The sequence below is a fragment of the Pseudomonas sp. CP4 genome (genome assembly GCF_047758505.1).
GTDB lineage: Bacteria > Pseudomonadota > Gammaproteobacteria > Pseudomonadales > Pseudomonadaceae > Aquipseudomonas > Aquipseudomonas fluorescens_AO.
In genome coordinates, this window is record NZ_CP180489.1 from 5,897,309 (window position 1) to 5,979,461 (window position 82,153).

70 protein-coding genes, 1 tRNA gene and 1 pseudogene (1 of these 72 only partly in view) are annotated in these 82,153 nt (G+C 59.5%); 29 read left to right on the top strand and 43 right to left on the bottom strand.

Features of this window, described 5'->3' with window-relative positions; genetic code table 11:
- Nucleotides 1-902, bottom strand: partial view of an AAA family ATPase gene (locus ACMYUN_RS26660; protein WP_256808696.1) — the 5' portion only. Its footprint begins 502 nt before the window's first position; the window shows 902 of its 1,404 coding nt (coding positions 1-902); it begins with the start codon at nucleotides 900-902; the stop codon falls past the left edge of the window.
- Between the two features lie 711 nt (nucleotides 903-1,613).
- On the opposite strand from ACMYUN_RS26660, the gene ACMYUN_RS26665 reads away from it, so the two are divergent.
- Together ACMYUN_RS26665 and ACMYUN_RS26670 are read left to right on the top strand one after the other, a co-directional pair.
- The gene (locus ACMYUN_RS26665) at nucleotides 1,614-1,973 is read left to right on the top strand and encodes a DUF6124 family protein (RefSeq protein WP_016774969.1); all 360 of its coding nucleotides are present in this window, start codon (nucleotides 1,614-1,616) and stop codon (nucleotides 1,971-1,973) included.
- Nucleotides 1,974-2,614: 641 nt separating this feature from the next.
- Nucleotides 2,615-2,968, top strand: a pseudogene (locus ACMYUN_RS26670) (DUF6124 family protein); the annotation flags it as partial.
- A gap of 157 nt (nucleotides 2,969-3,125) precedes the next feature.
- On the opposite strand, the gene ACMYUN_RS26675 reads toward ACMYUN_RS26670, so the two are convergent.
- Nucleotides 3,126-3,515 carry a hypothetical protein gene (locus ACMYUN_RS26675; protein ID WP_348971117.1) on the bottom strand — a complete coding sequence of 130 codons (390 nt, stop codon included), beginning with the start codon at nucleotides 3,513-3,515 and terminating at the stop codon, nucleotides 3,126-3,128.
- A gap of 205 nt (nucleotides 3,516-3,720) precedes the next feature.
- Nucleotides 3,721-4,194 (bottom strand): hypothetical protein, encoded by a 474-nt coding sequence (locus tag ACMYUN_RS26680; RefSeq protein WP_415762270.1) that lies wholly within the window; start codon nucleotides 4,192-4,194, stop codon nucleotides 3,721-3,723.
- 1,299 nt (nucleotides 4,195-5,493) lie between these two features.
- Here ACMYUN_RS26680 and ACMYUN_RS26685 point away from each other — a divergent pair.
- Nucleotides 5,494-5,853, top strand: a complete 360-nt coding sequence (locus tag ACMYUN_RS26685; RefSeq protein WP_130901123.1) for a DUF6124 family protein — start codon at nucleotides 5,494-5,496, stop codon at nucleotides 5,851-5,853.
- Between the two features lie 71 nt (nucleotides 5,854-5,924).
- Here ACMYUN_RS26685 and ACMYUN_RS26690 read toward each other — a convergent pair whose 3' ends face one another.
- From ACMYUN_RS26690 to gspI, 3 genes are all read right to left on the bottom strand, one after another.
- Nucleotides 5,925-6,170 (bottom strand): hypothetical protein, encoded by a 246-nt coding sequence (locus ACMYUN_RS26690; RefSeq protein ID WP_415762271.1) that lies wholly within the window; start codon nucleotides 6,168-6,170, stop codon nucleotides 5,925-5,927.
- A 32-nt stretch (nucleotides 6,171-6,202) separates the two neighbouring features.
- Complete coding sequence (locus tag ACMYUN_RS26695; RefSeq protein ID WP_415762272.1) at nucleotides 6,203-6,934, bottom strand: hypothetical protein; 732 nt, start codon at nucleotides 6,932-6,934, stop codon at nucleotides 6,203-6,205.
- Nucleotides 6,935-7,214: 280 nt separating this feature from the next.
- Nucleotides 7,215-7,589 (bottom strand): type II secretion system minor pseudopilin GspI, encoded by a 375-nt coding sequence (gspI, locus tag ACMYUN_RS26700; protein ID WP_415762274.1) that lies wholly within the window; start codon nucleotides 7,587-7,589, stop codon nucleotides 7,215-7,217.
- Nucleotides 7,590-7,737: 148 nt separating this feature from the next.
- Between gspI and gspG the strand changes: the two genes are divergently transcribed.
- The 9 genes from gspG (at nucleotide 7,738) to ACMYUN_RS26745 (ending at nucleotide 30,731) form a co-directional block, all read left to right on the top strand.
- Nucleotides 7,738-8,196 (top strand): type II secretion system major pseudopilin GspG, encoded by a 459-nt coding sequence (gene gspG, locus ACMYUN_RS26705; RefSeq protein WP_415762275.1) that lies wholly within the window; start codon nucleotides 7,738-7,740, stop codon nucleotides 8,194-8,196.
- 47 nt (nucleotides 8,197-8,243) lie between these two features.
- Nucleotides 8,244-9,164: a type II secretion system minor pseudopilin GspK gene (gspK, locus tag ACMYUN_RS26710; protein ID WP_415762276.1), complete on the top strand. Its 921-nt coding sequence runs from the start codon at nucleotides 8,244-8,246 to the stop codon at nucleotides 9,162-9,164.
- On the top strand, nucleotides 9,161-10,282 hold the full coding sequence (gspL, locus tag ACMYUN_RS26715; RefSeq protein ID WP_415762277.1) for a type II secretion system protein GspL: 1,122 nt from the start codon (nucleotides 9,161-9,163) through the stop codon (nucleotides 10,280-10,282). Before gspK ends, gspL begins: the two co-directional genes overlap by 4 nt.
- Nucleotides 10,275-10,823: a type II secretion system protein GspM gene (gene gspM / locus ACMYUN_RS26720; RefSeq protein ID WP_415762278.1), complete on the top strand. Its 549-nt coding sequence runs from the start codon at nucleotides 10,275-10,277 to the stop codon at nucleotides 10,821-10,823. Before gspL ends, gspM begins: the two co-directional genes overlap by 8 nt.
- Entirely contained in the window at nucleotides 10,820-13,201 is a 2,382-nt protein-coding gene (gspD, locus tag ACMYUN_RS26725) for a type II secretion system secretin GspD (protein WP_415762280.1), read from the top strand. Before gspM ends, gspD begins: the two co-directional genes overlap by 4 nt.
- A gap of 683 nt (nucleotides 13,202-13,884) precedes the next feature.
- Nucleotides 13,885-15,291: a type II secretion system ATPase GspE gene (gene gspE, locus ACMYUN_RS26730; RefSeq protein ID WP_415762281.1), complete on the top strand. Its 1,407-nt coding sequence runs from the start codon at nucleotides 13,885-13,887 to the stop codon at nucleotides 15,289-15,291.
- Complete coding sequence (gene gspF, locus ACMYUN_RS26735; RefSeq protein ID WP_415762283.1) at nucleotides 15,291-16,502, top strand: type II secretion system inner membrane protein GspF; 1,212 nt, start codon at nucleotides 15,291-15,293, stop codon at nucleotides 16,500-16,502. The genes gspE and gspF overlap by 1 nt, the downstream gene beginning before the upstream one ends.
- A 465-nt stretch (nucleotides 16,503-16,967) precedes the next feature.
- A complete protein-coding gene (locus ACMYUN_RS26740; protein WP_415762284.1) occupies nucleotides 16,968-18,071 on the top strand; it encodes a substrate-binding domain-containing protein in 1,104 nt (367 codons plus the stop codon).
- 174 nt (nucleotides 18,072-18,245) lie between these two features.
- Nucleotides 18,246-30,731, top strand: coding sequence for a filamentous haemagglutinin family protein (locus tag ACMYUN_RS26745; protein WP_415762285.1), 12,486 nt, complete (start codon nucleotides 18,246-18,248; stop codon nucleotides 30,729-30,731).
- Nucleotides 30,732-30,776: 45 nt separating this feature from the next.
- Here ACMYUN_RS26745 and ACMYUN_RS26750 read toward each other — a convergent pair whose 3' ends face one another.
- The 9 genes from ACMYUN_RS26750 to ACMYUN_RS26790 all read right to left on the bottom strand — a co-directional run bounded on the left by ACMYUN_RS26750 (nucleotide 30,777) and on the right by ACMYUN_RS26790 (nucleotide 37,458).
- The gene (locus ACMYUN_RS26750; protein WP_415762286.1) at nucleotides 30,777-30,902 is read right to left on the bottom strand and encodes a type II toxin-antitoxin system RelE/ParE family toxin; all 126 of its coding nucleotides are present in this window, start codon (nucleotides 30,900-30,902) and stop codon (nucleotides 30,777-30,779) included.
- A gap of 148 nt (nucleotides 30,903-31,050) precedes the next feature.
- A complete protein-coding gene (locus ACMYUN_RS26755) occupies nucleotides 31,051-31,245 on the bottom strand; it encodes a stability determinant (protein ID WP_415762287.1) in 195 nt (64 codons plus the stop codon).
- 230 nt (nucleotides 31,246-31,475) lie between these two features.
- Entirely contained in the window at nucleotides 31,476-31,694 is a 219-nt protein-coding gene (locus tag ACMYUN_RS26760) for a hypothetical protein (protein ID WP_129999464.1), read from the bottom strand.
- 107 nt (nucleotides 31,695-31,801) lie between these two features.
- Nucleotides 31,802-33,481, bottom strand: a complete 1,680-nt coding sequence (locus ACMYUN_RS26765) for an MFS transporter (protein ID WP_039763542.1) — start codon at nucleotides 33,479-33,481, stop codon at nucleotides 31,802-31,804.
- Nucleotides 33,482-33,659: 178 nt separating this feature from the next.
- Nucleotides 33,660-34,427 (bottom strand): phosphonate ABC transporter, permease protein PhnE, encoded by a 768-nt coding sequence (gene phnE, locus ACMYUN_RS26770; RefSeq protein WP_129999458.1) that lies wholly within the window; start codon nucleotides 34,425-34,427, stop codon nucleotides 33,660-33,662.
- Complete coding sequence (locus ACMYUN_RS26775) at nucleotides 34,424-35,251, bottom strand: PhnE/PtxC family ABC transporter permease (RefSeq protein ID WP_415762288.1); 828 nt, start codon at nucleotides 35,249-35,251, stop codon at nucleotides 34,424-34,426. The genes phnE and ACMYUN_RS26775 overlap by 4 nt, the downstream gene beginning before the upstream one ends.
- Complete coding sequence (locus ACMYUN_RS26780; RefSeq protein WP_133336349.1) at nucleotides 35,245-36,042, bottom strand: phosphonate ABC transporter ATP-binding protein; 798 nt, start codon at nucleotides 36,040-36,042, stop codon at nucleotides 35,245-35,247. Before ACMYUN_RS26780 ends, ACMYUN_RS26775 begins: the two co-directional genes overlap by 7 nt.
- Entirely contained in the window at nucleotides 36,039-36,902 is an 864-nt protein-coding gene (locus ACMYUN_RS26785; RefSeq protein WP_415762290.1) for a putative selenate ABC transporter substrate-binding protein, read from the bottom strand. The genes ACMYUN_RS26780 and ACMYUN_RS26785 overlap by 4 nt, the downstream gene beginning before the upstream one ends.
- A gap of 157 nt (nucleotides 36,903-37,059) precedes the next feature.
- Complete coding sequence (locus ACMYUN_RS26790; protein ID WP_310409524.1) at nucleotides 37,060-37,458, bottom strand: RidA family protein; 399 nt, start codon at nucleotides 37,456-37,458, stop codon at nucleotides 37,060-37,062.
- A 113-nt stretch (nucleotides 37,459-37,571) separates the two neighbouring features.
- Between ACMYUN_RS26790 and ACMYUN_RS26795 the strand changes: the two genes are divergently transcribed.
- The 4 genes from ACMYUN_RS26795 (at nucleotide 37,572) to ACMYUN_RS26810 (ending at nucleotide 44,699) form a co-directional block, all read left to right on the top strand.
- A complete protein-coding gene (locus ACMYUN_RS26795) occupies nucleotides 37,572-38,501 on the top strand; it encodes a LysR substrate-binding domain-containing protein (RefSeq protein WP_415762291.1) in 930 nt (309 codons plus the stop codon).
- 48 nt (nucleotides 38,502-38,549) lie between these two features.
- A complete protein-coding gene (locus ACMYUN_RS26800) occupies nucleotides 38,550-39,575 on the top strand; it encodes a GlxA family transcriptional regulator (RefSeq protein WP_415762292.1) in 1,026 nt (341 codons plus the stop codon).
- Between the two features lie 367 nt (nucleotides 39,576-39,942).
- Complete coding sequence (locus tag ACMYUN_RS26805; protein ID WP_415762293.1) at nucleotides 39,943-41,523, top strand: hypothetical protein; 1,581 nt, start codon at nucleotides 39,943-39,945, stop codon at nucleotides 41,521-41,523.
- A gap of 53 nt (nucleotides 41,524-41,576) precedes the next feature.
- A complete protein-coding gene (locus ACMYUN_RS26810; protein ID WP_415762294.1) occupies nucleotides 41,577-44,699 on the top strand; it encodes an Ig-like domain-containing protein in 3,123 nt (1,040 codons plus the stop codon).
- Nucleotides 44,700-45,044: 345 nt separating this feature from the next.
- Here ACMYUN_RS26810 and ACMYUN_RS26815 read toward each other — a convergent pair whose 3' ends face one another.
- Nucleotides 45,045-46,079 (bottom strand): alpha/beta fold hydrolase, encoded by a 1,035-nt coding sequence (locus tag ACMYUN_RS26815; RefSeq protein WP_415762295.1) that lies wholly within the window; start codon nucleotides 46,077-46,079, stop codon nucleotides 45,045-45,047.
- A gap of 307 nt (nucleotides 46,080-46,386) precedes the next feature.
- Here ACMYUN_RS26815 and ACMYUN_RS26820 point away from each other — a divergent pair.
- Nucleotides 46,387-46,461: transfer RNA gene (locus tag ACMYUN_RS26820), tRNA-Gln, on the top strand.
- Between the two features lie 112 nt (nucleotides 46,462-46,573).
- Here the strand turns inward: ACMYUN_RS26820 and ACMYUN_RS26825 are convergent.
- Together ACMYUN_RS26825 and ACMYUN_RS26830 are read right to left on the bottom strand one after the other, a co-directional pair.
- The gene (locus ACMYUN_RS26825; protein ID WP_039764037.1) at nucleotides 46,574-48,562 is read right to left on the bottom strand and encodes a peptidase U32 family protein; all 1,989 of its coding nucleotides are present in this window, start codon (nucleotides 48,560-48,562) and stop codon (nucleotides 46,574-46,576) included.
- Nucleotides 48,563-48,820: 258 nt separating this feature from the next.
- Nucleotides 48,821-49,201: a RidA family protein gene (locus ACMYUN_RS26830; protein ID WP_039764040.1), complete on the bottom strand. Its 381-nt coding sequence runs from the start codon at nucleotides 49,199-49,201 to the stop codon at nucleotides 48,821-48,823.
- A gap of 272 nt (nucleotides 49,202-49,473) precedes the next feature.
- Between ACMYUN_RS26830 and ACMYUN_RS26835 the strand changes: the two genes are divergently transcribed.
- Nucleotides 49,474-49,887, top strand: a complete 414-nt coding sequence (locus ACMYUN_RS26835) for a cupin domain-containing protein (RefSeq protein ID WP_415762298.1) — start codon at nucleotides 49,474-49,476, stop codon at nucleotides 49,885-49,887.
- Between the two features lie 12 nt (nucleotides 49,888-49,899).
- Here the strand turns inward: ACMYUN_RS26835 and ACMYUN_RS26840 are convergent, their stop codons facing one another.
- From ACMYUN_RS26840 to ACMYUN_RS26860, 5 genes are all read right to left on the bottom strand, one after another.
- The gene (locus ACMYUN_RS26840) at nucleotides 49,900-50,151 is read right to left on the bottom strand and encodes a hypothetical protein (protein ID WP_052269162.1); all 252 of its coding nucleotides are present in this window, start codon (nucleotides 50,149-50,151) and stop codon (nucleotides 49,900-49,902) included.
- On the bottom strand, nucleotides 50,148-50,405 hold the full coding sequence (locus ACMYUN_RS26845; RefSeq protein WP_415762300.1) for a DUF6555 family protein: 258 nt from the start codon (nucleotides 50,403-50,405) through the stop codon (nucleotides 50,148-50,150). The genes ACMYUN_RS26840 and ACMYUN_RS26845 overlap by 4 nt, the downstream gene beginning before the upstream one ends.
- A gap of 198 nt (nucleotides 50,406-50,603) precedes the next feature.
- Entirely contained in the window at nucleotides 50,604-51,155 is a 552-nt protein-coding gene (locus ACMYUN_RS26850) for an ATP-dependent Clp protease proteolytic subunit (RefSeq protein ID WP_039764045.1), read from the bottom strand.
- A gap of 98 nt (nucleotides 51,156-51,253) precedes the next feature.
- A complete protein-coding gene (locus ACMYUN_RS26855; protein WP_039764046.1) occupies nucleotides 51,254-51,601 on the bottom strand; it encodes a general stress protein in 348 nt (115 codons plus the stop codon).
- Nucleotides 51,602-52,066: 465 nt separating this feature from the next.
- A complete protein-coding gene (locus tag ACMYUN_RS26860; RefSeq protein ID WP_039764047.1) occupies nucleotides 52,067-52,243 on the bottom strand; it encodes a general stress protein in 177 nt (58 codons plus the stop codon).
- Between the two features lie 326 nt (nucleotides 52,244-52,569).
- Here ACMYUN_RS26860 and ACMYUN_RS26865 point away from each other — a divergent pair, with 326 nt between their 5' ends.
- Nucleotides 52,570-52,737, top strand: a complete 168-nt coding sequence (locus tag ACMYUN_RS26865; protein WP_133336327.1) for a general stress protein — start codon at nucleotides 52,570-52,572, stop codon at nucleotides 52,735-52,737.
- A gap of 66 nt (nucleotides 52,738-52,803) precedes the next feature.
- On the opposite strand, the gene ACMYUN_RS26870 is transcribed toward ACMYUN_RS26865, so the two are convergent.
- The 8 genes from ACMYUN_RS26870 to ACMYUN_RS26905 all read right to left on the bottom strand — a co-directional run bounded on the left by ACMYUN_RS26870 (nucleotide 52,804) and on the right by ACMYUN_RS26905 (nucleotide 61,883).
- Complete coding sequence (locus ACMYUN_RS26870; RefSeq protein ID WP_016774936.1) at nucleotides 52,804-53,034, bottom strand: hypothetical protein; 231 nt, start codon at nucleotides 53,032-53,034, stop codon at nucleotides 52,804-52,806.
- A 121-nt stretch (nucleotides 53,035-53,155) separates the two neighbouring features.
- Nucleotides 53,156-53,386: a hypothetical protein gene (locus tag ACMYUN_RS26875; protein WP_039764049.1), complete on the bottom strand. Its 231-nt coding sequence runs from the start codon at nucleotides 53,384-53,386 to the stop codon at nucleotides 53,156-53,158.
- Nucleotides 53,387-54,493: 1,107 nt separating this feature from the next.
- The gene (locus ACMYUN_RS26880; protein ID WP_415762303.1) at nucleotides 54,494-55,531 is read right to left on the bottom strand and encodes a DNA topoisomerase IB; all 1,038 of its coding nucleotides are present in this window, start codon (nucleotides 55,529-55,531) and stop codon (nucleotides 54,494-54,496) included.
- Nucleotides 55,532-55,603: 72 nt separating this feature from the next.
- Nucleotides 55,604-56,683 carry a molybdenum ABC transporter ATP-binding protein gene (modC, locus tag ACMYUN_RS26885; RefSeq protein WP_415762305.1) on the bottom strand — a complete coding sequence of 360 codons (1,080 nt, stop codon included), beginning with the start codon at nucleotides 56,681-56,683 and terminating at the stop codon, nucleotides 55,604-55,606.
- A gap of 3 nt (nucleotides 56,684-56,686) precedes the next feature.
- Nucleotides 56,687-57,367 (bottom strand): molybdate ABC transporter permease subunit, encoded by a 681-nt coding sequence (gene modB / locus ACMYUN_RS26890; RefSeq protein WP_415762307.1) that lies wholly within the window; start codon nucleotides 57,365-57,367, stop codon nucleotides 56,687-56,689.
- Nucleotides 57,368-58,135, bottom strand: coding sequence for a molybdate ABC transporter substrate-binding protein (modA, locus tag ACMYUN_RS26895; RefSeq protein WP_415762308.1), 768 nt, complete (start codon nucleotides 58,133-58,135; stop codon nucleotides 57,368-57,370).
- Nucleotides 58,136-58,268: 133 nt separating this feature from the next.
- Nucleotides 58,269-59,333 carry an NAD(P)H-dependent flavin oxidoreductase gene (locus tag ACMYUN_RS26900; protein WP_415762309.1) on the bottom strand — a complete coding sequence of 355 codons (1,065 nt, stop codon included), beginning with the start codon at nucleotides 59,331-59,333 and terminating at the stop codon, nucleotides 58,269-58,271.
- Between the two features lie 105 nt (nucleotides 59,334-59,438).
- Nucleotides 59,439-61,883, bottom strand: coding sequence for an autotransporter (locus ACMYUN_RS26905; RefSeq protein ID WP_415762311.1), 2,445 nt, complete (start codon nucleotides 61,881-61,883; stop codon nucleotides 59,439-59,441).
- Nucleotides 61,884-62,068: 185 nt separating this feature from the next.
- On the opposite strand from ACMYUN_RS26905, the gene ACMYUN_RS26910 reads away from it, so the two are divergent.
- Nucleotides 62,069-63,052 (top strand): MDR family oxidoreductase, encoded by a 984-nt coding sequence (locus tag ACMYUN_RS26910; protein ID WP_129999441.1) that lies wholly within the window; start codon nucleotides 62,069-62,071, stop codon nucleotides 63,050-63,052.
- Here ACMYUN_RS26910 and ada read toward each other — a convergent pair.
- The 4 genes from ada to ACMYUN_RS26930 all read right to left on the bottom strand — a co-directional run bounded on the left by ada (nucleotide 63,042) and on the right by ACMYUN_RS26930 (nucleotide 65,364).
- The gene (gene ada, locus ACMYUN_RS26915) at nucleotides 63,042-64,103 is read right to left on the bottom strand and encodes a bifunctional DNA-binding transcriptional regulator/O6-methylguanine-DNA methyltransferase Ada (protein WP_415762312.1); all 1,062 of its coding nucleotides are present in this window, start codon (nucleotides 64,101-64,103) and stop codon (nucleotides 63,042-63,044) included. The two genes, ACMYUN_RS26910 and ada, sit on opposite strands and share 11 nt — an antisense overlap.
- Nucleotides 64,104-64,183: 80 nt before the next feature.
- Nucleotides 64,184-64,855, bottom strand: coding sequence for a DNA oxidative demethylase AlkB (gene alkB / locus ACMYUN_RS26920; protein ID WP_415762313.1), 672 nt, complete (start codon nucleotides 64,853-64,855; stop codon nucleotides 64,184-64,186).
- Between the two features lie 7 nt (nucleotides 64,856-64,862).
- On the bottom strand, nucleotides 64,863-65,027 hold the full coding sequence (locus ACMYUN_RS26925) for a hypothetical protein (protein ID WP_165368422.1): 165 nt from the start codon (nucleotides 65,025-65,027) through the stop codon (nucleotides 64,863-64,865).
- Nucleotides 65,028-65,061: 34 nt separating this feature from the next.
- The gene (locus ACMYUN_RS26930; protein ID WP_007912251.1) at nucleotides 65,062-65,364 is read right to left on the bottom strand and encodes a DUF1883 domain-containing protein; all 303 of its coding nucleotides are present in this window, start codon (nucleotides 65,362-65,364) and stop codon (nucleotides 65,062-65,064) included.
- Between the two features lie 211 nt (nucleotides 65,365-65,575).
- Here ACMYUN_RS26930 and ACMYUN_RS26935 point away from each other — a divergent pair, with 211 nt between their 5' ends.
- Together ACMYUN_RS26935 and ACMYUN_RS26940 are read left to right on the top strand one after the other, a co-directional pair.
- Complete coding sequence (locus ACMYUN_RS26935) at nucleotides 65,576-65,932, top strand: hypothetical protein (protein WP_039762738.1); 357 nt, start codon at nucleotides 65,576-65,578, stop codon at nucleotides 65,930-65,932.
- 72 nt (nucleotides 65,933-66,004) lie between these two features.
- Nucleotides 66,005-66,235, top strand: a complete 231-nt coding sequence (locus tag ACMYUN_RS26940; RefSeq protein WP_039762740.1) for a hypothetical protein — start codon at nucleotides 66,005-66,007, stop codon at nucleotides 66,233-66,235.
- 3 nt (nucleotides 66,236-66,238) lie between these two features.
- Here the strand turns inward: ACMYUN_RS26940 and ACMYUN_RS26945 are convergent, their stop codons facing one another.
- Nucleotides 66,239-66,526: a hypothetical protein gene (locus ACMYUN_RS26945; RefSeq protein ID WP_016774923.1), complete on the bottom strand. Its 288-nt coding sequence runs from the start codon at nucleotides 66,524-66,526 to the stop codon at nucleotides 66,239-66,241.
- Nucleotides 66,527-66,666: 140 nt separating this feature from the next.
- Nucleotides 66,667-66,852: a hypothetical protein gene (locus ACMYUN_RS26950; protein WP_415762314.1), complete on the bottom strand. Its 186-nt coding sequence runs from the start codon at nucleotides 66,850-66,852 to the stop codon at nucleotides 66,667-66,669.
- Between the two features lie 258 nt (nucleotides 66,853-67,110).
- Between ACMYUN_RS26950 and galU the strand changes: the two genes are divergently transcribed.
- Nucleotides 67,111-67,950 carry a UTP--glucose-1-phosphate uridylyltransferase GalU gene (gene galU / locus ACMYUN_RS26955; RefSeq protein WP_024013124.1) on the top strand — a complete coding sequence of 280 codons (840 nt, stop codon included), beginning with the start codon at nucleotides 67,111-67,113 and terminating at the stop codon, nucleotides 67,948-67,950.
- Nucleotides 67,951-68,079: 129 nt separating this feature from the next.
- A complete protein-coding gene (gorA, locus tag ACMYUN_RS26960; RefSeq protein ID WP_415762316.1) occupies nucleotides 68,080-69,438 on the top strand; it encodes a glutathione-disulfide reductase in 1,359 nt (452 codons plus the stop codon).
- Here the strand turns inward: gorA and ACMYUN_RS26965 are convergent.
- Entirely contained in the window at nucleotides 69,435-70,451 is a 1,017-nt protein-coding gene (locus ACMYUN_RS26965) for a DNA-binding protein (RefSeq protein WP_415762317.1), read from the bottom strand. The genes gorA and ACMYUN_RS26965 overlap by 4 nt on opposite strands.
- 177 nt (nucleotides 70,452-70,628) lie before the next feature.
- Here ACMYUN_RS26965 and ACMYUN_RS26970 point away from each other — a divergent pair, with 177 nt between their 5' ends.
- The 3 genes from ACMYUN_RS26970 to ahpF all read left to right on the top strand — a co-directional run bounded on the left by ACMYUN_RS26970 (nucleotide 70,629) and on the right by ahpF (nucleotide 73,955).
- Nucleotides 70,629-71,567 carry a site-specific integrase gene (locus tag ACMYUN_RS26970; protein ID WP_415762318.1) on the top strand — a complete coding sequence of 313 codons (939 nt, stop codon included), beginning with the start codon at nucleotides 70,629-70,631 and terminating at the stop codon, nucleotides 71,565-71,567.
- 137 nt (nucleotides 71,568-71,704) lie between these two features.
- Nucleotides 71,705-72,268 (top strand): alkyl hydroperoxide reductase subunit C, encoded by a 564-nt coding sequence (ahpC, locus tag ACMYUN_RS26975; RefSeq protein ID WP_016774916.1) that lies wholly within the window; start codon nucleotides 71,705-71,707, stop codon nucleotides 72,266-72,268.
- A gap of 124 nt (nucleotides 72,269-72,392) precedes the next feature.
- Complete coding sequence (gene ahpF / locus ACMYUN_RS26980) at nucleotides 72,393-73,955, top strand: alkyl hydroperoxide reductase subunit F (protein WP_415762319.1); 1,563 nt, start codon at nucleotides 72,393-72,395, stop codon at nucleotides 73,953-73,955.
- A 175-nt stretch (nucleotides 73,956-74,130) separates the two neighbouring features.
- On the opposite strand, the gene gloA is transcribed toward ahpF, so the two are convergent.
- Nucleotides 74,131-74,652, bottom strand: coding sequence for a lactoylglutathione lyase (gene gloA / locus ACMYUN_RS26985; protein WP_039762746.1), 522 nt, complete (start codon nucleotides 74,650-74,652; stop codon nucleotides 74,131-74,133).
- 137 nt (nucleotides 74,653-74,789) lie between these two features.
- Between gloA and ACMYUN_RS26990 the strand changes: the two genes are divergently transcribed.
- Entirely contained in the window at nucleotides 74,790-75,308 is a 519-nt protein-coding gene (locus tag ACMYUN_RS26990; protein WP_415762321.1) for a DUF4946 domain-containing protein, read from the top strand.
- A 217-nt stretch (nucleotides 75,309-75,525) separates the two neighbouring features.
- Here the strand turns inward: ACMYUN_RS26990 and ACMYUN_RS26995 are convergent, their stop codons facing one another.
- Both ACMYUN_RS26995 and ACMYUN_RS27000 read right to left on the bottom strand, forming a co-directional pair.
- Nucleotides 75,526-75,891, bottom strand: coding sequence for a histone-like nucleoid-structuring protein, MvaT/MvaU family (locus ACMYUN_RS26995; RefSeq protein ID WP_415762322.1), 366 nt, complete (start codon nucleotides 75,889-75,891; stop codon nucleotides 75,526-75,528).
- Between the two features lie 227 nt (nucleotides 75,892-76,118).
- Nucleotides 76,119-77,654, bottom strand: coding sequence for an EAL domain-containing protein (locus ACMYUN_RS27000; RefSeq protein WP_415762323.1), 1,536 nt, complete (start codon nucleotides 77,652-77,654; stop codon nucleotides 76,119-76,121).
- A 352-nt stretch (nucleotides 77,655-78,006) separates the two neighbouring features.
- On the opposite strand from ACMYUN_RS27000, the gene hppD reads away from it, so the two are divergent.
- Complete coding sequence (gene hppD, locus ACMYUN_RS27005) at nucleotides 78,007-79,083, top strand: 4-hydroxyphenylpyruvate dioxygenase (RefSeq protein ID WP_415762324.1); 1,077 nt, start codon at nucleotides 78,007-78,009, stop codon at nucleotides 79,081-79,083.
- Nucleotides 79,084-79,261: 178 nt separating this feature from the next.
- Here hppD and rarD read toward each other — a convergent pair whose 3' ends face one another.
- Together rarD and ACMYUN_RS27015 are read right to left on the bottom strand one after the other, a co-directional pair.
- Nucleotides 79,262-80,143: an EamA family transporter RarD gene (gene rarD / locus ACMYUN_RS27010; RefSeq protein ID WP_415762325.1), complete on the bottom strand. Its 882-nt coding sequence runs from the start codon at nucleotides 80,141-80,143 to the stop codon at nucleotides 79,262-79,264.
- A 164-nt stretch (nucleotides 80,144-80,307) separates the two neighbouring features.
- Nucleotides 80,308-82,153 (bottom strand): acyltransferase family protein (locus tag ACMYUN_RS27015; protein ID WP_415762326.1); only part of this gene is annotated, 1,846 nt, incomplete at its 5' end.

The following is an 82,153-nucleotide window of genomic DNA, read 5'->3' on the forward strand; positions in this document are numbered from 1 at the left end:
AAAACTCGCTTGGTGGCGTTATTATCTTGATCTCCCGCGAATTTTGCTTGCCGTACGGCATGGGCCAGTTGCTGAGAGGCAGTAACAGAGTGAAGGCTTGCACTGTTTTGTGTGTCGTCAAGTGCTGTTTTTACGCGTTCAAGAAGAGGTTCGACCTCTCCATCGCTGGGAGTCTCATCTTTTGATGTAATAGAATTAAACACTCCAATAAAGATAGAGTTCAACATTTGACTCTGAGCTTGGCTTGAGCTCATTTGTGCTTCATTGAATTCTTCACTAATACTGTCAACTACGTCAGCGAGGCCTGGATACCGTATAATCGGAACGAATGGCCCGAACCAGTCGCGGCACTGTAAGGTTTTAAATGCAACCATGTTGGCGCGCTGCTCATCTCGGTGGCGTACAAAGGATGGGTTTTCCTTTGTGATTTCGAACAATTCTTTTCTCTTGATTGCATCGTGATCAGACGATCGGCCGGACTCATACGAACTACTAGTAGATTTGACTTTCTCAAGTATAGATCTGTACGCCGGTAAATAGACAGGCCTACCACCAAATGCACTTTTGATTATCTCCTCTTCCGTTGCACTCAGAATCGGATACTTTATCTCATTTGAAAATCCAATTAATCTCTCATTGAAACAAGCACTAATCAACCCTTCGTCGCTTTGGGCCAAGTCCAACGTATCGCCATTGAAACTTGCAACAGAGATTGAGTGAAATTTAATGTGCGAAAAACGAGAAAAATCCAACTCTAAGATATTGGCGATAATGTGGAGGACTGTCGTCTTTCCCTTACCGTTTTTTCCGTAAATAACGTTTAAACCTTCCGAAAACTGAAGGTCTATATCTAGGTAATGATGAAGCATACGAATCGATAATGACTTAATTGCTGGCTGCATTTTCTTCTCTGGCCTGTATGCTCTTGATCGACTTTCTTGACTTTAGCCTGTGGTAGGGCAATTTGCCATGTCTTCAGCACGTACCTGAGCTGATGCGTGAAAGGACAATACGCACGCCCCCACCCGATCTTACTTTGATGAGATTACCGATTGATCGGGAGGTCACCTTTGGAAAAGTGACGCATAGGAATAAACTTACAGAAGGGTCTTCAGTGCGCGTCTCCTTCTGACCGGTTGCGGCCACTCGCAAACGTCCGCTTTCGGCCGAAAGCTGCCGTTTTTAAGGGTATAGTCAGGTCAATAGGCCGATACGGGACGCATCTGTCCCGCCCAACGTGGCGCAATTGCGCCTCATAAACACAAATGTTTAAAAAGACATCTCCAGTCACGCTCTCAGGCTACATATCCTTGCGCCTTTGCCTACAGCTACGCCAGAATCCGCTGGCTTGTGCGCCTTAGAGGCGGGTCTTATTGTGGTCGGGTCGCTGACGAATCAGCGATCGGGTTTGGTAGCCCGGCTTAGACTTGGCGCATAGCGTCACCCGATTCAGTCCTTTTTGGGGCTGTGTCTTTATGGTGGCCATGCGCAGGGCGTCTTCGGGCGCGCCGGTTTTCCAAGTCACCGGTCTACCAACCTTCGTATGGCCACCACCCCCTTCGTTTGGTAGCGAAAAGATGATGGCTCCTTTTCTATGATTTGGAGATTCACTCATGATCAAACCAACACCCAACCCGCCCGAAACCGATCCCACGTCTCCCTACGAATCCCTCGATTCCAACAAACTTCACGAAGCCGCTGACCGCGCTCTCGATCATTACCTGTCGCCAAACAATCTCCTGCCGCCGCCACGTAAGGCGCGGGGGATGTATGCGGTGACGGCGGATACCAAGAATGAAGAACTGCTGGCCGATGCGAGTGAAACGCTTGCTTCGGCGAAGACGATTGCACAGGACATTTCCAGTTTGCTGCCAGCACCGCAGCGGCGGGCGTTGTTGGGGGTTGCTCAACTGATCATGCTGGGGGAGTTGGCAGTGAATCGGGTGATGGATAATTTGGAGGTGGCGGGGTGATTTAGAAGACGGGGCCAAGGCTTGATTGGAGTAAGCTTTGGCGCCTTCGCGAGCAGGCTCGCTCCCGCGGGGGTTGGTGTGGATCGCTGGTTCTGTGGCCGGCGCTGAAGTTCATGATAGTGGGTCGGTTGCTGTCTTTAGAACGTTAAAGGAATTCACTCGATGGACTCATATTTGAATGGTCAACCGACCTCGCGGAGTTGGTGATGGAGTTTTCAACTACGATTTGGAACTGGTACGGGCAGAGCGAGTACCGACGAGTTCTTGCTGTTTGCTTGGCAATTCGGGGGCTTACCTTCTTGGCTATGAATGCTGATGAGCAGCGACAAACGATTCCTGATTGCCCAGCCTGTGAGGTTTGGTCGAAAACAATGCTGCCTTTGCATGAAGCACTAACAGTGTGTGGGGCCGCGATGCAAAAGGATGTTCGGAGTGGACTGCAGCATGTCTGGGACTTGTGCAGTTCCTTGCCTGAGTCGGCTATCCATTGCGATGATCGGTCGATATTTGATCAATGTGAATGGCAGCCTCTACGGGAAGCCGCTAATCAGGCTCTAGCTTTCGTAGACGCGGAGAAAATATCCCCTTATCTGGATGAACTAATTTCGGATTGTCGAAGTGCCATGGTTCACTCGTGATCAAAACCCACGCCCAACCCACCCGAAACCGATCCCACGTCTCCCTACGAATCCCTCGATTCCAGCAAGCTCCACGAAGCCGCTGATCGCGCGCTTGATCATTACCTGTCTCCAAACAATCTCCTCCCTCCGCCGCGTAAGGCGCGTGGAATGTATGCGGTGACGGCGGATACCAAGAATGAAGAACTGCTGGCTGATGCGAGTGAAACGCTTGCTTCGGCGAAGACGATTGCTCAGGACATTTCCAGTCTGTTGCCGGCACCGCAGCGGCGGGCGTTGTTGGGGGTTGCTCAACTGATCATGTTGGGGGAGCTGGCGGTGAATCGGGCGCTAGATAATTTGGAATTGCCGGGTTGATGTGGAGTAGGGCAGGCAGCGATGGCTGATGCACTGTTTGTGCTGCCTGATAATCCGCTTTCGCCAGCAGGCTGGCTCCCACAGGGTTCTGCGTTGGTCCCGGATATTGTGTTCGTCGCTGAAACCTGTGGGAGCGGGTCGGTTTATTTTTGCGTGATTATTGAGCCGCTTCAGGACATTCACGGGTCCATCGCGTCACCGTCATGTCGTTGAACTGCTCACCGATGGTATCGACCCGCAGGCAAGCGCCTTTCTTCGAGTAGTACAAGATGCAGCGCGAGCTATCAAACGAGCAGGTGTCCAGTTCGAAGTAATTGCGTGTAGCCAGCTCCTTCTCCACGCCACTGTATTCATACCCGTCGGTGATGTGCATCGGCGTTGGCTTCCATCCTTGTTTGACGAGCTTGGACTTGGCCGCAGCCAAACGCTCACCGACGACGATGCCTGCTAGCCCGCGCTTGTCGTCTGACGCCTGTGAGTCATCGGCAAACGCTGCGCTGATACCCATGCAATAAAGTGCGAAAAATACGAGGATCGAAGTCTTCATTTGACGGTTCATACGGCGGATTTTAGCTCGACAAAAATTTCGGATACTGGATATGAGGTTCCGGGGGACGATGACTCCCAGTGCCATCCCTTCGGGAAAGTCTTGCCTACCTTGTTGGTTGCTTTCGGCCATAGCGCTTAGCCATTGAAAATTGAAACTGCCATGAATCCAGCTTAGTAAAACTGCCTTGGATTATTGCCTGCTTTTATTTAGTGGTTCCTGTGATTCTTCTTCCGGTGCAATGAAATGCTGCCACCAAAAAATCCTTGAGCGACCACGCCCACAGACCCAGAAGCATGCAGATCACCAAAAAAGTGAAATATTGATGAAAGTCCGTACGGGGAACGTGTTGGCTGGTTATTCCAACCAATCCGAGGCTTATCAGGCTGATGGAAAAAAGACTCAGACACTGAAAAGCTAGATAGCACACGTCTCTGACGCTAACCTTGGATGCCCATCTTTTAGCAGATTCAGAAAATAAAGCCGACCACACCAAATGAAACAGGCTTGCGTAGATAAAGCCCAGGCTCAGTCGTTGTGCTACATCAGCGTCGGACCCCAGGTAAATTTGTGAATAGAAATGGTCGAGGAGAACACCTACGGGACGCATTAGGTCGAGAAAGGGAAACAGGGCAACCCCACCTGCAAAATATATGGCTAAAAAAGCGATGACTTTCATCTGCACTCCGTTGCTTTATTTACCAGGGTGATTTGCTGTCAGATCGGTGGCTTGCGTCCTCTGGATCAACCTCGACATTGGTATCGTCCGACTATGTTTTTCAGCTAGCTGAGTTAACAGCATAGTCATCCTGACCACTTCCGGTAATTCAGTCGCGGGACATCAGAGGGCCAGACGGAACAGGGGCGCGTTTGCGGCGAGCTGGGTTGCTTGGGATGTGAGGGTGACCGTTTCTTTAGGGGTATGTGGACAGGAAAGAAGACGGATCTATTTAGGACTGACAGTCTGAATGGTCCTACAAGCTAATGGGTTTGCGGTTTTGGAGTGGCAGGTTGGGTATTTTTTTCAAGCAAAGGAATCAACATGCACGGTGAAGTGGGGTTTTGCGAGTGGCGTTCTTGGGAGAATCGTGGAGAGGTGCCGGGAAAGGATTCGCCGGGGGTGTATTTCATCGCTTGTAGCGATACAAAGCCCGACAGTTATCGAGCGCATCATGAAGCGATCATCTACATAGGTGAGACGTCGCAGCGCACCCTCGGCCGTCGCCTTTGGGAGTTTAATACCTCCGCTTTCAACGGGAAGCCCGGTCACTCAGGTGGGCACACTTTTAAACGGAATATGCCGGACGCAACGCCCGGCCATCTTTGGGTATCAGCCTGCCCAGTGGCTCTCGGGGAGCCGTATACGACGGCATATATCAAATACCTGGAGCGTCGTCTCCTCTGGGAGTATGTGAACACGTGGGGATGCTTGCCTCCATGCAATAGCATGTGAAGTCTTGGTAGACGGTTCAGGTAGCGACGGTATCGCGTCCTCACATGCCAGGTTTGCGACTAGTAACGAGATGAAGCCGTGCTAATCGCTGCGCATCGAAATCGATAGGCGGCTCTGTTCCGCGCTGCTGTCCGAAACGAGTCATAGGGCAGGACGATAAGGAAGGGCAATCAATAAACACCAACGTTAAAAAGACATCTCCAGTCTCGCTCCTAGGCTACATATCCTTGCGCCTTTGCCTACAGCTACGCCAGAATCCGCCGGCTTGTGCGCCTTAGGGGCGGGTTCTATTGTGGTGCGGTCGCTGACGAATCAGCGATCGGGTTTCGCAGCCCGGGTCAATCAAGGCGCACAGCGCTCCAGTTCGTTGTCATTTTTGGCAGTGATGCTTTATGGCGGCTGTGCGCGGGATACCTTCGGGTATGCCGGGTTCCTTGATTCCCGGTCTGCGAACCTGCGTACAGCTGCCACCTCTCTTCGTTTCGCAGCGAAACGTGGCGGCTCCAATAATCAAGGAGCTTCACCATGATCAAACCAACACCCAACCCGCCCGAGACCGATCCCACGTCTCCCTACGAATCCCTCGATTCCAACAAACTCCACGAAGCCGCTGACCGTGCGCTCGATCATTACCTGTCGCCAAACAATCTCCTGCCTCAGCCACGCAAGGCGCGTGGGATGTATGCGGTGACGGCGGATACCAAGAATGAAGAATTGCTGGCTGATGCGAGTGAAACGCTTGCTTCGGCGAAGACGATTGCCCAGGACATTTCCAGTCTGTTGCCGGCGCCGCAGCGGCGGGCGTTGTTGGGGGTTGCGCAGTTGATCATGTTGGGGGAGCTGGCGGTAAATCGGGTGATGGATAATTTGGAGGTGGCGGGGTGATGTGATGTGCGGGGGCGCCAGATAGGCGATTTGTCGTGCTGGCGCCTTCGCGATCCTATCTCGCGGCCCCGTTACTCATCCCATCCGTGTTCTGCGTAGGACATCTGATCATGCTCGGGAAAGTCTGTCCGGTATTCACCCCAGTCCATGAAGGAATAGTATTTGGTCATCGCCTCGAAGTAACTGTCCGCTTCGACTGTCCAGATCAGCTGGGAGTTTGGTGAAAGTAGACTGCGCGCGTCATCACCGTGAATTCCTGCCAGGCAGAAAGTCTGGCAACCATCAGGCTCCAACCAAAGTTCATGTTTCATACTCATAGCTTGTTTTCCCCTGCTTTTATGGCGCTGACCTACGCCAGTGCAGCTTCGTCGGCCACAGCCATCGATTCCCTACGCTTCGCAATTAGCTCGAGCCTGTCCGAATCCGAAAGACGTTTCCCTGGTGTAGGCAAGGCGGAAGCTGTGGCCTCGCACCAACGTGAATACAGAACGCTGGTACTGGCGAAATCTGCTAGTTGCGCCTTGCGCGCCAATGCCTGCTTGATCTGTTTAGCGATGATGGGATTGACCGTGGAGTAAGCAAACAGCGAAGACGGGTGATTAGCCACTGCCACAGGTATACCGCCCGCTAGCGCAGTAACTCGACGTCCGTTTCGTTTGCTGAAGCAGACGATCAACTCTGGTGCCAGCACCTCCAGGACTTCAGTAAACGATTGCTCACCTTTCTCCCAAGCTGCGGCCGATGGCGGTTTGCGGATGGCGGGTAAAAACTCTTGGATGAAATTGTAGTAGGCAATGCTATGCCAAAAATCACTCCTATCTGCTTTGGAAAAGTGCTTCCTGGCATTCAGGATAGATACCATGATTTTGGTGAAATGTGCATGTTGCCGAAGCTTAGCTGTCGCTTGAGAGTGTTTCTGACCCAAGGCCAGGGCCTTCAATACCTCGGGTGTGGCTGTCGGGCGTTCATGTTCTTTGGCGCCATAGTGAGATTCGCAGACCACGAGAATGCGTAGACCGTGGATGCCGCGCTCGTAATGGGCGCCGACCCAAGGTGCGAAACGGACTGTAGATTTGCTCATTGCCGTCCTTAGTTTGTTTTCTCAGGCCAACACTTTTGGCTCAACCGTAATCACATCATTATTTTTGAATACTAGCGACCGGATTTTGAAGCCGGATTGGATACCGTCATGGGCGCTGTAATTTTTGGAACTTGGCCGGCATGGCTGGCGGTGGCACATGTGACCATTTCGGTGCCTGATACTGCGCCTTCGCGAGCAGGCTCGCTCCCACAGGGGATTTATGTTGTTTGCGGGAGGGAAGATCAAAAGATCGTCCGATCGCGGGCCGAGCCTTCGGCAGCTACTGGGGGCGGGTTAGCAGGGTTTCTAGTTTTGCCAACGGCGGCGCATCCTGGTTGCGATCAAATACTTGGATTCCAATCCTGAGCAGTCGTCCATTCTCTGCGCTGGCGATCACCTGTTCGCAGCGCAACATAAGCCGTCCTTGATCACATTCAACAGCCTTCATCCCATTCGGCAATCGGCCCTCCAGGCGCAACTCAGCCATCCGACTCTGCGCAGCAATCAGCGCAATCGATCTATCGCGCAATACCCCATTACTCTGCGTCATCAACCCCGCGACGCGCACGGCGGCGGACATGGCCACGGCGATGATCGCCAGTGCCACCAGCACTTCAATCAGGGTGAAGCCTTCCTCTCGCGTTCGCGCACGCATACATGGCCCAAAGTCAAAACCCAGCCCTCGACGCTAACCCCCGTCCTTGACGGCTTGACGACGGAAACACCCGAGGATTTTCAACATCCCTGACATATCTTCTTGCAACACTGCGCGTCGAAATCAGGTCAAGCCAGGGAATGTCGAGATGGATATCGCACCTTTGAACACGCTCAGTCAGTCGCCGCGCATGCCGCGTGGGCAGCAGGGTTTTACCTTGATCGAGATCATGGTGGTGGTGGTGATTCTGGGGATTCTGGCGGCGATGGTGGTGCCCAAGGTGCTTGACCGGCCGGATCAGGCGCGGGCGACGGCGGCGAAGCAGGATATTGGTGGGTTGATGCAGGCGTTGAAGTTGTATCGCCTCGATCACGGCACGTATCCGAACATGAATCAGGGGTTGAAGGTGCTGGTCGAGCGGCCGGCGGATGCGAAGAACAGCAACTGGCGTTCGTATCTGGAGCGTTTGCCCAATGACCCGTGGGGCCGGCCTTATCAGTACCTCAACCCGGGCGCGAATGGCGAGGTCGATATCTTTTCCCTCGGCGCCGATGGCCAGCCTGACGGCGATGGCGTGAATGCCGATATCGGTTCCTGGCAGTTGTAAGGCCGGCCGTGAATACAGGTTCGCTCAACGGGGCGAAGCAACGGGGCATGGCGATTATCAGCGCGTTGTTGATCGCCGCCGTGGTGGCGGTGATCGCGGCGGGGATGTTGACGCGCCAGAGCGTGGCGACCCGGGCGCTGGAGGCCGATCAGCAGCGGGTGCAGGGGCGCTGGGTGGCGCAGGGTGGTCTGGAGATCAGCCGACAGTTGCTGTGGGATGCGCGCCTGCGTGATCCGTTGACCCGGCGCGATCAGCCTTGGGCGCAGCCGTTGTTGGCGGCGGGTTTTGCCGGGCGGCTGGAGGATGAGCAGGGCAAGTTCAACCTGCGCAATCTGGTCGCCAACGAGCGCATCGATGAGGCGCAGGTGCAGGCGTTCGAACGGTTGTGCGAGTTGATCGGTGTGAGCGCCGTTGTCGGCCAGCGCATTCGCCAGCGGGTGATCGCGAGCTATCCGCATCTGCTCAATGCGCAGATTGGTGCGACGGGCAAAGCGGGTTTCGACAGCGGCCGCGCGACGTCGCCGGATGCCGATCACAAACCGCAACCGCCGAAGATGCCGATGCTGCGCACACTCGATGACTTGCGCAGCGTCGAAGGCGTGACCGATGCGCTGATCGGCCAACTGGCGCCGTACGTGACGGTGATTCCGGCGACGACGTGGATCAACGGTAACACCGCCACGGCGCAGGTGCTGGCGGCGTATGTGCCGGGGCTTTCGCTGGAGCGGGCGACGGCGTTGATTGCCGAGCGTGACGCCGGGCGCTGGTTTATTAACCGCGGGGATTTTGTGAACCGCTTGCGCATGCCGCAGCTGGAAGTGAGCAGCGTCAAGGTCGGCATCACCAGTGACTGGTTTCGTTTGCGCGGTGAGGCGCGGCGTGATCAGCGCCGGGTCAGCCTCGACGCTTTGCTGCACCGCAGCGAGGATCGGCTGCCGCAGGTGATCTGGTCGCGGGTGGGCGCATGAGCCAGTTGCGCGTCGCGTTGCCGCCGCTGGCGGAGCTGGAGTTGCACAGCGAAGTGAGTTGCGCCTGGCTGGATCGTCAGGGGCAGGTCAGTCGTGAGGAACGGCTCACTTTGAGTCAGTTGGGGCAACAGCCAAAACAACCGCCGCTGCTGTGTTTTCTGCACCCGGCGGACAGCCTGCTCGCCAGCATTGATCTGCCGCCGCTGCCCGCGAACAAAACGGCGGCCGCTGTGCAGTGCGCGGCGCAGGCGTTGATGCTCGGCGACAGTAGCCAGATGCATATCGGCCATAGCCCTCGCGATGCGAGCGGGCAGGTGCAGATTGCCTGGGTTTCGCGGCAGCATTTGCAGCGCTTGGCTGCGGTGCTCAAGCAGGCAGGGTTGAGTTTGCGCGGTTTGTATTCGGCGCCGTATAGCCTGCCAATGGCGCCCGGTGTTGTCGCTTGTGTGGCGGACGGTCATTTGCTCCGGCGCGAGAGTTTGAACAGCGCACAGGTTGAACCGTTGCTCGGTGACGAAGTTGATGAGGCATCGTTCGCAGCGGACGCGACACAACGCTGGATCGGTCCCTTGCCCGGTTGGGGTTTGCACGGTGGTCTGCAGCAAACCGGCGGCGAGCAACGTGGCTGGGGTCGCGCTGTCGGGTGTGTGGCTTTGGCCGTGTCAGTCTGGGTGGTCGGCCTGAATCTGTACGCCGCTCGCGAAGCGCGGCAGGGCCAGCAGCTCAAGGCGCAGATGAGTCAGCGGGTGAAGCAGGCGTTTCCTGAATTGACGGTGATTCTCAACCCGCTGCAACAGGCGCGTCAGCAACTGGAGCAGCGGCAAAAAGGCGCGGTCGATGACCCGGCGCAGAACTTCAATCGGCTGGTGTTGCAGGCCGGCACGGGCATGCCGTTCATGGCTGGCAGTGTCGAGCGCCTGACCTATCGCGACGGCGCCTTGCAACTGGCGTTGCTAAGCGATGCGAACCGTGGCGGCAACGACAAGGGCTGGCAAAGCACATTGGCCCAGGCCGGCATCAGCGTCACTGCCGATGACGCAGGCTGGACGCTGCGCCCGAGCGATGAATCCAGCGCCAACAACAACGAAGACGACGACAGCGGAGCAGACGATGAGTAGGGCGACGCTGGCGATCTATCGTACGCGTTGGCAGCGCTTCAGCAGTCAGTTGCAGGCGCGCTGGCAGCCGTTGGCGCTGCGTGAGAAACGCATGGTCGCCGGCATGGCGCTGGTGCTTGTCGGTCTGCTGATCTGGCTGACGCTGGTCAAGCCGCCGTTGGCCAGGATCACTTTTTGGCAGAGCGAAACGCCCAAGTTGCGCGCGCAAACCGAGGCGCTGGAAGTGCTGTTGCGCAGCGTCAACGTGCGGCCTCAGGGGCAAAGCGTTGGCCAGTCGCTGGAGCAGAGTCTGCAAGCGGCGGGGCTGGCCGGGCATTACCAATTACAAGCAGCGGAGGGCGGTACGTGGCAGTTGAATGTCGACGCCGCGCCGGCCGATGCGCTGCTCGACTGGCTGCTCAGCCAGCCGTCACAACTTTCTCTGCAGGTGGTCGAGGCGCAGTTGCAGCGCGCAAGCGAAACCTCGACCGATGTCACCGCCGGCACATTGTCAGGCACCGTTCGCATGGATCAGGCGCAGGGCGCTAAGGAAGCTTCATGAAGGAGTCACGCTGCAAACCGGCACGTCTGGCGCTGCCGTTGTTGCTGATGGCATTGAGCGCGTGCAACAGCACCACGACGCCGCAGAATCAGCCGCCGCTGTTGGTCGACAGCGAGCTCGGGCGGCCGCTGGCCAACACCCAGCGCAGCGGCGATGCGGTGGCCGATCGCGAACGGGCGCAGGCTCAGGCGCGGCCGGTGCCGAAGCAGTTGCACAACATCAGCCAGCGCGGGCGCGGTGGTGCTGCGGCGACGAGCAACTCGGTCGCGCGCAATCCGTTGGGCGAGCAACCGGTGACGCTGAATTTTGTCGAGGCGGATATTCAGGCGGTGGTGCGTGCGCTGTCGCGGGCCACCGGGCAGCAGTTTCTCGTCGATCCACGGGTCAAGGGCAATCTGACCTTGGTCTCGGAAGGTCAGGTGCCGGCTCGGCAGGCCTACGACATGCTGCTCGCGGCGTTGCGCATGCAAGGCTTCAGCGTGGTCGATGTCGGCGGCGTTGCGCAGGTGGTTCCCGAGGCCGACGCGAAACTGCTCGGCGGGCCGATCTACAGCGCTGACAAACCGGCCGGCAACGGCATGCTCACCCGCACGTTTCGTCTGCAATACGAGAACGCGGTCAACCTGATCCCGGTGCTGCGCCCGATCGTTTCGCCGAACAATCCGATCAATGCTTATCCGGGCAACAACACCGTGGTGATCACCGATTACGCCGAGAACCTCACCCGCGTCGCGCAGTTGATCGAGAGCATCGACACGCCGAGCGCGATCGACACCGATGTGGTGCAGATCCAGAACGGCATCGCTGCCGATATCGCGCCGATGGTGGCCGACTTACTTGACGCGCCAGGCAATGATCCGACGCAGAAAATCGCGGTGATCGGCGACCCGCGCTCGAACACCATCATCATCCGCGCCGGCAGCCCCGAGCGTACCGAGTTGGCGCGCAACCTGATCTACAAACTCGACAACGCGCAGAGCAATCCAAGCAATCTGCACGTGGTTTATCTGCGCAACGCCCAAGCTGCAAAACTTGCGCAAGCCTTGCGTGGTTTGCTCACCGGCGAGAGTGACAGCGGCAGCAGCGACGCGGCGCGGTCGGTGCTCAGCGCAATGGGTAGCAGCACCGGCGGCAATGCCGGGCAGAACGGTCAGAGCAGCACACCGAGCACTGGCACTTCAACGACGACTGGCAGCGGCGCAACCGGCGGCAGTTATGCTCAGGGCAGTGGCGGCGGGGCCAGCAATGGCGGTACGCAGAGCAGTGAACAGAACGTTGCTTTCAGCGCTGGCGGGGTGACGATTCAGGCCGACGCCACCACCAACACGCTGCTGATTTCTGCGCCGGAACCGCTGTATCGCAATTTGCGTGAGGTCATCGATCTGCTCGATCAGCGCCGTGCGCAAGTGGTGATCGAGAGCCTGATCGTCGAGGTCGGCGAGGACGATGCCAGCGAGTTCGGTGTGCAATGGCAGACCGGTAATCTCGGCGGCAAAGGCGTGATCGGTGGCGCCAATCTGGGCGGCGCGGGTCTCAACACGGGAGCCAGGAACAGCATCGACGTACTGCCACAGGGTTTGAACCTCGGCTACGTCAACGGCACGGTCGACATCCCCGGCATCGGCAAGATCCTCGACCTGAAAGTGCTGGCCCGGGCGCTGAAGAGCAAGGGCGGCACCAATGTGCTGTCGACGCCAAACCTGCTGACCCTGGACAACGAAGCGGCGAGCATTTTTGTCGGCCAGACCATCCCGTTTGTCAGCGGCAGCTACGTCACCGGCGGCGGGGGCACCAGCAACAACCCGTTCCAGACCGTGACCCGCGAAGAGGTCGGTCTCAAGCTCAACGTCCGCCCGCAGATTTCCGAGGGCGGCACGGTGAAGCTGGATATCTATCAGGAAGTCAGCAGCATCGACGAGCGTGCATCCAACAGCGTGACCTCGGCCGGCATTGTCACCAATAAGCGGGCGATCGACACCAGCATTCTGCTTGACGACGGGCAGATCATGGTCCTCGGCGGATTGCTTCAGGATGGTTACAGCCAGAGCAATGATGCGGTGCCGTGGCTGTCGACGATCCCGGGCATCGGCGCGTTGTTTCGCAACGAACGCCGGGCGATCAGCAAGACCAACCTGATGGTGTTCCTGCGCCCCTACATCATCCGCGACAGCGAAGCGGGGCGCAGCATCACCCTCAACCGCTACGACTTCATGCGCCGCGCCCAGGGCGGCTTGCAGCCTGAACGCAGCTGGGCGATGCCCGACATGCAGGCGCCGCAACTGCCAAGCGCCGCGCAAGGCGTGCCAGCACCGGGGCCGACATCAGGCCCACGCGCCACGATCAAAGCCGTACCGATCGAAGGGAGCACCCGGTTTTGACTGGAATGATGATTGTGGCGAGGGGATTCATCCCCGCTCGGCTGCGCAGCAGTCGTAAAACCGGTACACGCGATTTGCCTGGAGAAACCGGTTCTAAGGTTTTGGGTCTGCTTCGCAGCCCAACGGGGATAAATCCCCTCGCCACAGAGGTTCCCATTGCTACAGGGCATCCCATTGCCACATGAGATCTCATTGCCACAGGGCATCCCATTGCCACGGTACCGATCGAAGGGAGCACCCGGTTTTGACTGAGATGATGACGGTGGCGAGGGGATTTATCCCCGCTCGGCTGCGCAGCAGTCGTAAAACCGGCACACGCGATTTGCCTATAGAAACCGGTTCTCAAGGTTTGGGTCTGCTGCGCAGCCCAACGGGGATAAATCCCCTCACCACAGAGGTTCCCATTGCTACAGGGCATCCCATTGCCACAGGGCATCCCATTGCCACGGTACCGATCGAAGGGAGCACTCGGTTTTGACTGAGATGATGATTGTGGCGAGGGGATTTATCCCCGCTCGGCTGCGCAGCAGTCGTAAAACCGGTACACGCGATTTGCCTGGAGAAACCGGTTCTAAGGTTTTGGGTCTGCTTCGCAGCCCAACGGGGATAAATCCCCTCGCCACTTGGGATCTCATTGCCACATGGGACCGCATTGCTATGGCGAATTGTGGGGAGGATGAACGATGAGTGCATTGCCTTACGCCTGGGCCAAGGCGCAGCGGATTCTTTTGTGCGATGGCGTGCTGACGGTGTGCCCGTCAACGCCTGGCTGGTCGATCAGCGAGGTGCGTCGGCAGTTCGGTGCGACGCAGGTGGAGCGGGTGCGTGATGACGAGCTCGACGGTTTGCTCGCCAGCGCTTACGCCGACACCGGCAGTGCGGCAGCGGTGGTTGGCGCCGCTGAGAACGAAGTCGATCTCGATCGGCTGATGCAGGACATCCCGGAAATCACCGACCTGCTCGACACTCAGGACGGCGCGCCGGTGATCCGCATGATCAACGCCTTGCTCACTCAGGCCGCGCGCGATGAGGCCAGCGACATTCATATCGAGCCGTTCGAAACCCATTCGGTGGTGCGCTACCGCGTCGACGGCACCCTGCGCGACGTGGTCTCGCCGCGCAAGGCGTTGCACGGTGCGCTGGTGTCGCGGATCAAGATCATGGCCCAGCTCGACATCGCCGAAAAACGCTTGCCGCAGGATGGTCGTATCGCCTTGCGCGTAGCGGGGCGGCCGATCGATATTCGGGTGTCGACGGTGCCCACCGGCCATGGCGAACGGGTGGTGATGCGCCTGCTCGACAAACAGGCCGGGCGCTTGCATCTGGAAACTTTGGGCATGGATGCGCAGGTGTTGGCAAAGCTCGATCACCTGATCCGCCAGCCCCACGGCATCGTGCTGGTCACCGGGCCGACTGGTAGCGGCAAAACCACCAGCCTCTACGCGGCGCTGGCGCGGCTGGATGCGAGCACCAGCAATATCCTCACCGTGGAAGATCCGGTGGAATACGATTTGCCGGGGATCAGCCAGATTCAGGTCAACGCCAAGATCGACATGACCTTTGCCCTCGCGCTGCGGGCGATTCTGCGGCAGGACCCGGACATCATCATGATCGGCGAAATCCGCGATCTCGAGACCGCGCAAATCGCCGTGCAGGCCTCGCTCACCGGGCATTTGGTGCTGGCGACGCTGCACACCAACGACGCGGTGTCGGCGGTCAATCGCCTGATCGACATGGGCGTTGAGCCATTCCTGCTCGCGTCATCCATGCTCGGCGTCCTTGCGCAACGCCTGGTGCGGCGCCTGTGCAATCAGTGCAAACAAGAGGACCCGGCCACGCCCGGCACTTGGCGCCCGGTCGGTTGCGCGGCGTGCAATCACACCGGTTACAGCGGCCGCACCGGCATCCACGAATTGTTCTGCATCGACGACGACATCCGCACGCTGATTCACCAAGGGGCAGGGGAGCAGGCCCTGCGCGCGGCGGCGTCGAAAGCGGGGATGTTCAGCCTGCGTGAGGACGGTGAGCGCTGGATTCGCAGCGGTGCCACCGCACCGGAAGAAATCCTTCGCGTGACACGGGACGCCTGATGAATCGCTATCGCTTTGAAGCGGCGGATGCCACCGGGAAAATCGAGTCCGGGCACCTTGAGGCGGACAGTCAGAGTGCGGCGTTCAGTGCCTTGCGCGGACGTGGATTGACAGCGTTGTCGGTGCACGAGGAAAGCAACGTCGCCCGACACGGTGGCGGCGGTTTGTTCAGCGCCAGACTCTCCGACAACGACCTCGCCTGGGCCACGCGGCAACTGGCGAGCCTGCTCGGTGCCAGCCTGCCATTGGAAGCAGCGCTGAGCGCGACGGTCGAGCAGGCCGAAAAAAAGCACATCGCCCAGACCCTCAGCGCCGTGCGTGCCGATGTACGCAGCGGCATGCGTCTGGCGGAATCGCTGGCGTCGCGGCCACGGGATTTCCCCGAGATTTACCGCGCGCTGATTGCCGCTGGCGAAGAGTCCGGCGATCTGGCCCAAGTGATGGAACGGCTGGCCGATTACATCGAGGAACGCAACAACCTGCGCGGCAAGATTCTCACTGCGTTCATCTATCCGGGCGTGGTCGGGCTGGTGTCGATCGGCATTGTGATTTTCCTGCTCAGTTACGTGGTGCCGCAGGTGGTCAGCGCGTTCTCTCAAGCGCGGCAGGATTTGCCGGGGCTGACCCTGGCGATGCTCACGGCCAGTGATTTCATTCGTGCGTGGGGTTGGTTATGTGCGGCGCTCATGGCCGGGGCGTTCTGGAGTTGGCGTCTGTATTTGCGCAATCCGGCGGCGCGCTTGAGCTGGCATCACCGGGTGCTGAAGTTGCCGCTGTTCGGGCGTTTCATTCTCGGTTTGAACACCGCGCGATTCGCCTCCACGCTGGCGATCCTCGGCGGCGCCGGGGTGCCGTTGCTGCGTGCGCTGGAAGCGGCGCGACAGACACTGTCCAACGACCGCTTGAGCCTCAGCGTCAGCGAGGCCACGGCGAAGGTGCGCGAAGGCGTCAACCTCGCCGCCGCGCTGCGGGTGGAGAATGTCTTCCCGCCGGTGCTGATTCACTTGATCGCCAGCGGCGAGAAAACCGGCTCGCTACCGCCGATGCTCGAGCGCGCGGCGCAGACCTTGTCGCGGGATATCGAACGACGGGCGATGGGCATGACCGCGTTGCTCGAGCCACTGATGATCGTGGTGATGGGCGCGGTGGTGCTGGTGATTGTGATGGCGGTGTTGTTGCCGATTATTGAGATCAACCAGTTGGTGCAATAGCCCGGTTTGATGTTGTCAGGTCGGGCCTCATCGCTGGCAAGCCAGCTCCCACAGGTTTTTGTGTTGTACCCCAGGTTGCATTAACAACACTGCACTCCTGTGGGAGCTGGCTTGCCAGCGATTGGGCCATTCCAGCCAACAAATTACCCAAATTACTTTCACCGGTCTGCCTACCACCCGAGCCCCAATCCGCCCATCCTCGGGTTCTCCATTCTGTCATCTGCAACCACCCGCCAACGGCTCCAGCCCGATTCAGCCAAACCCGCGATCCAGACGCGCCGCAACCCACCGCAAACACCCGAGAAATCCGCGCAAAAATCCCTCCGCAGCTCCCGAGGTTTTTTCCTTTATCTGTCACCGGAAGCTGCGAATTTCTCCCTGCGGCTCCACCACGGTGGACCCTCCCGGTGTCATGCAAGCCTTCCGAAACCTGTGTTCCAAACCAAGTTGAAAAGGAGATTCTTCATGTTCAAGCGCACTCTGATCGCCGCCTCAATGACCGTCGCCGCTCTGGCTTCCGCCCAGGCCATGGCCGTAACCGGTGGTGGCGCCTCGCTGCCTGCCGCGCTGTACAAAGGTTCTGCCAACAGCATCCTGCCTGCCAACTTCAGCTACGCCGTGACCGGTAGCGGCGTCGGCAAAAGCGCTTTCCTGACCAACAACGCTGCCCAGTTCAGCACCACCGGTACTGTGCACTTCGCCGCTAGCGACTCGATCCTCAGCGCTGCGGAACTGAGCACCTACACCGCCAACTTCGGTGCTTCGTACGGCCCGCTGATCCAGCTGCCATCGGTGGCCACTTCGGTTGCCATTCCGTACAAAAAATCCGGTCAGACCGCGCTTAACCTGACCAGCGCTCAACTGTGCGATGCGCTGTCGGGCACCGCCACCACTTGGGGCGCTCTGCTGGGTACCGCCGACAGCACGCCGATCCGTGTGGTTTACCGCAGCGTGTCCAGTGGCACCACTGAAATCCTCAGTCGCCACCTGAACGCCGTTTGCCCAGGCAAATTCGCCGTCAACTCCACCTTCACCAACGCTCGTCTGCCGGCCGGTTCCGCGCTGCCATCGACTTGGGTCGGCGTAGCCAACACCGCTGATGTGGCCACTGCGGTGAACGCCGTGGACGGTTCGATCGGCTATGTGGGTCCGGACGGCGTGAACGCCACCAGCAACGCTGTGGTTGCCCGCGTCAATGGCGTCCAGCCAACCAACGCTAACGTGACGCTGGCGCTGAGCACTGCACCGGTGCCAAGCGCACCTGCCAACCCGGCTGGCTGGGCCCCGGTCGTGCCTAACCCGGCAAGCGGTTACCCGATTGTGGCTTACACCAACTTCATCTTCGGCCAGTGCTACAAAGATGCAGCCGTGGCCACCGCCGTGCGCAACTTCCTGACCACCCACTACAGCAACCCGGGCAACAACGTCGCCACCGTCGCCCACAGCTTCACGCCGGTTCCCAACAACTGGAAAACCGCTGTGACCGCCAACTTCATCACCAACACCTCGGGCAACAACCTGGACATCAACAACGCCAACGCCTGCAACGGCATTGGTCGTCCTTTGTAAGCCTTGTCTCAACTGCAATGAAACGGCAGCAGCCTTCGGGCTGCTGTTTTTTTTTGCCGATTTACTCCTCGATCATGAAGTTTGTGTGACATCCGTTCGGTCGTGAGGCTCGCCAACTGCCTATGTCGTAACAGCAGGGCTGATCCGACCTGCCACCCAAAAGGACCTGTAGTGATGCTTGCTCGCACCTCCCGTCACAGTAACCGTATCCGGCCGATCAAACGTGGCGCGGGCGATCCCGCACAGTGGCTGCTCAAGCCATTGGCGCAAGCCGTCGCCTTGTGTCTGGTGGCGGGCAGTGCCGAGGCGGCGACAGCGTTCAGTTCCACCTGGTTTGCCGCGAAGGGCGCAGCGCAGCAGGCTTCGGCGTCGCGTCCGGGTGGGGGCGGTCTGCCGGGGATGACCCCACCGCTGGCGCAGCAGCAACGGGCCAGCCAGCAGTTGCAGCGCTCTTTGCAGACACTCAATAACACCGTGGCAGCGATTGCTGCTCAGCAGGCCGCACAAGCCGCTGGACGTGCCGCCGCGTTGGGCAGTGTGCAAGTGGTTCCGGACGGATTGGGCGAGGGCGGCCTGAAGGTCGATAACAGCCTGAGCCAGGGCTGGATGAACGCCAAAGGCCCGCAACAAACCCAGGCCGACGGCAAGACCACGGTGAAGATCGAGCAGACCGCCGACAAGGCGATTCTCAATTGGGAAACGTTCAACGTCGGCCGCAATACCACAGTGGAATTTGCCCAGCAGGCCAACTGGGCGGTGCTCAATCGCGTCAACGATCCGAGCGCACGGGCCAGCCAGATTCAGGGGCAGATCAAAGCGGACGGTACGGTGATGCTGATCAACCGCAACGGCATCGTCTTCAGCGGTGGCAGCCAGGTCAATGTGCGAAATCTGGTAGCGGCAGCCGCGAACATGACCGATGCCCAATTTCGCGATCGGGGTCTGTATTTCGACAGCACCGGCAGTCAGCCAACCTTTACCGACGCTGCTGGCAAAGTCCTGGTGGAGCGTGGCGCAGCCATACAAACGCATCAACCTGCGCTCTCCACCGACGCCGGCGGCTATACCTTGCTGCTTGGCCAGGACGTGCAGAACGACGGCTCGATCAGTACGGCCAAAGGTCAGACGGTGCTGGGTGCGGGGGACCGTTTCTATATCCGCAAGGGCTCGGGCACCGATGGCAATGGCTATTCAACCACCTTCGGCAGTGAAGTCATTCCCGGTTTCAAGGCTGACAGCTCGGGCAAGGTCAGCAACACCGGCCTGATCCAGGCATCCACCGGCGACATCACCCTGACTGGCCGCGACGTTGTGCAAAACGGTGTGCTGCTGGCGAGCACTTCGGTGGCGACGCGCGGCACCGTGCATTTGCTCAATCCGGCCAGCGATGCCCAGGGCCGTGTGACCCTGGGCGAAAATGGCGTCAGTGCGATTCTGCTCGACAGCAGCGATCTCACGGCCCTGGACAGCCAGCGCGAGGCGGCGCTGACCGGCGTCAATGCCAACAACCGGATCCGCAGCGATCAGTCACGCATCGACATCGGCAGCGGCGGCACCGTCGAATTCAAAAGCGGCTCGATCACCCTTGCCACCGGTGGGCAGGTGGCGGTTGCCGCCGGGCGACGCAGTCTGTTGCGCGAGGGGGCGGTGATCGACGTGTCCGGCGCCCTTGGCGTCAAAGTGGCGATGGCAAACAACAACATCAAGATCAACGTCCAGGGCAACGAGCAGCGTGATGCGCCGGTCAATCGCGAGAACGGCGCGCTCAACAGTAACGACATCTGGGTCGATGTCCGTGAGCTGGTATTCGTGCCGGCGGGCACCAACGGTTACGCCACCGACCGCTGGTACACCGCCGGTGGGTTGTTGGAGGTCGGCGGATACCTCGGCACTCAGGGCCATGGCGTTGGTGAATGGATGGCGCAGGGCGGTGAGGTGCGGTTTGCCGGAAAGGACGTGATCAGCGAAAGAGGTTCGCTGATCAATGTGTCCGGCGGCACGCTTGATGTGCAGGGCGGCGAGATTCGCCAGAGCTGGCTGCGCGGTGCGGACGGGCGGTTATACGAAGTGTCGCGAGCGCCGGGCGATATTCTCTACAACGGTCTTTACAAAGGTTACGAAAGTCACAGCGAGCGCTGGGGCCAGACGGATTATTTCTATAGCCCGCTGATCGCGCCGACGCGTCGTCAGGAAGCGGGTTACACCGTTGGGCGGGATGCCGGCCAGTTGGTGATCGCCACGGGCAACGCCGTGCTGGAAGGCCAGCTGTTGGGCGAGGTGTTTCAGGGCGAACGGCAAATCCAGGCACCGCGGGCAGGTCTGGACGGCTATGCCCAGACCCAGACCGCCCGGGCGCGGCGAGGGCAGTTGGTGGTTGGCAGTTACGATGCTGCTTATGTCGCTGCCAGTGCCGGCCTGCTCTATCAACTCGACCCGTTGCTCGATCAGGTGCAAGTGGGGGGCGCGCATGCCAGCGTAGCGAACGCAGGGCTGACCGACGCGGTCGCGGCAGAACGCGCAGGCAAACTGTTCCTCGATGCCGGGCTGCTCAATGGTTTCGCGCTGGGCGCGCTGAAGATCTCGGCAAAAAACACGATTGAAGTCAATGAAGGCGTGACGGTGGATCACGGTGGCAACATCACCCTGTTCAGCCCTGACGTGCAGGTCAACGCCGATCTGATTGCGCAAGGCGGCAGCCTGCAATTGGGCAACGTTCTGAACCAGCTCGCCACCGATCGGCGTGATGACACCAGTCTGCAGGTTTCAGCAGGCAAGCAAGCGCGAGTGACGGTTGCGCAGGGTGTGCAATTGCAGACACGAGGTCTGTGGAGCAACCTGTCGAGTAACCCGGACGACGCGGGCGGCCTGGCGTACCTCAATGGCGGGACGGTGTCGATCCGCAGTACCGGCGACATTCTGCTGACCAGTGGCAGCCTGGTCGATGTTTCGTCGGGCGGTGCGGTATTGGCCAACGGCAAGACGCGTGGCGGCAAGGGTGGCGACGTGACGCTTGAATCCAGCGCCAACAGTGCGCCAGGCCTGTCGCGCATGGAGCTCGATGGCGAGGTGCAGGGCTATGGCGTGAACGGCGGCGGCACCTTGAGCGTGCAGGCCAGCAAGGTGCGGATCGGCGCTGCCGGCGAAGTGTCCGAAGAACAGACCTTGCGCCTGACGCCGGAGCTGTTCAGCACAGGGTTCAGCGCTTACAAAATCATCGGTCTGAAGGGGCTGGAGGTCGCCGCGCAAAGTGCGATCGATGTGCAGATGCCGGTCTATCGATTTGGCGAATCCGCCTCGACCATTGTGTCCGGTATGTCGCCGCGCGCTGCGCTGGAGCTATGGACGCCCGCGTTATTCCAGGAAGACCCGCTCAAGGGCGTCTTGACGCAAAGGGCCGGCGCTTCTGTCGCATTGCAGGCCGGCGCGACGCTTGCTGGCTTGATTGATCCCGCCAGCAGTCCGTTGTCGATTGGCGAAGGCTCACGGATCAGTGTCGATCCCGGCCAGCGCATCGGTTTGCGCGGGGCAGGCCAGATCACGCTTGAGGGTGAACTCAACGCCTGGGGCGGTGTTGTCGATATCCGTCAACAGCAGTTCGGCGCGATTGATGTGGCGACGTCCTTGCAAGAGGCCGATCCGACCCCGCACAACCGTTCGATCTGGATCGGTGAACATGCCTTGATTGATGTCGCCGGTCGGGCAGCGACCGCTGTCGATGCGCTGGGCCGCGTCTACGGCCAGGTTGGCAAGGGTGGCTCGATCATTGTCGGTGGCGAGATTGATGTGAAGAAAATCACGGCGACCGCTGCCGATGCTTTCGTCATCATCCGCCACGGTGCGCGACTGGAAGCGTCCGGTGCGCAAGCCGTGCTCGATAGCGGTGGGCAAGGCCCCGCTCGTGTGGCCAGCGATGGCGGACGGATCACCCTGAGTTCCTACAATGGTCTGTTCATCGAGGGCAGTCTGCAGGCCAATGCTGGCGGTGCGGGTGCGGCGGGCGGGCGTCTGGAGATCGCTCTGGATACACCGGCGTACGGTTCCGCGAACTTGAGCAATGCGGTGCGCGTGCCACGTGAAATGATCATTGCCCAAGGGCCTGCGCCGGCACTGCCGCAGCCGCTGCGAGCGGGAGAGGCTTCGCCACTTTTACGCTACGGGCGTACACGCTTGAGTGCCGATCAGCTTATGAGCGGTGGCTTCGACAGCGTGAGTCTGCTGAGCAACGGTCTGATGACGTTCGACGGCGATGTCGACCTGCACATGGGACAGGGCCTGAGCCTGTTCGCCGGTTCTCTTTCATTGGCCGAGTCGGCGAGTGACAGCGCCCGGGTCAACCTCAGCGCACCTTACCTGCGCCTGTCAGGGCTGGGCACCTATTTCAGCTCGGAAGTCAAAGTGCGTCCGCGGGTGATGAGCAATCCGACAGCGCAGTTGTCCGGCGCGCAATTCACCGCCAGCGCGAACCTGCTGGACGTGGGCAACTCGCTTTCATTCGGCACCGAAGGGACAATCGTGCAATCGGCCGCACCGGCGTTGGCGGTCAGCCGCCGTGGCTTTGGTCTGGTCACGCTCGACAGCCAGGGCGACCTGCGCTTCCTCGCGCCAACCGATGAACAGCAGCGCAGCCGTCTGTGGACTGCGGGTGACATGCACATGCGGGCTGCGCAGATCTACCCGGCCAGTGGCGTCTCGGCTGAGGTGCGAGTGGGCTATCAAAGTATGGCCGGATCGGTGCCGGAGCATACGTTGCGTATCGGCAATCACGGGGCGGCGCCGACCGCTTTGCCTTACTCGGTGTTCGGCAGCCTGACACTCAGTGCGGGACAGATCGAGCAGGGCGGCGTCATTCGTGCGCCTTTGGGGCTGATATCCCTGGGTGATGACATCATCGTCAAAACCCGTGAACTTCACCTTCTGCCGGGCAGCGTGACTTCAGTCAGCGCCGCCGGACTGGTCATGCCCTATGGAGGAACCACCGACGGTATCGACTATCGGTACAACGGCAAGTCGGTAGTGTTGAATGGCATTGCCGGAGCGACCTCCGGGGTCATCCTTGATGCGCAATACACCAATGTGCAGGCCGGGGCGCTGATCGACCTTTCGGGCGGCGGCGATTTGCGCGGTGCCGGTTTTGTCTCCGGACGAGGTGGCTCCACCGACGCGCGTTTCAATCCGCTGGTACGCAATGCCACCGATGGCACCTTCAGTTTGCCGGGGCTGGCCAGCAACCCCGTATATGCAATCGTGGCCGGTGACCAGAGCCGCTATGCGCCGATGCTGGCCGAGGCCGGCGCGGTCGACCCGCGTATCGGCCAGCAGATCACCCTCGGGACCGGCGTTGCCGGACTGGCACCCGGCACCTACACCTTGTTGCCATCGACCTTTGCCTTGTTACCGGGCGCCTTCCGGGTCGAAATCAATGGTCAAGCGATTGCGGGGCCGATGGACAGTGCGTTGAAGTTGCGCAATGGCTCGTTGACCACGGCCGGACAGCTGTCGATTGCCAACACCGGTATTCGCGACAGTTTGCCCAGCCAGGTCATCGTGACGTCTGCCGATGTGCTGCGGCGCTATTCACAGTACAACGAAACCGGGTTCAGCCAATTTGTGCTCAATGATGCTGCCCGCCGCGGTCTGCCGCGCGCCCGCACACCGCTGGACGGCAACACGCTGCACCTGCGCATGGTCAGTGGCGGCGAGCACGACTCAGCCCTGGATTTCAACGGGCAGGTGCTGTTCAAACCTGCCAGCGGCGGGGTCATTGGTACGGCGGTCGTGCAGGGCGGTTATACCGGCGCAGAGTTTGAAATTCTCGGTGCCGGGCATACGCGAACGCCAGGGTTCGACGGTGTATCGCTGTACGCCGACACCCTCAACCGCTTGAATGCCGGACGTTTGACCATCGGTGGCACCCCAACCGTGTATTACGGTGCGGAGGGCGGCTCGATCAAGGTGATCGGCAATACCTCGGCGATTCGTCTGCGCGAGGGCGCGATCCTCTCGGCGCCAGAGGTTGTGCTGAGCAGTAACAGCGCCAATGGCGGCATCACCATCGATGCGGGAGCGGGCGTCAATACCTTGGGGCGAGGTGACGTCCCGTATGATGCCGCAGCCGGTTTCGTCTACGAGCCGGGGCGCTCCAGCCTGCTGGTGGTGTCCAACGGCTGGACGCCGGTGCTTGCGCCCACCGATGGCGGGGGTGGGAGCATTCGTATCGGCAACTGTCCGACGGCCGATTGCACCGCTGCGGCGTTGCTGTACTCCAACGGCAGTATCATCGCCGCCACTGACAAAGACTTCGAACTGGGCGAAAGCGTGCGCTTTGGCACTCGCCAACTCGGGCTTTCGGTCGGTGTGGTCAATGCCGGCAGTGCGCAAGCACTGGCCGCAGCCAGCGGCCGCACACCCGCGGGCCTGACGCTTAACCAGAACGTGCTGGATCGCCTGTTGCAGGGCGACACGCAATCTGGCGCCCCCGCCCTGGAAACCCTGAGTCTGGTGGCCCGCGATGCGTTCAACTTTTTCGGCAGCGTGACCCTCGACACCATTGATCCGCAGACCGGCCAGAGCCGTTTGCAGAATCTGGTGTTGGGTAGCCCGGCCATCTACGGCTCGGGCGCTGCCAACGATGTCGCGACGATCCGCACCCGCAATCTGATCTGGAACGGGGCGACTCAGGCCCCAGGTACGGTGGTCAAGGACGGCGCCGGCAACGGGCACGGCACGCTGGATATTCAGGCGCAGCGGATCGAATTGGGTTATGGCCCGAACCCGCAGCCCAATGGCCTGGATCGCAATAACCGACTGGCCCTGGGGTTTGCCAACGTCAACCTCAACGCCAGCGAGCGCATCACCGCCAACCACAAGGGCAGTCTGGCGGTGTACGAATCCCAAGGGGCTTATGACGCGGTCAAGGGGTTCAGCTACAGCGGCGGCAATCTCAATCTGCGCACGCCATTGCTGACCGGCGAGGCCGCCTCGGTCAGTGAACTCAAGGCGGGCAACAACCTGACTCTGAGTGGTAGCGCCACAACGGCTGCCGCGGATGCCCTCGGTGCGCAACTGAGCCTGACGGCACGCAGTGTTGTGCTCGACAGTCGCATCGTCCTCGCCAGCGGCAAGCTGCTGGTCAATGCCGAGGATGATCTGCTGCTTGGCAGCGGCGCGCAGGTGGACATGGCGGGCCGGGTTCTGCCGTTCAATGATGTGCAGAAATACAGCTGGGGCGGCGACGTGTCGTTGCAGAGCAACAACGGCAATATTCGTCAGTTGGCGGGCTCGCGAATCGATCTGTCCGCCGTCAACAATCAGGCCGGCCAATTGAACGTTGTGGCGCTGGCCACTGACGCTGGACAGGTTGATCTGCAAGGGCAGATTGTCGGCAGCAGCAGTGGCTATTACGACGCGGGCGGTACGTGGGTGCCGTACAGGGCCGGTGGCGTGGACATTCGCGCCCAGCGCCTGGCGGGTGATTTGAGCCAGGCCTTTGCCAGCCTTAACCTGCGCTTGAATGCCGGCGGGGTAGTGGGCAGTCGAAGCTTCCAGTTCAAGCAGGGCGATCTGCGTATCGGTAACGAACTCAAAGCGGGCGAAGTCAATGTCTCGGTGGACAACGGCAACCTGACCGTGGACGGGGTGATCGATGCCAGTGGTGAACGGGTCGGCAGCATTCGCCTTGCCGGCAAAAACGGTCTGAACCTGACGGGCAACGCGCTGCTCGATGCCCATGGCCGCGTACTACGCGTCGACAGCTACGGCAAAATCATCGACGCACCGAACCGCGCCATGGTTGAACTCAATTCAGGTGACGGCGTGCTGACGCTGGCCGCTGGTGCACGGATTGATCTGCGTCACGGCACCGATGCAGTGCCTGGAAACCAGGCGGGACAACGCGATGACGTGTTGCGTGGGACGCTGGAGCTGAATGCACCGCGCCAGGGCGGCGGTGACATCGCGGTGGATGCCAGCGGTACGTTGGATATTCAAGGTGCCCGCTCCATCGGGCTGAATGCCGTGCGAAGTTACAGTGATGCTGCCGATGGCACCGATCCGGCGGCCAGCGGTCGCCCGTATCAAGTGATCGATCAAGCTTACCTGGACCGCATTCACTCAGACAGCAGCGGCTTTATCGATGCGGCGCTGGGTAACAGTGATCTGCTTCAACGCAAACTGGCCGGCCTCAACAATGCGACCTATGCCGATGCGTTTCATCTGCGCCCGGGGGTGGAAATCGTCAGCAAAACCGCTGACGGCGATCTGGTGGTGCAGGGCGATCTCGACTTGTCCGGCTACCGTTACGCCAGCCTCAACCCGCACACTCGCCGGACCTCGATGTATGGCAGCGGGGAAGCGGGCAGCCTGTTGATCCGTGCCGGTGGCAACCTCGATATCTACGGCAGCATCAACGACGGTTTCGCACCGCCGCCGGAAACCGTGGACGACGCTGGCTGGAAACTGTTGCCGGGGATACAGCCGTTCGGCGGTGACCTGATCGTACCGGGCAGTGGTGTCAGCCTTGCCGAAGGGACGCTCTTCCCGGTCGGCGCCACCTTGAATTACGACCTGCCGATTCAAGCCGCCACACTGGCTGCGGGCACGGTGTTGCCGGTTCAGAGCACTTTGGCCGCACCTTACGTGTTACAGGGTGGCACGGTGCTGGCCGGCGATGTGCATGACGCGGCGGGTAACCTGATGTATGCCGCCGGTACGTTGCTCGACAACGCTGTGACCCTGCCGCCCGGCAGTCGCTTGGGTGCAGGTATCCGCTTGAACAACGCCACCGCACTGCAGGCCCTGCTCTGGCCCAAAGGCGTGCCGCTGCCGGGTGCGGTTGACGCCGACAATAAAAAGGTGGGTGTTGTGTTGAACGGAACGTTGGCGCTGTTGCGGGGTTCGCTGATCCCCTCCATGACTAACGTGAAGCTCGCCGATGGCACGCTATTCCTCGACATGCGTCCTGCCAATGGCAACCAGCAAGGTCGTAACTGGGCGATCGCCAGCATGCTGCCGGCGGGCAGTGCGTCGTGGTCGATGCGCATGGTGGCAGGCGCCGATCTGACCGCGGCCGACAGCCGTAGCGTGAAACCTCAGGCCAGCGTCGGCAACTTGCAGATGGCCGACACTCACTATGGTGTGAACATGATCGAGGTCGCCGGCAAACTGGTCTGGGCGGTGGATAACGAGTATGGCTTTACACCGTACGAACCGGTTCCCGAGGAATACCTTGTGCTCTGTGATATCGCTCCCGGTTCTTGCGCGCCCATGGCGCGCAGTGTGTGGGCGCCTGGCAACTGGATGGGCATGCCGGATTACACACCAATGAACGATGACGAATTGTTCTGGTGCTCCATCGACCCGGCACTGTGCATTGAAAACAATCCGAGCAAGAGCGCCCAGGCCCACACGCAGATGTTCAGCGTTTTGCGTACTGGCACCGGCGACCTGGATTTGATAGCGGCCGGTAACCTGAGCATGGCTTCACCTTTCGGCGTCTACACCGCCGGCACCCAATCGGCAGACGTCGACGCGCGTTATAACCAGCCCCGCGGAAGGCTGTCGGCTGATGGCTCGGTATTGGGCAGCGCTGGCAGCGATTACGAAAAATGGGTCGATGGCGGCAGTGCCAGCCTCTATCAGGCCTGGTATCCGCAGATGGGCGGCAACCTGACGATCAATGCCGGCGGGTCTGTGTCCGGTGACGTGCTTGGCCGTCGCTCGGTCGCCACGGGCGACGGTACGCGGGAGCAGGTGCCGAGTGTGGCGGTGGGCAATTGGCTCTGGCGCCAGGGCACCGGCAACAACGATGTACCGACTGCCTGGTGGATCAATTTCGGCAGCTACGCTGCGCAGCCATTGCCAGCGCTGGGCGAGGAAACCAGACCTTATCTGGTGGGCTTTACCGGGTTCGGTACGCTGGGCGGCGGCAACATCAGTCTGAGCGCTGGCGGGGATGCCGGCATGCTCAAGGCCATGGGCGACGACAGGTATGCGTCGTACCCTCGCAGTCAGGGGTTGATCGTGGCTGTCGGCAGTACGGGCCGCGTGGACAGTGACGGGAACCTGCAACTGACCGGTGGCGGAGACCTGGATATTCGTCTGGGCGGTGTCCTCAATCCGTCTCTGCAGGCACGTGCCGGCCTGGCGGGTACCGGCACGCCGACGCACGACTTGCAGGGCGCGCTCATCAACCTGCGCGGTGCGGCGCAACTGACGGGCGCCGCGTTGGGCGGTATCAATCTGCAGTACGGTGCCTCGGCGCTATTTCATGACCCACGGGAAACGCGCGCCTTCGATCCGTTCAACTCGACGGCCAGTAATGCCAGTGGTGGGCTGGTGCTGATTCCCGGTGACTCCGGCATGCGCCTCAACACCCGCGGCGATCTGGTCTTGGGCGCCGCCGCCGATCCCGGCCGCGTGCGATTGCAGAACTCCACACCGTTTACCACGGCGGATGGCGTTTACCATGCCGGCGGCGGTTTGAGTGGTTTCTCGCTGTGGACCGATCACACGGCCATCGATTTGTTCTCGGCCGGCGGCAACCTGACGCCCAGCACCCAGTTGATGGAAACCACCGGGCAGGACCCCGTCGCCGGGCTTAACGGGTCACCCACCGATGACCGCTTCGTCTTTCCTTCGATATTGCGTGCCGTGGCCCGCCAGGGCTCGATTTATGCGGGACCATCAGCGGCCTACGGCATAGGCAACCCGGCGCCGGCTCTGGCCTGGTCATTGCTGTTGGCACCTTCCAGCGCGGGGCAGCTTGAACTGATCGCTGGGGATTCGATCTATGCCGGCGGCTACGCCATCAACCAGTCAGGGGCCAGCCCGGCGGCGCTCGCCACACCGTTTGCACCCGCGTTCAATGGCTACGGCAACAACCAGTCCGCACGGCCGATCATGACCAATGCCGGCAGTGATGGTGTGCTGGCGCAAGCCAATTCGCGCTATCCACTGTTTGCCTTTGGTCCCGATAGCTACTCGGGGTTGAGCAGTGTTCAGGGGCCGGCGCGCTTCTATGCACTGACCGGTGACCTGGTAGGAATTCGCACGGGCGAAACGCTGGCGTTCGCGACCACGAAGCGCACCTGGTATGAATCGGCAGGCCCGGTGTGGATGGTGGCGGGGCGTGACATCGTGGCGTCCGGTACCCATTTGGGGCAACCCACGTTTGCGCCCGTTGGGGGCATGAGTCGCAATAACGAACAGATCGCGTCTACCGGCAATCTGTTCGTGCATAACGATGCACGCGACATTTCGCGGGTTTCGGCCGGGCGAGACATTCTCTACAGCAGCTTCGACATTGCCGGCCCGGGTGTTCTGGACGTCAATGCCGGGCGTAATATCCTGATGGAAGATCGCGCCAGCATCACCAGCCTCGGCCCTGTCGTGGCAGGTGATCAGCGCCCCGGTGCGAGCATCGTGATGCAAGCGGGTGCGGGCGCGCAGGGGCCGGATTACTCACGGTTTATTGCGCGTTATCTGAACCCGCAAAACGTCGCGGATCCGGCTGTGGCCCTTAGCGCGCAACCGGGCAAAGTGGTCAAGACCTACGTCGAAGAACTGCAGAGCTGGCTGAGCCTGGGTTATGGCTTCAAGGGTAGCGACGAACAGGCGCAAGCGTTCTTCGCCGCACTGCCGAGTACCGAGCAGGCGATCTTCGCCCGCCAGGTGTACTTCGCCGAATTGCGCGCCGGTGGCCTGGAATACACCGATGCCGACGGCCCGCGCACCGGCAGTTACCTGCGCGGTCGCAACGCCATTGCGGCGCTGTTTCCGACCACTGATGTCGCCGGCAATCCGCTTCGCTACGACGGCGATATCACGATGTACGGCGGAGCAGGGGTCAAGACGCTGTTTGGCGGAGACATCCAGATGCTTACGCCAGGTGGTGGTCAAGTGTTCGGCATCGAAGGCGCGGCGCCGCCGTCGACGGCGGGGATCATCACTCAGGGTTCGGGCGACATTCAGCTGTACTCGCAAGGCAGCATTCTGCTCGGCCAGAGCCGGATCATGACCACGTTCGGCGGCTCGATTCTCGGCTGGTCCGCCGAGGGCGACATCAACGCCGGTCGCGGCTCGAAAACCACCGTGGTCTACACGCCGCCAAAACGTGTGTACGACAGCTGGGGCAACGTCACGCTGTCGCCATCGGTGCCGAGCACCGGCGCCGGTATCGCCACGCTCAACCCGATCGCCGAAGTGGCGCCAGGCAACATCGACCTGATCGCGCCACTGGGCACCATCGACGCCGGCGAAGCGGGGATTCGCGTGTCGGGTAACGTCAACATCGCCGCGCTGACGGTGGTCAACGCCGCGAACATTTCCGTGCAGGGTAAAGCGACTGGCGTGCCGGTGGTGTCAGCGGTCAACACTGGCGCAATCACCTCGGCGAGCTCGGCGGCATCCTCCGCTACCCAAGCAGCGGAAGACGTCGCCCGTCAGCAACAGGCAGCGGCGCGGCAGAACCAGGCCTCGGTGTTCACTGTGCAGGTGCTCAGTTTCGGCAACGAGCAACTGGCACCGTCGCGCGATGGCGCCAGTCGCACGCCGGCGGCCGGTTACAACCCGGACAGCCCGGTGCAGGTGCTGGGCGCCGGGGCGCTGGATGAACAGGCGAAACAGCAGCTGACCGAGGAGGAGCGTGGGCAGCTGACGTTGTAGAGGACTCTCGTGCAGTACGTTTGGGCGGCCGGTTGGCCGCCTTTTTTAGTGTGGAGGGGATCGCGGATATTTTTGTCGAGCGTGAAGTACCGTCAGTATTTTGATGACCCCATTCACCTGATATACCAGCAGATAGTTAGGATGAATCACCATCTCACGTGTGCCTTGCACTCGACCAGATCGGAAACCATAGGGTATGGATTAAAGCTTTTCCGCCGCTGCTACAGCCTTGCGTTCCATAGAGATCGAAGCGGTGGAGTTGAATTGGTCGATGTATTCGCAGATGTCAGCCAGTTGAGCAAGAGCCTTGTTGCTCCATCTAACCAGCAGCGCGGCGGCTCCTGCGCCTCTCTTCGAGCATTTGGGCGAGCAGTATCATAGCTTCATCGTGAGGAAAGCCCGGATGCGGATCATCAAGTGCTTCCTGGACCTGCGCACGAAACCAAAGGTCGTATTCCGCAGCCTCTTCTTCGGTTTCGAAGTCTGAAACGATAAGTGAAAGTTCAGCGCTCATAATGACCTCCGTGATCAATGTGAAGCAGTCTAAGGGGGATGTGGCTCGTTGTCGTCACTGGCGGGACGAGGGAGACATCACCCCCAAACGGACGATACAAATCTGTCAGGCGCTTCGCTTGTGATGCACGTGAAGTCGATGAGGGGTGTAGTTCGATTCTGTAGGAAATCAGCTTTGGGTCATCGGGCTGACAGCCGCCGCTCAAAGCCGCGGCCACAGCCACGCCGCAGTCAGTTACCGTCCGCCACTTTGCGCTCGATCTCATCGACCTTGCGCTGCAGTTCTTCCGCTTCCTGCTCTTTGACCCGAGTGGAAGACGGCGTGATGACCTTGTCCACGCCTTCGGTTTTGTCGTCACGGTCCTGCAGATCGCGTTCGACCACGTTCACCGGTTTACCGCTGGCATCGGTGGGCGGGGCGTTGGGGGTTTTGTCGTCGTTGGGGTTCATGGCGCTGGCCTCCTGTGGGTGTACACATTGGAGACAGCGGGGCGGCAGACGTTCGAAATTTTTCAGCGGCGAGGCCCTCTCCCGCAGGAGAGGGCGCAACAGCGATTTCAGTCCTTGAGAATGTCGCGATCCTTGGTTTCCGGCAGGAAGAAGGTGCCGAGTATCGCCGTCGCCACTGCGATGACGATCGGGTACCACAGCCCGTAGTAGATATCGCCGGTGGCGGCGACCATGGCGAAGGCCACGGTGGGCAGGAAGCCGCCGAACCAGCCGTTGCCGATGTGGTAGGGCAGCGACATCGAGGTGTAGCGGATGCGCGTCGGGAACAGCTCGACCAGCCACGCGGCGATCGGGCCATACACCATGGTCACGTAGATCACCAGCACGGTCAGCAGGAGCAGCATCATCGGATAATTGATTTTCGCCGGGTCGGCTTTTTCCGGGTAACCGGCTTCTTTCAGCGCCGCGCCGAGGTTGGCGGTGAAGGCGTCGTTGCGGGTCTTGAAGTCGGCGGCGGGGAGGGCGCTGCCTTCGAAGCTCTCGACGACGCGGTCACCGATGCGCACCTGCGCCACCGTGTTCGGTTCGGCGGCGACGTTCTCGTACGGGATCGCGCGTTTCGCCAGCAGCGTCTTGGCCAGGTCGCAGGAACTGGTGAATTTGGCCTTGCCCACCGGATCGAACTGGAACGAGCACTGCTCGGGACTGGCGATCACCTTGACCGGATTTTTTTCCTGGGCGACGAACACGTCCGGGTTGCCGTACTGGGTCAGCGCATGAAAGATCGGAAAGTACGTCAGCGCTGCGAGAATGCACCCGGCCATGATGATCGGCTTGCGCCCGATGCGATCGGACAGGCTGCCGAAAATCACGAAGAACGGCGTGCCGATCAGCAGCGAGCCGGCGATCAGCAGGTTTGCGGTCTGCGGATCGATCTTCAATGTTTGCAACAGGAAGAACAGCGCATAGAACTGCCCGGTGTACCAGACCACCGCTTGCCCGGCGGTGCCGCCGAGCAGGGACATGATCACCACTTTGAGGTTGTCCCAGCGCGCGAAGGATTCGGTCAGCGGCGCTTTCGAAGCCTTGCCTTCGTCCTTCATTTTCTGGAACACCGGCGACTCGCTCAGTTGCAGGCGGATATACACCGACACGGCCAGCAGAATGATCGACAGCAGAAACGGAATCCGCCAGCCCCACGCCTCAAACGCTTCGGTGCCCAGCGCTGTGCGGCAGGCGAGGATCACCAGCAGCGACATGAACAGACCGAGAGTGGCGGTGGTTTGAATCCACGAGGTGAAAAAGCCACGGCGATTACGTGGCGCGTGTTCGGCCACGTAGGTCGCGGCGCCGCCGTATTCCCCGCCCAGCGCCAGCCCCTGGAGCAGGCGCAGGGTAATCAGGATCACCGGGGCGGCGACGCCTATGGTTGCGTAGCCGGGCAGCAGACCGACGATTGCCGTCGACACGCCCATGATCACGATGGTGATCAGAAACGTGTGTTTGCGCCCGATCATGTCTCCCAGGCGCCCGAAGACGATGGCGCCGAACGGCCGCACGGCGAACCCGGCAGCGAAGGCCAGCAGGGCAAAGATGAACGCGGTGGTTTCGTTGACGCCGGCAAAGAAGTGCTTGGCGATGATCGCCGCCAGTGAGCCGTAGAGGTAAAAGTCGTACCACTCGAAAACCGTGCCCAGCGAGGAAGCGAAGATGACCTTGCGCTCCTCCCTGGTGATGCCGCCGCTGCGGGGCGGTGTGCCGGTGGATGCTGTGTCGATTGTGGCCATGGGTGTTCTCCGTCGTGCTTATTGTTGTAGGCCGGAGTCCCCCGTTACTGCCTGTCGCACTCTGGCCCGTTGGCATCTGCCGCCGTTGCTCTCGCGTGAAGCTTGCACAGTCTGACCGCCTCGCAGGGCTGCAAGGTTTCCTGAAGCATAATCAGCTTTTGCCAGATATCCACTCGGCCTACGCTTTGACCCAACGCTGCCGGCTCCAGGCGCTCAGCCAGTCAACCAGAAACACGAGCAACAGCATCGCCAGAATCACCGTGCTGGCCTGGGCTTCCTGGAACAGACTGAGACTGACATACAGCATCTGCCCCAGCCCGCCAGCGCCGACAAAACCCAGCACGCTGGCCATGCGGATGTTGTTTTCCCAGCGATACAGGCAGTAGGCAAGCAGTTGCGGGGCGAGGTTGGGCAGGGTGCCGTAGCAGAACGCCAGAATCGGATTGCCGCCCTGCAAGCGGATCGCCTCGGCCGGTTGCGGCGGGGTGTTTTCCAGCGCTTCGGCGAACAGTCGGCCGAGTACGCCAGTGGTGTGCAGGGCGAGGGCGAGGGTGCCTGCGTTCGGGCCGAGGCCGGCGGCGAGCACCATCAGCGCCGCCCAGACCAGTTCCGGAATCGCCCGCAAGCCGTTGAGCAGCAGACGCGCCGCACTTTGCAGCGGCCAGCCGAAACGCCCGGCGGCGGGCAGCGCCAGGACGATGCCGAACAATGCCGCGAGCAGGGTGCCGAGGGCCGACATGGCCAGGGTTTCCAGCGAACCGTGGGCGATGGCTTTCAGGTAACTGGCGCTCAAGTCAGGGCTGAGAAAGCGCTGCACATAACTGCCCATCTGCTTAAGGCTGTTGGCGCTGCCCAGTTCGGCCAGATCCAGTTCCAGATAAGCGAAAGACGCGACTACCGAGAGCGCAATGGCGGCGAGCAACAGCAGATTGATCAGGCGCCTCATGTCAGCCTCCAGCGCAGCAAACGGCTGAGTTGATCGGCGCACAGCACCAGCAGCAGGAACGTCAGCAACATGCTGGCGACTTCACCGCCGGCGAACATGCGGATCGACAAGTCAATCTGTTGCCCCAGGCCACCAGCGCCGACAAAGCCCATTACCACCGAGGCACGAACCGCGCACTCCCAGCGATACACCGTGTACGAGAGCAATTCGGCGGCGACATTCGGCAACGTGCCGTAAGCGAACGCCGCCAGTCGACCGCTGCCGGCCTGCAACAACGCGTGCGCCGGACGCTGGTCGGTGGATTCGAAAATTTCTGCGTAGACCTTGCCGAGCATGCCGCTGTAGGTGATGGCGATGGCTAACACACCCGCCGCCGGGCCGAGGCCGACCGCGCGGACGAACAACAGCGCCCAAACGATTTCCGGCACGCTGCGCAAAAAGATCAGCAAGCCGCGAACCGGCCAGCGCAGCAACCGCCCAAGCAGGCTCGGCACGCCGCCCCGTGACGCCGCCGAGAGCGACAACGCGCGACTGGCGATCAGGCTGGCCGGCACTGCCAGCAGCAGGGCCAGGGCCATGCCGGCCGTGGCAATCGCCAAGGTTTGCAGGGTGGCTTTGAGCAGCAGTTGCAGGAACGCTTGATCATGCGCGGGGGGCCAGAATGCCGAAACGAAACGGCCCATTTCGTTCTGGCTATCGGCCTGAAACAACACGCCCAGGTCCAGCTCGCTGAGTTGAATGCCCGGCCACAACAGCGCAAGCGCCAGCAGCGTCAGCGACAATCGCGGCCACGCCGCCGGGTCCCGTGAATCAGCTTTCAGCATCGCGGAATCTGCACAATCAAAGGCGCGGCCGCTGGCGCAGGCGATTGCAGTTGTTCATTGGCGTACAACGCATCGAGCTTGTCGCGACTGACTTCGTCAGAACGGCAGTCGAAAAGAATCTGCCCGTCGCGCAAACCGATGATCCGTGGAAAGTGCGCCAGCGCCAGATCCACTGCGTGCAGGCTCGCTACCAGTGTGACGTTGTGCTCGCGAGCATGGCGCGACAGGATCGACAATGTGTGGCCGGCGAGCACCGGGTCCATCGCTGACACCGGCTCGTCGGCGAGCAATATTTCCGGCGCCTGATACAGCACCCGCGCAATGCCGACGCGCTGCAGTTGCCCGCCGGATAGCTGCTGGCAATGGGCGAACAATTTATCGCCCAGATCCAACCGCGCCAACGCCGCGCGCGCCCCCGCCACATCCAGCGGATGCAGCAGGTTCAGCAGACTTTTGCCCAGACTCCACTGGCCAAGCTTGCCGGCCAGCACCGCCGTAATCACCCGCTGACGCGGCGGAATCGGTGGCGCCTGATGCACCAGACCGATGCGCGCACGCAGGCGCTGCCGCTGGCGCGCCGACAAGTGCCAGGCACGTTCGCCGAGCACTTCGATCTCGCCGCTGCTGGGCTTGAGCGCGGTCGCCAGCAGATTGAGCAGGCTTGATTTGCCCGCGCCGGACGGGCCGATGATCGCGACCTGTTCGCCAGTGCCAATCTGTACGTCGATAGTGCGAAGGGCATCGACGCCATTGGCATGGCGCAGGCTGCCCTGGGTGAGGCGTAGGGTCATTTCAGCAGTTCGGCGGCGCGGGCGGCTTCCTCGATGCCCTTGTAGTTCTCGGGCTTGGTGTCGATGAAGCGACTGGCGGCCTGCAGATCGAGGATCTTCTTCTGCTCAGGGTTGGCCGGATCGAGGTCGAGGAAGGCTTTCTTGATTTTCGCGGCCAGCTTCGGATCAAGGGTGCCGCGCACGGTCCAGTTGTAATCGAAGTAGGTCGGGGTGGTGGCGAAGACCTTGACCTTATTGGTGTCGACCTTGCCAGCGTCGACCAGTTTCTGCCAGACACTGGCGTTCAACACACCGGCATCGACCTTACCGGCCTGCACCCAGGCAACGGTGGCGTCATGTGCGCCGGAATAGGCAACGCGGCTGAAATAGCCTTCAGGCTTGATGCCGTCGTTTTTCAGCATGAAGTAACGCGGCATCAGGCTGCCGGAGGTGGACGACACCGAACCGAAGGCGAAGGTTTTGCCCTTGAGGTCGGCGAGGCTTTTCACGTTCGGGTCGGCGGTGATGAATTTGCTGGTGAACTGCGCATCCTGCTCGCGCTGCACCAGCGGGATCACTGGCGTGGTGGCGTCGGTCTTCAAACGTGCCTGCACAAAAGTGAAACCGCCGAGCCAGGCCATATCGAGGCGATCGGTGGCCAGCGCTTCAACCACCGCCGGGTAGTCGGCGACAGGCACAAACTGCACCTTCATGCCCAACTGCTGCTCAAGATAGGCACCCAGCGGTTCGAACTTGCGCAGCAGCTCGGTCGGAGCTTCGTCGGGAATCGCGCTGACGCGCAGGACATCAGCGGCCTGCGTCATCAGGGCAGAAAAGGACAGCGCCAGACCGGCGGTGAGGGCGAGGGTACGCTTGAACATAGAATTCTCCGTTTCATAAGCGTCAACATTCGAAGGGCTGCCGCTACAGAGCGGCGCGCCACGTCAGGGTAGACGAAACGGCGAGGTTATACGCATTCGCGAGGAGATTGGCCAGCCTCCGTGCTGGCGCGTTGTGTCTGTTTGTGTGCGGCGCCGGTCAGGCCGCTTCGGGCAGTTTCGCAATCACCTTGATCTCGAAATCGAAACCCGCCAGCCAGGTCACGCCGACAGCGGTGACAGTCGGGAACGGCGCTTCGCCCCAGAACTCTGGGACCACACTCCAGATTGTTTCGAACGTCGAGTGCGGATCGACCATGAACACAGTGACATCCACCGCGTCGTCGAAGCTGCAACCGGCCGCAGCGAGGATCGCGTTGAGGTTGTTGAACGCCGTGCGCACCTGACCGGGCAAATCGGCCTCGGGTGAACCGTCCTCGCGGCTGCCGACTTGCCCGGAGACAAACAGAAAACCGTTGGAGCGAATTGCCGGCGAGTAACGGTGACGCTCGTACAGGGCATGGCGGGCAGGTGGGAAAACGACATCGCGCTGAGACATGGTGCTGACTCCATCAGTGGTTGATGGAGCGACTTTAGGTATTTGCAGCTGCCGGATAAACGCGCAAGCTTGGCGTTCACTGTTTGTAAACCCCAAACAATCGAGGGGCGCGGATGGACCGTTTCGATGCAATGCAGGCCTTTGCCCGGGTGGTCGAGGCGGGCAGTTTCACCAAGGCTGCCGAAACCTTGCACATGAGCAAGACCACGGTGACGCAATTGGTGCAACAACTGGAGGCGCGGCTGCGGGTCAAGTTGCTCAACCGCACCACGCGCAAGGTCAACGTTACCGCCGATGGTGCGGCGTATTACGAGCGGGTGATCAAGTTGCTGGCCGACATGGACGACGCCGAAACCAGCCTGCCCGGCGCCGCCGCACGGCCGCGCGGACGCTTGCGCATCGACGTGCCGAGCCCGTTCGCGCGGCTGATCCTGGTGCCGGCCTTACCGGAATTTCATGCGCGCTACCCGGACATTCAGATCGACATGGGCGTGAGCGACCGCATCGTCGACATCATCGATGAGAACGTCGATTGCGTGGTGCGCGGTGGCGAGCTGCTCGATCAATCGTTGATGGCGCGCAAGCTTGCCGATCTGCCCTTGGGCGTATTTGCCGCGCCGGCTTATCTGGCTCGCGAAGGTACGCCTGAGCACCCGTTGGAACTGCAAGACTCCCATCACCGCGTCGTTGCATTCCTCTGGGCGCGCACCGGCAAACCTCTTCCGTACACATTGCACAACGGCACCGAGCGCTTGCAGATCAAGGGGCACCATGTGCTGGCGGTGGATGACGGCAATGCCTATCTCGCGGCAGGGCTGGCCGGCATGGGTGTGCTGTGGCTGCCAACGTATATGTCTGACGCCCCTGTGGCGCGGGGTGAGTTGGTGCAATTGTTTGAAGGCTGGCAGCTTGAGTCGATGCCGCTTTATCTGGCCTATCCGCCGAATCGGCATGTGAGCCTGAAGTTGCGGGTTTTTATTGATTGGGTCGTAGAGCTGATGGCACAGCCGGCGCCAATCGTGACGCGCCAGTCACGGCCATGATTGACTCTTGCGCAGAACCGGCCAACTATCGCCGCATAACAACGACCGATGGACCCGACCTTGATTGAACGACGTCAATTCAGCGGTGGCATGAAGGGCAAGAACCTTCGCTATCTGAATGAACAAAATACCGATGACACCGGCGTGACCCGCACCGGCTTTCTCTTGCTCGAACATTTTTCGCTTCCGGCCTTCACCCAGGCGCTGGACACGGTAGTCACCACCAACCTGTTACGCCCGGGATTGTTCTCGTCGCGCACTTTCGGCCTGGGTGATGGCGAGGTGATCAGCGATTTGGGGCTGGTCATTCGCCCCGATGCGCGTCTGGATTCTGCTGCGCTTTACGAACTGGATCTGCTGGTGGTCTGCGGTGGTTATCGCACCGAGCTGCGCGCCAGCGACGAATTCATCGGCTTGCTCAAGTCGGCAGCGGAGCGGGGCGTGAGCCTCGCCGGATTGTGGAATGGATCGTGGTTTCTCGGCCGGGCCGGTTTGCTCGATGGCTATCGCTGCTCGATCCACCCGGAACATCGTCCGGCGCTCACCGAAATCGCCAGGAGCACCCACGTCAGCAGCGAACCCTACGTCATTGATCGCGATCGCCTCACCGCCTCCAGCCCGTCCGGGGCGTTTCACATGGCGCTGGACTGGATCAAGGGCTTGCATGGCAAAGCGTTGGTCGAGGGCATCGAAGACATCCTCGCCTTCGAAGAGTCGCGCTACCGGCGGATCAAACCGGATGAAAACATCTGCGTCAGTGCGCCGTTGCGTGAAGTGATCAAGCTGATGGACGCCAACCTGGAAGAACCGCTGGAACTGGAGCAGCTGGCGGTCTACGCCGGCCGCTCACGACGCCAGCTCGAGCGTTTGTTCAAGGAACAACTGGGCACCACGCCACAGCGCTATTACCTGGAACTGCGCATCACCGAGGCGCGACGCCTGCTGCAACACACCGAACTGTCACAGGTGGAAGTCTTGGTGGCGTGTGGTTTTGTCTCGCCGAGCCATTTCAGCAAGTGCTATAGCTCGTACTTCGGTTATCGGCCTTCGAAGGAGAAGCGGCTGGTTAAATAGACCATTAATCAATCTGAGGTCATTTCAGTCTTCAGGCCGGCGTAGCCCTCGAAAGCCCTCACCCCAGCCCTCTCCCAGAGGGAGAGGGAGCCGACCGAGGTGTCTTGCGCTGTACATCGACCTGAAAGATGGAAGTCGATTTCGGATTCAATACAGCCCTGTCAGGTCGGCGTAAATCTCAAATATCCCCCAATCAGTTCCCTCTCCCTCCGGGAGAGGGCTAGGGTGAGGGGCTTTCGGTGCTGAACGACCGTCCGTCGGAATACCTCGTCTACCTGTAATTTCTGACAGTAGACAGCGCAACACCCCCAAGGGGTAATAGCGTCCAGGCATTGCACGCTCAGCGAATGCAAACAAGGACGCCCCCATGTCGGAGTTCGACTCAGACTCATCCCTTTTCCCGATCAAGTTCGAGGCGGGCATTTCCCCGGTGATTGTTGAGCCGGATGTTCCAGACGGAATCCCGTTGGAAGGCCTGTCCCACACTGCATTCAAGGATAACGCTCCCCAGGTCAGCGCGACCTCGGCGCGTATCGACCCTCCGATAGGGGAGTATGAATCGATATGGGTTTACACAGTGGCACTGGATGAGGAAGTCCCGCTGCTGGTTGATGTCATAGTTCCTGACGTCCCTGATGAGCCCATCATCTTCGACGTTGCCGAGTCGCTGTTCGTTGAAGGCATCAATGTTTTCTACTACTTGGTCAAGCGCAGCAGCGGCAACAGCAGTCCATCGATCCACGCCTGGGCGTTTTATCACTATCAGCCACCCGGCGGTAAATACGTGCCGGGCACTGGCGACCATCCTTTTCTGGCAATCACTCTCCCGCCTGAACTGGGCAACCCGCCGCAGATTGGCCGGGAGGAGGCCGCTACCGGGGTACAGCTGACGCTTGATTACCCGCATGATCATGCCTACGACAAGATCCTGCTGAAGCTGAACGGTCGGCGTTTTACCTACGTGCTGAACCCGGAAGAACAGGGTGCGCCGATCATCATTACGCTGACCCAAGCCATGTTTGAACAAGCGGGTAACAGCCCTCTGTTCGAAATCCGCTATACCGTGATCTCGCAACTGAACAACGCCACTGAGAACAGCCGGGAGTCCGCTGCGATTGTCGCTAACGTCGACCTTGAGCGAATCGCGTTTCACGCGCCGATTTTTCGTGAAAATCCCAATGACGAAACCGATGATGCGCAGATCATTGATCGCGACGAGCTGGGGGGAAGGCCTCTGTCGGTCATCGTCAATCCACGATCACCGACCTTTCAGGTGAATGACAGTATCAGTGGCTTGGTCACCGTCACTCCACCCGGCCATTCGTTTCCGCTTAGCGGCATTATCGAGGCCGATGGCAGTGGGCAACTGCTGCGTTGTGTCATGCAGGTGCCAAACAATTTGTTCGTTACTGGCAGCGATGTCCACGCCTACTACGAAGTGAAGCGAGGTGGCCTGCCGATTGGCCAATCCGCCATTGCCAATGCGAAAGTTATTGGTTCGGGTCAGTTACCGGGGGACGGGTTTATCGGCGAACCCGAATTTCCGGTTCTGAATGTTAACGGCGCCATCGGCCTCAATCAGTTGATTGAAGGGCCTGCCGGTTTGCACAACCCGGTTCTGATCGCCCTCGATTACACCCATGCGGCAGTGGGCGATGCCATTGAGTTGTTTTTTGTCGGCTACGACACGCTGGACATCGGCGGCAATCCGGTCCCGAAAGCGGCCTATAACCCGCAGCCGCCTTCGGTAATGACGCGGGAAGACCTCACGCGCGGCTACTTCGAATTCGCAGTGCCTGCGCGGCACCACTTTGCTGTTTGCAGCCGCGGTAGCGTTGAGGCCTCGATGATTGTCAGCAACGCAAGCGGGTCGACGACCTCGCGCAAAAAACGAGTGAATTGCGACGTCAAGAAACCGGGTGACAGTTGGTGTCCGGAATTTTATTAGCGTGCCCAAACAGTGAGGCATGTCGCCGCACTGGACACACAAGGAATGGAATCGTGACCATCAAAGAACTGTATGTCTCAGCGCTCGGCGAAAATTCACCGCTGGCGCTCAACCCACCCTCCATCCCGACCTCGATCGCCAACGGCGGCCTGCGCTGGCAAGACCTCAACGATCCCAGCAGCCCGGTGCAGGTGCAGATTGTTCTGCAGCCCGGCGCCGTCCAGCTCAATGACCTCTGTGTTTTGGAGTGGCAGCGCCTGCCAGTGGCCAGCGACACGGTCAACGCCGATCACCTCAGCACCGGTGTGATCACCTTGAGTGTCAGCCCGGCGGACATCCTCGAACACCCTGACGGTGTGCATTCCTTTCAGTACTTCGTTACCGCCGCGATTGGTGGGCAGACCGATTCATCGCCGCCGGCCACGGTCAAGGTCAAGCGCCTGCTGCCTGGCGGCAACACCGGGGACGATGCCGGCACGGAATACATTAACGAGAATTTACGTGCGCCCATGGGCATTCCGGAATTGATCGACGATGCCATTGCCGAACCCGGCGTTACTGGCACCATCGCTGTCTACGACAACATGGCCGTCGGCGACCGTATCCAGATCGATTGGGGTGGTCTGCGCCTGCCTCGCCCGCCGCTGACCGCGTCCGAAGTCGGCAAGCCAGTGGAATTTCGGGTGGAAAAGGCCACGCTGGTCGCCGCCCCTGGCCGAGTCATCGTGCGCTATGACATCCGAGACGAGGTCAACAACTGGTCGCGCTGGTCGCTGCATGTCACCACCGATGTCGAGGCCGGCGAAAACCTGCTCGCTGCTCCGCGCGTGCTGGATGCACCCGGCGGCACCCTCGACCTGGCTCTGCTGGGCGATCAGGATGCCCGGGTACAAACGCCGGTCTACACCGAGCGCATGGACCTTGGTGACCGGGTGTACCTGACCTGGCTCGGATACACCGCCGAAGGGTTGGAAGTGAAGGTAGAGCTTGATAAGGAAGTCGATAGCGGCGACATCGGTTGGCCGCTGGATTTCGAGATTCCTAACGACAAGGTCCGAGCCATTGCACAGGGCAACGCCGTGGTGCGCTATGAGGTCGTCCCATTGACCGGAACCCCCCGTCGCTCGCGACGGACCACAGTGGAGGTCATCGGCCAGGTCGAGCGACTGCCGGCCCCGATTGTCGCCGGGATTGTCGGCAATGTACTGGACCCGGCCAGCCTGCCACCCGAAGGCGCTCTGGTGCGCATCGAAAGGCATGACCTGATCGAGGCCGGCGACACCCTCCTGCTGCTGTGGGACGGCAAAACCGACAGCGGCGCCAGCCTGCCGCACACCATCTCCATTCCAGTGACCGGCAGCGGTGCGGTCAATGGCATCGAGCGCCGTATCCCGCTGATTTACATTACACCGCTGCAAGGAGGCACGGTCACCGTCAGCTATACCCTGACCAAAAGCGGTGGGGAAACCCTGCCGTCAAATCAATTACCACTGCAAGTCAAAAGCCTCGGTGCCCAGTTACCCAAACCGACGGTCGATTACGCCCAGGGCGATACCCTGGATCCGGAAGTGGTGCCGCCCGACGGCACCTATATTCGGGTCAATTACAGCATGGAAACCGCCGACCGGATTGATGTGCACTGGGACGGTGTGCTGGATTTCACCGACTGGTTCCAGATCCCGGCCAATTGGGGCGGCAAGGAAGTGGAATTTCCGGTCGCGAAAACATACGTCGATCTCAACAAGGATCAGAGGATTGAGGTGTATTACATCGTGACTCGAGGCGGGCAACCATTGCCCGCCTCGGTGAAGCAGCCGCTGCTGATCGGCACCGCCGTGGAGCTGAACGCCCCTCGCATCAAGGAAGCCGACGACAACAGCCTCGCTCCCCTCAAGGCCAAGGATGCGTTGAGCGCGATCGTCCCGGCCTACGACAACATGGTCGGTACCCAATTAAGCGTGACGTGGACAGGTACGCCGGGAGGCGGTAGTCACACCACCGAACCCGTCGATGTAACCACCGAGGGCGACTGCGAAGTTCCGCTCCCCAACTCGGTGGTGGCGTTCAACCTGAACAAGCCGGTGACGGTGTGTTACACGGTGATTCGAAATGACTCGCCCAAGAACTCCAAAGAGTTGCTGCTGGCGGTACAGCCGATTGCGGATGAAGACCCTGCAATGGGCCGGCCTTTCATTGAAGAAGCGGGCGACGAGGGGCAGGGACCGGAGCTGGATGTAGGTCAATTGACAAGGGCCGCAACCATACGTGTGAACAGTTGGCCGCTCATTGCGCTGCGCCAGTACGTCTGGCTGCGGCTCAGCGGCACCAACAGCAACGACAGTGCTTACACCCAGACGTTTTGGCAGCCGCCTGGTTCACAGACGAACCAAACGTGGATTGGTCAGGGTTATTACACCCATACGATTCCGCTCGCAACTCTGCAGAATTTGAAGGATGGCAGTGAGTTGATTGTGGAGTTTAAGGTTGGGTTGGGTGGGAGCCAGTTGGAGGCGGAGGCGGTGACTTTCCAGAGTCGGACCTATACTGTCAACGCATCTGTCCCGTTGGAAATAGATACCACCGACATGGTCCTTGATGGGCCTCAGTTTTACCCAGCGTCAGCGCCCTACGCACCACCCTTTCAGAAATCGGTGTACTTACATCCGAAGTCGTTTCAAATCCGACAAGCAGAGGGGGGGACGGGCCCCTACCGATATAGCTCATCGAATTCCACAGTCGCTTCCGTTGACCCGGCAACCGGTCGAGTTATTTCAACTGGAATTGGTACGGCAACGATCAAAGTCCATGATGCCAAGAGCGGAGAGGTAAATTACGATGTTATATGTAGAAATGTGTATGAGTTGGTATGCAATCAACAAAGAATATCGCACGCGCAGGCTACAGCTTGGAAAAATAGTGTGGGAGCAAACTTTTTTTCCTATGACGCTAATTGGACCGCCGTGTGCGCTAGCTTTCAACAGTTAAACCCACCAGGGTCATATTTTTATTGGTATATACCTCAGCAAGCGGGCCATCCAGCTTGGCAAGCGCCGGTCTGCAAAGCGACCGGCAGTATACCCACTCCTTCCGGAGGGTTTGGTATACAGGGTATAGGGAACGGAAGCATAGATTGGACGCTTGCAACCTTGGCGTACCGCCCTAGAAATGCTAAATAAAAAATTGGCGCTAAAAAGGCGTTGACATAAAAAGGTAGCCCATCTCAAACGCCTTCGCGGCAAGGTGTTTGAGATTTGCTCGCATGCTAGGTATTTGATAGAGAGATTTGGGCAGTAAGCATTTCTAAGAAAGCTACATAATGTTGATTGCTTCGCGACAACTTGTTTTCTGATATGGACTGTCAGCTATATAAGTATTGCCTCTAACGGAAGTTATTAGTGATGTTTCCGTCAAGCGCATTGGGACTGGAGGACTCTTCCCTCGTTACTTGTGTTTGCGTCTGATGAGCCAGCTCGGCATGCAATAGTGCCTAGTACATGCTAAGGCTAGGAAAATTGAAGTACTTAAAACCGATCCACATCCACCACAGCCTGCGCAAATGCCTTCGGAGCCTCTTGCGGCAAATTATGCCCAACCCCACCCTCAATCAGCCTGAACTCATATTTCCCGGTAAACCGCTTCGCATAATCCTCAGGCTTTGGATGCGGCGCGCCATTGGCATCGCCCTCCAACGTAATCGTCGGCACACTGATCGACGGTGCAGTCGCAAGCTTCTCTTCCAACGCGGCATATTTCGCTTCGCCCTGTACCAGGCCCAGACGCCAGCGGTAGTTGAACACAGTGATCTCGACGTGATCGGGGTTCTGCAACGCCTTGGCACTGCGGTCGAAGGTGGCGTCATCAAACTTCCACTGCGGCGAAGCCAGTTGCCAAATGAGTTTGGCGAAGTCGTGGGTGTTCTTTTCATAGCCGGCGCGGCCGCGCTCGGTGGCGAAGTAGAACTGGTACCACCATTGCAATTCGGCTTTCGGCGGCAGCGGATTTTGCCCGGCGGCCTGATTGCCGATCAGGTAGCCACTGACTGCCACCAGCGCTTTGACCCGCTCTGGCCACAGCGCTGCGACGATGTCAGCCGAACGCGCGCCCCAGTCGTAGCCGCCAAGCACCGCTTGTTTGATTTTCAGCGCATCCATGAAGTCGATCACGTCGCTGGCCAGCGCCGCCGGCTGGCCGTTGCGCAGGGTGTCTTTGGAGAGGAACTGCGTATCGCCGTAACCCCGCGCATATGGCATCAGCACGCGGTAACCCTTGGCGGCGAGCAGTGGCGCGACTTCGTCGTAGCTGTGAATGTCGTAGGGCCAGCCGTGCAGCAGAATCACCACGGGACCGTCGGCAGGACCGGTTTCGGCGTAGGCCACATCAAGTACGCCGGCCTTGATGTGTTTCAGCGGGCCGAAAGGTGAGGGCGCCGAATAGCTCGCGGCGGCCGGTTCAGTGGTTTGCGCCTGAGCGCTGCCAACCGCGCCGAGCAGCGACAGCGCCAGCATCGACAAGCCGAGCGCGTGGGTGATTTTTGAGGTGTGCAGAGCCTGTTTCATGCTGACGTCTCCTTTGCGAGCCTGTAGTCAAGGGACGAGATGAACCCTTGAAACCGTGGAGGCATTGAAGCGTGGCGAGGTATCCGCTCTGTGTCGCCGAACATGTTTTTTGCAAGGGTGTGTATGGCAGCGGGGAGCGTACACACTGTGATACACGGCAGCCAAACCCAAGGTTTTCGCGCGAAAATAATAAGTGGCTGTTTTAAAACAAAAAATATTTCATCACGGGCTTCCCAAACGAAACGAATGTTGATAAATTGCGCCCCGTTCTCACAGCGATCCTCACGGAGCCGCTGACCAGAGCTACAGGGGCGTCGCCAAGCGGTAAGGCAGCAGGTTTTGATCCTGCCATGCGTTGGTTCGAATCCAGCCGCCCCTGCCATCTACGAAAAAACGCCAACTTCGCAAGAAGTTGGCGTTTTTTTATGCCTGCGATTTACGCGCTTGAGCCAAGCAGGCGTGCGCGATGCCGAAGCACCGCACACGCCGGTCACTCAGTGCGGTGCGCGCGGGATGGTTTTCATCAGGTCTTCAGGGCTGATGTGGCCGACCACGCTGCCCGGCTGCGGCAGATTGAGGATGTGGCCTTTCATCTTGCCGATGATGTGCATCTCGCAGGGCTTGCAATCGAACTTCAGCGTCAGCACTTCATCGCCGTGGATCAACTGCATCGGCGCGACCTTGGTGCGAACGCCGGTCACGCCTTTGGCCTGTTTCGGGCACAGGTTGAAGGAGAAACGCAGGCAGTGCTTGGTGATCATCACCGGCACTTCGCCCGGCTCTTCGTGGGCTTCGTACGCTGCGTCGATCAGCTTGACGCCGTGACGGTGGTAGAAGTCGCGCGCCTTCTGGTTGTAGACGTTGGCGAGGAAGGTCAGGTGCGAATCCGGATACACCGGCGGCGGCGTGGTTTCGGCCTTGCGGCTGCCACGCGGATGCGCCGCGACACGTGCTGCAGTCAGTGCTTCGATCACTTCACGGCGCAGGGACTTGAGCTGCGAGTTGGGAATGAAGAACGCTTGCGGCGCATCAAGTCTGACGTCAGTGGCGTGGTACTGCGTGGTGCCGAGTTGGCCGAGCAGGTCACGCAGTTGCTCCAGCGCTTGCTCTGGCTTGTTGGCGACACCGAACGGCCCGTTGAGGGTGACGCTGGCGCTGATGCCTTCTTCGCTGGTCGCGGTCACTTCCAGCTGTTCTTCGCGCAGACGGGCAAACCAGCTCAGGGCCACGCGACGTTCCGAAGAAGTCTTCTGCAACGCCTGCTGCCAGTTGTGATCGAGGTTGCGATTCAACGGGTGGTTCGGACGTAACTTGAACAGGCCCTCGGGCATTTCGTTCGGCTCGACGCGATAGCGGTAGCGCTTCTCGCCGTCTTCTTCGAACTCGCCTTTGGCTTCGGCGATGTTGGCGCGGAAACCGACCACTTCGCGTTTGACCAGAACGTTCAGACCATCACCGTTGGACAGCGGCTCGTGCGTCACCACCTGCATGTCACGCTTGCCGACTTTTTCCACGGTGCCGACCGGCAGGCCGGTGAAGGTCGGCGAATCGAAGGCGCCGATGTCGATCTTGCGATCGGTGACAAAGTAATCGGTGCTGCCACGGTGGAAGGTCTTTTCCGGATCAGGCAGGAAGAAATGCACGGTACGGCCGCTGGAAGCGCGGGCCAGGTCCGGGCGGTCTTCGAGCACATCGTCGAGCCGCTGGCGATAATAGGACGTGATGTTCTTCACATAGCCCATGTCCTTGTAGCGACCTTCGATCTTGAACGAACGCACGCCGGCCTCGACCAGTGCGCGGATGTTGGCGCTCTGGTTGTTGTCTTTCATCGACAACAGGTGTTTTTCGTAGGCGATCACGCCACCCTTTTCATCTTTCAGGGTGTAGGGCAAGCGGCAGGCCTGGGAGCAGTCGCCACGGTTGGCGCTGCGGCCGGTTTGCGCGTGGGAGATGTTGCACTGGCCGGAGAAGGCCACGCACAGCGCGCCGTGGATGAAGAACTCGATGGCCGCATCGGTTTCATCGGCGATGGCGCGGATTTCCTGCAGGTTCAGCTCGCGGGCCAGCACCAGCTGCGAGAAACCGGCCTGATCGAGGAACTTCGCTCGCTCAAGCGTGCGGATATCGGTCTGGGTCGAGGCGTGCAGCTCGATCGGCGGAATATCCAGCTCCATCACGCCCAGATCCTGGACGATCAGCGCATCGACGCCAGCGTCATACAACTGATGGATCAGCTTGCGCGCCGGCTCCAGTTCGTTGTCGTGCAGGATGGTATTGATAGTGGTGAAGATGCGCGCGTGGTAACGGCGGGCGAATTCGACCAGTTCGGCGATTTCGCTGACTTCGTTGCAGGCGTTGTGGCGCGCACCGAAGCTCGGGCCGCCGATGTACACGGCGTCGGCGCCATGCAGGATGGCCTCGCGGGCAATGGCGACATCGCGGGCAGGGCTGAGCAATTCCAGGTGATGCTTGGGCAAGGACATAGTTTTTTTAGTCAGGCGGTCACGGGCAAGGGGCGCATTCTACCCGTGAAACGCGCGGCGGGCACGTGTGTGCTGCCCGGTGGTGGCTGGCGATTGGCAAAGGTCAGCAAGCTATTGTGTTGAATGTGCCGGCCTCTTCGCGAGCAGGCTCGCTCCCACAGGGTTAGCTCCGGGCCGGAATACATCCACTGTGGGAGCGAGCCTGCTCGCGAAAGCGGAGTGTCATCCGAAAATCATTGAGTGACATCGCAAATTCGATCAGCCCTTGGCCGCCATCGCCGTCACTTCCACACGCATCCCTTCAACCGCCAGCGACGCAACCCCCACCGCTGCGCGCACCGGCCATGGTTTGGCGAAGTAGCGTTTGTACACTTCGTTGAATGCCGCCCGATCGCCCATGTCGGTGAGGTAGATGGTCAGGTGCATTACGCGGTCCATGGAACTGCCTGCACGTTCCAGTGCGACTTTCAACGCTTGCAGGGTGCACTCGCTTTGCTCGGTGATACCGCCGAGTTCCAGGCTGCCATCGGCGCGGGTCGGGATCTGCGTCGAGACCATGATCCCGCCGAAGGTGGCGACGTCGGAGGAAATCGAATCGGTGTCCGGATCGGGGGTGAAGGTGATGTCTTGATTGGCCATGGGCAACCTTTGTTCTAGTGAATGAAATTCGCGCCAGTTTACAGATTCCCGCCCGGCATGGCCCGTGCGTGGTCAGGCTGGCGGACTCGACAAGGATCAGCGCCTTCAGACCGGGGCTTTTGACTGCGGCACGTGACAGGTTTGTATGAGCGTGTATCCACCCTCAACGGATACACATGGCAACACCAAAACCAGCTTTCGAGACACATCCGCCCTACATGCCGAGCCCAAAGTAGCCCTCACACCAACATCACGATAAAGAGGGCATCACCATGTACCGTCCACTGTTTCTGGCTTCTGCCGTTGTCTTCGCCGCCCTTACCGGCTTGGCCCATGCGGCGGATGCGCCGGCAACGAGCTGGCAGAAAGGTCTGAGCCGCACCGATCTGGTTCGCCAGGATCTCGGCGCTGACAATCGCGAAGTGATTCAGGCGCGTATCGATTTCGACGCTGGCGTCACCTCGCCTCGGCATGCTCATCCCGGCGTGGAAGTCGCCTATGTCATCAGCGGCACGTTCGAGTATCAGCTTGAAGGGCAAGCGCCAGTGACACTCAAGGCCGGCGATTCGTTGTTCATTCCGGCGGGCGTTGCGCATGTCGCGAAAAACATCGGCAGCGACAAGGGGGCGGAACTGGCGACTTATATCGTGCCAAAGGGCGAGCCGCTGCTGATCCTCAAGCCATGACCCGTCAGGCTGCTATTTCGAGCGGGGCTTGCTCATCGCACGTTTGATGCGCATCCAGTCCTGAAAGGCCGCCGTTCGCTTGGCGTCGGCCAGGGCCTTGGCTTCGGTGAAACGAGCCCAGGCTTCAGGATTGTCCGTGTCGTCCTCGATGAGTTTGTAGGCCGCTTCTTCGAGCAAGTCAGCTTCGCGGAACATCGCGGCGTTGTCGGCCATCTCGTCATCCCAGGATCGGCCGAAACCGAATTTCAAAATGTGTTCAGTCATTTTGCGTGATCCTCCTCCCAGATCAGCGGAACCGATACCCGCCACTGCACTTCAGTTAAACCAAAGCGTTCCGCCATTGGCTTGGAATAACGTTTCAACGGAGGACGGCCGGGACGCGGAATCGGCGAAATGCCCGCATCGCAACTTGCCCATTGCCAGGCTTCGGCATTGTTCCTGTTAGCTGTGCGGATGACGAAAGACCTGGTCTTTGCGTGAAGCAGGTAATCGATCACGTACAGATCCGCTGCGCTCATACATTTTCTCCGGTGACTTATATAGAGGGAGGGCTGGCGAAATGAATAATTCAGAGAAATTGCCGGTGGCGGGATGATTGGCTCACGACTTGTTCAAGGTTGTTTCTTCAGTGGAGAAGCGCGCCTGCCCAAGCGCTGAAGGCCATATTGCATGCATGGAAAAACGCGCCAACGGGGACGCGTTATTGAGTTGCACTTTTACGAATAGATGCACGAGCAGACGAAATCTGCATGGACCTCGGTGTTCTCCACCGCCGTGATCAAACCTGAATGCAACGCTTCTTCCGGATTGATGATGCGTGGAGCCGCCGTCAGATATTTCTCGGTTTCCAGCGCGTTCTTCCCGTTGCTCGTGCGTTCGGCGACGATTTGCGCGTAGAGGTGCAGGTCATAATCCAGGCTCATGGCGTATTCCGACATGCGCGAATGATCGACCGATCCTTGCAGATGCCAATGGAAAGGGTGAAACAGAAACTTGCTGTGGGTACAGGCGGTCCGGCGCTGGCCGGCCAGAAAGACAATATTGCCCATCGACTCGACGGTTCCCAGATTATGGGTGTGCACGGGAATAGGCAGGGCCAACAGGAAGTTGTACATCGTGAAACCGTAACTGCATTCACCGCCCATGGTGGCGATGTTGACGATCAGTCTGGGTGCATCTTCCTTTACGGCGAGCGAGGCTTTATCGATCAATTGACCGCAGGTCGAGGCGTTGATCGGGCCGGTGAAGTTGATGACGTGAACAGGCATGGCGATTCCCTCGGCTGGTCAGGACTCCTAAGCAATAGCTGTAATTTCGCTTGAATGAAAGTGGGCGGGGGGAGCCACGCTCCCCCGCACCTGGCGCATCAACTGTTGCGCCCGCCACCATGGCTGTTTTGACCACCCTTGCGTCCAGCCTCAGAAGCTTTTTCCCGATCATTGGCGAAGTTGCCGCCGCTGCTCTGACCGCCCTTGCTGCCAGCTTCGGACGCTCTGTCCCGATCGTTGGCAAAATTGCCACCGCTGTTCTGGCCACCTTTGCTCCCGGCTTCAGCGGCCCGTTCCGGATCGTTCTTGAAGTTGCCGCCGCTGTTCTGGCCGCCCTTGCTGCCGATTTCCTGATAGAACTCTTTGTCGTGCGAAGCTGAAGTGGCTTCCCCACCTTTTTTACCTGCTTCGTTTACCGACATGCCGCCTTGTTTATCTTGTGCCATTTCAAACTTCCTCATTTCTCTATATAGCAACTGGCGAATCAAGGATGCACAAACTGCGTGCCGTCGTCATTCGCAAAGTGCTGACTAGTTAGCTGATTGGTTTGCTGTTTGGGTCTCGCTTGTCTTGTAACTACAAGTTTGGCCGGTCTGCTAAGAAGAGCGCTCATAAGTAGGTTGTGTATTCGCAGTGCGGGAGTTCTCTGCGTTAACAGTAAGTTCCCGGCGTTCATAACATTCCTGCTGAACGCTTTCCCTGTATCGTGGACTGATTTGCTGTCTTTCAACACAAGGGGACACAGGCGAAACATCCGACCTCGTCACTTGCGAACTGCGCGCTGCTTCGGGATACACTTCTGCCCCCTTGTTTCGTTGCACTTCGCCTCGTGCAGAAGCCGTTACCGTTCTCATGATTGCGCTCCATCAGCCGATTTCAAAGGGCAGCAGGGCTGCCCTTGTGCTGCTCACTCAGGACTTGCGACCACCACCGTGGCTGTTTTGACCACCTTTGCGGCCAGCCTCGGATGCCTTCTCACGGTCATTGGCGAAGTTGCCGCCCGATGCCTGGCCGCCTTTCTTGCCAGCTTCAGACGCCTTCTCACGATCGTTCGCGAAGTTACCTGGATTTTTATTTCCTGTAGTCATGATAGCTCTCCGATATCAATAAACGTTTCGCTAGTTGTGTCCATTGTTGCACCGGACATCTACTCCGATTACGAGCCGGCGGAGAATGTTTTGAAAATTTTTACTTAGGCCGATGAACGGTATGTTTGTGATGAAACTTATACAGGCGGGTGTTTATCATGCCGCTTCGTATAAGTTTTAAAGGTCGGGTTGGTCATAAAGCGGCGGCTGGATTTAATTGCCGTTTCGCTTGGCAGTCATAACCATTTGTCGGCGGGAAGTTGAACTGAAGTTTGTGCAATCTAGAGTCTGTGAAGTGTGACTACAACTCTGTGGAGGACAGGACCATGACCCATCATCACAAGGACCAACCATTCGCCGAGGATTCGCAAAAAATCAAGGAAGCCGGCAAGAAGGGCGGGAATTCAGTCAACGTGAAAGTCGACCGTGCGGAAAAGGCGCGCGTCGGCGGACAGCACAGCCACGGCGGTACGCGCACGGGCAAGGGTGACTGAGGCGCCGGGAAACCGATAACTGCCGTCCTCTCTGCGCCAACGCAGAGAGGACTTTTACGCTGACGCCTATCTGAACCGTGGTAACGGCCGGTCAATCGGCTTGAGCGTCGAGAGCGTGTCGCGAATCAGCGGCGCATCTTTTTCGATATCGTGAAGTCGATCGCGGATGCGTAATGCCGTCGGGTGACCGCCCTGATGGTCGACCCAGTCGGCGATCTCTTTGCAGGCGGCTGCAAGGCGCGCCTGGCGGGCGTCGAGCAGGGTGAGGAGGGTGGTGATGGACTCTTTTTCGGACATGGAACACCTCCGTTCAATGAAACCGCTGAACCGCAACAAAAAGCCCGCAAGTTGCGAGCGTTCTGCCGTTGGGGTGCTGCTCCATCAGCTGGTTTCAGTATAGACCCGCTGTTGCCGGGCATCAGCCGGAGTGCTGGCGGGCCGGTAGTTGAGAACTCGCTGCGTTGAGGCGCTGACATTCGCGCTGAGCATCCGCTTGCTCGTCAAAGCCGTCGCCGATGAAGCCAGCGGTGCGTGTGTCGCAGATGCGAAACCATGCCGATGCTTCGGCGGGTTCCTGCTGGCTGTCTCCGGCGCGGCGGCCGTGAATGACGATCTTGTTGCAACGCTTCACGACGAAAATGTCTTCCATGGCGCCACCGCAGTTGATTCGTGTCACATCAACTATAGAAGCCTTGTGCGATCGTGCAAAAAATAGCCAACTCAACTCGTCGGCGGAATCCATGTGAGAGCGAGCTTGCTCGCGAAGGCAGCGTGTCAGACACAGATCATCTGCCTGCCCCGACGCCTTCGTGAGCAAGCCCACTCCCACAGGTTTCGCGCGGAACCCAAATGCAAGGCACCCCCGCAAACCTCATGTGGGAGCGGGCTTGCTCGCGAAGGCAGCGTGTCAGACACAGATGATTCGCCTGCCCCGGCGCCTTCGTGAGCAAGCTCACTCCCACAGGTTTCGCGTTACACCCGCCATCCCCGGCAACCCACAAATCCTTTGTGGGAGCGGGCTTGCTCGCGAAGGCAGTGTGTCAGTCGCAAATAATCCGCCTGACCTGCCGCTTTCGTGCGCAAGCCCACTCCCACAGGTTTCGCGGCGGAACCCCAATTCAAGGCACCCCGCAAACCTCATGTGGGGGCGAGCCTGCTCGCGAAGGCAGTGTTTCAGACACAGATCATTCGCCTGCCTCGACGCTTTCGTGAGCAAGCCCACTCCCACAGGTTTCGCGGCGGACTCCAAATGCCAGCTACCCCGCAAGCCTCATGTGGGAGCGGGCTTGCTCGCGAAGGCAGTGTGTCAGACACAGATGATCTGCCTGCCCCGACGCCTTCGTGAGCAAGCCCACTCCCACAGGTTTCGCGGCGGACTCCAAATGCCAGCTACCCCGCAAGCCTCATGTGGGAGCGAGCTTGCCCGCGAAGGCAGTGTGTCAGACACAGATGATCTGCCTGCCCCGACGCTTTCGTGAGCAAGCCCACTCCCACAGGTTTCGCGGCGGGACCCAAATGCAAGGCACCCCGCAAACCGCATGTGGGAGCGAGCTTGCTCGCGAAGGCAATGTGTCAGACACAGATGATCCGCCTGCCTCGACGCTTTCGTGAGCAAGCTCACTCCCACAGGTATCGCGGCGGAACCCAAATTCAAGGCAGCCCCGCAAACCTCATGTGGGAGCGGGCTCGCTCGCGAAGGCGTCGGGGCAGGCTCAGATCAGTTGCTTGGCGCATGATGAGCTTCTGATATCGGCGATCAGGAAGCTTCGGTCACCTCGCACATGCGTTCGAGAAACATCGCCAGCGCCACTTCCTCGGCGCGCAGACCTTTGCGCACGCGCGGGCGGGGCAGTTCGGCGAGGGCGCCGAGCATGAAGTGTTCGAGCACGGCGGGGTGAATGTAGCACTTGCGGCACACCGCCGGCGTGTTGCCCAGCTGTTTGGCGACGCTCTTCACGGCTTCCACCACATGACGCTTGGCTTCGGTTTCCGACTCATGTTGCAACTCGCGCAACACCGACAACGCCAACGCGCTGCCCGCCCAGGTGCGGTAGTCCTTGGCGGTAAACGCCGCGCCGGTGAGCTTTTGCAGGTAAGCGTTGACGTCGGAAGAGGTAACGGTGTGCCGCTCGCCGTGTTCATCCAAATACTGAAACAGGTTCTGCCCGGGAATTTCAAGGCAGCGCTTGATGATACGTGCCAGACGCCGATCCTTGACCGTGATCTGGTGCTCGATGCCGCTCTTGCCACGGAACTGGAACAGGATCGCGCTGCCATTGACCTCGACATGCCGGCTGCGCAACGTCGTCAAGCCATAGGAGCGATTGTCTCGCGCGTATTGGGTATTGCCGACGCGGATCAGCGTGGCGTCGAGCAAGGTGATCACCGTCGCCATGACCTTGTCACGACTGAAGCCCGGCTTATCGAGCAGCGCCTCGAGCTGGCGCCGCAGTTTGGGCAGGGCCAGGCCGAAGTCGCGCAGGCGCGAGTATTTGTCGGCGTCGCGCACTTCACGCCAGCGCTCGTGATAACGGTATTGCTTGCGCCCGCGTGCATCGCGGCCGGTGGCCTGCAAATGACCGCACGGGTCGGCGCAGATCCACACGTCGGTGTAGGCCGGTGGTACCGCAAGGGCGTTGATGCGTTTGATTTCGTCCGGGTCGGTGATGCGCTGGCCCGACGGTTCGAAATAGACGAATTTGCCGCGCAGTTTCTTGCGGGTGATACCAGGCTGAGTGTCATCGACGTAATGCAGGTCGGCGGGCAGAGCATCTGTCAGCACGGTATCGGGCATGGCGGCTTCCTTCGGTCATACGGCAGTCTGTAACTGCATTGACCGCAGCCGCTGGCCGTCGTGCCGAATGATTTACGCCAGCACCGCCACCGCCTTGATTTGCGCCCACAGCCGCTGGCCTGGATGCACGGCCAATTGGTCACGCGAGTAGCGGGTGATCCGCGCCAGCAGCGGCGTGCCCCCCGCGTCCAGGCGGATCAGCACGTGAGCACTGTTGTCAGCCGCCTGTTCGCTGATGACCGTAACGGGCAGACGATTGAGAATGCTGCTGGCTGCATCATTGTTCAGCGCCAGGCTGATGTCGCGCGCGTGCACTTTGCAGCGCAGGGCCTGGCCCACGGCCATCGGCGCATGGGTGACGCGAATGTTCATTTCGGTAGCCGGCAGTTGCAGGCTGATCAATTGATAGGTGGCGTCGTAGGCGCTGACTTGGCCTTCGATGATCACCCCGGCGTCATCGCCCAGCGCCAAAGGCAGATCCAGGCGCGCAAGGGTCTCGCCGATCGGGCCGCTGGCGAGGGCTTTGCCATCACGCAGCAACACCAGATGATCGGCCAGACGCGCGACTTCATCCTGGGCGTGGCTGACGTACAGCAGCGGAATATCCAGTTCGTCATGCAGGCGTTGCAGGTACGGGAGGATTTCGCTTTTGCGCCGGCTGTCGAGCGCCGCCAGTGGTTCGTCCATCAGCAGCAGTTTCGGGCTGGTCAGCAGGGCACGGGCAATGCCGACACGCTGCCGTTCGCCGCCGGACAGATGCTGTGGATGACGTTCGAGCAAATGGCCGATGCCGAGCAGTTCGGTCGCTTGGTTCATATCGACCCGGCGTTGCGACTTGGCGATGCGTTTGAGACCAAACTCCAGATTGGCCAGCACCGACAGATGCGGGAACAGGCTGGCTTCCTGAAACACGTAGCCAAGCGCACGTTTATGCGGCAGGACGAAGATGCCCTTGGCGCTGTCCTGCCAGACCTCATCATTGATCTGCACAAAACCATGCTCTGCGCGCTCCAGCCCGGCGATGCAGCGCAGGCAGGTGGTCTTGCCGGAGCCTGAATCGCCAAACAGCGCGGTGACGCCCCGGCCCGGCACTTGTAGATCGACATCCAGTTCGAACCCCGGATAAGTGCGCTTCAGGCGTACATCAATCATCGATTAGCTCCAGCCTGCGCGGGTTTTGCGGCTGGAATACAGCGCCAGCAACACCAGAAACGAAAACACCAGCATCGCCGCGGACAGCCAGTGCGCCTGGGCATATTCCAGCGCTTCGACATGGTCGTAGATCTGCACCGAGACCACGCGGGTCTTGTCGGGAATGTTGCCGCCGATCATCAGCACCACGCCGAATTCACCCACGGTGTGGGCGAAGCCGAGGATCGCTGCGGTGATGAAGCCGGGGCGCGCCAGTGGCAGGATGACGCTGAAAAACGTATCCCAGGGATTGGCGCGCAAGGTCGCCGCGACTTCGAGCGGGCGCGTGCCGATCGCCGAGAAAGCGTTTTGCAGCGGTTGCACCACGAACGGCATGGAGTAGATCACCGAACCGATGACCAGCCCGGTGAAACTGAACGTCAGCGTGCCCAGCCCCAACCATTGAGTGAACTGACCGAGAAAACCGTGCGGCCCCAGTGCCAACAGCAGATAAAAACCGATCACCGTCGGCGGCAGCACCAGCGGCAGGGCGACGATGGCGCCAATCGGGCCGCGTAACCAAGACGAGGTGCGCGACAGCCATAACGCGATCGGCGTACCGATCATCAGCAGGATCGCGGTGGTCAGCGACGCCAGTTTCAGGGTTAGCCAGATCGCGGCGAAGTCGCCACTGGTCAGCGACATTTACAGTTGATACCCGTAGGATTTGATCACTGCCGCGGCTTTCGGGCCTTTGAGGTAATCGACCAAAGCCTTGGCAGCGGCGCTATCCTTGCCTTTGTTCAAGATCACCGCGTCTTGCTTGATCGGATCATGCAGGGCGGCCGGGACAATCCACGCCGAACCGCTGCTGACTTTGCCGTCCTTGTAGATTTGCGACAGCGCCACAAAGCCCAATTCGGCGTTGCCGGTGGAGACGAACTGGTAGGCCTGGGTGATGTTCTGGCCTTCGACGATTTTCGCTTTGGTAGCGTCGGTCAGTTTGAGCTTTTCCAGCACCTGAGTGGCGGCGAGCCCGTACGGCGCGGCTTTCGGGTTGGCGATGGACAGGTGCTGGTATTGGTTGGTTTTCAGTACTTCGCCTTGCGCATCGACATAGCCGTCTTTCGCTGACCACAATGCCAGGGTGCCGATGGCGTAGGTGAAGCGCGACCCCTGGACGGTCTCACCTTCCTTTTCGAGTTTCTCTGGCGTGGTGTCATCAGCCGCGAGGAACACTTCGAAGGGCGCGCCATTCTTGATCTGGGTGTAGAACTGGCCGGTTGCGCCGTAAGCGGCGACCAGTTTGTGGCCTGTGTCTTTTTCGAAGTCGGCCGCGATGGCCTGGATTGGCGCGGTGAAATTGGCGGCGACCGCCACTTGTACTTCGTCAGCCTGCGCGGCGCCGATATTGAATAGTGCGAGGAGTGAGGCGAGGCAGACAGGGGCCAAGCGTGTGGCAGCAAGTGTCATGTAAAGGCTCCGTGATCGGCGGTAAGTGCTTGGATTGGGATAACGCCGATACACGGGCGCAATCGCTGTATACGGAAATATATAGCGATACGCCGCCAAGTGGCGAGGGAATAAATCCTCTCGCCCCATGAATTTAACGAAGGTGCAGTTTCGCCAGTGCGCCCTCGGCCAGTTGCCGGGTCAGTTCAGCGCTGCCGATGTCCTTGCCCAGCGTAAACGCCTGACCGGCCCAAAGATTGGCAAAGTCCGCGTCATCCTTGGCCCTTAGAGGCATCAGCGCACCGCCGGCCAACGGAAAAGCCGGCGCCTGCGCTGACATCGGGCCGAGCTCACGCATCGCCCGATTGACAATGCCCCGCGCCGGACGTCCGGTAAAAATGTTGGTGATCGCGGTCTGGCTTTCCTTGGCGGTGCGCAGGGCCTTGTGGTGTGAGGCGCTGACTTTGGCTTCCGGCGTGAACAGATATGCCGTGCCGACTTGCACCGCCGAGGCGCCGAGCATCAACGCCGCTGCAACACCCCGGGCATCGCTGATTGCCCCGGCTGCAATCACCGGCACCTGCACCGCGTCGACCACCTGCGGCACCAGGGCGAAGGTGCCGACCTGCGTGCTCAGATCATCGCTGAGAAACATCCCGCGATGGCCACCGGCCTCATAACCCATGGCAATGATCGCATCGCAGCCGTGCTGCTCCAGCCAGATCGCTTCTTCGACCGTGGTGGCAGACGAAAGGATTTTCGCCCCGGTTGCCTTGACCCGATCGAGCAAAGATTTTTCCGGCAGCCCGAAATGAAAGCTCACCACTTCGGGCCGGAATTCTTCGAGCACGGCGCACGCGGCTTCGTCGAACGGTGCACGGTTGGACACCGGCGTCGGTGCCTCGAAATCGGCGCCCAGTTCGCGGTAGTAAGGTTCGAGCAGGTTTTTCCATTCACGGGCGCGCTGTTCATCAGGCGCCGGTGGCTGGTGGCAGAAGAAATTGACGTTGAATGGCTTGGTGGTGTGCTGGCGTATGGTTTTCAGTTCTTCGCGCAACTGCTCAATGCTCAGCATCGCCGCCGGCATCGAACCGAGGCCGCCAGCGTTGCACACCGCGATCACCATCGAAGAATTGGTCGCGCCGGCCATCGGGCCCTGGATGATCGGCAGTTCGATTCCGAGAAGATCAAGGATGCGCGTGTCTGGCCACTGGCTCATATAGCGATTCTCCGAACGATGAAACGGGCAGGGACGGCATTCGGTTTTTAGCAGCAAAACCGGCTGCGGAGCCAGTCTGAAATTCTGAACATTACGTGCAGTTTTTCAGCGTCGGTGCAATCCTCCGCCACCGCCAAACGAACGGTTCATCATTTGTGAAGAATGGTTGAAGTTGTGCGTGCGCTGATTGCCGAGATTACGTGCGGCGGATTCGCGGTTGAGATTCTGCAATTGCGCATTGTTGTTCGCGGGTCTGGTCCGGTTGGCACCGCTGCCGGCCACGGACTGCCAGCCGTTGTCGGTTTTCTTGTAGACGTTGCCGTCGCGCCCGGCGTAAACGTTATCGCCGACCCGCGCAGCGCCGCCGTCGCGGCCATGGATACCGCCGTATTGCGTGGTGTTGCCAGTATTGGGGTTGTAAACGGCGCCGCGATTGGCACTGACGTGAGTGCCGTTGCGAACGTTGCCAGCGCTAACCCGTTCTCCGGCGATGGCGCCGCCGTTCGGGCCGACTGCCACGCCGCTGCGCCCGGCAGCGTAGTTGCCGGTGTAGGCGTTGTGCACCGCGCCACGTTGCCCGGCGGCGGCAATGCCGGTACGCGAGTTGTACGAGGCGCCAACCTGACCGGCCCAGCGATTGCCGGTCCAGGCGTTGTAGCCGGCGCCATAACGGCTGACCGTCGCGCGATCACCCCACTGATGATAAAGATTGCCGGTGGTTCCGGCCCAGCCACCCGGACCCCAGGCCACCGCGCCGCCGCGATAACCGTAGGCTACGCCACCCCAGGCCAGCGGCGCCGGGTACAGACGCGGACCCCACGCGTAGCCCCAGCCGTAATTTCCCCACCACGGATAGGCGCCCCAACCCCAGCCCATGGCGACGGTGCTGCCGCCCCAGCTCCAGCCGAATCCAAAGCCGAAGGTCCAGCCAGTCCAAGGCGTGTAACGAATCGCGACGCCGAAACCATAAGTCACCGGCGGCCCGTACCAGACACTGCCGACCCACGGCGTATACGGATAACCGGTGCCGTACACCACAACGCCAGTCGCCGGGTCCAGCGTCGAGCCTTGATAGCCCGGCGTGTAGCCGACCACCACGGTATCGCCGCTGGATTCGTAAACCTTCACGTACGTGAGGTAGTGCATCGGCGAGCTGGGCGGAATCGAATAAATCACCGCTGGCACTGAGGTGGCCACGCTCCACGGCCCGTTCAGCGAGGTGGCGCTGAACCAGATGCCGTTCTCCACCGCCCACCAACTGTCGTTGTCGACTCGAATAATCGGAGTGGCGCTGTTGACCACGTATTGCAGCGGCGTATTGCTGATCGCTTCGAGCTGCGGCTCACCGTCAAATTGCGGCGCCGTCATCTTCACCGCGCTTTTCTTGATCGCCGAGGTCTGCGGGATGGTCGCCGCAATGGCCGCCTCCTGTGCCTGTGGCGTGCCGGCTACCGAGGCCTTGACGTTCTCTTTGGCGCTGTCGTCAGGAATATTGGCAAAGTCGGCCGGCAGCTTGTCTGCCGGGACAAAGGTCCATGGCCCGCTCATGTCGCTGGCGCGGAACCAGCGCCCGGAGATCAGTACGTAACTGCTCTGGTCGCCGATTTCCTTGAAGATGTGCCCGGTGGTGTTGCTCACGTACAACAGGCTGGTGCCCTGAATCGGTTGCCATTGCGCGGCGCCGTCGGTCACCAACAGTTCCGTTGGCGTGGTGGCGATGAAGATTTTCGGCTGCGGCGGCTTGGCCAGGCTGGGAATCTTGTCCTTCGGATCGCTTTGCCCGGTGAGCAGGTCCACCTGGCGACTCTTGATCGCGGCCTGTTTGGCTTTTTCCAGACTGGCCAGCGGTGCAGCGAGACGCGTGTAATCGCCGGCCAATTGATCGGCAACCATCCAGCCGTCGAATACGTGCAGGTAATGTTTGCCTTGGGCATCCTTGAGCAGCAGTGGGCGCGTGTTGATCACCCGTTGCAGCTCCGTTCCTTCAACCGGCCGATAGGCCGCCTCGCCGTCGATGTATACGAGGATTGCCGGACGGTCGGAACTGACGATGGTCGGCGGCGTGTTTTCCAAGGGCGCGCTGTCGGCTTTCTGTTCAGCGTTGAGCACCCCAACCGCTGCTTCCAGCTGATCCAGTGAAATGGTTTTCCTGCGGCTCTCGGCATCTTTTTTCAGGATGGCGAGCCACGTTTCGGCCTGTTTCGCATCGGCGGGGAAATCGGCCTTGATGATTTTGTACTGATCGAGCGCGACCCAGCGAGTGGCCTTGTCGACGAGGGTATGAGCGCTGAACTGGACGATGCCGTAGGTGGACTTGCCATCGGCAGCCGTGGCTTCGACCGCCGCGCGGGCATTGAGCGTGTAGCCGTCCCAACTGTCGAGCTGCGGCTGATACACCGTCAGCTTGCTGTTGCCGCTGCTGATCACCTGCGGCCATGTCGGCTCGCTTGGCGCCGTGTGCGGCTTTGCCGCCGGTGCGGCTGCCCAGGCATTGCCAAGTGTCAGCAGACATAACATCAGCAACGAGGGTAAAACGCTCAGGAAAGGCATCGTCAGCTCCATCGACACACCGGTTTGCAAGGCGCAACCGGGAAAACACAACCGTCGAAAAAGCATAGCCGCCCGCCGTGGATTTACCCGGCTGATTGAGCCGTTAGCGCAAAGTCGAGTGTGGCAATGTGTTGCGATGTGCTATTTCAAGGCATGTTTTTTCCAATCATCTTCGAGGGGCCGTCATGTTCAACGCCATTCTGATCGACAAAGACGACAGCGGTTATCGCGCCAATCTGCAGCAAATCGATGAGCAGCAACTGCCCGAAGGCAACGTCAGCGTGAACGTCGCGTACAGCACCCTGAATTTCAAAGACGGCCTGGCGATCACCGGCAGCAGCCCGGTGGTGCGCAAGTTTCCCATGGTGCCGGGGATCGATTTGGCGGGGACTGTCGAGTCCAGCTTGCATGCGGATTTCAAGGCGGGCGATCGGGTGTTGCTCAACGGTTGGGGCGTCGGCGAAAGCCATTGGGGCGGCCTGGCGCAAAAGGCCCGGCTCAATGGCGACTGGCTGATTGCACTGCCCGCAGCTTTCACCCCGGCGCAAGCCATGGCCATCGGCACGGCCGGCTACACGGCGATGCTGTGCATTCTGGCGCTGGAGCGTCATGGCCTGACACCTGATCAGGGCGAAGTGCTGGTCACCGGCGCCAACGGCGGGGTTGGCAGCTTTGCCATCGCCTTGCTCAGCAAGTTGGGATATCGGGTGGTGGCGTCTACGGGCCGTGTGTCCGAGCATGAATACCTGCAGCAATTGGGCGCCGCAGAAATCATTGACCGCGCCACCTTGTCCGAACCGGGCAAGCCATTGGCGAAGGAACGTTGGGCGGCGGTGGTCGATTCGGTCGGCAGCCATACACTGGCCAACGCTTGCGCCAGCACGCGTTCGGAAGGCGTGGTTGCGGCATGCGGGTTGGCGCAAGGCATGGATTTCCCGGCCTCGGTAGCGCCGTTCATTCTGCGCGGCGTGACGCTGGCTGGAATCAACAGCGTGACCCAGCCCAAAGCACGCCGTATCGAGGCCTGGGACCGACTGGCCAGGGATCTGGATTTCTCTTTATTGCAACTGATCAGTCAAGAAATCAGTTTGAGCGAAGCCCTTGAGGCTGCGCCCAAACTGCTCGCCGGGCAACTGCGGGGCAGGGTGGTGGTCGACGTCAATCGTTGAGTTCGCGCTCAAGCAACTGGCGCTTGCGCTCGACGCCCCAGCGGTAGCCGGAAAGGTTGCCATCGCTGCGCACCACGCGGTGGCAGGGAATCGCCACCGCCAGGCGGTTGGCCCCGCAAGCCTGGGCCACCGCACGCATCGAAGTCGGCGCGCCAATGCGTTGCGCGATCTCGGCGTAACTGGCGGTGCGGCCTGCGGGAATCTCACGCAGCGCCTGCCAGACGCGCTCCTGAAACGCGGTGCCGCGTATATCCAGTGGCAAGTTCAGGCCCGTCGCAGGCGCTTCGACAAAGCCGACGACGCTGGCGATCAACTGTTCAAATTCGCTGTCGGCGCCAATCAGGTTGGCCTTGCGAAACTGATCCTGCAGATCGCAGACCAGTTGATGCGGATCGTCTCCCAGCAGAATCGCGCAAATTCCCCGTTCGCTTTGCGCCACCAGAATCGCCCCGAGCGAGCATTGCCCGACGGCAAAGCGGATGTCGTTGTTTTGCCCGGCGGCGCGGTAGTCGGTGGGCTTCATGCCCAGCAGTTGATCGGCTGATGCGTAGAAGCGGCTGTTGGAGTTGAAACCGGCGTCATACAGCGCATCGGTCACCGAACCGCCGTCCGCCAGGCGCGCACGCAGCTTGCGCGAACGTTGCGCGGTGGCGTAAGCCTTGGGCGTCAGGCCTGTTGCGGCTTTGAATAGCCGGTGGAAATGGAAAGGGCTCAGGCCAGCGCCCGCCGCGAGGCTGTTGAGCGCCGGCAGCGTCTCGGACGCCTCGATCTGCCGACAGGCTGCGGCAATGAGCACTGCATGCTTCGCATCACTCTGATCTTTACTGGCGCGTTTGCTTGGCCGATATCCCGCCGCTTCAGCCAATTCGGCGGTATCGAAAAACTCGACATTCTGCGGTTTCGGCAAACGCGCAAGACTGCTCGGTGTGCAGTAAATGCCGGTGGTTTTCACCGCGTAGACAAATTGCCCGTCCGCACGCGGATCGCGCGCCATCACAGCGGCCCAGCGTGGATCGTCTTCAATGCTGTATGTGTTCGAAAGCGTGTCCATGAGAGGGAATCCGTTGACCTGTTTAATTCAGGTTAACCAGCATCGTAACTCGCGACACTCCGCGCCTTGCGGTCAAACTTTTACTGATCGCCAGCAACGCGGAAGGTGATGTTGACGCGCCGCTCGCCCAACAGCGGGTGATGGCCGGGTTTGATTGGCAGCACGCCGTGATAGCGCAGACGATCCACGCCGCCCCAGACCACCATGTCGCCATGCAGCAGCGGGATGCGCTGGCTTTTATCGCTGCGCTCGAAGCCACCAAACAGAAACATCGCCGGCAGACCCAGCGACAACGAAACGATGGGCGCGGCATAACCCTTTTCGTCCTTGTCCTGATGCAGCGACATCTTGGCGCCGGGAACGTATTGGTTGATCAGGCAGGAATCGGCGTGAAAATCCTTGAAACCGGCGCGCTCAGCCGCTTCGTACGCCAGACCGGCATATAACGCCGGCATCGACGGCCACGCCAAACCGCTGAGTGGATCGACGCTGGAATAGCGGTAACCGCTGCGATCGGTGATCCAGCCCAACTGCCCGCAGCTACTGGTGCCGACCGACATGCTGAAACCGCCGGGCGTGACCATGTGGCGTAGCGGGGCGGCGGCAAGAATGGCCTCGAGCTCCGTCAGCAGCTGCTCGACCTGCGGCAAAGCGAATCCGCGCAGCACCCACGATTGTTCGCCGATCTGCTCGGCGCGGGGTTGCTGTACAGGTTCGTTGTCGGCGAACAGGTCAAACGTGGTCGGTTGCATGGTTCGGTTACAGCGCTTTGCTGACCTTGATGTCACTGAGTTCTTCGTCAGCGTGCATTTTCTTCAGCGCCGCTTTCGCTTCCTCGTCAGTGCCGGTTTCCAGCTCGGCGAATTCGAAACGCTGTTCACCGTCCAGTTTGTACTTGATCACGTATTTGGTTTTTTGCGCCACGGTCGTGTTTCCCTTTCAGAATAGGCTGCGCGTCTCAGCTCAGTTTAGTGCTGGAGCGACGGATGATCTTGATTGAATGGGTCAGCGTCGGCTTGCGCGTCACGCTGATCGCGCGGCGGTTGACGGTGTCGATGGTGATGTTCCAGAAGCCGGTGCTCGGGGCCGTGATGCGTGCCGGGAAGGTATCGAACGCGCCGCCGTGATAGGTGTGACGGCCGCCATTTTTGAAGCTGCGGAAGTTGGCGTCGTTCATCAAACGGATGTTGCACATCTGCGAGCATTGAATGACGACGATGTCGTCTTCGTTGAGGTGCTCGCGCTGGTGAATGAATTTCATGGGCGCCTCCAGAAGGGCTTTTTCTACTAAATCAAAACGATAGCTTGTCGATGAGCGCAGTTTATCAGCCCGCACGGGTTATTATCTGGCCGTCGGGCGTTGCTTTGACAAATTTTGAACAGAACTTCGCCACGGCGGGCGGGTTAAATGCACAGGACCCCGGAGAAAAGCAGCATTTGTGCTGTCGGACGGTCTTTAACGGAGGATTCATATGAAGTGGGGTGTGGTGTGTGTGCCGTTGATTCTGGCGATGGCCGGTTGCGCAAATGTTTCCGAAATCAATGAGACGCTGCCAACCATGAGCGTGATCTCCGGCAAAAAGCCCCAGGAGTATGCGCAGTGCCTGACCGACAAGCTCGCTGACAGTCGCGGCGCGTTGCAGATGCAGCCGCAGAAGGACGGAGTACGAGTCATCGTCCCGGGCAAACTGTCTTCAGGCCCGGCAGCCGTGTTTGATATCGAAGATCGCGCTGGCGGTAGCAGCATCAAGCTGCATGAGCGCATGTCCAACGTGCCGGTTCGCCCTCACGATGTGCAGAAAGCCGCGAACGCCTGCATTTCCGGCTGATAGACTAGCGAACATCAGCACCTGATGCCGTCACAGTCCTGCTGTGACGGCATCGTCATTTTTGGAGTTGCGATGAAGCGAGAGCACGTGCGCGAACGCCACGCAGAGGGCCTTATCTCTGCCACCCACGTCATCCAGAACCCGGCGAATCCCGGTGAGTGGATCGTGTTTTTCAAGAAGAGCGCAGGGCGCAGTTACTTCCTGGTGGATGACAATGATGAAGTCGAGTCCTTCAGTCGGCTCGACGATCTGATCGAGGTCGTCCGTGGCCTCGGGATCAAATTCGCCGAAATCCACATGTAAGGCTTACTTGCAGACAACCACGACGTTGCGGGTCTTGTAATTGCCAACGTCAACGCCCAGGGTTTTATCATCTTCCTTGGGCGCCGGTGTGCCATCAGTGCCGACGATGCGATAACCGGTGCCTGCGCAAGAGGCGTCGGCCTTTTCGTAGCACATGGCCCAGGAGTTGGCTTCGCCCGAGCAGTCGATGCTCAGACCTTGTTCGCCATTATTCAGATAGGTCGGCTGCGAGGTGGCACAGCCGCTGAGTACCAGTACCGCGAAGAGCGGCTGCAGTTTGTTCAGGTTCATGGTTGCGTGATCTTCAAGTGGGGGACTGGATGCTCTGACAGCGCCGCGATGAAAAGGTTATAGCGATTGGCCACTTGTTTGCCAACAAGGCACAAAAAAGCCCTGCGTGCTGGCAGGGCTTGGCGCAAGTGCTGACAGGATCAGTCCTGACCCTTGCCACGGCGCTTGGAAGAAGCAGGTGTATCGGTGAACACCGAGGCGACATCCGTCGCCATCTGCTCGCTGTCGAAAGGCCCGGCGATGTGTTCGCCGTTGGTGGTGGTCAGCGTCCACTTGCCGTCTTTCTTGTCGATCACATACCCGTTGATGATTTTTACCGCAGCCATCTGGTCTTTCTCGTTCGCTGGTTCAAAGCCGCCATGATAGCGGCAAATGCTCGCATTGGGGGCCGATAAGCGTATGGTGATCCAGTTTGCCCGGATCTTGAGCTACGCTGAATTCGCCGCTGAAAAAACCGCAAGGAACTATCCGCGCGAATATTTCTCTATGTTGGCATCGGTTAGCCAGCGCGGGGCATTGTAAGGCGCACGCCGCCTGATTAGACTGCCCCGAAACTCGTACACACAGCCTTTTCAAGGACTTATATGATCAAGAAATGCTTGTTTCCAGCAGCCGGTTACGGCACTCGCTTCCTCCCAGCGACCAAAGCCATGCCTAAAGAAATGCTGCCGGTGGTAAACAAGCCACTGATCCAGTACGGCGTTGAAGAAGCATTGGACGCGGGCCTGACGGAAATTTCCATCGTTACCGGTCGTGGCAAGCGTGCTCTGGAAGACCATTTCGACATCAGCTACGAGCTGGAAAACCAGATCAAGGGCACCGACAAGGAAAAATACCTCGTCGGTATCCGCAAGCTGCTGGACGAGTGCTCGTTCTCCTACACCCGTCAGACCGAAATGAAAGGTCTGGGCCATGCGATCCTGACTGGCCGTCCGCTGATCGGTGACGAACCGTTCGCCGTGGTCCTGGCGGACGACCTGTGCGTCAACATCGATGGCGACGGCGTGCTGACGCAGATGGTCAAGCTGTACAAGCAGTTCCGTTGCTCGATCGTAGCCATTCAGGAAGTCGATCCGCAGGAAACCAACAAGTACGGCGTGATCGCTGGCGAAATGATCCGCGACGACATCTACCGCGTGCACAGCATGGTCGAGAAGCCAAAGCCGGAAGATGCGCCGTCGAACCTGGCGATCATCGGTCGCTACATCCTGACTCCGGACATCTTCGACCTCATCGAACAGACCGAGCCAGGCAAGGGCGGCGAGATCCAGATCACCGACGCCCTGATGAAGCAGGCCCAGAACGGCTGCGTGATGGCCTACAAGTTCAAGGGCAAGCGTTTCGACTGCGGTGGTGCTGAAGGCTACATCGACGCGACCAACTTCTGCTTCGAAAACTTCTACAAGACTGGCAAGGCTTACTAATAGCATCTGCCTCGTCTGCAAAAGAAAGCCACCTTCGGGTGGCTTTTTCATTTTCCGCCCTTATATGGATGGCAGTGCTTGCCCAATGGGTGACTGCGGGTATGCTGATGGCCTGCCGAGGAGATAGAAATGGCCTACGATTTTGATCTTTATGTGATTGGTGCCGGTTCCGGCGGTGTGCGCGCTGCGCGATTTGCTGCCGGTTTCGGGGCGAAAGTGGCGGTGGCAGAAAGCCGTTACCTGGGCGGCACCTGCGTCAACGTCGGCTGCGTGCCGAAAAAACTCCTGGTGTACGGCGCGCATTTTGCCGAGGACTTCGAACAGGCGTCCGGTTTCGGCTGGAACCTGGGCGAAGCCAACTTCGACTGGGCCACGTTGATCGCCAACAAGGATCGCGAGATCAATCGCCTCAACGGTATTTATCGCAATCTGCTGGTCAACAGCGGCGTGACCCTGCACGAGGCGCACGCGAAAATCGTCGGGCCGCACGAGGTTGAGGTCAATGGCGAGCGCTACACGGCCAAGAACATTCTGATCGCCACCGGCGGCTGGCCGCAGATCCCTGAAATTCCAGGGCACGAACACGCAATCGGTTCAAACGAGGCGTTCTTCCTCAAAGAGCTGCCCAAGCGCGTGCTGGTGGTTGGCGGCGGTTATATCGCGGTCGAGTTCGCCGGGATTTTCCATGGTCTCGGCGCCAACACCACGCTGCTGTATCGGGGTGATCTGTTCCTGCGTGGTTTCGACGGGTCGGTGCGCAAGCATCTGCAGGAAGAATTGACCAAGCGTGGCCTCGATTTGCAATTCAACGCCGACATCGAACGCATCGACAAGCAGGCTGACGGCAGCTTGAAAGCGACGCTCAAGGATGGTCGCGTGCTCGAAGCCGATTGCGTGTTCTACGCCACCGGTCGACGTCCGATGCTGGACAATCTGGGCCTGGAAAACACCGATGTTCAGCTCGACGACAAGGGCTTTATCAAGGTCGACGACGAGTATCAAACCACCGAACCGTCGATTCTGGCGCTGGGCGATGTTATCGGCCGCGTGCAACTGACCCCTGTCGCACTGGCTGAAGGCATGGCGGTGGCGCGGCGCCTGTTCAAGCCAGAGCAATACCGTCCGGTGGATTACAAGATGATCCCGACCGCCGTGTTCAGCCTGCCGAACATCGGCACAGTCGGTTTGAGCGAAGAAGAAGCGCGCGAATGTGGTCACGAAGTGGTGATCTTCGAAAGTCGCTTCCGGCCAATGAAGCTGACCCTGACTGACTGTCAGGAGAAAACCCTGATGAAGCTGGTGGTCGACGCCAGGACCGACAAGGTGCTTGGCTGCCACATGGTCGGCCCGGACGCGGGCGAGATTGTGCAAGGTCTGGCGATCGCTTTGAAGGCCGGCGCGACCAAGCGCGACTTCGACGACACCATCGGGGTGCACCCGACGGCCGCCGAAGAGTTCGTCACCATGCGCACGCCGGTCAGCGCTTAAGGGGCTTTCGCTTTGGCCGAATCTGGGGCTGCCGCAACGGTAGCCGCCAGACGCTGGCTGTCCTCAAGGCTCGCCTGTGCTTTGAGCAATTCCTTTTCCAGTGACTGATTGAGCTGCGTCTGCTCGTCGACGCTCTGCTTGAGTGCCTGGCTTTCCAGCGTCGCCACGCGCAAACGTTCCTGGAGGAGGGTGCGCTCGCTGTCCATGCGCGTCGCCTGCTCAAGCAATTGATCCTGACGCTGATTGCTCTGCTTGAGCTGTTCCTGCAACAAGTTCAGCTCGCGCTGGGTGCCACGGTTTTCGGTAAGCAGGCGTTCGTTGTCGCGGTGCAGCTGAGTGATCTCATCCTGACGCACCAGCGCGCTCTGCTGCGCTTGACGCAGTTCGGCCTGGATCTGCTGGATTTGCCCCTCATGTCGGGCCTGTTCCTGCTCGCGCTGTTCCTTGGTCGCGTTGCGGTAATGCTCCAGCGCATCGCGTGCGTGCAGGTGTTTTTCTTCCAGTGAGCGGATCTGCTCGTCCTTGTCCTGCAAGCGCAATTCAAAGTCGGCCAATGCCTGGTTGAGACCGGCGTTGCGCGTCTGTTCGGTCTGCAGCATCGAGCGGGTGTTGCTCAGCGCTTCGGATTCGCGTTGCAGGGCGGCGCCCTGAATGTCGTGGTCGTGTTCGAGTTTTTCCAGCGCCTGGCGAACCTGTTTCAGCTCGGTTTCCAGTGCTTCGCGTTGCTCCTCGAACTGTTCGCGGGCTTGCTCGATGGGCTCCTGAGCCTGTTCTTTCAGGCGCTGGGCGAGGCGAGAAACGAGTGCGGTCAGTTCGTCATCGATCGGCTCTGCTGACGCTTCTATTGGTTGGGCGCCGTCATCCAGTTCTTTCAGATAGCGATGGATCGTGGTTTTCGAGCCGGTGTTGCCCATTTCGATGCGTACTGCATCGATGCTTGGGTGTTCGCCGCGAGCCAGGATCGCTGTGCGCGCGATTTGCACCAGTGCTTTGGTAATGCCGCCACGGGCCATGTGAACTCCTACGGTTACGTACTGTGGTACATGCCACTAAAGTACGCAGTGTACCATTCTGAAAATATAGGTAAACATTTGAAATAAAACAGGCGGGATATACTGGTATTACCCAATGTCAGGAGGCAAAATGCACATCCGCGCGTTTGAACCCGTACGCCACCGAGAAAACCACCCATGAGTGACATTGATCGATATCTGCAAGCCGCCACCCGAGACAACACCCGTCGCAGCTATCGAATGGCCATTGAGCACTTCGAGGTGTCGTGGGGCGGCTTTCTGCCGGCCACGGCGGACAGCGTCGCGCGTTATCTGGTGGAGCACGCCGGGGTGTTGTCGATCAATACGCTGAAGTTGCGTCTGTCCGCGCTGGCGCAGTGGCACAACAGTCAGGGCTTCGCCGATCCAACCAAGGCGCCAGTGGTGCGCAAGGTGTTCAAGGGCATTCGTGCCCTGCATCCGGCGCAGGAAAAACAGGCCGAGCCGTTGCAACTGCAGGATTTGCAACGCGTGATCGATTGGTTGGAGCAGGAAGCGCACACCGCGCGGCAAGAACAGGATCGCCCGACCTTGCTCAAGGCTTATCGGGACCGCGCGCTGATTTTGCTGGGCTTCTGGCGCGGCTTTCGCAGCGATGAGTTATGTCGTTTGCAGATCGAGCATGTGCAGGCGAGTGCTGGCAAGGGCATCACTTTGTATCTGCCGCGCAGCAAGGGCGACCGGGAAAACCTCGGGCAGACCTATCAGGCCCCGGCGCTGCTCAAGCTGTGTCCGGTGCAGGCTTACATCGACTGGATCACGGAGGCGGCGCTGGTACGCGGCGCGGTATTCCGCAGCATTGATCGTTGGGGCAATCTGAGCGAGGAGGGCTTGCACGCCAACAGCATCATTCCCTTGTTGCGCCAGGCCTTGCAGCGCGCCGGGATTGCCGCCGCGAACTACACCAGTCATTCGCTGCGGCGTGGCTTTGCCACTTGGGCGCATCAAAGCGGCTGGGATCTGAAATCGCTGATGAGTTACGTCGGCTGGAAAGACATGAAATCCGCCATGCGCTATGTTGAGGTCAGCCCATTCCAGGGAATGGCTCGGATTATGGATAAACCGGATCAACCGTAGAGATCGTTTTCTTCTATTAATACAGCCAGCTAATAGCGAAAACAAATCAGCAGTATCAGGTTTGCCAATGAGCCTTCCGTCGAGTGAGTGGGTAGGATTCACCCATCAACTTCATAACCCCTGACGGAGAGTCATCGATGCCTATCATCAACAGCCAAGTAAAACCGTTCAAAGCTACCGCGTTCAAAAACGGCGACTTCGTTCAAGTCTCGGATGCTGACTTGAAAGGCAAGTGGTCCGTTGTGTTCTTCTACCCAGCCGACTTCACCTTCGTGTGCCCAACCGAGCTGGAAGACCTGGCCGATAACTACGCTGAGTTCAAGAAGCTGGGCGTGGAAATCTACAGCGTTTCGACCGACACCCACTTTGCTCATGCTGCCTGGCACAACACTTCGCCAGCCATCGGCAAAATCGAATACACCATGATCGGCGACCCGACCCACGTCATCTCGCGCAACTTCGACGTGCTGATCGAAGAAGCTGGTCTGGCTGACCGTGGCACCTTCGTGATCAACCCTGAAGGCCAGATCAAAATCGTTGAACTGAACGATGGCGGCGTTGGCCGTGACGCTTCCGAGCTGCTGCGCAAAATCAAGGCTGCTCAGTACGTCGCTGCACACCCAGGCGAAGTTTGCCCGGCCAAGTGGAAAGAAGGCGAGGCCACTCTGGCTCCGTCGCTGGACCTGGTCGGCAAGATCTAAGTCTGTGACATGCAACGCAGGGCGGCACGCCGCACCTTCTTAAGTTAGCTGCACCGCCCAATAAAAATGCCCGGGCGAGATTCGCTCGGGCTTTTTTTCGCCTCAAATAAAGGAAATCGCCCGTATGTTGGACGCCAATCTTAAAGCCCAGTTGAAATCGTACCTGGAACGGGTCACCCAACCGATCGAGATCGTTGCATCCCTCGACGACGGTGCGAAATCCCGTGAAATGTTGGACCTGCTGAAAGACGTTGCCAGTCTTTCGAGCCAGATTACCTTGATCGACAGCGGTGACGATGCCCGCAAGCCATCGTTCTCGATCAATCGCCCCGGAGCCGACATCAGCCTGCGTTTTGCCGGCATCCCGATGGGCCACGAATTCACCTCGCTGGTGCTGGCGCTGCTGCAAGTCGGCGGCCACCCATCGAAAGCCAGTGCTGAAGTGATAGAGCAGATTCGCTCGCTCAAAGGCGAATTCACCTTCGAGACTTACTTCTCGCTGTCTTGCCAGAACTGCCCGGACGTCGTCCAGGCGCTGAACCTGATGGCCGTGCTCAACCCGAACATTCGCCACGTCGCCATCGACGGCGCGCTGTTCCAGGACGAAGTCAACGATCGCAAGATCATGGCCGTACCGAGCATCTACCTGAACGGTGAAAACTTCGGCCAGGGCCGCATGGGCCTGGAAGAAATTCTCGCCAAACTCGACACCGGCGGCATCGTGCGTCAGGCCGAGAAGATCAGCGCCAAGGATGCCTTTGATGTGCTGGTCGTTGGTGGTGGCCCGGCCGGTGCTTCGGCGGCTATTTATGCCGCACGTAAAGGCATCCGCACCGGTGTCGCGGCTGAACGCTTTGGCGGTCAGGTGCTCGATACCATGGCCATCGAGAACTTCATTTCCGTGCAGGAAACCGAAGGGCCGAAACTGGCCACGGCGCTGGAAGAACACGTCAAGCAGTACGACGTCGACATCATGAACCTGCAACGTGCCGACAAGCTGATCCCGGGCAAGAACGGCGAGCTGCACGAAGTCCACTTCGCCAGTGGCGCAACCCTGAAAGCCAAAAGCGTGATTCTTGCGACCGGCGCACGCTGGCGCGAAATGAACGTCCCGGGCGAGCAGGAGTACCGCAACAAGGGCGTGGCGTATTGCCCGCACTGCGATGGCCCGCTGTTCAAGGGCAAGCGCGTGGCGGTGATCGGCGGCGGTAACTCCGGCGTTGAAGCAGCCATCGATCTGGCCGGTATCGTGTCGCACGTAACGCTGCTGGAATTCGACGTACAACTGCGTGCCGACGCCGTGTTGCAGCGCAAGCTGCACAGCCTGCCGAACGTCACCGTGATCACCAGTGCGCAAACCACTGAAGTCACCGGCAATGGCGAGAAGGTCAACGGTCTGCGCTACAAGGACCGCACGACTGAGGAATTGCGCGCGGTTGAGCTGGAAGGCATCTTCGTACAGATCGGTCTGCTGCCGAACACCGATTGGCTGAAGGGCACCATCGAGCTGTCGCCGCGCGGCGAGATCATTGTCGACAACCGTGGCGAGACTTCGATTCCGGGGATCTTCGCAGCAGGTGACGTGACGACTGTGCCGTACAAGCAGATCGTGATCGCAGTGGGCGAGGGCGCCAAGGCTTCGCTGAGTGCGTTCGATCACTTGATCCGGACTTCGGCACCGGCGTAAGCCTCAGGCCTGAAATGAAAAAACCCATGAGCGATCATGGGTTTTTTTATGCCTGGCACAAATCCATGTGTAGGAGTGAGCCTGCTCGCGAAAGCGGATTGTCATTCAACGATACGTTGGCTGAACGGACGCCTTCGCGAGCAGGCTCGCTCCCACAATGGATTTATATCGTCAGTTACAGCGGCGCAGGCTGAATGATTTCGACCCAGTAGCCATCCGGATCCTTGATGAACGCCAGGCTCTTCATCCGGCCATCGGTCAGACGCTTCTGGAAATCACAGCCCAACTCTTCAAAGCGTGCACATGCAGCGACGATATCCGGCACAGAGATGCAGATGTGGCCGAAGCCGCGCGGGTCGGTGTTGCCGTTGTGATAGGCGAAGTCGGCATCGTTTTCGGTGCCGTGGTTGTGGGTCAGTTCGAGAATGCCGGGGATCGACTTCATCCACTCGGTACGCGCAGCGGCATCGGCCGGGATTTGCGCTTTATCGACCAGTGCGAGGAAGTACAGGCTGAACTCGGCTTCCGGGAAATCACGCTTCTCGACCAGCGAGAAACCCAGCACACGGGTGTAGAAATCCAGCGACTTGGTGATGTCCTTCACGCGCAGCATGGTGTGGTTGAACACGAAGTTGCGGGTTGCGCTGTCTGGCGTGGCAGTCACGCCTGGAAAAGTGTTCAGTTCGTTGAGGCTCATGGGCCCTCCAATAACAATGGGCGAGTGAATGGGCGCAATGATACGCATGCTGGCCGGCATCGCCAAATGCAACGCGGGCTTGCCCTGCGCGAGGGCGGGGCTCAGACTTTGCCTTCTGTCTACGAGTGCGTCCGGCAATGATCCGACTGTTTAAATCCGTGTTTGTTTGTTTTGCCTTGTCGTCGGCTGTGGCTTTCCCTGTCATGGCCGAACCGAGCATCACTTGGCCGGCGGGCTGGGAGATCGAGGCGTTGCCGGACACCGCACCGCCAGTCTCGCGACAAAGAGCGGTGAAACACGATGCCGACGGTAATCAGGTAATGGTGATGGAGTTGACCACGACCCAAGTAGAGGCGGGGCATCAGGTCAATTTGCAAGGCGTGCTGCAGGAGATGCGCAAATCCATCCAAAAGGATTTCTTTCGTAGCGGCTATCAGAGCGTCTGCAACCGAATTCATCCGGCGGCACTGGCTTCATTGACTGGCTTGGAGACAACCTGCACGGTGACCGAAAACGGTCGACACGTTTTATCCCAAACATTGGTAGTAGCCGTGGAAACAGACAAGGCTTATGTACTTTCATACGCCGGCCAGGCCGACGTTTATAAGGCAAGCGCCGACGACATACAGGCGGCGCGCAACAGCTTGAAACTATAAACGTTCGTACTAACTAGCGATTGCTTGATTGCCGGAAAGGATTAAGCACAAAGTTGGATCCCGTGCTCGGCGCAACATGAAGCAGCAAAATGTTTAGGTGTGATGATTCAGCAACGTTACACAGATGTCGAACTTGTTTGATGAAAATCATTTCATTTGTTAAATATTGTCAATAAAAAAGCCCTGCATCGAGCAGGGCTTTTTTGTTGGCGTCAGATTAACCGCGCAACCACGAATCAACGGTGGAGGCACCGTACTGTTCTTTCCAGGCTTTCAGACCGCGATGGTTGCCACCTTTGGTTTCGATCAGCTCGCCAGTGTGCGGATTCTGGTAAACCTTGACCACGCGAGCGCGACGGGTCTTCGGCGCTGCGGACTGCTGCATACCGGACTTCGCCGGGTTTGGATCGAGGATGGCGATGATGTCTTTCAGGCCTTTGCCATAGGTTTTCATCAGTCCCTGGAGCTTTTCTTCGAATTCGATTTCTTTCTTGAGCCCGGCATCATTCTTCAGCGATTCCAGCTGTTTGAGCTGTTCCTGAAGGGCCTTTTCAGCTGCGCGAAATTCAGCGAGTCTGGACAATATCTTTACTCCAATAGTGTGTTTGGCTGATACCAACCGCAAACAAAGCTATAAGCCAGTCGCCTGGAAGCGACTCGGTGATAATTGGCTCACCTGCCAGTCTGGCTCAGGTTGAAAAAATTGTAGTAGTTAATGCGACAAGAGTAAATCCTGATGTTGTCGCCATGTAACAACAATGACTATTTGTATCAATTTGGTGCGGCTGTTCGGCGGTCCGTGCTAGCTACTTAATGCTGACATAATGTGTCGATGAAATCTGCGGCAGGCATCGGTTTACCGTACAAGTAGCCCTGCAGAAACTTAACGTTATGCTCGGTCAGATAATCCGCCTGAGCCTGCGTTTCGACACCTTCGGCAACAATACCCAAGTCCAGTTTCGCGGACAGCTCGATGATGGAATCGAGAATATGCCTCGATAACGCGTCTATTCCGATCATGGCCACGAAGCTCTGATCGATTTTCAGAAAGTCGACATTGAAGGTGCGCAGATAACCAAGGCTCGAGTGCCCCGTACCGAAGTCGTCGATCGCGATTTTTACACCCAATGCGTGCAACTGCTCGAAGAGCTGCAAAGTGATGTCGTTCGGCTCGATCAGCTCGCGCTCGGTCAGTTCCAGCACCAGCTCCACGCTGCCTGGCTCAAATGCTGCCAGAAGATCGCGACAGTCCTCAACCAGCTCCAGGTCCTGGCAATGGCTGGCAGTGATGTTGATGCCTATATGAAACGGTTTGTCGAAGGTTGCCGTTTGTGGGCCCAGCAGGACGGCCGTCTGTTGCATCAGAGAGCGGGTCATGGGCACGATCAACCCGGAGTGCTCGGCAAACGGAATGAAGAGATCCGGACGCACCAGCCCCTCTTTCGGATGATTCCAGCGCATCAGTACTTCGGCGCCGGACCATCGCTTGGTGTCGGCGTGAACCACCGGTTGGAAGTACGCAATGAACTCGCCGGCTTCCAGCGCGCGCAGCATTTCGTGGCTGGGCGAGGTTGAGCGTTTCTGCACGAAGTGGCCAATGGCACCGGAAACTGCGCCGAAGAAAATCAACAGGCTGAACAGGGGTGGATACTCAGCCGCCATGTAACGCCAGGTTTCACCCTCGTGGTAACCAGCCGAGACGCTGAAGCCATAACGCGCGGATTCCAGCACGCTATGCGCTACCGGCAATGCCGGCAGCGGCCCCTGGTGAACTTGGCCGTCGGCGGTCAGCCAGTTATCGCCCACTTGCAACATCAGTAACGTCTGGCGGCCGATCAGGCGCAGGATATTGCTCAGGTGATAACCATCAAGGGTGGTCAGTGCGCCACCAGGACCGTCGCTGAGACGATAGATAAGCAATGCCGTATCGGGTGTCACCGGATTGCCATTCATCAGCCATAGTTTGCCCTCGTGGTAGTCCCCGGCATTGACAGCTTCCTTGAACTGGCCGAACAGTGAGCTGCAATAGAGATTGTTCTCCCAGACCAGATTGGTCGAGCGCACGAAAGGGCGACGGGTCACCTGTTCGCGCAAGGCCAGTTTGACTTCTTCACAGTCTTTCCCCGCTAACGGCAACAGGATTCGCGCCGCCTCGGCGGTGTTGTCGAGCATCAGCTCGAACTGGCGTAAAGCTTGCTCGGCAGTTTGCGCAGCGCTTTGCTCCAGAGTGCGTTCGGCCTGCATATAGAGGATCGCACTGCCCAGCACGATTGGCAGCAGACCGCTGAGCAAGGTGACGACGATGCGGGTGCTGCGCTTGCGGCGGGATCTTGCAGTCAGCGGCATGGATACATCCTGTGGCTTCGGAATCGGGCCCTCGGTAAACAATCGAGCCAGAGGGATAATAGATGGCAGATGGCTCTTGTGCCGTACGCACAAAAAGGGATTTTATACAGAGGGCAGACAGGCATGGTTACGCTGTGTAGAATCGGGTTACGCATACAATAATAATCGTCTTCTGGCAGCAGAAGCCTCGCCCGCAAGAGCTTTGGGTCGACAATGAAGATATTCGGGTTTCAACTGATCTACGGAGACTTCCTCGCCCGCAGCGTGCGTGGCATCTCCTGCGCGCCTCCTTGCACATCACTTTCCTGACAAATAACCCTGGTTAATTGATAAGAAATGATGAGGCGTCACCATGGCAGATTTATACGAAAATCCAATGGGCCTGATGGGCTTTGAGTTCATCGAGTTCGCAGCGCCGACTCCCGGCACCCTGGAACCGATCTTCGAGATCATGGGCTTCACCAAGGTCGCGACCCACCGCTCCAAGAACGTGCACCTGTATCGTCAGGGCGCGATCAACCTGATCCTCAACAACGAACCCAACAGCGTCGCCTCGTACTTCGCTGCCGAACACGGTCCGTCCGTTTGCGGCATGGCGTTCCGCGTCAAGGATTCGCAGAAAGCCTATTCCCGCGCGCTCGAACTCGGCGCTCAGCCGATCCACATCGAAACCGGTCCGATGGAGCTGAGCCTGCCGGCGATCAAAGGCATTGGCGGCGCGCCGCTGTACCTGATCGACCGTTTCGGCGAAGGCAGCTCGATTTACGATATCGACTTCGTATTTATCGAAGGCGTTGATCGCAATCCGGTCGGCGCCGGCCTGAAGATCATCGACCACCTGACCCACAACGTGTATCGCGGTCGCATGGCCTATTGGGCGAACTTCTACGAGAAGCTGTTCAACTTCCGTGAAATCCGTTACTTCGACATCAAGGGCGAATACACCGGCCTGACGTCCAAAGCCATGACCGCACCGGACGGCATGATCCGCATCCCGCTCAACGAAGAGTCGTCCAAGGGCGCCGGGCAGATCGAAGAGTTCCTGATGCAGTTCAACGGCGAAGGCATCCAGCACGTTGCGTTCCTCACCGATGACCTGATCAAAACTTGGGATCAGTTGAAGAAAATCGGTATGCGCTTCATGACCGCGCCACCGGACACCTACTACGAAATGCTCGAAGGGCGCCTGCCGAATCACGGCGAGCCGGTTGACCAGTTGCAGTCGCGCGGTATCCTGCTCGACGGCGCGTCGGAGCAGGGCGACAAGCGTCTGCTGCTGCAGATTTTCTCGGAAACCCTGATGGGCCCGGTGTTCTTCGAGTTCATCCAGCGCAAAGGCGACGATGGTTTCGGCGAAGGCAACTTCAAGGCGCTGTTCGAATCGATCGAGCGTGACCAGGTGCGTCGTGGTGTGCTGACCACCGAGTAATTCGCACCGGAAATAAAAAATCCCGGCCTGCAGAGATGCAGGGCCGGGATTTTTTTGCTTCATACAAAACCTGTGGGAGCGAGCCTGCTCGCGAATGCGGTCTTTCATTCAACAGTCATGTTGACTGGTCTGACGACTTCGCGAGCAGGCTCGCTCCCACATTTGTCTTGTGTTGCATTCAAGAGCGTCGTTGGCGCGTCAAGTGTTTGAAGCCCTCGAAAACCAGCACCACCACCGCCAGCCAGATGGGGATGTAGGTCAGCCATTCTCCCGGCTTGATGCTTTCCCCCAACAACAACGCCACCGCGAGCAACAACACCGGTTCCACATAACTCAACAAACCAAACAGACTGAACGGCAACAGGCGGCTGGCGATGATGTACACCACCAGTGCCGAGGCACTGATCAGGCCGAGCAGCGGAATCAGCCACATCAGCCCCGGATATTGATCGAACACCGCCAGCCCTTGTTCACCACCTTGCACAAGCCAGTAGGCGATGGGCAGCATCAGGGTCATGTCGACCCACAGGCCACCCAGGTTGTCGGTCTTCAGGTATTTGCGCAGCACGAAGTACAGCGGATAACCGACCACGACCACCAGTGTCGCCCAAGAAAAGCCGCCAACCTGATACAACTCGTTCACCACGCCGAGGCTGGCGAAAAACACTGCGATTTTCTGCAGATAAGACAGGCTCTCGCCGTAGGCAATCCGCCCGGTCAGCACCATCGCCAGTGGCAACAGGAAATAGCCCAGCGACACATCCAGGCTGTAGCCATTGAGCGGCGCCCACATAAATAGCCACAGCTGTACGCCGAGCAGGGCGGACGAAACCAGCAGCCCGGCGATCAGTTTTGGCCTGGCCGCCATCAATCGGAACAGCTCCAGCACCCGCCGCCATTCCCCGGACACCAGCATGAACAAGGTCATGCACGGCACGGTCAGGAGCATGCGCCAGCCGAAGATTTCCACGCCGCTCAGAGGCGTCAGCAGCGACGTGTAGTAATACATGACGGCAAACAGCACCGAGGCCGAAACCGATAAAGCGATACCTTTAGACAAACTGCCCTCGCGGCGTGAAGGTGAACGGGGCGCGCAGGATACGTGGTTTTTGTGCTGAATATTGAGCGCATGCTCATTATTCGAAACATCTCGCGCTCATTCGGTCGTGCGAACCTCGTCAAAAGATGCTGGCAGTTGCAGCATAGATGGCAAATGGACCGGCGTTAGTGGTCGCCGCCTGGATTGCTCTTGAATGGATTGCCAAAGTGCTCGAGGTACAGCTCACCGAATTTGTACGAGGCGTAATCGGACACGTGGCCGATGTCGCGGTACACCGGCACGCCATCGACGCTGGTCAGGCACGTACCGTCCTGGCATTGCACTTTTTTTGGATCAAGGACGATCAATTGTGGATATTCAACCTGCAGCTCGCCGAAAAGTCTGGTCAGGAAGGGATCCTCAAGGCCTGACCATGTCACCGCAGCACATGAACGGCTTTGTTCAGCGCTGCCGAGCATCCCGCGCAACTTGACCTGTCTGAGCAGGCATTCGTTGATTCTGGCGGGCATGGGCAATGTACTCATCAGCACAATCGGCGTGGCACCCGAGTCGACGATGATGTCCAGTGCCTGGCGAACCGCTACCTCAAGTCGTTGCTGCGTCAGTTCCAGGCTGCGTGGGTCATCAGGCTTGGTGACAATCGTCGCGGTGAGGTACGCCTCCCAGAACTGGCCGATGATCACATACTGGAAATGGCTGTCCGCAATCAGGTCGTAATAGCGTTGGGCAGCCGTATGGCACTTTTCATAAAGCGCGTTTTTGGCCTTGTACCAGTCGTAGAGATAGATGCCGGGCAAGGTCAGACAGGCCGGATAACCTTGGGCAAGAACCGACAGGCCGGCATCCTTGGCCAGCGTCTCGACAAATCCCCAATAGTGATTCGAATAGGAATCTCCGATCAGCAAAGCCTGCGACTCGGCCAGCGGAGCGCCCAGGACGCAGTCAGGATCAACCTTTTCGCTGTTACCCAGGCAATCCTCACGATGGCTCGGTACGTACGCCTTTAACGTGCTGAACATCGCGATCGAATCTTCACCAAAACGGTTCGGCCATCCGTCATGATTCCTGCCGGCGGAGTGAAGCAGAGACAGGCCGATGGCGGGCAGCAGCATCAACAGCAGTACGGTCTTTCCGAATCCGGCCCGAACCTTGCGAAACCTGTTTTCGATAAGCCAGAAGGAGAGGTAGCCCATCGCGAACGTGGCGGCGAAATAGCTGACTGTCACCGCTGGGCTCAGATCGACGCCCAGGTAGGCCAGCACCGCCAGAATCGGCCAATGCCACAGATACAGCGAGTAGGAAAGCGTGCCAATGAACACCAGCGGTTTGAATGCAAGGACATCCGAGGTGATGCTCACATTACCTATGCCGCGAACCAGCAGCAGCGCCGTGGCGACGCATACCGCGACCGCATGATAGTTGGGGAATCCGCTGAGGATATCGTCCTGGACCGCACAATAGGCGATCGTGACCAGTGCAACCGCGCAAATGAGCGAAGCGCTGGCACGACTCAGGCGAAACCTGTCCGCGCTGAACATGACGGCGCACGACCCCATCATCAATTCGAAGATGCGCGCGGTAAAAAAGTAATAGTTCAGGTCGGGAGCGACCTGCGACAAGTACAGCGCCATCGCCGTGGCTGCAAGGGTCAAACCCAGCACTGCGCTGCTCAAAGCCCGTTTCGCCACATAGCGATGCAGCAGCCAGATACCCAACGGTAGCAGCAGGTACCACTGCCATTCGATCGCCAGCGACCAGGTGTGCAACAGCGGAAGACTGGCGGCATCGGGCGTGGCGTAACCAGAAGTCACCTTGGAAAAATACTGGTTGGAAATCAGTAATGAGGTGTACTTTTCGCTTTTCAGGAAGTCGACGTAGTCATCGGGCAGATAAAGCAGTGTGGTAACCAGCAAGGTCACAACCAACAGCGCAACAACGGCCGGTTGCAAGCGCCAGATGCGCCTGACGTAAAACCCCTTGAAGCTGAACGTGCCGTTCTCCAGCGACTTC

What these genes read in the sequence shown, in the direction of transcription:
- ACMYUN_RS26665 (WP_016774969.1), top strand. Translation starts at nt 1,614, where the DNA reads ATGATCAAACCAACACCCAACCCGCCCGAAACCGATCCCACGTCTCCC.
- ACMYUN_RS26675 (WP_348971117.1), bottom strand. Translation starts at nt 3,515, where the DNA reads ATGAAGACTTCGATCCTCGTATTTTTCGCACTTTATTGCATGGGTATC.
- ACMYUN_RS26680 (WP_415762270.1), bottom strand. Translation starts at nt 4,194, where the DNA reads ATGAAAGTCATCGCTTTTTTAGCCATATATTTTGCAGGTGGGGTTGCC.
- ACMYUN_RS26685 (WP_130901123.1), top strand. Translation starts at nt 5,494, where the DNA reads ATGATCAAACCAACACCCAACCCGCCCGAGACCGATCCCACGTCTCCC.
- ACMYUN_RS26690 (WP_415762271.1), bottom strand. Translation starts at nt 6,170, where the DNA reads ATGAGTATGAAACATGAACTTTGGTTGGAGCCTGATGGTTGCCAGACT.
- ACMYUN_RS26695 (WP_415762272.1), bottom strand. Translation starts at nt 6,934, where the DNA reads ATGAGCAAATCTACAGTCCGTTTCGCACCTTGGGTCGGCGCCCATTAC.
- gspI (WP_415762274.1), bottom strand. Translation starts at nt 7,589, where the DNA reads ATGCGTGCGCGAACGCGAGAGGAAGGCTTCACCCTGATTGAAGTGCTG.
- gspG (WP_415762275.1), top strand. Translation starts at nt 7,738, where the DNA reads ATGGATATCGCACCTTTGAACACGCTCAGTCAGTCGCCGCGCATGCCG.
- gspK (WP_415762276.1), top strand. Translation starts at nt 8,244, where the DNA reads ATGGCGATTATCAGCGCGTTGTTGATCGCCGCCGTGGTGGCGGTGATC.
- gspL (WP_415762277.1), top strand. Translation starts at nt 9,161, where the DNA reads ATGAGCCAGTTGCGCGTCGCGTTGCCGCCGCTGGCGGAGCTGGAGTTG.
- gspM (WP_415762278.1), top strand. Translation starts at nt 10,275, where the DNA reads ATGAGTAGGGCGACGCTGGCGATCTATCGTACGCGTTGGCAGCGCTTC.
- gspD (WP_415762280.1), top strand. Translation starts at nt 10,820, where the DNA reads ATGAAGGAGTCACGCTGCAAACCGGCACGTCTGGCGCTGCCGTTGTTG.
- gspE (WP_415762281.1), top strand. Translation starts at nt 13,885, where the DNA reads ATGAGTGCATTGCCTTACGCCTGGGCCAAGGCGCAGCGGATTCTTTTG.
- gspF (WP_415762283.1), top strand. Translation starts at nt 15,291, where the DNA reads ATGAATCGCTATCGCTTTGAAGCGGCGGATGCCACCGGGAAAATCGAG.
- ACMYUN_RS26740 (WP_415762284.1), top strand. Translation starts at nt 16,968, where the DNA reads ATGTTCAAGCGCACTCTGATCGCCGCCTCAATGACCGTCGCCGCTCTG.
- ACMYUN_RS26745 (WP_415762285.1), top strand. Translation starts at nt 18,246, where the DNA reads ATGCTTGCTCGCACCTCCCGTCACAGTAACCGTATCCGGCCGATCAAA.
- ACMYUN_RS26755 (WP_415762287.1), bottom strand. Translation starts at nt 31,245, where the DNA reads ATGAGCGCTGAACTTTCACTTATCGTTTCAGACTTCGAAACCGAAGAA.
- ACMYUN_RS26760 (WP_129999464.1), bottom strand. Translation starts at nt 31,694, where the DNA reads ATGAACCCCAACGACGACAAAACCCCCAACGCCCCGCCCACCGATGCC.
- ACMYUN_RS26765 (WP_039763542.1), bottom strand. Translation starts at nt 33,481, where the DNA reads ATGGCCACAATCGACACAGCATCCACCGGCACACCGCCCCGCAGCGGC.
- phnE (WP_129999458.1), bottom strand. Translation starts at nt 34,427, where the DNA reads ATGAGGCGCCTGATCAATCTGCTGTTGCTCGCCGCCATTGCGCTCTCG.
- ACMYUN_RS26775 (WP_415762288.1), bottom strand. Translation starts at nt 35,251, where the DNA reads ATGCTGAAAGCTGATTCACGGGACCCGGCGGCGTGGCCGCGATTGTCG.
- ACMYUN_RS26780 (WP_133336349.1), bottom strand. Translation starts at nt 36,042, where the DNA reads ATGACCCTACGCCTCACCCAGGGCAGCCTGCGCCATGCCAATGGCGTC.
- ACMYUN_RS26785 (WP_415762290.1), bottom strand. Translation starts at nt 36,902, where the DNA reads ATGTTCAAGCGTACCCTCGCCCTCACCGCCGGTCTGGCGCTGTCCTTT.
- ACMYUN_RS26790 (WP_310409524.1), bottom strand. Translation starts at nt 37,458, where the DNA reads ATGTCTCAGCGCGATGTCGTTTTCCCACCTGCCCGCCATGCCCTGTAC.
- ACMYUN_RS26795 (WP_415762291.1), top strand. Translation starts at nt 37,572, where the DNA reads ATGGACCGTTTCGATGCAATGCAGGCCTTTGCCCGGGTGGTCGAGGCG.
- ACMYUN_RS26800 (WP_415762292.1), top strand. Translation starts at nt 38,550, where the DNA reads ATGGACCCGACCTTGATTGAACGACGTCAATTCAGCGGTGGCATGAAG.
- ACMYUN_RS26805 (WP_415762293.1), top strand. Translation starts at nt 39,943, where the DNA reads ATGTCGGAGTTCGACTCAGACTCATCCCTTTTCCCGATCAAGTTCGAG.
- ACMYUN_RS26815 (WP_415762295.1), bottom strand. Translation starts at nt 46,079, where the DNA reads ATGAAACAGGCTCTGCACACCTCAAAAATCACCCACGCGCTCGGCTTG.
- ACMYUN_RS26825 (WP_039764037.1), bottom strand. Translation starts at nt 48,562, where the DNA reads ATGTCCTTGCCCAAGCATCACCTGGAATTGCTCAGCCCTGCCCGCGAT.
- ACMYUN_RS26830 (WP_039764040.1), bottom strand. Translation starts at nt 49,201, where the DNA reads ATGGCCAATCAAGACATCACCTTCACCCCCGATCCGGACACCGATTCG.
- ACMYUN_RS26835 (WP_415762298.1), top strand. Translation starts at nt 49,474, where the DNA reads ATGTACCGTCCACTGTTTCTGGCTTCTGCCGTTGTCTTCGCCGCCCTT.
- ACMYUN_RS26840 (WP_052269162.1), bottom strand. Translation starts at nt 50,151, where the DNA reads ATGACTGAACACATTTTGAAATTCGGTTTCGGCCGATCCTGGGATGAC.
- ACMYUN_RS26845 (WP_415762300.1), bottom strand. Translation starts at nt 50,405, where the DNA reads ATGAGCGCAGCGGATCTGTACGTGATCGATTACCTGCTTCACGCAAAG.
- ACMYUN_RS26850 (WP_039764045.1), bottom strand. Translation starts at nt 51,155, where the DNA reads ATGCCTGTTCACGTCATCAACTTCACCGGCCCGATCAACGCCTCGACC.
- ACMYUN_RS26855 (WP_039764046.1), bottom strand. Translation starts at nt 51,601, where the DNA reads ATGGCACAAGATAAACAAGGCGGCATGTCGGTAAACGAAGCAGGTAAA.
- ACMYUN_RS26860 (WP_039764047.1), bottom strand. Translation starts at nt 52,243, where the DNA reads ATGACTACAGGAAATAAAAATCCAGGTAACTTCGCGAACGATCGTGAG.
- ACMYUN_RS26865 (WP_133336327.1), top strand. Translation starts at nt 52,570, where the DNA reads ATGACCCATCATCACAAGGACCAACCATTCGCCGAGGATTCGCAAAAA.
- ACMYUN_RS26870 (WP_016774936.1), bottom strand. Translation starts at nt 53,034, where the DNA reads ATGTCCGAAAAAGAGTCCATCACCACCCTCCTCACCCTGCTCGACGCC.
- ACMYUN_RS26875 (WP_039764049.1), bottom strand. Translation starts at nt 53,386, where the DNA reads ATGGAAGACATTTTCGTCGTGAAGCGTTGCAACAAGATCGTCATTCAC.
- ACMYUN_RS26880 (WP_415762303.1), bottom strand. Translation starts at nt 55,531, where the DNA reads ATGCCCGATACCGTGCTGACAGATGCTCTGCCCGCCGACCTGCATTAC.
- modC (WP_415762305.1), bottom strand. Translation starts at nt 56,683, where the DNA reads ATGATTGATGTACGCCTGAAGCGCACTTATCCGGGGTTCGAACTGGAT.
- modB (WP_415762307.1), bottom strand. Translation starts at nt 57,367, where the DNA reads ATGTCGCTGACCAGTGGCGACTTCGCCGCGATCTGGCTAACCCTGAAA.
- modA (WP_415762308.1), bottom strand. Translation starts at nt 58,135, where the DNA reads ATGACACTTGCTGCCACACGCTTGGCCCCTGTCTGCCTCGCCTCACTC.
- ACMYUN_RS26900 (WP_415762309.1), bottom strand. Translation starts at nt 59,333, where the DNA reads ATGAGCCAGTGGCCAGACACGCGCATCCTTGATCTTCTCGGAATCGAA.
- ACMYUN_RS26905 (WP_415762311.1), bottom strand. Translation starts at nt 61,883, where the DNA reads ATGCCTTTCCTGAGCGTTTTACCCTCGTTGCTGATGTTATGTCTGCTG.
- ACMYUN_RS26910 (WP_129999441.1), top strand. Translation starts at nt 62,069, where the DNA reads ATGTTCAACGCCATTCTGATCGACAAAGACGACAGCGGTTATCGCGCC.
- ada (WP_415762312.1), bottom strand. Translation starts at nt 64,103, where the DNA reads ATGGACACGCTTTCGAACACATACAGCATTGAAGACGATCCACGCTGG.
- alkB (WP_415762313.1), bottom strand. Translation starts at nt 64,855, where the DNA reads ATGCAACCGACCACGTTTGACCTGTTCGCCGACAACGAACCTGTACAG.
- ACMYUN_RS26930 (WP_007912251.1), bottom strand. Translation starts at nt 65,364, where the DNA reads ATGAAATTCATTCACCAGCGCGAGCACCTCAACGAAGACGACATCGTC.
- ACMYUN_RS26935 (WP_039762738.1), top strand. Translation starts at nt 65,576, where the DNA reads ATGAAGTGGGGTGTGGTGTGTGTGCCGTTGATTCTGGCGATGGCCGGT.
- ACMYUN_RS26940 (WP_039762740.1), top strand. Translation starts at nt 66,005, where the DNA reads ATGAAGCGAGAGCACGTGCGCGAACGCCACGCAGAGGGCCTTATCTCT.
- ACMYUN_RS26945 (WP_016774923.1), bottom strand. Translation starts at nt 66,526, where the DNA reads ATGAACCTGAACAAACTGCAGCCGCTCTTCGCGGTACTGGTACTCAGC.
- ACMYUN_RS26950 (WP_415762314.1), bottom strand. Translation starts at nt 66,852, where the DNA reads ATGGCTGCGGTAAAAATCATCAACGGGTATGTGATCGACAAGAAAGAC.
- galU (WP_024013124.1), top strand. Translation starts at nt 67,111, where the DNA reads ATGATCAAGAAATGCTTGTTTCCAGCAGCCGGTTACGGCACTCGCTTC.
- gorA (WP_415762316.1), top strand. Translation starts at nt 68,080, where the DNA reads ATGGCCTACGATTTTGATCTTTATGTGATTGGTGCCGGTTCCGGCGGT.
- ACMYUN_RS26965 (WP_415762317.1), bottom strand. Translation starts at nt 70,451, where the DNA reads ATGGCCCGTGGCGGCATTACCAAAGCACTGGTGCAAATCGCGCGCACA.
- ACMYUN_RS26970 (WP_415762318.1), top strand. Translation starts at nt 70,629, where the DNA reads ATGAGTGACATTGATCGATATCTGCAAGCCGCCACCCGAGACAACACC.
- ahpC (WP_016774916.1), top strand. Translation starts at nt 71,705, where the DNA reads ATGCCTATCATCAACAGCCAAGTAAAACCGTTCAAAGCTACCGCGTTC.
- ahpF (WP_415762319.1), top strand. Translation starts at nt 72,393, where the DNA reads ATGTTGGACGCCAATCTTAAAGCCCAGTTGAAATCGTACCTGGAACGG.
- gloA (WP_039762746.1), bottom strand. Translation starts at nt 74,652, where the DNA reads ATGAGCCTCAACGAACTGAACACTTTTCCAGGCGTGACTGCCACGCCA.
- ACMYUN_RS26990 (WP_415762321.1), top strand. Translation starts at nt 74,790, where the DNA reads ATGATCCGACTGTTTAAATCCGTGTTTGTTTGTTTTGCCTTGTCGTCG.
- ACMYUN_RS27000 (WP_415762323.1), bottom strand. Translation starts at nt 77,654, where the DNA reads ATGCCGCTGACTGCAAGATCCCGCCGCAAGCGCAGCACCCGCATCGTC.
- hppD (WP_415762324.1), top strand. Translation starts at nt 78,007, where the DNA reads ATGGCAGATTTATACGAAAATCCAATGGGCCTGATGGGCTTTGAGTTC.